The sequence below is a fragment of the Arthrobacter arabinosi genome (assembly GCF_054511115.1).
This window is the reverse complement of record NZ_JBTNDF010000002.1, coordinates 286,790-402,132: the sequence shown is the minus strand read 5'-3', so window position 1 is coordinate 402,132 and position 115,343 is coordinate 286,790. Positions and strand designations below refer to the sequence as shown.

At 71.6% G+C, this 115,343-nt stretch carries 98 protein-coding genes and 2 tRNA genes (2 of these 100 running past the window's edge); 67 read left to right on the top strand and 33 right to left on the bottom strand.

Annotation, left to right across the window (positions count from 1 at the left end; genetic code table 11):
• On the bottom strand, positions 1–492 hold the 5' portion of the coding sequence (locus ACX80P_RS06010; RefSeq protein ID WP_459277149.1) for a CHRD domain-containing protein. 288 nt of this gene lie to the left of the window's left edge; 492 of the gene's 780 nt are visible here — the first part of the coding sequence; the start codon lies at positions 490–492; its stop codon lies off the left edge, out of view.
• A gap of 169 nt (positions 493–661) precedes the next feature.
• Between ACX80P_RS06010 and ACX80P_RS06005 the strand changes: the two genes are divergently transcribed.
• The 5 genes from ACX80P_RS06005 to ACX80P_RS05985 are packed head-to-tail and all read left to right on the top strand — an operon-like array spanning position 662 to position 4,750.
• Positions 662–1,165, top strand: a complete 504-nt coding sequence (locus ACX80P_RS06005; protein WP_459277148.1) for a hypothetical protein — start codon at positions 662–664, stop codon at positions 1,163–1,165.
• Positions 1,166–1,208: 43 nt separating this feature from the next.
• On the top strand, positions 1,209–2,042 hold the full coding sequence (locus ACX80P_RS06000) for an exodeoxyribonuclease III (RefSeq protein WP_459277147.1): 834 nt from the start codon (positions 1,209–1,211) through the stop codon (positions 2,040–2,042).
• A gap of 16 nt (positions 2,043–2,058) precedes the next feature.
• A complete protein-coding gene (trpS, locus tag ACX80P_RS05995) occupies positions 2,059–3,102 on the top strand; it encodes a tryptophan--tRNA ligase (RefSeq protein ID WP_459277146.1) in 1,044 nt (347 codons plus the stop codon).
• Between the two features lie 57 nt (positions 3,103–3,159).
• Positions 3,160–3,702 carry a 2'-5' RNA ligase family protein gene (locus ACX80P_RS05990; RefSeq protein ID WP_459277145.1) on the top strand — a complete coding sequence of 181 codons (543 nt, stop codon included), beginning with the start codon at positions 3,160–3,162 and terminating at the stop codon, positions 3,700–3,702.
• Positions 3,662–4,750, top strand: coding sequence for a YihY/virulence factor BrkB family protein (locus ACX80P_RS05985; protein ID WP_459277144.1), 1,089 nt, complete (start codon positions 3,662–3,664; stop codon positions 4,748–4,750). The genes ACX80P_RS05990 and ACX80P_RS05985 overlap by 41 nt, the downstream gene beginning before the upstream one ends.
• 104 nt (positions 4,751–4,854) lie before the next feature.
• Here ACX80P_RS05985 and ACX80P_RS05980 read toward each other — a convergent pair whose 3' ends face one another.
• The 4 genes from ACX80P_RS05980 to sdhC all read right to left on the bottom strand — a co-directional run bounded on the left by ACX80P_RS05980 (position 4,855) and on the right by sdhC (position 8,366).
• Positions 4,855–5,643 carry a succinate dehydrogenase iron-sulfur subunit gene (locus tag ACX80P_RS05980; RefSeq protein WP_459277143.1) on the bottom strand — a complete coding sequence of 263 codons (789 nt, stop codon included), beginning with the start codon at positions 5,641–5,643 and terminating at the stop codon, positions 4,855–4,857.
• On the bottom strand, positions 5,643–7,421 hold the full coding sequence (sdhA, locus tag ACX80P_RS05975) for a succinate dehydrogenase flavoprotein subunit (protein WP_459277142.1): 1,779 nt from the start codon (positions 7,419–7,421) through the stop codon (positions 5,643–5,645). Before sdhA ends, ACX80P_RS05980 begins: the two co-directional genes overlap by 1 nt.
• Before the next feature lie 87 nt (positions 7,422–7,508).
• Positions 7,509–7,976 carry a succinate dehydrogenase hydrophobic membrane anchor subunit gene (locus ACX80P_RS05970; protein ID WP_459277141.1) on the bottom strand — a complete coding sequence of 156 codons (468 nt, stop codon included), beginning with the start codon at positions 7,974–7,976 and terminating at the stop codon, positions 7,509–7,511.
• Positions 7,977–7,982: 6 nt separating this feature from the next.
• The gene (gene sdhC / locus ACX80P_RS05965; protein WP_459277140.1) at positions 7,983–8,366 is read right to left on the bottom strand and encodes a succinate dehydrogenase, cytochrome b556 subunit; all 384 of its coding nucleotides are present in this window, start codon (positions 8,364–8,366) and stop codon (positions 7,983–7,985) included.
• A gap of 235 nt (positions 8,367–8,601) precedes the next feature.
• Here sdhC and ACX80P_RS05960 point away from each other — a divergent pair, with 235 nt between their 5' ends.
• The 18 genes from ACX80P_RS05960 (at position 8,602) to ACX80P_RS05875 (ending at position 30,146) form a co-directional block, all read left to right on the top strand.
• Positions 8,602–9,741, top strand: coding sequence for a mannose-1-phosphate guanylyltransferase (locus tag ACX80P_RS05960; protein WP_459277139.1), 1,140 nt, complete (start codon positions 8,602–8,604; stop codon positions 9,739–9,741).
• Between the two features lie 77 nt (positions 9,742–9,818).
• The gene (locus ACX80P_RS05955) at positions 9,819–11,024 is read left to right on the top strand and encodes an amidohydrolase (protein WP_459277138.1); all 1,206 of its coding nucleotides are present in this window, start codon (positions 9,819–9,821) and stop codon (positions 11,022–11,024) included.
• Between the two features lie 250 nt (positions 11,025–11,274).
• The gene (locus tag ACX80P_RS05950; protein WP_459277137.1) at positions 11,275–12,387 is read left to right on the top strand and encodes a BMP family lipoprotein; all 1,113 of its coding nucleotides are present in this window, start codon (positions 11,275–11,277) and stop codon (positions 12,385–12,387) included.
• A 163-nt stretch (positions 12,388–12,550) separates the two neighbouring features.
• On the top strand, positions 12,551–14,095 hold the full coding sequence (locus ACX80P_RS05945; protein ID WP_459277136.1) for an ABC transporter ATP-binding protein: 1,545 nt from the start codon (positions 12,551–12,553) through the stop codon (positions 14,093–14,095).
• 131 nt (positions 14,096–14,226) lie between these two features.
• Positions 14,227–15,489 (top strand): ABC transporter permease, encoded by a 1,263-nt coding sequence (locus ACX80P_RS05940; protein WP_459277510.1) that lies wholly within the window; start codon positions 14,227–14,229, stop codon positions 15,487–15,489.
• The gene (locus tag ACX80P_RS05935) at positions 15,486–16,781 is read left to right on the top strand and encodes an ABC transporter permease (protein ID WP_459277134.1); all 1,296 of its coding nucleotides are present in this window, start codon (positions 15,486–15,488) and stop codon (positions 16,779–16,781) included. Before ACX80P_RS05940 ends, ACX80P_RS05935 begins: the two co-directional genes overlap by 4 nt.
• A gap of 8 nt (positions 16,782–16,789) precedes the next feature.
• Positions 16,790–17,197, top strand: coding sequence for a cytidine deaminase (locus ACX80P_RS05930; RefSeq protein WP_459277133.1), 408 nt, complete (start codon positions 16,790–16,792; stop codon positions 17,195–17,197).
• Positions 17,198–17,247: 50 nt separating this feature from the next.
• Positions 17,248–18,534, top strand: coding sequence for a thymidine phosphorylase (locus ACX80P_RS05925; RefSeq protein WP_459277132.1), 1,287 nt, complete (start codon positions 17,248–17,250; stop codon positions 18,532–18,534).
• A gap of 171 nt (positions 18,535–18,705) precedes the next feature.
• Complete coding sequence (locus tag ACX80P_RS05920) at positions 18,706–19,407, top strand: DedA family protein (RefSeq protein WP_459277131.1); 702 nt, start codon at positions 18,706–18,708, stop codon at positions 19,405–19,407.
• Positions 19,408–19,425: 18 nt separating this feature from the next.
• Complete coding sequence (locus ACX80P_RS05915) at positions 19,426–20,571, top strand: adenosine deaminase (protein ID WP_459277130.1); 1,146 nt, start codon at positions 19,426–19,428, stop codon at positions 20,569–20,571.
• A gap of 8 nt (positions 20,572–20,579) precedes the next feature.
• On the top strand, positions 20,580–21,317 hold the full coding sequence (locus ACX80P_RS05910; RefSeq protein ID WP_459277129.1) for a MazG nucleotide pyrophosphohydrolase domain-containing protein: 738 nt from the start codon (positions 20,580–20,582) through the stop codon (positions 21,315–21,317).
• A 153-nt stretch (positions 21,318–21,470) separates the two neighbouring features.
• The gene (gene eno / locus ACX80P_RS05905; protein WP_459277128.1) at positions 21,471–22,751 is read left to right on the top strand and encodes a phosphopyruvate hydratase; all 1,281 of its coding nucleotides are present in this window, start codon (positions 21,471–21,473) and stop codon (positions 22,749–22,751) included.
• Positions 22,752–23,100: 349 nt separating this feature from the next.
• Positions 23,101–23,694 (top strand): FtsB family cell division protein, encoded by a 594-nt coding sequence (locus ACX80P_RS05900; RefSeq protein ID WP_459277127.1) that lies wholly within the window; start codon positions 23,101–23,103, stop codon positions 23,692–23,694.
• Between the two features lie 80 nt (positions 23,695–23,774).
• The gene (locus ACX80P_RS05895; protein WP_459277126.1) at positions 23,775–25,430 is read left to right on the top strand and encodes a DUF501 domain-containing protein; all 1,656 of its coding nucleotides are present in this window, start codon (positions 23,775–23,777) and stop codon (positions 25,428–25,430) included.
• 4 nt (positions 25,431–25,434) lie between these two features.
• Complete coding sequence (locus tag ACX80P_RS05890) at positions 25,435–26,847, top strand: S8 family serine peptidase (protein WP_459277125.1); 1,413 nt, start codon at positions 25,435–25,437, stop codon at positions 26,845–26,847.
• 39 nt (positions 26,848–26,886) lie between these two features.
• The gene (locus tag ACX80P_RS05885; RefSeq protein ID WP_459277124.1) at positions 26,887–28,326 is read left to right on the top strand and encodes an NAD(P)/FAD-dependent oxidoreductase; all 1,440 of its coding nucleotides are present in this window, start codon (positions 26,887–26,889) and stop codon (positions 28,324–28,326) included.
• A gap of 118 nt (positions 28,327–28,444) precedes the next feature.
• A tRNA-Leu gene (locus tag ACX80P_RS05880) sits at positions 28,445–28,517 on the top strand.
• A gap of 225 nt (positions 28,518–28,742) precedes the next feature.
• The gene (locus ACX80P_RS05875; protein ID WP_459277123.1) at positions 28,743–30,146 is read left to right on the top strand and encodes an ABC transporter substrate-binding protein; all 1,404 of its coding nucleotides are present in this window, start codon (positions 28,743–28,745) and stop codon (positions 30,144–30,146) included.
• Positions 30,147–30,274: 128 nt separating this feature from the next.
• Here the strand turns inward: ACX80P_RS05875 and ACX80P_RS05870 are convergent, their stop codons facing one another.
• The 5 genes from ACX80P_RS05870 to ACX80P_RS05850 form a co-directional block, all read right to left on the bottom strand.
• A complete protein-coding gene (locus ACX80P_RS05870; RefSeq protein ID WP_459277122.1) occupies positions 30,275–30,985 on the bottom strand; it encodes a hypothetical protein in 711 nt (236 codons plus the stop codon).
• 130 nt (positions 30,986–31,115) lie between these two features.
• The gene (locus ACX80P_RS05865; protein WP_459277121.1) at positions 31,116–31,856 is read right to left on the bottom strand and encodes an ABC transporter ATP-binding protein; all 741 of its coding nucleotides are present in this window, start codon (positions 31,854–31,856) and stop codon (positions 31,116–31,118) included.
• Positions 31,856–32,860, bottom strand: coding sequence for an ABC transporter ATP-binding protein (locus ACX80P_RS05860; protein ID WP_459277509.1), 1,005 nt, complete (start codon positions 32,858–32,860; stop codon positions 31,856–31,858). Before ACX80P_RS05860 ends, ACX80P_RS05865 begins: the two co-directional genes overlap by 1 nt.
• A gap of 176 nt (positions 32,861–33,036) precedes the next feature.
• Positions 33,037–34,017 carry a branched-chain amino acid ABC transporter permease gene (locus tag ACX80P_RS05855; RefSeq protein ID WP_459277120.1) on the bottom strand — a complete coding sequence of 327 codons (981 nt, stop codon included), beginning with the start codon at positions 34,015–34,017 and terminating at the stop codon, positions 33,037–33,039.
• Between the two features lie 9 nt (positions 34,018–34,026).
• Positions 34,027–35,358, bottom strand: coding sequence for a branched-chain amino acid ABC transporter permease (locus tag ACX80P_RS05850; protein WP_459277119.1), 1,332 nt, complete (start codon positions 35,356–35,358; stop codon positions 34,027–34,029).
• A gap of 307 nt (positions 35,359–35,665) precedes the next feature.
• Between ACX80P_RS05850 and ACX80P_RS05845 the strand changes: the two genes are divergently transcribed.
• Positions 35,666–36,520, top strand: coding sequence for a Bax inhibitor-1/YccA family protein (locus ACX80P_RS05845; RefSeq protein ID WP_459277118.1), 855 nt, complete (start codon positions 35,666–35,668; stop codon positions 36,518–36,520).
• Positions 36,521–36,604: 84 nt separating this feature from the next.
• Here ACX80P_RS05845 and galK read toward each other — a convergent pair whose 3' ends face one another.
• Genes galK through ACX80P_RS05830 form a run of 3 tightly spaced genes read right to left on the bottom strand, consistent with a single transcriptional unit; the run spans position 36,605 to position 39,683 of the window.
• Positions 36,605–37,759 carry a galactokinase gene (galK, locus tag ACX80P_RS05840; RefSeq protein WP_459277117.1) on the bottom strand — a complete coding sequence of 385 codons (1,155 nt, stop codon included), beginning with the start codon at positions 37,757–37,759 and terminating at the stop codon, positions 36,605–36,607.
• Positions 37,756–38,886 carry a galactose-1-phosphate uridylyltransferase gene (gene galT / locus ACX80P_RS05835; protein WP_459277116.1) on the bottom strand — a complete coding sequence of 377 codons (1,131 nt, stop codon included), beginning with the start codon at positions 38,884–38,886 and terminating at the stop codon, positions 37,756–37,758. The genes galK and galT overlap by 4 nt, the downstream gene beginning before the upstream one ends.
• Positions 38,883–39,683, bottom strand: a complete 801-nt coding sequence (locus tag ACX80P_RS05830; protein WP_459277115.1) for a DeoR/GlpR family DNA-binding transcription regulator — start codon at positions 39,681–39,683, stop codon at positions 38,883–38,885. Before ACX80P_RS05830 ends, galT begins: the two co-directional genes overlap by 4 nt.
• 130 nt (positions 39,684–39,813) lie before the next feature.
• Between ACX80P_RS05830 and ACX80P_RS05825 the strand changes: the two genes are divergently transcribed.
• Genes ACX80P_RS05825 through ACX80P_RS05810 form a run of 4 tightly spaced genes read left to right on the top strand, consistent with a single transcriptional unit; the run spans position 39,814 to position 43,154 of the window.
• Positions 39,814–40,731 carry an aldose 1-epimerase family protein gene (locus ACX80P_RS05825; protein ID WP_459277114.1) on the top strand — a complete coding sequence of 306 codons (918 nt, stop codon included), beginning with the start codon at positions 39,814–39,816 and terminating at the stop codon, positions 40,729–40,731.
• Between the two features lie 34 nt (positions 40,732–40,765).
• Positions 40,766–41,257 carry a hypothetical protein gene (locus ACX80P_RS05820; protein ID WP_459277113.1) on the top strand — a complete coding sequence of 164 codons (492 nt, stop codon included), beginning with the start codon at positions 40,766–40,768 and terminating at the stop codon, positions 41,255–41,257.
• On the top strand, positions 41,254–42,543 hold the full coding sequence (gene ilvA, locus ACX80P_RS05815) for a threonine ammonia-lyase (protein ID WP_459277112.1): 1,290 nt from the start codon (positions 41,254–41,256) through the stop codon (positions 42,541–42,543). The genes ACX80P_RS05820 and ilvA overlap by 4 nt, the downstream gene beginning before the upstream one ends.
• The gene (locus ACX80P_RS05810; protein ID WP_459277111.1) at positions 42,540–43,154 is read left to right on the top strand and encodes a rhomboid family intramembrane serine protease; all 615 of its coding nucleotides are present in this window, start codon (positions 42,540–42,542) and stop codon (positions 43,152–43,154) included. The genes ilvA and ACX80P_RS05810 overlap by 4 nt, the downstream gene beginning before the upstream one ends.
• Before the next feature lie 18 nt (positions 43,155–43,172).
• Here the strand turns inward: ACX80P_RS05810 and greA are convergent, their stop codons facing one another.
• Together greA and ACX80P_RS05800 are read right to left on the bottom strand one after the other, a co-directional pair.
• Positions 43,173–43,664 carry a transcription elongation factor GreA gene (gene greA, locus ACX80P_RS05805; RefSeq protein ID WP_459277110.1) on the bottom strand — a complete coding sequence of 164 codons (492 nt, stop codon included), beginning with the start codon at positions 43,662–43,664 and terminating at the stop codon, positions 43,173–43,175.
• A 204-nt stretch (positions 43,665–43,868) separates the two neighbouring features.
• Complete coding sequence (locus tag ACX80P_RS05800) at positions 43,869–44,303, bottom strand: DUF4307 domain-containing protein (protein ID WP_459277109.1); 435 nt, start codon at positions 44,301–44,303, stop codon at positions 43,869–43,871.
• A 77-nt stretch (positions 44,304–44,380) separates the two neighbouring features.
• Between ACX80P_RS05800 and mca the strand changes: the two genes are divergently transcribed.
• On the top strand, positions 44,381–45,304 hold the full coding sequence (gene mca / locus ACX80P_RS05795) for a mycothiol conjugate amidase Mca (RefSeq protein ID WP_459277108.1): 924 nt from the start codon (positions 44,381–44,383) through the stop codon (positions 45,302–45,304).
• Positions 45,305–45,397: 93 nt separating this feature from the next.
• The gene (locus ACX80P_RS05790) at positions 45,398–45,733 is read left to right on the top strand and encodes a hypothetical protein (protein ID WP_459277107.1); all 336 of its coding nucleotides are present in this window, start codon (positions 45,398–45,400) and stop codon (positions 45,731–45,733) included.
• Here the strand turns inward: ACX80P_RS05790 and trhA are convergent.
• Positions 45,730–46,371, bottom strand: a complete 642-nt coding sequence (gene trhA / locus ACX80P_RS05785; RefSeq protein WP_459277508.1) for a PAQR family membrane homeostasis protein TrhA — start codon at positions 46,369–46,371, stop codon at positions 45,730–45,732. The genes ACX80P_RS05790 and trhA overlap by 4 nt on opposite strands.
• A 280-nt stretch (positions 46,372–46,651) precedes the next feature.
• Here trhA and ACX80P_RS05780 point away from each other — a divergent pair, with 280 nt between their 5' ends.
• Positions 46,652–47,419, top strand: coding sequence for an isoprenyl transferase (locus ACX80P_RS05780; RefSeq protein WP_459277106.1), 768 nt, complete (start codon positions 46,652–46,654; stop codon positions 47,417–47,419).
• A 144-nt stretch (positions 47,420–47,563) separates the two neighbouring features.
• A complete protein-coding gene (gene phoH2 / locus ACX80P_RS05775; protein ID WP_459277105.1) occupies positions 47,564–48,895 on the top strand; it encodes an RNA 5'-3' helicase PhoH2 in 1,332 nt (443 codons plus the stop codon).
• Between the two features lies 1 nt (position 48,896).
• Here the strand turns inward: phoH2 and ACX80P_RS05770 are convergent, their stop codons facing one another.
• Positions 48,897–49,652 carry a hypothetical protein gene (locus ACX80P_RS05770; RefSeq protein WP_459277104.1) on the bottom strand — a complete coding sequence of 252 codons (756 nt, stop codon included), beginning with the start codon at positions 49,650–49,652 and terminating at the stop codon, positions 48,897–48,899.
• Between the two features lie 58 nt (positions 49,653–49,710).
• Here ACX80P_RS05770 and ACX80P_RS05765 point away from each other — a divergent pair, with 58 nt between their 5' ends.
• Positions 49,711–50,217 carry a prepilin peptidase gene (locus ACX80P_RS05765; RefSeq protein WP_459277103.1) on the top strand — a complete coding sequence of 169 codons (507 nt, stop codon included), beginning with the start codon at positions 49,711–49,713 and terminating at the stop codon, positions 50,215–50,217.
• A gap of 5 nt (positions 50,218–50,222) precedes the next feature.
• The gene (locus ACX80P_RS05760) at positions 50,223–50,693 is read left to right on the top strand and encodes an NUDIX hydrolase (RefSeq protein ID WP_459277102.1); all 471 of its coding nucleotides are present in this window, start codon (positions 50,223–50,225) and stop codon (positions 50,691–50,693) included.
• Between the two features lie 24 nt (positions 50,694–50,717).
• Here ACX80P_RS05760 and ACX80P_RS05755 read toward each other — a convergent pair whose 3' ends face one another.
• The 3 genes from ACX80P_RS05755 to ACX80P_RS05745 are packed head-to-tail and all read right to left on the bottom strand — an operon-like array spanning position 50,718 to position 53,576.
• Complete coding sequence (locus tag ACX80P_RS05755; protein ID WP_459277101.1) at positions 50,718–52,148, bottom strand: class II fumarate hydratase; 1,431 nt, start codon at positions 52,146–52,148, stop codon at positions 50,718–50,720.
• A 22-nt stretch (positions 52,149–52,170) separates the two neighbouring features.
• Positions 52,171–52,785 carry a carbonic anhydrase gene (locus ACX80P_RS05750; protein ID WP_459277100.1) on the bottom strand — a complete coding sequence of 205 codons (615 nt, stop codon included), beginning with the start codon at positions 52,783–52,785 and terminating at the stop codon, positions 52,171–52,173.
• A 26-nt stretch (positions 52,786–52,811) separates the two neighbouring features.
• Complete coding sequence (locus ACX80P_RS05745) at positions 52,812–53,576, bottom strand: DUF4245 domain-containing protein (RefSeq protein ID WP_459277099.1); 765 nt, start codon at positions 53,574–53,576, stop codon at positions 52,812–52,814.
• A 152-nt stretch (positions 53,577–53,728) separates the two neighbouring features.
• Here ACX80P_RS05745 and glpX point away from each other — a divergent pair, with 152 nt between their 5' ends.
• Positions 53,729–54,781, top strand: a complete 1,053-nt coding sequence (gene glpX, locus ACX80P_RS05740) for a class II fructose-bisphosphatase (protein ID WP_459277098.1) — start codon at positions 53,729–53,731, stop codon at positions 54,779–54,781.
• Positions 54,782–54,862: 81 nt separating this feature from the next.
• Positions 54,863–55,918, top strand: coding sequence for a lipid II:glycine glycyltransferase FemX (locus ACX80P_RS05735; RefSeq protein ID WP_459277097.1), 1,056 nt, complete (start codon positions 54,863–54,865; stop codon positions 55,916–55,918).
• A 10-nt stretch (positions 55,919–55,928) separates the two neighbouring features.
• Here ACX80P_RS05735 and manA read toward each other — a convergent pair whose 3' ends face one another.
• Genes manA through ACX80P_RS05715 form a run of 4 tightly spaced genes read right to left on the bottom strand, consistent with a single transcriptional unit; the run spans position 55,929 to position 60,697 of the window.
• Entirely contained in the window at positions 55,929–57,287 is a 1,359-nt protein-coding gene (gene manA, locus ACX80P_RS05730) for a mannose-6-phosphate isomerase, class I (RefSeq protein WP_459277096.1), read from the bottom strand.
• Between the two features lie 31 nt (positions 57,288–57,318).
• On the bottom strand, positions 57,319–58,983 hold the full coding sequence (locus ACX80P_RS05725; protein ID WP_459277095.1) for an LCP family protein: 1,665 nt from the start codon (positions 58,981–58,983) through the stop codon (positions 57,319–57,321).
• A complete protein-coding gene (purE, locus tag ACX80P_RS05720; RefSeq protein WP_459277094.1) occupies positions 58,980–59,528 on the bottom strand; it encodes a 5-(carboxyamino)imidazole ribonucleotide mutase in 549 nt (182 codons plus the stop codon). The genes ACX80P_RS05725 and purE overlap by 4 nt, the downstream gene beginning before the upstream one ends.
• Positions 59,525–60,697 carry a 5-(carboxyamino)imidazole ribonucleotide synthase gene (locus tag ACX80P_RS05715; protein WP_459277093.1) on the bottom strand — a complete coding sequence of 391 codons (1,173 nt, stop codon included), beginning with the start codon at positions 60,695–60,697 and terminating at the stop codon, positions 59,525–59,527. The genes purE and ACX80P_RS05715 overlap by 4 nt, the downstream gene beginning before the upstream one ends.
• Positions 60,698–60,979: 282 nt before the next feature.
• On the opposite strand from ACX80P_RS05715, the gene ACX80P_RS05710 reads away from it, so the two are divergent.
• Positions 60,980–61,534, top strand: coding sequence for a GtrA family protein (locus ACX80P_RS05710; RefSeq protein WP_459277507.1), 555 nt, complete (start codon positions 60,980–60,982; stop codon positions 61,532–61,534).
• Here the strand turns inward: ACX80P_RS05710 and ACX80P_RS05705 are convergent.
• Positions 61,509–62,258 (bottom strand): TIGR03089 family protein, encoded by a 750-nt coding sequence (locus tag ACX80P_RS05705; RefSeq protein WP_459277092.1) that lies wholly within the window; start codon positions 62,256–62,258, stop codon positions 61,509–61,511. The genes ACX80P_RS05710 and ACX80P_RS05705 overlap by 26 nt on opposite strands.
• 257 nt (positions 62,259–62,515) lie before the next feature.
• Between ACX80P_RS05705 and ACX80P_RS05700 the strand changes: the two genes are divergently transcribed.
• Genes ACX80P_RS05700 through ACX80P_RS05690 form a run of 3 tightly spaced genes read left to right on the top strand, consistent with a single transcriptional unit; the run spans position 62,516 to position 68,252 of the window.
• Complete coding sequence (locus ACX80P_RS05700) at positions 62,516–63,109, top strand: WhiB family transcriptional regulator (protein WP_459277091.1); 594 nt, start codon at positions 62,516–62,518, stop codon at positions 63,107–63,109.
• 29 nt (positions 63,110–63,138) lie between these two features.
• On the top strand, positions 63,139–66,573 hold the full coding sequence (locus tag ACX80P_RS05695; protein ID WP_459277090.1) for a glycosyltransferase: 3,435 nt from the start codon (positions 63,139–63,141) through the stop codon (positions 66,571–66,573).
• Positions 66,570–68,252, top strand: a complete 1,683-nt coding sequence (locus tag ACX80P_RS05690; RefSeq protein WP_459277089.1) for a DUF5719 family protein — start codon at positions 66,570–66,572, stop codon at positions 68,250–68,252. The genes ACX80P_RS05695 and ACX80P_RS05690 overlap by 4 nt, the downstream gene beginning before the upstream one ends.
• 27 nt (positions 68,253–68,279) lie before the next feature.
• On the opposite strand, the gene ACX80P_RS05685 is transcribed toward ACX80P_RS05690, so the two are convergent.
• Positions 68,280–68,774, bottom strand: a complete 495-nt coding sequence (locus tag ACX80P_RS05685; protein ID WP_459277088.1) for a metallopeptidase family protein — start codon at positions 68,772–68,774, stop codon at positions 68,280–68,282.
• Positions 68,775–68,913: 139 nt separating this feature from the next.
• Between ACX80P_RS05685 and ACX80P_RS05680 the strand changes: the two genes are divergently transcribed.
• The 4 genes from ACX80P_RS05680 (at position 68,914) to ACX80P_RS05665 (ending at position 72,563) form a co-directional block, all read left to right on the top strand.
• Complete coding sequence (locus tag ACX80P_RS05680) at positions 68,914–69,297, top strand: DUF3499 domain-containing protein (RefSeq protein ID WP_459277087.1); 384 nt, start codon at positions 68,914–68,916, stop codon at positions 69,295–69,297.
• A gap of 66 nt (positions 69,298–69,363) precedes the next feature.
• Positions 69,364–69,555: a Trm112 family protein gene (locus tag ACX80P_RS05675; protein ID WP_459277086.1), complete on the top strand. Its 192-nt coding sequence runs from the start codon at positions 69,364–69,366 to the stop codon at positions 69,553–69,555.
• Positions 69,556–69,614: 59 nt separating this feature from the next.
• The gene (gene ahcY / locus ACX80P_RS05670) at positions 69,615–71,114 is read left to right on the top strand and encodes an adenosylhomocysteinase (RefSeq protein ID WP_459277085.1); all 1,500 of its coding nucleotides are present in this window, start codon (positions 69,615–69,617) and stop codon (positions 71,112–71,114) included.
• Positions 71,115–71,264: 150 nt separating this feature from the next.
• The gene (locus ACX80P_RS05665) at positions 71,265–72,563 is read left to right on the top strand and encodes a L,D-transpeptidase (RefSeq protein ID WP_459277084.1); all 1,299 of its coding nucleotides are present in this window, start codon (positions 71,265–71,267) and stop codon (positions 72,561–72,563) included.
• Here ACX80P_RS05665 and ACX80P_RS05660 read toward each other — a convergent pair.
• A complete protein-coding gene (locus ACX80P_RS05660; protein WP_459277083.1) occupies positions 72,560–73,360 on the bottom strand; it encodes an RDD family protein in 801 nt (266 codons plus the stop codon). The genes ACX80P_RS05665 and ACX80P_RS05660 overlap by 4 nt on opposite strands.
• Before the next feature lie 115 nt (positions 73,361–73,475).
• Here ACX80P_RS05660 and ACX80P_RS05655 point away from each other — a divergent pair, with 115 nt between their 5' ends.
• The gene (locus tag ACX80P_RS05655) at positions 73,476–74,468 is read left to right on the top strand and encodes a stage II sporulation protein M (protein WP_459277082.1); all 993 of its coding nucleotides are present in this window, start codon (positions 73,476–73,478) and stop codon (positions 74,466–74,468) included.
• A gap of 105 nt (positions 74,469–74,573) precedes the next feature.
• Positions 74,574–75,581 (top strand): TIGR01906 family membrane protein, encoded by a 1,008-nt coding sequence (locus tag ACX80P_RS05650; RefSeq protein ID WP_459277080.1) that lies wholly within the window; start codon positions 74,574–74,576, stop codon positions 75,579–75,581.
• Between the two features lie 3 nt (positions 75,582–75,584).
• On the opposite strand, the gene ACX80P_RS05645 is transcribed toward ACX80P_RS05650, so the two are convergent.
• Both ACX80P_RS05645 and ACX80P_RS05640 read right to left on the bottom strand, forming a co-directional pair.
• Complete coding sequence (locus tag ACX80P_RS05645; RefSeq protein ID WP_459277506.1) at positions 75,585–77,420, bottom strand: AMP-dependent synthetase/ligase; 1,836 nt, start codon at positions 77,418–77,420, stop codon at positions 75,585–75,587.
• Between the two features lie 77 nt (positions 77,421–77,497).
• Positions 77,498–79,120, bottom strand: a complete 1,623-nt coding sequence (locus ACX80P_RS05640; protein WP_459277079.1) for a dolichyl-phosphate-mannose--protein mannosyltransferase — start codon at positions 79,118–79,120, stop codon at positions 77,498–77,500.
• Between the two features lie 260 nt (positions 79,121–79,380).
• Here ACX80P_RS05640 and rsmI point away from each other — a divergent pair, with 260 nt between their 5' ends.
• Positions 79,381–80,172 carry a 16S rRNA (cytidine(1402)-2'-O)-methyltransferase gene (gene rsmI, locus ACX80P_RS05635; RefSeq protein ID WP_459277505.1) on the top strand — a complete coding sequence of 264 codons (792 nt, stop codon included), beginning with the start codon at positions 79,381–79,383 and terminating at the stop codon, positions 80,170–80,172.
• A gap of 146 nt (positions 80,173–80,318) precedes the next feature.
• Complete coding sequence (locus tag ACX80P_RS05630) at positions 80,319–81,800, top strand: NAD-dependent succinate-semialdehyde dehydrogenase (RefSeq protein ID WP_459277078.1); 1,482 nt, start codon at positions 80,319–80,321, stop codon at positions 81,798–81,800.
• Between the two features lie 21 nt (positions 81,801–81,821).
• Here ACX80P_RS05630 and ACX80P_RS05625 read toward each other — a convergent pair whose 3' ends face one another.
• The 3 genes from ACX80P_RS05625 to ACX80P_RS05615 are packed head-to-tail and all read right to left on the bottom strand — an operon-like array spanning position 81,822 to position 86,857.
• Complete coding sequence (locus ACX80P_RS05625) at positions 81,822–84,242, bottom strand: transglutaminase TgpA family protein (protein ID WP_459277077.1); 2,421 nt, start codon at positions 84,240–84,242, stop codon at positions 81,822–81,824.
• Entirely contained in the window at positions 84,239–85,786 is a 1,548-nt protein-coding gene (locus ACX80P_RS05620) for a DUF58 domain-containing protein (protein WP_459277076.1), read from the bottom strand. The genes ACX80P_RS05625 and ACX80P_RS05620 overlap by 4 nt, the downstream gene beginning before the upstream one ends.
• 54 nt (positions 85,787–85,840) lie before the next feature.
• Positions 85,841–86,857 (bottom strand): AAA family ATPase, encoded by a 1,017-nt coding sequence (locus ACX80P_RS05615; RefSeq protein WP_459277075.1) that lies wholly within the window; start codon positions 86,855–86,857, stop codon positions 85,841–85,843.
• Between the two features lie 185 nt (positions 86,858–87,042).
• On the opposite strand from ACX80P_RS05615, the gene ACX80P_RS05610 reads away from it, so the two are divergent.
• From ACX80P_RS05610 to ACX80P_RS05545, 14 genes are all read left to right on the top strand, one after another.
• On the top strand, positions 87,043–88,011 hold the full coding sequence (locus tag ACX80P_RS05610) for a TatD family hydrolase (RefSeq protein WP_459277074.1): 969 nt from the start codon (positions 87,043–87,045) through the stop codon (positions 88,009–88,011).
• A 416-nt stretch (positions 88,012–88,427) separates the two neighbouring features.
• Positions 88,428–89,933, top strand: coding sequence for a glycosyltransferase (locus ACX80P_RS05605; protein WP_459277073.1), 1,506 nt, complete (start codon positions 88,428–88,430; stop codon positions 89,931–89,933).
• Complete coding sequence (locus ACX80P_RS05600) at positions 89,930–91,948, top strand: ArnT family glycosyltransferase (RefSeq protein ID WP_459277072.1); 2,019 nt, start codon at positions 89,930–89,932, stop codon at positions 91,946–91,948. The genes ACX80P_RS05605 and ACX80P_RS05600 overlap by 4 nt, the downstream gene beginning before the upstream one ends.
• Before the next feature lie 26 nt (positions 91,949–91,974).
• A complete protein-coding gene (locus tag ACX80P_RS05595) occupies positions 91,975–92,955 on the top strand; it encodes a DUF4397 domain-containing protein (RefSeq protein ID WP_459277071.1) in 981 nt (326 codons plus the stop codon).
• On the top strand, positions 92,952–94,091 hold the full coding sequence (locus ACX80P_RS05590; protein ID WP_459277070.1) for a glycosyl hydrolase family 8: 1,140 nt from the start codon (positions 92,952–92,954) through the stop codon (positions 94,089–94,091). The genes ACX80P_RS05595 and ACX80P_RS05590 overlap by 4 nt, the downstream gene beginning before the upstream one ends.
• Positions 94,092–94,133: 42 nt before the next feature.
• Positions 94,134–94,778, top strand: a complete 645-nt coding sequence (locus tag ACX80P_RS05585) for a sortase domain-containing protein (protein WP_459277069.1) — start codon at positions 94,134–94,136, stop codon at positions 94,776–94,778.
• Positions 94,779–95,181: 403 nt separating this feature from the next.
• Entirely contained in the window at positions 95,182–96,075 is an 894-nt protein-coding gene (rsmA, locus tag ACX80P_RS05580; RefSeq protein WP_459277068.1) for a 16S rRNA (adenine(1518)-N(6)/adenine(1519)-N(6))-dimethyltransferase RsmA, read from the top strand.
• A gap of 69 nt (positions 96,076–96,144) precedes the next feature.
• Positions 96,145–97,116, top strand: coding sequence for a 4-(cytidine 5'-diphospho)-2-C-methyl-D-erythritol kinase (locus tag ACX80P_RS05575; RefSeq protein ID WP_459277067.1), 972 nt, complete (start codon positions 96,145–96,147; stop codon positions 97,114–97,116).
• Positions 97,117–97,149: 33 nt separating this feature from the next.
• Positions 97,150–98,970: an ABC-F family ATP-binding cassette domain-containing protein gene (locus ACX80P_RS05570; protein WP_459277066.1), complete on the top strand. Its 1,821-nt coding sequence runs from the start codon at positions 97,150–97,152 to the stop codon at positions 98,968–98,970.
• A gap of 137 nt (positions 98,971–99,107) precedes the next feature.
• Positions 99,108–101,207, top strand: a complete 2,100-nt coding sequence (locus ACX80P_RS05565) for an Hsp70 family protein (protein ID WP_459277065.1) — start codon at positions 99,108–99,110, stop codon at positions 101,205–101,207.
• 2 nt (positions 101,208–101,209) lie between these two features.
• Positions 101,210–103,360 (top strand): LuxR C-terminal-related transcriptional regulator, encoded by a 2,151-nt coding sequence (locus tag ACX80P_RS05560; RefSeq protein WP_459277064.1) that lies wholly within the window; start codon positions 101,210–101,212, stop codon positions 103,358–103,360.
• A gap of 116 nt (positions 103,361–103,476) precedes the next feature.
• Positions 103,477–104,925 carry an IniB N-terminal domain-containing protein gene (locus ACX80P_RS05555; RefSeq protein WP_459277063.1) on the top strand — a complete coding sequence of 483 codons (1,449 nt, stop codon included), beginning with the start codon at positions 103,477–103,479 and terminating at the stop codon, positions 104,923–104,925.
• An 89-nt stretch (positions 104,926–105,014) separates the two neighbouring features.
• Complete coding sequence (locus ACX80P_RS05550; protein ID WP_459277062.1) at positions 105,015–106,874, top strand: dynamin family protein; 1,860 nt, start codon at positions 105,015–105,017, stop codon at positions 106,872–106,874.
• Positions 106,871–108,403, top strand: a complete 1,533-nt coding sequence (locus ACX80P_RS05545; protein WP_459277060.1) for a dynamin family protein — start codon at positions 106,871–106,873, stop codon at positions 108,401–108,403. Before ACX80P_RS05550 ends, ACX80P_RS05545 begins: the two co-directional genes overlap by 4 nt.
• On the opposite strand, the gene ACX80P_RS05540 is transcribed toward ACX80P_RS05545, so the two are convergent.
• A complete protein-coding gene (locus ACX80P_RS05540) occupies positions 108,378–108,908 on the bottom strand; it encodes a hypothetical protein (RefSeq protein WP_459277058.1) in 531 nt (176 codons plus the stop codon). The genes ACX80P_RS05545 and ACX80P_RS05540 overlap by 26 nt on opposite strands.
• A gap of 151 nt (positions 108,909–109,059) precedes the next feature.
• Here ACX80P_RS05540 and ACX80P_RS05535 point away from each other — a divergent pair.
• The 5 genes from ACX80P_RS05535 to ACX80P_RS05515 all read left to right on the top strand — a co-directional run.
• Positions 109,060–109,131: transfer RNA gene (locus tag ACX80P_RS05535), tRNA-Gln, on the top strand.
• A 68-nt stretch (positions 109,132–109,199) separates the two neighbouring features.
• Positions 109,200–110,702, top strand: a complete 1,503-nt coding sequence (gene glmU, locus ACX80P_RS05530) for a bifunctional UDP-N-acetylglucosamine diphosphorylase/glucosamine-1-phosphate N-acetyltransferase GlmU (RefSeq protein WP_459277056.1) — start codon at positions 109,200–109,202, stop codon at positions 110,700–110,702.
• Positions 110,699–111,679, top strand: a complete 981-nt coding sequence (locus ACX80P_RS05525) for a ribose-phosphate diphosphokinase (protein ID WP_459277054.1) — start codon at positions 110,699–110,701, stop codon at positions 111,677–111,679. Before glmU ends, ACX80P_RS05525 begins: the two co-directional genes overlap by 4 nt.
• 217 nt (positions 111,680–111,896) lie before the next feature.
• Entirely contained in the window at positions 111,897–114,575 is a 2,679-nt protein-coding gene (locus ACX80P_RS05520; RefSeq protein ID WP_459277052.1) for a helix-turn-helix transcriptional regulator, read from the top strand.
• On the top strand, positions 114,572–115,343 hold the start of the coding sequence (locus tag ACX80P_RS05515) for a helix-turn-helix transcriptional regulator (RefSeq protein ID WP_459277050.1). 1,931 nt of this gene lie beyond the right edge of the window; only the first 772 of its 2,703 coding nucleotides appear in the window; it begins with the start codon at positions 114,572–114,574; its stop codon lies beyond the right edge, outside the window. The genes ACX80P_RS05520 and ACX80P_RS05515 overlap by 4 nt, the downstream gene beginning before the upstream one ends.

Below are 115,343 nucleotides of genomic sequence, written 5' to 3'. Positions count from 1 at the left end.
GACGACGGCGGTGCCGGCTTCGAGGGAGGCCTTGGTCGCGGCATCGAGGGTGATCTCGCGCTTGATGTTGTAGGTACCGCCCTGGCCGCCGAGCGCGAGGTTCAGGCCCTCGGCGGGCGTGGTGGCGCCCGAGGTGGTGAGCGTGGTGACGATGTCGCCGTATCCCGGCGCACCTTCGGCGACGTTGACGATGCCGTCACCGTTCGCGTCGTCGGCGGGGGTGGGGCAGACGCCCTTGGCGCCGCCGTGGATGTGCTGGACGTGCGGGTACGGGGCATCCATGAAGGTCTGGGCCAGGCCCGAGACCTGCAGGTTGACCATCGCGGTGTCGCCGGTGACATCGACCGTGATGCTGCCGGTACCCGTGGTGCCGTTGAGCTGGCCGAGGGTCGACGAGTAGCTCGCGTCCGCGGCCATGGCGGGGGATCCTGCCATGGCGACGGCGCCGAGTGCGAGGGCGGGTACTGCCAGGAGACGCATCTTCTTGTTCATGGGTGTTCCTCCATAGTGCGAATGAAGCGCACCGAGAGGCGCGCATGGCTGTACTTCGGGGTGAGCACCATCACGGATGGGAAAACTGGAAGGAAACTTATCAAAGCCTGACAGTTCGCCCGCGGTGGAAGCACGGGGGGCGTGCCCCCCGATGCGCAAGAATGGTCAGATGCAGTCATTAGGGAGTAGTGGCAGGCCTTCGGGCCGGGGCGTGAGCATGCGGATGGGGAGCGCCGGCATGGCCGTCATGCTGATCGTGTTCCTGGTCGCCGTGGTGTTCGCGGCGAACCAGAACGACGTCGTCGGCTGGCTGGTCGTGATCGTCTCGCTCGGCTGGCTCCTCATCTTCAGCTACGTGGTCCTCAGCCTTCGCGGAGCGGCCCGCAAGGCGACGGCGCGCCTGCAGGCGCAGGGCGCGTTCGGGCCCGTCGGGCATTCGTCGCCGGGCCAGGGGGCGGCCGCGCCCGTCGCCGTCGACAGGGCCCGGGATATGAAGCTCGATCACAGCTTCAAGATCGTCCAGGTGCAGGTCGGTGTCGTCAGGGACTACCTCGGCAAGGACGAGGGCATGGTCGAGCGTGCCCTCGAGACGATCGAGATCACCTCGCACAATGCGCGCTCCATGATGAAGGGCTCCACCGAAGGGCCCGTCGAGGGCACCGTTGTCGACTGAGGGGTTCTCGCTCCGGGGGGACGGGCCGGCCCTGCGCGGTACAGTGGATCGAGTGAGTCCGGCCCCTGATCCCCCACAGAAACCACTGCGTATCGCCTCCGTGAACGTCAACGGGATCCGCGCCGCCTACAAGCGCGGCATGCAGGAATGGCTCGACGGGCGGGACGTCGACATCCTCTGCCTGCAGGAGGTCCGGGCCCCCGACGCCGTCGTCCGTACCCTGCTGGGCGAGGACTGGCACATCCTCCACACCGAGGCCGAGGCCAAGGGGCGCGCCGGCGTGGCCGTCGCCTCCCGGCAGCAGCCGGTGGCGACGCGGACGACGATCGGCGACCCCTACTTCGACACGTCCGGACGCTGGGTGGAGGCCGACTTCGACCTCGACGGCACGAGCCTCACCGTCGTCAGCGCGTATGTCCACTCCGGCGAGGTCGGGACGCAGAAACAGGACGACAAGTACCGCTTCCTCGACGCCATGGCCGCCCGGCTGCCCCGGCTGAGGGACGCCGCCGACCACGTCGTGGTCATGGGGGACCTGAACGTCGGCCACACCATGCTCGACATCAGGAACTGGAAGGGCAACGTGAAGAGCGCGGGCTTCCTGCCCGAGGAACGTGCGTACTTCGACCGGTTCCTGTCGGACCAGTGCGGCTTCCTGGACGTGGCACGCCTCCTCGCGGGGGACGTCGACGGCCCCTACACCTGGTGGTCCTGGCGCGGCAAGGCGTTCGACAACGACACCGGCTGGCGGATCGACTACCAGCTGGCCACCCAGGCCCTCGCCAAGAGCGCGGTGCGTTCCGACGTCGACAGGGCGCCGAGCTGGGACACGCGGTTCTCGGACCACGCACCGCTCGTCGTCGACTACCAGATCTAGAGTCAGGACAGCCTTCATGACAGACCCCACGCCCGCCGCCCATCCGGGACGCCGGCAGCGCATCCTCTCGGGGATGCAGCCCTCCGCGGGATCGCTGCACCTCGGCAACTACCTCGGCGCGCTCGTGCAGTGGGTCCGCCTGCAGGAGACCTACGATGCCGTCTTCTTCATCCCCGACCTGCACGCGATCACCGTGCCGCAGGACCCGCAGGAACTGGCGCGCCGCACGCGGATCACCGCGGCCCAGTACATCGCCGGCGGTGTCGACCCGGACCGGGCGACGCTCTTCGTGCAGTCGCACGTCCCTGAGCACACCCAGCTCGCCTGGGTGCTGAACTGCATCACCGGTTTCGGCGAGGCGTCACGCATGACGCAGTTCAAGGACAAGGCGTCGAAGCAGGGGACGGACGCCGCGAGCGTGGGCCTCTTCACCTACCCGGTCCTGCAGGCCGCGGACATCCTCCTGTACCAGCCCGACGGCGTGCCGGTCGGGGAGGACCAGCGCCAGCACGTGGAGCTCAGCCGGGACCTGGCGCAGCGTTTCAACACGCGGTTCGGCGAGACCTTCGTGGTGCCGGAGCCCTTCATCCAGAAGGACTCCGCCAAGATCTACGACCTGCAGAATCCGACGGCGAAGATGTCGAAGTCCGCCTCGTCCCCTGCAGGCCTCATCAACCTCCTCGACGATCCGAAGGTCACCGCGAAGCGGATCAGGTCGGCGGTCACGGACGCCGGGACGGAGATCCGCTTCGACAGGACCGGGAAGCCCGGCATCTCCAACCTCCTCGCGATCTACTCGGGGCTCTCCGGCCGGTCCGTCGCGGAGCTCGAAACCGAGTACGAGGGGCGCATGTACGGCCACCTGAAGGTGGATCTCGCCGAGGTGGTGGTGGAGGCCCTGACGCCCGTCCGCAGCCGGGCGGAGGAACTGCTCGCAGACCCTGCCGAACTCGACCGCCTTCTCGCCAAGGGTGCCGCGAAGGCCCGCAGCCTCGCTGCCCCCACCCTCGCCGACGTGTATGCGCGCGTCGGTTTCCTCCCGGGTGCGGGGTCCCTCTGACCCATGTGCGCCTCGATCATCCAGCCCCGCGGAGCGGGTGCGACACCAGGATCCGGCGTGACCGGTAGCTCCGTGGGGATCACCATCCCGATCCCCGAGCCCCTCGCCGGCACCCTGGAGCTGTGGAGGTCGTCCTTCGGGGACCCGATGGCGGCGCTCGTCCCGCCGCACATCACCCTCATCACGACGACGCCCGCCACGGACTGGGACGAGACGATCGACCACGTGCGTGCCGTGGCCCGCGCCCAGGACCCGTTCACCGTTCGGCTCCGCGGCACCGGGTCCTTCCGGCCGGTCTCCCCGGTGGTGTTCCTCAGGCTCGCGGACGGTTTCGACGAGTGCGTGGACCTCCATGGCAGACTGCAGGCCGGTCCGCTCGAGCGCGTCCTCGACTTCCCGTTCCATCCGCACGTCACCGTGGCGCACGACGTCTCGGATGCGGGGATGGACGCCGCCGTCGAGGAGCTGCGGACCTTCGAGGCTTCGTTCGAGGTCCGATCCATGGGACTCTATGAGCACGTTCCGTCGGGGCTCTGGAAGCTGAGGGAGGAGCTGCATTTTGGCCAAGGCACTGACGGCTCCGAGGCCGCCGCAGGGTGACCCGCCCTCCCCGGCCGACCTGCCCGAGCTGCAGCGCCGGGTCGCCGAGGCGCGGATCCGGCTGGGCCGTCTCAACCGCTCGGGACGTGGCGGTCCCGAGCTCTTCCTCGCGCGGACGGATCTCGCCCTCTCCCGCCTCTACACCCTCCGCGGGGTGCGGGTCTTCCAGCTCTATCTCCGGCGGCGCGGGCCGCTCATGGCAGCAGGGCTCGCGTATCGCCTCTTCCTAGCCATCTCGGCGCTGCTCGTGGTGGCGTTCGCGGCCCTCGGCATCGTCATCGCGGGGAACGAGAACCTGCAGGACCTCGCCGTCGACGTGCTCGACCAGGCCGTCCCGGGGCTGATCGACAAGGGCGAGGGGCACCCCGGCCTCCTGACGCCGGACGCCCTGTTCGCAGCCACGAGCGGCCTCGGCTGGACGATCGTCGTCTCCGCGGGCGTGATGGTGGTGACCTCCCTCGGGTGGATCGCCGGGATGCGCCAGGCGATGCGCGGGATCTTCGCGCTGCCCCCGGTGGTCACCCACCCGGTCGCGCTCTGGATCAGGGACCTCGGCACCCTCGCCCTGCTCGGGGTCGTGATGCTCGTGACGACGGCGTTGGGGGTGATCGCCACCGACACCCTGGGCGCGCTGCTGTCCTTCCTCCGGCTGAGTGGCGCCACCCAGTGGCTGACCCAGGCCGCGGGCTTCACGGTCATGATCCTCCTGGACACCTTCGTCGTCGTCGTCCTCCTCCGGTTCTCCTCGGCGATCACCATGCCGAAGCGGATCCTCCTGCAGGGGGCGCTCATCGCGGGCCTCGGGACCTCGGTGCTCCGCTTCTTCTCGACGCAGATCGTCGGACTCTTCGGCAATAATGCGCTCCTGCTGTCCGTCGCGGTGGTCATCGCCCTGTTCGTCTGGTTCTACCTGCTCAGCCAGGTGTACCTGCTGGTGACGGCCTGGTGCGCCGTCGGCGTGGCGGACGCGGCCGTCGAAGCGGCGCGCCGGCACCACGCGAAGGCCGGATCGCTTCGGCAGCGGAGCCGGCGGAAGAACCGCGCCTAGCCCACCGGCGAGCCCAGGGGCGGCGCCCGCCCCGCACGGGAAAGGGCGGTCCGTCGAGACGGACCGCCCTTTCACCTGCTGCGCCGGGCCGGACCCGGCAGTGCTCAGATCTTGCGCGTCAGGATCGCCTGTTTGACCTCGGAGATGGCCTTCGTGACCTGGATGCCGCGCGGGCACGCCTCGGAACAGTTGAAGGTGGTCCGGCAGCGCCAGACGCCTTCCTTGTCGTTGAGGATCTCCAGGCGCATGTCCCCGGCGTCGTCCCGCGAGTCGAAGATGAACCGGTGGGCGTTGACGATCGCGGCCGGACCGAAGTACTGGCCGTCGGTCCAGAACACGGGGCACGACGACGTGCACGCAGCGCACAGGATGCACTTGGTGGTGTCGTCGTAGCGCTCGCGCTGCTCCGCGGACTGCAGGCGTTCCTTGCTCGGCTCGTGGCCCTTGCTGACCAGGAACGGCATGATCTCGCGGTAGGACTGGAAGAAGGGCTCCATGTCCACGATCAGGTCCTTCTCCACGGGGAGCCCCTTGATGGGTTCCACGAGGATGGGCTTGGACGTGTCGAGGTCCTTCAGCAGCGTCTTGCAGGCGAGACGGTTGCGGCCGTTGATGCGCATCGCGTCCGAGCCGCAGACGCCGTGGGCGCAGGAGCGGCGGAAGGACACGGAACCGTCGTGCTCCCACTTGACCTTGTGCAGGGCGTCCAGCACGCGGTCGGTGCCGTACATGGTGAGCTGCCATTCGTCCCAGTGCGCCTCGTCGGACACCTCGGGATTGTAGCGGCGCACCTTCAGGGTGATGTCGAAGGTGGGGATCTCTCCTCCGCCGCCGACGCCGGGCGCGAGCTCGACCTTGGAGGCCGGCTCCTTCTCGATCGTTTCGGTACTCATCAGTACTTACGCTCCATGGGCTGGTATCGGGTGAAGATCACCGGTTTGGTCTCAAGGCGGACGCCACTGGTCTCGGTGGCGCTCGGATCCTTGTAGGCCATGGAATGGGTCATGAAATTCTCGTCGTCACGCTCCGGGAAGTCCTCCCGGAAGTGTCCGCCGCGGGACTCCCGGCGGTGCAGGGCCGCCGCCGTCATGACCTTCGCCATGTCGAGGAGGAACCCGAGCTCCACGGCTTCGAGCAGGTCGAGGTTGAACCGCTTGCCCTTGTCCTGCACCGTGATGCGCGTGTAGCGCTCCTCCAGCATATCGATGACGCGCAAGGCCTCGAGCAGGGTCTGCTCGGTGCGGAACACCTGGACGTTGGCGTCCATGATGTCCTGCAGTTCCTTGCGGATCAGCGCCACGCGTTCACCACCCTCCGAGCTGCGCGCCCGGTTCAGGAGCTCCTCGGTCTCGGCCGTGGGATTCTCCGGGATCTCGACGAAATCGGCGGTCAGGGCGTACTCGGCGGCCGCGAGGCCGGCCCGCTTCCCGAACACGTTGATGTCGAGCAGCGAGTTGGTGCCGAGGCGGTTCGATCCGTGGACGGAGACGCACGCCACCTCGCCCGCCGCGTACAGGCCCGGCACCACGGTGTCGTTGTCCGCGAGGACCTCGGCCTTGACGTTGGTCGGGATGCCGCCCATCGCGTAGTGCGCGGTCGGGAAGACCGGGACGGGCTCCGTGTAGGGCTCCACACCGAGGTAGGTGCGGGCGAACTCCGTGATGTCCGGGAGCTTGGCATCGATGTGCGCCGGCTCCAGGTGCGTCAGGTCGAGGAGGACGTAGTCCTTGTTCGGCCCGGCACCGCGGCCCTCACGGACCTCGTTGGCCATGGACCGCGCGACGATGTCACGCGGCGCGAGGTCCTTGATGGTGGGGGCGTAGCGTTCCATGAACCGCTCGCCCTCGGAGTTGCGGAGGATCGCGCCCTCACCGCGGGCGGCCTCCGAGAGGAGGATGCCCAGGCCGGCGAGGCCCGTCGGGTGGAACTGGAAGAACTCCATGTCCTCGAGGGGGATACCGCGGCGGAACGCGATGCCCATGCCGTCGCCCGTCAGGGTGTGCGCGTTCGAGGTGGTCTTGTAGACCTTCCCGACGCCGCCCGAGGCGAAGACGACGGACTTCGCCTGGAAGATGTGCAGCTCGCCCGAGGCGAGGTCGTACGAGACGACGCCGGCGACGCGCTTCTCGATGCGCGTTACGCCGTCCACCGTGACTTCCTGGTCGACCATGAGGAGGTCCAGGACGTAGTACTCGTTGTAGAACTCGACGTTGTGCTTGACGCAGTTCTGGTAGAGGGTCTGGAGGATCATGTGTCCGGTGCGGTCGGCCGCGTAGCAGGACCGGCGGACGGGCGCCTTGCCGTGGTCGCGCGTATGACCGCCGAAGCGCCGCTGGTCGATGCGCCCCTCGGGCGTGCGGTTGAAGGGCAGTCCCATCTTCTCGAGGTCGAGGACGGCCTCGATGGCTTCCTTCGCCATGACCTCGGCGGCGTCCTGGTCGACGAGGTAGTCACCGCCCTTGACGGTGTCGAAGGTGTGCCACTCCCAGTTGTCCTCCTCGACATTGGCGAGGGCGGCGCACATGCCGCCCTGCGCCGCGCCCGTGTGGGAACGGGTGGGGTAGAGCTTCGTCAGGACGGCGGTGCGGGCACGCTGGCCGGATTCGATGGCTGCGCGCATTCCTGCGCCACCCGCGCCGACGATGACGACGTCGTACTTGTGGACCTGCATGCTGGTCGCTCTTTCTGTTGAAGCCGTTATAGATGCACGAGCGTGCCCGGTGGGCCCGCGTTTGGGGGCTGCCGCCTGCGGCAGGTGCTACGGGGCGGGGCAGTAGTCCGCGACGTGGGCCACGCCGTCGATGACGGGGCAGGGGTCGAACGTGTAGATCACGAGCGTGCCGAGGACCACGATGACGACGGTCGCCGTGTACAGGACACCCTTCAGCACCATGCGCGTGCGGTTCTTCTCCGCGTAGTCGTTGATGATCACCCGGATGCCGTTGGTGCCGTGCAGCATGGCCAGCCACAGCATCGTCAGGTCCCAGATCTGCCAGAAGGGGCTCGCCCACTTCCCGGCCACGAACCCGAAGTCGATGCCGGAGATGCCGTCGCCGGCGACGAGGTTCACGTAGAGGTGCACGAAGATCAGCACCACGAGGATCGCCCCGGAGAGCCGCATGAACAGCCAGGCGATCATCTCGAAGTTGCCCCTCGAGCCGGTGGTGCGGGAGTAGCTCGGGGACACGCGGCCGGAGCGGGGGCTTTCAATGGTTGGCGTAGCCATGGGGTACTAACCTCCGAAGACGTGCGAGAGATGGCGGATCGAGAAGGCGATCATGACGACCGCCCACAGGCCTACGACGCTCCAGAGCATCTGGCGGTGGTACCGGGGACCCTTCTTCCAGAAATCCACGAGGATGAGGCGGATGCCGTTGAAGGCGTGGAAGACGATCGCGGCCACGAGGCCGAGCTCCCCGAGGCCCATGATCGGGTTCTTGTAGGAGGCGATGACGGCGTCGTAGGCCTCCGGCGACACCCGCACGAGCGACGTGTCCAGGACATGAACGAGGAGGAAGAAGAAAATCACGACCCCGGTGATGCGGTGTGCCACCCAGGACCATTGGCCTTCCCGGCCACGGTAGAGGGTGCCTGCTGGTGTCAGTGTCTTCGGCATTGAAATTACCTCCCTGCATCGCGAGGGCGTTAGCGCGATATACGCAGGGATTACGCCGGTGCGACAGCACTCTTCAGATAAGAATAATCTAGGCCGGTGACACTCCCCGTTCAATTTAGGGGCGCCTCACCTGTGACCTTGTTAACACCCGTCCCGCCACCGGCGGTGCCGCCGGTCGGGACATCGTCCGTCCGGGGCACCCCAGGCGCGGCGGGTGTCGGTTACCGTGGAACCGATGAGTACCGAGAGGGCGGCTGCCCATACCCCTGACACCCCGCTGGACCGCTTCTACGGCGTGATCCCCGCGGGGGGCACCGGCACGCGGCTGTGGCCGCTCTCGCGCGCCGCCGCGCCCAAGTTCCTCCACGACCTCACCGGGTCCGGCAGCACCCTGATCCGTGCCACCTACGACCGCCTCCGTCCGGTCTGCGACGGGCGCATCATGGTGGTCACCGGGATCGTCCACCGCCGTGCGGTGCTGGCGCAGATCCCGGAGATCGAGGACCTGGATCTCGTCCTCGAGTCGGAGCCGAAGGATTCCGGGGCGGCCATCGGGCTCGCGGCCGCCATCCTGCACCGGAGGGACCCGCGGATCATCATGGGGTCCTTCGCCGCGGACCAGGTGATCGCCCCGGCCGATGTGTTCCAGGACGCCGTTCGGGAGGCCATCCACACGGCCGCCCAGGGCTACATCGTCACCATCGGCATCAAACCGACCCACGCGTCGACCGGCTTCGGGTACATCAGGGCCGGCGAGCCGCTCGCCGTCGAGAGGGCGCCGAGCGCCCATGCCGTCATCGAGTTCGTGGAGAAGCCGTCGCAGGACGTCGCGGACGGCTACATCGGGAGCGGGAACTACTCGTGGAACGCCGGCATGTTCGTGGCACCGGTGGACCTCATGCTCAAGCACCTGGCCGCCAACGAGCCCGAGCTCTACGCGGGCCTCATCGAGATCGCCGAGGCCTGGGACACGCCCGCCCGCGTCGAGGTGGCCCGCCGGGTCTGGCCGACCCTGCCGAAGATCGCCATCGACTACGCGGTCGCCGAGCCGGCCGCGGCCGCCGGCGACGTCGCCATGATCCCGGGCGAGTTCAGTTGGGACGACGTCGGCGACTTCGCGGCCATCGGCCGTCTGAACCCGGCCGAGGAGAACAGCGAGCTGAAGGTGATGGGGGAGGGCGCGCGCGTCTTCTCCGAGAACGCCTCCGGCATCGTCGTGTCGGACACCAAGCGCGTGATCGCGCTGATCGGGATCGACGACGTCGTCATCGTGGACACCCCCGACGCCCTGCTCGTCACCACCAAGGAGCACGCCCAGGAGGTCAAGAAGGCGGTGGAGCGGCTGCGCGCCAGCGGCGATACCGACGTGCTCTAGGAGGGCAAGCGTCCGGCCGATACCGGCCCTGCTCAACGAAATGCCGTCCCCGGGCCGCCGGTCGGTAGGCTGAGGGCGTGGAAACGTTCAGCACCCAGAGTCCTCCTGCCTCACGGGCCGGTGCCTCCCTCGACCTGCTGCTCGACGAGCTGACCGACATCCGGCGTGACCTCCACCGCCATCCCGAGCTCTCCTTCAAGGAACACCGCACCACGGACCTCATCGTCGCGCGGCTGCGGCAGGCCGGGCTCGTCCCGCGGCGGCTCGACGGGACCGGCGTCGTCGTCGACGTCGGCCGCGGCCCCCTCCGTCTCGGCCTGCGTGCCGACATCGACGCCCTGCCGATCATCGAGGAGACGGGCCTGCCCTATGCGTCGGCGTCGACCGGCGTGACGCATGCCTGCGGCCACGACATCCACGCCACGGTCATGCTCGGCGTCGCCCTCGTCCTCGCGGACCTCGACCGCGAGCAGTCCCTGCCCGGCACGGTCCGGATCATCTTCCAGCCCGCCGAGGAGATGATGCCCGGCGGCGCGCTCGACGTGATCGCACAGGGGGCCCTCACCGGCCTGCCGCGGATCCTCGCGCTGCACTGCGACCCGAGGATCGACGTCGGCCTCGTCGGCACGCGCATCGGCGCCATCACCTCGGCGTCGGACACCCTGCGCGTCGAACTCACCGGCCGGGGCGGCCACACCTCGCGTCCGCACCTGACCGAGGACCTCGTGTTCGCTCTGGCGTCCATCGCCGTGAACGTGCCGGTGATCCTCTCGCGGCGGATCGACGTGCGCAGTGCGGTCTCCGTGGTGTGGGGACAGATCCACGCCGGATCCGCGCCCAACGCGATCCCGGCGCACGGCTTCATGTCGGGGACGCTGCGCTGCCTCGACGCCGAGGCCTGGGAGTCCGCGGGGGAGATGCTCGACCGCGCCGTCCACGAGGTCGCGGCACCGTTCGGCGTGGACGTGAAGCTCGAGCACATCCGAGGCGTGCCTCCCGTCGTGAACCAGGAGGCCGAGACCGGCCTGCTCGAAGCGGCGGCCCGCGCCGCGCTGGGCCCCGCCTCCGTCGTCCTGACGCCGCAGTCCATGGGAGGCGAGGACTTCGCCTGGATGACGCAGAAGGTGCCCGGCGCCATGATGCGGCTCGGGACCCGCACGCCCGGCGGGGAGACCTACGACCTGCACCGTGGGGACTACAGGCCCGACGAGCGCGCCATCGAGTACGGCGTGCGCGTCATGGTGACCGCCGCCCTGCAGACCGTCCTGGAGGGCGATCGGTAGGAGGGGGGGCGCCTCGCCAGGGCACTGGTCAGTGCCCTGTGCATAACGAAATCCGAACGATCGGCGCGCCCCGAGGCGCCCGTGCCGTGTTGCGCGTCACTCGACCCATAGGATGGTCGCATACGTGCTGCACCGACGGTGTCGCAGCGCCACGGTCCTCCAGTGACAACAGAGCCTCGGATCAATCGTGACCCGGGATGGACACTCGCTGGAGTTCCTTCCCGTGGCGCATTTCTCTCCTGGAGGCATTTTGAAGAACTCACTGCGCAAAATTTCGCGTGGCACCGGCCTGTCCGCCGCCGTTCTCGGCGTATCGGCCCTCGTCCTCTCCGGTTGCGGGGCACCGCCCGCCGAAGACGCGTCCGGTGGCGGCTCGACCGCCGAAGCGAATGCCGACTACCTCGGCTGCATCGTCTCCGATTCCGGCGGATTCGACGACCGCTCGTTCAACCAGTCCAGCTACGAGGGCCTGAAGAAGGCCGAGGCCGACCTCGGCATCAAGATCAACCAGGCCGAGTCGCAGGCCGAGACCGACTTCGGCCCCAACGTCGACCAGATGGTCCAGGCCGGCTGCAACCTCACCGTCACCGTGGGCTTCCTGCTCGCCGACACCACCAAGGCCGCCGCGGAAGCCAACACCGAGGCGAACTTCGCGATCGTCGACGACAACTCGATCGACCTGCCCAACGTCAAGCCGATCATCTACGACACGGCGCAGGCTGCATTCCTGGCCGGTTACGCGGCGGCCGCGACGAGCGAGACCGGCAAGGTGGCCACGTTCGGCGGCATCAACATCCCGACCGTGACCATCTTCATGGACGGCTTCGCCGACGGCGTGAAGCACTTCAACGAGGAGACCGGCGGCGACGTCCAGCTCCTCGGCTGGGACAAGGAGAGCCAGAACGGCACCTTCGTGGGCAACTTCGAGGACCAGGCGGCAGGCAAGACCAACACGCAGAACTTCATCAACGAAGGCGCCGACATCATCATGCCCGTCGCCGGTCCGGTCGGCTCCGGCACGCTCGACGCTGTCATCGAGGCGAACGCGGGAGGCAAGGACGTCAAGGCGATCTGGGTCGACTCCGACGGCTACGAGACCGCGGGCAAGGGCGAGGAGTTCATCCTCACCTCGGTCATGAAGCTCATGGGCGACGCCGTCGAGGACGTCATCAGCACCGACGTCGAGGGCACCTTCGACAACACCCCGTACGTGGGCACGCTGGAGAACGGTGGCGTCGCACTGGCGCCGTTCCACGACCAGGAGGCCAACGTCCCCGCCGACCTGCAGTCGACGCTCGACGGCCTGAAGGACCAGATCGTCTCGGGCGAGATCACGGTCGACTCGGCCGCCAGCCCGAAGTAGTCCGCCAGCGCATCAGGACCGCCTTCCTCCCGCGGGTTCACGCCGGGAGGAAGGCGGTTTGCGTTTGACGCCGGTGGGTGTCCCGTTGCCCCGCCCGGTATCCTTTCCGTGGCTTCCGCCCCGGCCCAGACAAGACAAGAGAACAGAACAGGTTGGATGAGTTGTGAAACTCGAACTGATCGGCATCACGAAGCGCTTCGGATCGCTCGTCGCCAACGACTCCATCGACCTCGTCGTGGAACCGGGACAGGTGCACAGCCTGCTCGGTGAGAACGGGGCCGGCAAGTCGACGCTCATGAACGTGCTGTACGGACTGTACGACCCGACCGAGGGCGAGATCCTCGTCGATGACAAGCCCGTGACCTTCAAGGGTCCCGGGGACGCCATGGCCGCCGGCATCGGCATGGTGCACCAGCACTTCATGCTCGTGCCGGTCTTCACCGTGGCGGAGAACGTGGCCCTCGGCAACGAGGCCACGAAGGCGGGCGGCATGCTCGACCTGCAGAAGACGCGCACGCGCATCCGGCAGATCTCCGACCAGTACGGGTTCGACGTCGATCCCGATGCCGTGGTGGAGGACCTGCCGGTCGGTGTGCAGCAGCGTGTCGAGATCATCAAGGCCCTCGTGCGCGACGCCCAGGTGCTGATCCTGGACGAGCCGACCGCCGTGCTGACGCCCAAGGAGACGGACGAGCTGCTCGGCATCATGCGCCAGCTCAAGGCCGACGGGACGTCGATCGTCTTCATCTCGCACAAGCTCCGCGAGGTCAAGGCCGTCTCCGACGTCATCACGGTCATCCGCCGCGGCAAGGTCGTCGGCACCGCCCACCCGAGTGCATCGACCACCGAGCTCGCGTCCCTCATGGTGGGACGGTCGGTCAGCCTCACGCTCGACAAGAAGCCCGCGACCCCCGGCGAGGTGACCTTCAGGGTCTCCGACCTCACGGTCCAGGCGGCCAACGGCCAGCGCGTCGTGGACGGCCTCAGCTTCGAGGTGGCGCAGGGGGAGATCCTCGCCGTCGCCGGCGTCCAGGGCAACGGGCAGACCGAACTCACCGAAGCCATCATGGGGCTCCAGGACCACGTCACGGGCTCGATCACGCTCGGCGGGAAGGAACTCCTGGGCCGCAGCGTCAAGGACGTCATCCGGGCCGGTGTCGGGTTCGTCCCCGAGGACCGCAGCGTGGACGGGCTCGTCGGCACGTTCTCGGTCGCCGAGAACCTCGTCCTCAACCGCTACGACGACGCCCCCTTCGCCCGGCACATGTCCATGTCGCCCGCGGTGATCGAGAAGAACGCCGAGGAGAAGATCGCGGAGTACGACATCCGCACGCAGTCCGCCTCCGCACCGGCGGGCACGCTGTCCGGCGGGAACCAGCAGAAGGTCGTCATGGCCCGGGAGTTCTCGCGGCCGCTCGAACTGTTCATCGCCTCCCAGCCCACCCGCGGCGTCGACGTCGGATCCATCGAGTTCCTGCACCGCCGCATCCTCGCCGAACGCGACGGCGGCACCCCCGTCATCATCGTCTCGACCGAGCTCGACGAGGTCCTGGAACTCGCCGACCGGATCGCGGTGCTGTACCGCGGACGCCTGATGGGCATCCTGCCCGGCACGGTGTCCCGCGATGTCCTCGGCCTGATGATGGCCGGCATGGCCGGCGACGAAGCACTGGCCCAGGCACACGACGTTCAAGGAGGAAACCTGTGAGCCCGCAGGACGACAGGCCGGTCACCCCGGCGACCGACGGCGACGCGCCCCTCAGCCGTCGGGAAGCGAAGGAGACCGCACGCCAGGACGAGGTGCGGGTCGAGAACGCGGTCGGCACGGCCGGCGGGGCGATGCCCCCTCCCGCCGTCCCGGCCTCCGCAGGGAGTCCCGGTGGCGGACCCGCGCCGGAGTCGACGCTCCTGCAGCGCGTGATGACCGGGAACGCGCTCGTCGCCTTCCTGTCCGTGGTGCTCTCCCTCATCCTCGGGGGACTGCTCATCGCGGTCACCGACGAGAACGTGGCGCGGGCGTCGTCGTACTTCTTCAGCCGGCCCCAGGACACCCTGGCCGCAGGCTGGACGGCGGCGTCGAGCGCATACTTCGCCCTCTTCCAGGGCGCGGTGTTCAACTTCCAGGGGGAGACCTTCGCCCGGATGATCTACCCCCTGACGCAGACGCTGACGGTCGCCACGCCGCTCATCTGCGCGGGTCTGGGTGTGGCGCTCGCGTTCCGTGCGGGCCTGTTCAACATCGGCGCGCAGGGCCAGATCCTCATCGGCGCGACCTTCGCGGCCTGGGTCGGCTTCACGCTCCACCTCCCGGCCGGCATCCACCTGCTCCTGGTGATCCTCGCCGGCATGGTCGGCGGCGCGATCTGGGCCGGGCTCGTCGGAGTCCTCAAGGCCCGCACCGGCGCCCACGAGGTCATCCTGACCATCATGTTCAACTACATCGCCGTCAACCTGGTCCTCTACTTCCTGAGCACCCCCGCGTTCCAGCGGCCGGGGTCCACGAACCCGATCAGCCCGCAGCTCGACGCGACGGCGCTCTACCCGCCGCTGCTCGGCCCGGGCTTCCGCCTGCACTGGGGCTTCGTCGTCGCCGTGCTGGCGACGTTCTTCGTGGCGTGGCTGCTCAACCGCTCGACGGTCGGCTTCGAGCTGCGCGCCATCGGCGCCAACTCGAGCGCCGCCCGCACCGCGGGCATCAACGTCAGCAAGGGCTACATCCTGGCGATGGCCATCGCCGGAGCCCTCGCGGGACTCGCGGGTGTGGCGCAGGTGTCCGGTACCGAGAAGGTGCTGACGTCGGGCGTCGCGGCGAGCTTCGGCTTCGACGCGATCACCGTCGCCCTGCTCGGGCGGTCCACGCCGTGGGGCACCTTCGCGGCCGGCATCCTGTTCGGCGCGTTCCGCGCCGGCGGCGTGAGCATGCAGGCGTCGACCGGCACCAGCATCGACATCGTCCTCGTGGTGCAGTCGCTCATCGTCCTCTTCATCGCAGCGCCGCCGCTCGTCCGCGCGCTGTTCCGCCTCCCCGCACCCGGTGCCTCCCGCATCGGCAGGGGCGGCTCCACGACCCCCACGCCAGCCTCGACCGGAGCAGCAGCATGAGTACAGCAATGACCGACGCGCCCGCGCGCGGCGCCCACGACGCCGGCCACACCGGAGTGCGCAGCTGGAAGACCCCGATCATCCTCGCCGTGGTCGCGGTCCTCTCCCTCCTGGTGTTCGCCCTCGGGGCCCCGGACAACGACGTCACGTTCCGCCTCTCGGAGGACGGCGACGCGATCGTCCTGCCCGCGATCGTGGTGTCGGCGTCCGTCGTCGGGTGGATCACTGCCCTCGCGATGGCCGCCCTCGCGGCCATCGCGTTCCTGCGGACGCGCTCCGACCGGAAGGTGCCCACCTGGGTGCCGGCCGTGTTCGCCGTCCTGTTCCTCATCGCCTTCCTGACCTGGGTGGTGGGCAGCGCCCGCACGCCGAACGTCGCCCTCTACGGGCTCCTCGCCGGATCGGTGACCCTCGCGGTCCCGCTGATCTTCGGTTCGCTCTCGGGCATCCTGTGCGAGCGCTCCGGCGTCGTGAACATCGCCATCGAGGGGCAGCTGCTGTTCGGCGCCTTCGCCGCGGCCGTCGCCGCGTCCCTGTCCGGCAACGCGTTCGTCGGCCTCTTCGCCGCGGCCGTCGCCGGCGTGCTCGTGTCGCTCGTCCTCGCCGTCTTCAGCATCCGCTACGTCGTCAACCAGGTGATCGTCGGCGTCGTGCTGAACGTCCTGGTCTCCGGGCTCACCGGCTTCCTGTTCTCCGCCGTCCTCAGCGAGGATTCGGAGCGGTGGAACTCGCCGCCGCGTCTTCCCATCATCGAGATCCCGCTGCTCTCGGACCTCCCCGTGATCGGGCCGATCCTCTTCCAGCAGACCATCGTCGGGTACCTGATGTACGCGGCGGTCGCCGTCATCTACGTGGCGCTCTACCACTCCCGGTGGGGCCTGCGGACCCGTGCGGTCGGCGAGCACCCCAAGGCCGCGGACACCCTCGGCGTGAACGTCAACCGGATGCGCTTCACGAACGTGCTGCTCGCCGGTGTCGTCGCGGGCGTCGGGGGATCCTTCTTCACGCTCGTCGCCGTCTCGGGCTTCGGGCGGGACATGACGGCAGGCGCGGGCTACATCGCCCTGGCGGCCATGATCTTCGGCCGGTGGAACCCGATCGGCGCGTTCTTCGCGGCGCTGCTGTTCGGCTTCGCCACGAACCTGTCCAACGTGCTCAGCCTGCTCGGCACCCCGGTCCCGGACCAGTTCCTGCGCATGCTGCCCTACGTGGTCACGGTCTTCGCCGTCGCCGGCCTCGTGGGCCGCTCGCGGGCGCCGGGAGCCAGCGGCATCCCGTACATCAAGGGCTAGGAGCACCGATGACCGAGAACGACACCCCGACAGAGATCCCCTGGGACGAGCTCGCGGCGACCGCACGGGAGGCGATGGCACGCGCCTACGTCCCCTACTCCAGGTTCCCCGTCGGAGCGGCGGCACTGCTCGACGACGGCCGGATCATCTCCGGCTGCAACGTGGAGAACGCGTCCTACGGGCTGACGCTGTGCGCCGAGTGCGCGCTCGTCAGCGCGCTCGCCATGAGCGGCGGCGGGCGGATCAGGGCCTTCAGCTGCGTCGACGGCGACGGCAACACGCTCATGCCGTGCGGCCGCTGCCGGCAGCTGCTCTACGAGTTCCGTGCGCCCGACATGGTGCTCATGACCGTCAGCGGCATCCGCACCATGGACGAGGTCCTGCCGGACGCCTTCGGCCCCCAGCACCTCGCCTGAACACCCCCGACCGCCACGCCCACCCCGCCGAACAGATCCGAGGATCCTCCATGACCGAAGCCTTCGACGCCGTCGACATCATCCGCATCAAGCGCGACCGCGGCACCCTCTCACCCGAGCAGATCGCCTGGACCATCGACGCCTACACGCGCGGCGCCATCGCCGACGAGCAGATGGCGGCCCTCAACATGGCGATCCTGCTCAACGGCATGGACCGTGCCGAGATCTCGCGCTGGACGGCCGCCATGATCGCCTCGGGCGAGCGCATGGACTTCTCCTCGCTCGGCCGACCGACGAGCGACAAACACTCCACCGGCGGCGTGGGGGACAAGATCACCCTGCCGCTGGCACCCCTGGTCGCCGTGTTCGGCGTCGCCGTGCCGCAGCTGTCGGGCCGCGGCCTCGGCCACACCGGCGGGACCCTGGACAAGCTCGAGTCCATCCCCGGCTGGCAGGCGCACCTCAGCAACGAGGACATGCTTCGCCAGCTCGCCGACGTCGGCGCCGTCATCTGCGCGGCCGGCACGGGCCTCGCCCCCGCGGACAAGAAGCTGTACGCCCTCCGCGACGTCACCGGCACCGTCGAGGCGATCCCCCTCATCGCGTCCTCGATCATGAGCAAGAAGATCGCGGAGGGCACCGGCTCGCTCGTCCTCGACGTCAAGGTGGGCAGCGGAGCCTTCATGAAGGACGTCGGCCAGGCACGCGAGCTCGCCGAGACCATGGTGGCCCTCGGCAAGGACGCCGGGGTCGACACCGTGGCGCTCCTGACCGACATGAGCACCCCGCTCGGCCTCACCGCCGGCAACGCCATCGAGGTCGAGGAGTCGGTCGAGGTCCTCGCCGGCGGCGGCCCGTCCGACGTCGTCGAGCTCACCGTCCGCCTCGCCGAGGAGATGCTCGCCTGCGCCGGCGTGCGCGACGCCGATCCCGCCGCCGCGCTGAAGGACGGCCGCGCCATGGACGTGTGGAACAGGATGATCGAGGCGCAGGGCGGCGACCCGCGCGCAGCCCTGCCGGTCGCGAAGGAGTCCGAGGTCGTCCTCGCCCCGGCCGACGGCGTCCTCGTGGGGCTGGACGCGCTGGCGGTCGGCGTCGCCGCCTGGCGCCTCGGCGCCGGCCGCGCCCGCAAGGAGGACCGGGTGCAGGCGGGCGCCGGCGTGCGGATGCACGCCAAGCCCGGCGCCACGGTGCGCGCGGGCGAGCCGCTGATGACGCTGCTCACCGACACCCCCGAGAGGTTCGAGCGTGCGCGCGAGGCGCTGGCCGACGCCGTCGTGATCGCACCCGAGGGCTCGCGGCCCGCGCAGCAGCTCATCATCGACCGCATCGCCTAGTCCCTCCCGCCCGGGCCCCGGCAGGGGGACCCCCAGGGGCAGGCGCGGCCGGTCTCATCCCTCGGGGTGAGGCCGGCCGTCGCCTGTCTCGCCCGGAAGGCCGACGACCCGGCCCGGGGTGCGCCGGTAGCGTCGATGCCAGGCGCGGGGACGACGGCGGAGGAGCCCGGCATGGACATGATCACCAGGGCACCGGACGGCATCGGCGGTGTCGTCCTCGCCGCAGCCGGAGAGCCCTGGGTGTACCTCCTCGTCCTCGTCTGCTGCCTCGTCGACGGGTTCTTCCCGCCCTTCCCCAGCGAGTCCGTCGTCGTCGGCCTGGCATCCCTCGTCATCACCCAGGGCATGCCCGACCCGTGGCTCCTCGTCCTGGCCGCAGCGCTCGGCGCATTCCTCGGCGACAACATCGCGTTCCTCATCGGCCGGTCCATCGGCACCACGCGCTTCCGGTGGATGCGGCGGCCCCGGATGCAGCGCTCCTTCACCCGGGCGGGCCACGAGCTCGCCCGGCGCGCCGCGTCGCTCATCCTCGTGGCGCGCTTCATCCCGATCGGCCGGGTCGCCGTGAACCTCACGGCGGGCGCGACCGGCTACTCCCGCCGTCGCTTCGTGGCCCTCACCGCCCTGTCCGGGGTGGTGTGGGCCGGCTACTCCGTGGGGATCGGCGCCGTCGCCGGCACCTGGTTCCAGCACAACCACCTGCTCGGGATCGCGGTGGCGGTCGGGATCGCCGTCCTGATCGGCCTCGTGGTGGACCGCGGCATCGCGCTCGTCCGGGGCTCGACCCCCCTGCACGCCACGCGCGGGGAGCCCGCCGGAGCCGCCCGGGACCGGCCCCGACCGGCGCGCGGGACGAGCCCGCCCCGAGGCTGATCGCGTAGGCTTGCCAGCGTGACCCAGACCCAGAACGACGCCGCCATCGACATCCTGACCCTCCCCAAGGTCTCCCTCCACGACCACCTCGACGGCGGGCTGCGGCCGGCCACGATCCTCGAGCTCGCCGCCGCGGTCGGCCATGAGCTGCCGGCGTCCGACGCCGAGTCCCTCGGCGCCTGGTTCCGCGAATCCGCCGACTCGGGCTCCCTCGAGCGCTACCTCGAGACGTTCGACCACACCATCGCCGTCATGCAGACCCGCGACGGGCTCGTCCGGGTCGCCCGGGAATTCGTCGAGGACCTCGCGTCCGACGGCGTCGTCTACGGCGAGGTCCGCTGGGCGCCCGAACAGCACACGCAGCAGGGCCTGAGCCTCGACGAGGCCGTCGAGGCCGTGCAGGAGGGTCTCGAGGCGGGCGCCGCCGCGGCGATCGCCGCCGGCCGCGTCATCCAGGTGGGCCAGCTCATCACCGCGATGCGCCACGCCGACCGCAGCCAGGAGATCGCCGAGCTGGCACTCCGCCACCGCGACCGCGGGGCCGTCGGCTTCGACATCGCCGGTGCCGAGAACGGCTTCCCGGCGTCCCGCTTCGCCGATGCGTTCACGTTCCTCGCCTCCGAGCAGTTCCCCGTGACCGTCCATGCGGGCGAGGCCGCGGGCCCGGACAGCATCCGCGACGCGCTGGTCGCCGGGCGGGCCCTGCGCCTCGGCCACGGCGTGCGCATCGCCGAGGACATCGAGATCGAGGAATCGGCGGACGAGCAGGCAGCCGACGGCGAGGAGGTCGGGATCGCCAACCTCGGCCGGCTCGCGTCGTGGGTGCGCGACCGGGGGATCCCGCTCGAGCTGTGCCCGTCCTCGAACCTGCAGACCGGGGCCGTCGCCGGCTTCGGGAACACGATCGACGCGCACCCCTTCGACCTGCTCTACCAGCTGGGCTTCAAGGTCACCGTCAACACCGACAACCGCCTCATGAGCGGCGTGACGCTGACCGGGGAGTTCGAGCTGCTCGTCGAGACCTTCGGCTACGACCTCGGCGACCTCCTCGAACTGACCCTGAACGCCGTCGACGCCGCGTTCCTGCCCCTCGAGGACCGTGAGGCCCTGACCGAGCACATCGCCCAGAGCTTCGACGACGCCGCCCGGCAGGCCTCCGCCTGACCGCGTCCGTGAGCGGTGACGCGACCCACGCGGCAGGAGCACGCGACGCCGTGCCCGGGAGGCCCCCGGGTGCGGCGGTCGAGCGCCTCGTCGAGGTGGTGGCCCTGCTGCGCCGCCACTGCCCGTGGACCGCGGCCCTGGACCACGCGGCGCTGCTCGAGTACCTCGTGGAGGAGACGTACGAGCTCTACGAGGCGGTCGACGACGTCTCCCGCACCGGGGCCCCTGCTCCGGCACTCCTCGACGAACTGCGGGGGGAGCTCGGCGACGTCCTGTTCCAGGTGGTCCTCCACGCACAGCTGCGGGCCGAGGCGGGATCCTTCGGGTTCGCCGAGGTGGCCGACGGGCTCACCGCCAAACTGGTGCGCCGGAACCCCCACGTCTTCGGGGAGGACGGGAGCCTCCGGACCGGGGCGTCCACCGGGGCACAGGGCGGGACACCGACGTCGCTGGACGGGATCGTCGCGGCGTGGCAGGTTGTGAAGGCGCAGGAGCGGCCCGACCGCACCTCACCGTTCGACGGCATCCCGCACCACCTCCCCGCCCTGGCCTTCGCCGCGAAGACCCTCCGGCGGGCCGGGGAAGCCGCCCCCGAAGCCGGCCCCGAAGCCGCCGCAGCCGAGGCGGAGCTCGGACGCGACCTGCTCGCCCTGGTCCGTCGTTCGCTCGCCACCGGAGTCGACCCGGAGCGTGCGCTGCGCCGCGCCGTCCTCGACTACCAGCGGGACGCCCCCGACGGAGCCTGAGCCGGGGCGGCCCGGCAGCGCGTCACAACCGCGTGACCCACGGCACGGGCGGGACGCGCGTGAACTAGGCTGGGAGCAACACCTCCGTTGCTTCCGACAAAGACGTCCCAACACGATGTGAATTCCTGTACTCCAACGAAGAGGAGCAAATCCATGGCCATCATCGATGCCATCCACGCGAGGGAAATCCTCGATTCCCGCGGCAACCCGACGGTCGAGGTCGAGGTACTGCTCGACGACGACACGTTCGGGCGTGCAGCCGTCCCCTCCGGTGCGTCCACCGGTGCGTTCGAAGCGAACGAGCGCCGCGACGGCGAGAAGGACCGCTACCTCGGGAAGGGCGTCCTGCAGGCCGTCGAGGCCGTGATCGAGCAGATCCAGCCGGCCCTCCTCGGGTTCGACGCCGCCGACCAGCGTGCGATCGACCAGGCGATGATCGACCTGGACGGCACCGAGAACAAGTCCAACCTGGGCGCCAACGCGATGCTCGGCGTCTCCCTCGCCATCGCCCGCGCCGCCGCCGAGTCCTCGGCCCTGCCGCTCTACCGCTACCTCGGCGGCCCGAACGCGCACGTGCTGCCCGTCCCCCTCATGAACATCCTCAACGGCGGCTCCCACGCGGACTCCGACGTCGACATCCAGGAGTTCATGATCGTCCCGCTCGGCGCACAGTCCTACTCCGAGGGCCTCCGCTGGGGCGTCGAGGTGTACCACGAGCTCAAGTCCGTGCTGAAGGAGAAGGGCCTGGCCACCGGCCTCGGCGACGAGGGCGGCTTCGCCCCGAACCTGCCCTCCAACCGCGACGCGCTGGACCTCATCACCACCGCGATCGAGCGTGCCGGCTACACCCCCGGCACGGACATCGCGTTCGCGCTCGACGTCGCCGCCTCCGAGTTCTACGAGGACGGCACGTACCGGTTCGAGGGCAAGTCCCTCAGCACGCAGGAGATGAGCGCCTACTTCGAGGAGCTCGTCCGCGACTACCCGCTCGTCTCCATCGAGGACCCCCTCGACGAGGACGACTGGGAGGGCTGGAAGCACCTCACCGACTCGATCGGCGACAAGGTGCAGATCGTCGGTGACGACCTCTTCGTCACCAACCCGACGCGCCTCGCGAAGGGCATCTCCACCCGGACGGCGAACTCGCTGCTGGTCAAGGTCAACCAGATCGGCACCCTGACCGAGACACTCGACGCCATCTCGATGGCGCAGCGCGCCGGCTACACGACGATCACCTCGCACCGCTCCGGCGAGACCGAGGACACCACGATCGCGGACATCTGCGTGGCCACCAACGCCGGCCAGATCAAGACCGGTGCACCCGCCCGGAGCGAGCGCGTCGCCAAGTACAACCAGCTGCTCCGCATCGAGGAGGAGCTCGACGACGCCGCACGCTACGCCGGCCGCAGCGCCTTCCCGCGTTTCACGGCCTAGGTGATCCGCAGTTGATCGAGCGGGCGGTTACCCTCGTTAGACGGGTTCCGCGACGAACCCCCGCGACCACGCGCGAACGCATTTGACGAGGAGTTCCATGACCGCCCGCCGCCCTAACGTGCCGCGAGCCGGCCGCCCGACGCCTTCGGCTGAGGAGCGGCCGGGTCCCGGTACGGTCCAGGGCCACACCCCTGCCGGTTCCCGGGCCGCCGGGACTCCGGTCCAGCCGGGTGCGGTATCCCGGGGGGCCGGCCACGCGCCGGCCGCCCCCCGTTCCGCCGGATCGTCGCCGCGCAAGCCGTCGACCCCCCGCGCCGCGGGTCCCTCGGCGACGAAGGACCCGCGGTCCGTGCCGGTCCCCGGCAGGGCCGGCGTCCCGCGCCCGGGCACGGGTCCGACCCGCGCGGCGGCGGCCCGGTCCCCGCGGCCGGACGACGCGTCCGTCCCGTCGGCGTCCGCGGCCAGGGCGGCCGAACGGTCCCAGCTGGCCGGCAACATCCGCCGTGGCCGGCTCGGGTCCCGGCGGGCGGAGTCGGTCATCGAACCGGCCGAGGAAGCGACGCCCATCCCGGCGAAGGCCTTCTCGGGGCGCCTGCTGGCCCTCGCCGTCGTGCTCGTCGCCGTGATCGTGCTGCTCGCCCCGTCCGTGAGCCGCTACCTGCAGCAGCAGAACGAGCTCGACGCCCTGCGGGCGGACATCGCCCTGCAGCAGCAGCAACAGGACGACTACACGTCGGAACTCGCGCGCTGGGACGATCCCGCGTTCGTGAAGCAGCAGGCCCGCGAGCGGATCTTCCTCGTGATGCCGGGGGAGACCCGCTACCTCGTCAAGGGCGGCGGCGGCATCGAGGATGGCACGGGGGAGGGCTCGACCGCCGAGCCCGCCGACCTGCCCTGGGTCGACTCCCTCTGGAGCTCGGTCGCGCGCGCCGCGACGGACTGAGCGACGAAACGAGCGGCGGGCCCCGCCCGGGGCGACACCCCGCCCGGTACGCCCGCAGGGCGTACCAAGGAAGGAACAGCGTGACCGAGCACGACCAGCACGACGCCCTCGGGGACCGCCGGGCGGAGGACCGCCTCCCGAGCGGCCACGACCTCGACGTCCTCAGCCGCCAGCTCGGGCGTCCCGTGCGGGACGTCGTCGAGATCGGCGCCCGGTGCGTCTGCGGGAACCCCCTCGTCGCCACCACCGCGCCGCGCCTGTCCAACGGCATCCCGTTCCCCACCACCTACTACCTCACCCACCCCGTCATCACGGCGGCCGTCTCCCGCCTCGAGGCCGACGGCGTGATGACCGGCATGAGCGACCGGCTCACGGCCGACGCCGACCTCGCCGACCGCTACCGGCAGGCGCACCTCGCCTACCTGGCCGCTCGCGACGCCGTCGGGGAGCGTGCCGGCACCGGCCCGGTCCCGGAGATCGACGGCGTGTCCGCCGGTGGGATGCCGACGCGCGTGAAGTGCCTGCACGTGCTCGTGGGCCACGCCCTCGCGGCCGGTCCCGGAGTCAACCCCCTCGGCGACGAGGCGATCCGCGGTATCGCTGCGTGGTGGACGCCGGACCGCTGCTACTGCGCGGGGGCGTGGGACGCGACGGGCCAGGCGCCCGACGCAGACCTCAGCCGCCACACCAGGACCCAGGGCCTCAGCCCGGAGCAGCTCGACGCGAAACGGGCGGCACGCCGGCGCGGCACGGCCGACCCGTCCACGACCGCACCCCCGCGAGGAGACGCCATGCGCACCGCTGCCATCGATTGCGGCACGAACTCGATCCGCCTCCTGATCGCCGACATCGGGGACGGAGTGCTGACCGACGTCGTCCGCCTCATGCGCGTCGTGCGCCTCGGCGAGGGCGTCGACGCGACCGGCCGCCTGTCCGAGGCGGCCCTCGAGCGCACCTTCGCCGCCGCGGAGGAGTACGCGGCGCTCATCGCCCAGCACGGGAACCCGCCGGTGCGGTTCGTGGCGACGTCGGCAACCCGCGACGCCGAGAACCGGCAGGACTTCGTGGACGGCATCCGCGCGCGCCTCGGCGTCGAGCCCGAGGTGATCTCCGGGGACGAGGAGGCGCGGCTCTCCTTCGACGGCGCCGTCAGCGTGCTCGCCACGGACGAGCACGAGACCGTGCTCGTGGTCGACCTCGGCGGGGGCAGCACCGAGTTCGTGGCCGGCACCACCGACGGCCTGATCGCCGCACGCAGCACGGACATGGGCTGCGTGCGGTACACGGAGCGCTTCCTCCGCGACGACCCGCCCTCCGAGGCACAGATCACGGCGATGGAGGCCGCCGTCCGGCTCCTCATCGACGAGGCGGGGGAGGACGTGCCGCTGGAGCGCATCACGAAGATCGTCGGCGTGGCAGGCACCGTGACCACGGTGACGGCGCACGCCCTCGACCTCCCCGAGTACCTGCCCGAACGCATCCACGGCACCGAGCTGTCCATCGCCGCGATCTCGGCGGCGGCGTCGGACCTCCTGCACCTGCCGCGTGAGGCCCGGGCGGCGCTGCCCTACATGCATCCCGGCCGCGTGGACGTCATCGGTGCCGGTGCCCTGATCTGGCGGACGATCCTCGGGCGCGTGGCGGCCCTGACCGGCGGGCGGGTCACCACCGCCCTCACCAGCGAGCACGACATCCTCGACGGGATCGCGCTGAGCCTCGCCCGGCGGGGCACGTGAGCTGATGTCCACGCCAGCCCGCGCAGCCGTCCGGACGGGAACAGCCGCCGTCGTCGCCCTCACCGTGCTGCTGCAGGCCGCCCTGCCCGCCGCCGCCGACGCCGTGCGCCCCAAGGAGTACTGGCTCGAGGACTACGGCATCGCCGAGGCATGGAAGAGCACGCAGGGCGAGGGCGTCACGGTGGCCGTGATCGACAGCGGCGTGGACGCGACCCACCCCGATCTCGCCGGCGCGGTGGTGGGCGGAACGGACGCCTCGGGCGCCGGAGACCCGGGCGGGCTGCTCGGCATCGGCGAGGTCCCCAGCCACGGGACGCTCGTCAGCACGCTCGTGGCGGGCCGCGGCCACACCGACGCTACCGCGCCGGCCCCCGGGACCCCCGGGGCGGGCACCGCCCCGGCACCCCCCGCGGCGTCGGGGCCGTTCTCCCAGTACGGGGAGGGCCCGGACGGGATCGTGGGCGTGGCGCCGAAGGCCGATCTGCTCGCGGTGTCCCTCTGGATCGAGGGACCGTCCAGCGGCCCCAACCCGGCCGGGATCTCCGTCGACGAGCAGGTGCCCCGGGCCGTGCGCTGGGCCGTCGACCACGGGGCGGGGGTCATCAACATGTCCCTCGGCAGCACCAGCACCGCCTGGCCCGAGAGCTGGGACGACGCCTTCCTCTACGCCGAGCAGAATGACGTCGTCATCGTCGCCGCCGCGGGCAACCGGGCCGGCGGGCTCACGCAGGTCGGTGCGCCCGCCACCATACCGGGCGTCCTCGCCGTGGCCGGCCTCGACCGGTCCGGCGTCGCCAGCGCCGAAGCCTCCAGCGAAGGCATCAGCATCGCGGTCGCCGCGCCCTCCGAGAACCTCGTGGGAGGACTGCCGGGCGGGTTCTACGCCGAGTGGTCCGGGACGTCCGGCGCCGCGCCGCTGGTCTCCGGCGTGGCAGCCCTGATCCGGTCGCGCCACCCGGAGCTCTCGGCCGCTCAGGTGGTCAACCGGATCGTCGGCACGGCGAGGGACGCCGGGGCCCCGGGCTTCGACACCCTCTACGGCTACGGGGTCCTGGACGTGGCCGCCGCCGTGGGCAGCGACATCGCGGTGCCGGAGGAGAACCGTCTCGGGAGCATGGCCGAATGGATCCAGCTGTACCGGCGGGGAGGCGAGACCCCGACTCCCGCCCCCGCCCCGCCCAGCCGGCCGGCGCAGGAGGTCATCCCCGCCCCGCCGGCCCCGCAGGCGGAGGATCCGCTCGTCTCGGTCCACAACATCCCGGCCGTGGTGGTGCTCGGGTTCGCGGGTCTGATGCTCGCCGTGCTCGTGGGGGCAGCCCTGCATGCCGCTCGGGTCCGGCGGCGCCAGGAGACCGGCGGAGGACGTCCCATGGACGACGACGGCGAGGAGCGGGTGAGGGCCCAGGGCACCCCCTGAGCTAGTGAAGATTTTCACAAAGTCCGGTAGCATCGAGGAATGGCATCGAACCCACATTTCTCTGATCGCCCGCGCATCCTCGTCGTCGGCGGCGGCTACGTCGGCCTGTACGTCGCGCACCGGCTGCAGAAGAAGGTCAAGGACCACGGCGGCATCGTGACGCTGGTGGATCCCCTTCCCTACATGACCTACCAGCCGTTCCTCCCCGAGGTCGCCGCCGGGAGCATCGAGCCGCGTCACGCGATCGTGTCCCATCGCAAGCACCTGAAGAAGACGGAGCTCATCTCCGGCAAGGTCACGTCGATCGACCACGCGGCCCGCACGGCGACGATCGCCCCCACCGGCGGCGGCGAGTCCTTCGACCTCGGCTACACGGACGTCGTCGTCGCCGCGGGGTCCATCACGCGCACCTTCCCGATCGACGGTCTCAAGGACCAGGGCATCGGCCTCAAGACCATCGAGGAGGCCGTCGCCCTGCGCGACCGCATGCTCGAGCGCATCGAGACCGGGTCCGTCCTCCCCGAGGGCCCCGAGCGGGACCGCGCACTCACCTTCACCGTCGTCGGCGGCGGGTTCGCCGGCATCGAGACCATCACCGAGATGGAGGACGCAGCCCGCGACGCCGTGAAGGCCAACGCACGCCTCACCCGCGACGACCTGCGCTTCGTCCTCGTCGAGGCCATGGGGCGCATCATGCCCGAGGTCACGGCCGAGCAGGCCGAATGGGTCGTCGAGCACCTCCGTTCCCGCCAGATCGAGGTCCTGTTGAACACCTCGCTCTCCAGCGCCGTCGACGGCACGCTCAAGCTCATCAACATGCCGGACAAGACCCCGGCCGACGAGTTCCAGACGGACACGCTCATCTGGACCGCCGGCGTCCAGGCGAACCCCGTGGTCCGTTCCACCGACTTCCCGGTCGACGAGCGTGGCCGCGTCCGTGCCAGCCCCGAACTCCGCATCACCGGCGACGACGGTCCCATCCAGCACGCGTGGACCGCCGGCGACGTCGCAGCCGTCCCCGACCTCACGGGTGGGGGCGTGGGAGGCTTCTGCGTCCCCAACGCCCAGCACGCCGTGCGCCAGGCCAAGCTGCTCGCCGCCAACATCCTCGCCGCGAACTACGGCGTCGGCGAGGTCGCCGAGTACCGGCACACCAACCTCGGCGCGGTGGCGGGCTTCGGCCAGTTCAAGGGTGTCGCGAACATCATGGGCTTCGGCATGAAGGGCTTCCCGGCCTGGCTCGCGCACCGCGGGTACCACGGCTTCGCCATGCCGATGTACGAGCGCAAGGCGCGCGTCATCGTCAACTGGAGCATGAGCTTCCTGTTCGGCCGCGACCTCGCTCCGCTCTCGGACCTGCAGACCCCGCAGCGCCAGTTCCGCGAGGCGGCCACCCCGCCGGCGAAGAAGGACACCGCACTGCCGAGCCAGCCGCCCACGCCGGCAGGCCAGGCGGCGTCCGCGAAGTCCTCCGCCTGAGCATCGATCAGCACCAGCAGGAGGAACGACGGCGACCCGCACCGGGTCGCCGTCGTTCTGCCTTTCCGGGCCGGGCCGGGCGCGCCCGGTCCCCGCGGTACGCTGAAGGCTCCGGCCGGCCCCAGTAGCCCAATGGCAGAGGCAGCAGACTTAAAATCTGTTCAGTCAGGGTTCGAGTCCCTGCTGGGGCACCCTCTCCTCGGCTCCTCCCCGCAGGCGCCCGCACCGGATACGCAGGATGCTGACCAGTGCCCGCTGTCAAGAGGCGGATGAGCACGCTGTGACGAGCGTTACAAGGATGTAACCCGATTTCCTTATGTCGGCCACGAAATTCGATTAGTTTTTCCTACAGGCCAGGAACACCTGGCAACACGTATCAAAGGCAGCACACGCCTTTCGGTCGAGGAGACTAATTCATGACTGCTACACGCAACGCAGCGCGTTTCGGCATCGGGGAGCATGCGCCGCGCGCGGCAAAGGTCGCTGCCCTGAGCCTGGGCGTCGCGCTCTTCGCCTCCGGCTGCGGTGGCGGCGGGAGCACGGGTTCCGAGGGCGGCGGCGACAGCGGCGGCACGGAGACCACGGCAGCCGCGGCCGGATCCGCGCTCGCGTGTCCCGAGAGCGAGGGCGGAGCAGGGGAGGAGCAGGGCGAGAAGGGTGATCCCTCGGCCGTCCCCGCCAGCAAGACCACGAGCCCCCAGCCCCTGAAGCTCGGATCCATCCTGCCCACCACCGGGACGCTCGCATTCCTCGGCCCGCCCGAGATCGCGGGCGTCGACCTCGCCGTCAAGGAGGTCAACGAGGCCGGCGGCGTGCTGGGCCAGGACATCTCGATCACGCACCGGGATTCCGGCGACACCACCACCGACATCGCGACGCAGTCCGTGTCCGACCTCCTCTCGCAGGACGTCAGCGCCATCATCGGTGCCGCGTCCTCGGGTGTCTCGAAGACCGTCATCAACCAGATCACGGGCGCCGGCGTCGTGCAGTTCTCGCCCGCCAACACCGCAGCCGAGTTCACCACGTGGGACGACGGCGGCCTGTACTTCCGCACCGCTCCCTCGGACATCCTCCAGGGACGCACGCTCGGCAACTACATCATGGAGTGCGGCGCGCAGACCGTCGGCATGCTCACCCTGAACGACGCGTACGGCACCGGCCTGCAGAGCACCATCCAGGAGGTCGTCGAAGGGGCGGGCGGCCAGGTCGTCGGCAACGAGATGTTCAACACCGGTGACTCGCAGTTCTCCAGCCAGGTGGACGCCATCGCAGCCGCGAAGCCGGATGCGATCGTCCTGATCAGCTTCGACGAGGCCAAGAGCATCGTCCCGCTGCTGGTCGCCAAGGGCATCGATGCCAGCTCGATCTTCATGGTCGACGGCAACACCACCGACTACAGCAAGGACCTCGACCCGGGCACCCTCGAAGGAGCCCAGGGCACCATCCCCGGCCCCTTCACCGGGACCGGATTCCAGGAGGCGCTGCTCGAGATCGACCCGGCCCTGAACAGCTTCGCCTACTCCGGTGAGAGCTACGACGCCGTCACCCTCATCTCGCTCGCCTCCGAGGCCGCGGGAAGCGTCGAGGGCAAGGCCATCGCCGAGCAGCTCGCAGCAGTGTCGAAGGACGGTACCAAGTGCTTCGACTTCGCAGGCTGCGTCACGCTCCTGCGCGAGGGCGAGGACATCGACTACGACGGCATCTCCGGTCCTGTCACCTTCGACGAGAACGGCGATCCCACCGAGGCCGCCATCGGTATCTACAAGTACGACGCCGACAACAAGCCCCAGCCGAGCCGTTCCGAGGTCGGCAAGCTCTAGGGATTGTCCCGGGTGTCACCATGGTGGGTGACACGACCGACGAGGCCCCGGCCGCCCTTCTGACGAAGGTGCGACCGGGGCCTCGTGCTGTCCCCGGGTGCCGCGTATACCCTTTCCGGACCCGTGGGTCAGCCGTCGCCCGGTTCGCGCCGCGACAGGGCGTAGGAGGGCTCGCGGAGCCTGCGGGCCCACTCGTAGGTCGAGGCCCCTGCGAGGGGGTGGAGGACGGCGTCGAAGCGGAGGTCGGTGTCCCCGGCCTCCGGGGCCAGGACGAGCGTGAGGGTGCCGAACCGCTGCCAGGGGCCGAGCGGGGTCGCGACGAACAGGCCGAGCTGCCACGAGGAGGACCCGAGGGCCCGCTCGAACCGGGGGAGTGAGGCGGGGAGCCCGGCGGGGCCGACGGTCCGTGCGCCGAGCAGGACCGGGCCGTCATCGCCCCGGTAGGGCATCATCGTGCTGAACGGTGCGCGTGACACCCCGAGCCTCGGTACGAGGACGAAGCGGCCGGGGACGGACCACCCCGTCGTGGACAGCAGGACATCCGAGAACGTGGAGGGCGCCGATCCCTCATCGGGGTGATGGAGACGTACTGCGAGCCCCATGACGTCGGGCAGTCCGTCCGGGGTCCCTGCGGAGCGGGAGACGCGGGCGGTCGCGGGAGACTCGCCGGGCTGGTCGACCCACGCGATGCCACTGGGCTCGCCGGGACCGTGCACCACGACCGTCCCCTCGAGCCGCAGCCCGCGCGTGTGGATGGGGCGGTGCCGCCGCACCCGCTTGATGCCCCGGAACACGCCTTCGAAGCCCTTCCCGATCGCGCTGCTGATCCGTGCCGCCATGAGTCGTCCTTCCCGGGCGGATGCCGTCCGGCGTCCTCCTGCCAAGGTAGTGGGCCGGAGACGGCGATGGGCGGAACCGGTTCCGGCTCCGCCCATCGCTTGCGCTTCACGCCTCCTTGAGGTGCGGACCTCAGGCCGTGTCGGCGAGGGTGCCCAGGTAGAGCTGGATGACCTTCGGGTCCTTCATCAGCTCGCGGCCGGTGCCCGTGTAGGCGTCCTTGCCCTGGTCCAGCACATAGGCGCGGTCGCAGATCTGCAGGCAGCGGCGCGCATTCTGCTCCACCATGATCACCGAGACCCCGGCCCTGTTGATCTCGTGCACACGGAGGAACGTCTCGTCCTGCTTCACGGGTGAGAGGCCGGCCGAGGGCTCGTCGAGCAGCAGCACCGCCGGATCCATCATCAGGGCCCGGCCCATCGCGACCATCTGCCGCTCACCGCCGGAGAGCGACCCGGCCCGCTGGGCGCGCCGCTTCGCGAGTTCCGGGAAGAGGTTCGCGACGAAGTCGAAGCGCTCCCTGAAGTCCTTCGGACGCTGGAACATGCCCATCTGGAGGTTCTCCTCGATGGTCAGGGTGGAGAAGACGTTGTTGTTCTGCGGCACGAAGCCCACGCCGAGGCTCACGAGCTTGTTCGCCTTCAGTCCCGTGAGGTCCTGGCCGCGCACGATGACGGTGCCGGAATGCACCTTCACGAGCCCGAACATCGCCTTCAGCAGCGTCGACTTGCCGGCCCCGTTGGGGCCGATGATGCCGATGAGCTCGCCGCGGCGGGCCTCGATGCTGCACCCGTTGAGGATGTTCACGCCGGGAAGGTATCCCGCGACGAGATCCGTGACCTTGACGACGGAGTCGCCCTCGAATTCAGCCATTACTTCGTCTCCTCGTCCTTGGGGGTCGGGTGCGTCAGGGGTGCCGGGTGTGCTCCATGCGGCTCGCCTCCGAGTTCCACGACACCGTGCCCGAGGATGCCCTCGTTCTCGGTGCCGATCACCGACTCCTCGTCGTGGGCGAGCTCCGCCTCGAGCCGCTCGATGCCTTCGGAATCGCCGAGGTCCACGTCGTGGTGGGCGCCGAGGTAGGCGTCGATCACGGCCTGGTCCTTCATGACGACGGCCGGCGGGCCCTCCGCGACGACCTTGCCCTCCGCCATGACCACGACCCAGTCGGCGATGTGACGGACCATCTGCATGTCGTGTTCGACGAACAGGACGGTCATGCCCTCCGCCTTCAGGTTCTTGATGTGTTCGAGCAGCGACTGCGTCAGCGCCGGGTTGACGCCCGCCATCGGCTCGTCGAGCATCACGAGCCGGGGCCGGACCATGAGCGCTCTCGCCATCTCGAGGAGCTTGCGCTGCCCGCCCGAGAGGGACGCCGCATAGTCGTCGCGCTTGGCGTCCAGCTTGAACTTCGCCAGCAGCACCTCGGCCTGCTGGGTGATCTCACGTTCCCGGCCACCCCAGATGCCCTTGAACAGGGCCCGCGCGAGGCTCTCCCCGGGCTGGTCCGCGGCACCGAGGCGCATGTTCTCCATGACGGTCAGCTTGCCCATGACCTTGGTGAGCTGGAACGTGCGCACCATGCCCATGCGCGCCACTTTGTGCGAGGCGACCTTCGCGAGCGGTTTGCCGTCGAACTCCCAGTCACCGCTGTTCGGTGTGTCGAATCCGGTGAGCAGGTTGAACAGCGTGGTCTTGCCGGCACCGTTCGGTCCGATCAGGGCGGTGATCTTGTGCCGCGGGATCTCGAGGTGCTCGACGTCCACGGCGTTGATGCCGCCGAAGCTGCGGGTCACCTTCCGGGCGATCACGATGGGGTCGCGCTTGCTGCACCCCGGCGCGGTCTCGCCGGACGCGATGGGCCCGGAGTCCGTCATGTAGTCCTGGCCCGCCGGGGCGGCGCCCGCGGAGGACCCGCCCTGGACGCCCTCGGCGGGCACGCCCGCGGCGTGTGCGCCGGACGGGACGGGAGCGCCGCCGGGCGTTCCCTGCGGAGTGCCGACGCCGGTGCTGTCGGCGCCGTCGATGTGGTTCTTGTCGCTGTGGCTGCCGGTCATGCGAACGCCAACTCCTTCTTGTTACCCAGGACGCCCTGCGGCCTGAAGACCATGAGCAGCATCAGTGCCACACCCACGAGGATGTAGCGCAGCTGACCTGCCTGAGAATTGGTCAGGAACGTGATGGCGCCGACCTCGATCAGGCCGTACAGGATTCCCTGCGTCAGCGAGAGCACCACCCAGAAGATCATCGCCCCGATGACCGGTCCGAGGACAGTGGCCATGCCGCCCAGGAGCAGGCACGTGTAGAGGAAGAACGTCAGCTCCGTCGCGTAGTTCGCGGGCTGGACGGCGCCGCGGGGGAGCGTGAAGATGATGCCCGCGAGCGAGCCGAGGACACCGCCGATGATCAGGGCCTGCATCTTGTACGCGTACACGTTCTTGCCGAGCGAGCGCACCGCGTTCTCGTCCTCGCGGATGCCCTTCAGGACGCGGCCCCAGGGGCTGCGCATGAGGAGCCAGACGAGGAGGCACGAGATGATGACGACGCTCCAGCCGACGATGCGGATCCACAGGTCACGCTCGTTCATCGCGAGCGGGCCGACATTGTAGGTACCCACGGGGAAGGGGTTGAGCCCGAAGAACCCGCCCTCGAATGCCGCGAGCCCGTTCGCCGATCCCGTGACGTCCGTCAGTCCGTTGGTGGTCACGATGTAGCGGATGATCTCCGCCGCCGCGATGGTCACGATCGCGAGGTAGTCCGCCCGCAGTCGGAGTGTCGGGATGCCGAGCACGATCGCGAACACCACGGAGGCGGCGATCGCCACCAGGACGGCCACCGGGAGCGGGGCGTCGAAGGTGAGGGTGGAGATGGCGTATCCGTAGGCCCCGACGGCCATGAAGCCCGCCTGGCCGAAGTTCAGGAGGCCCGAGTAGCCGAAGTGCACCGCGAGGCCGAGGGCCGCGAGGGCGTAGGCCGCCGTCGTCGGGCTGATCATCTCGCCGAACGCGTTGATGAGGATGTTTCCGAAGTCCATGAAGAGCCCCTAACCTATGCGCTCGCGGCGACCGAGGATGCCCTGCGGCCGGAAGAGGAGCACGAGAATCAGAATCAGCAGAGCGCCGACGTACTTGAGGTCCGCCTCCAGCCAGATCGTGGAGATCTCCACGAAGAGGCCCACGATGATGGAACCGACGAGGGCACCGAAGACCGTGCCGAGGCCGCCGAGCGTGACTCCCGCGAAGATGAGCAGGAGGATCTGCTGGCCCATGTTGTAGGAGACACCGGGACGGTAGTAGGCCCAGAGGATTCCGCCGAGGGCGGCGAGCATGCCGCCGACCACCCAGACGATCCTGATCACGCGGTCCACGTCGATGCCGGACGCCGCGGCGAGGGCGGGGTTGTCCGCGACGGCGCGGGTGGCCTTGCCGATGCGCGTGCGCAGGAGCAGGTAGGCGACCACCAGGATGATCACGAGGCTCACGATCAGCGAGGTCAGATTGTTGCGGGAGATGGACACCGAGCCGACTTCGATGATCGCGCCCTGGGAGCCCGGGAGCTGCTGGGTGGCCCCGCCGAAGAAGAACTGGATGATGTACCGCAGGGCGAGGGCGAGGCCGATGCTGACGATCATCATGGGGACCAGGCCCGTGCCGCGCCTGCGGAGGGGCTTCCACAGACCGGCGTCCTGCACGTAGCCCAGGAGGCCGCCGCCGATGACCGCGAGGACGATGGCGACGGCGATGGGGAGCCCGGCTCCGGCGAAGGCGAACGCGAGGACCGCGCCCAGGGTCACCATCTCGCCGTGGGCGAAGTTGGTGAGGCCCGTGGTGCCGAAGATCAGGGAGAGCCCGACGGCGCTCAGTGCCAGGAGGAGGCCGAAGCTGAACCCCGCCAGGGCACGCTCGGCGAGGGTGTCGAGGAAGGACGCCTGCTGCGAGACGATGCCCTCGCCGAACAGGAAGAGGGTGGTCGCGGTCGAGGTGTTGGCGAACGTCACCTGGCGGGGGTTCTCCTGCCCCTCGGCCAGGGCGACCCCCTCGGGGAGGGTGTCCTCGTCGACGGCCACCTCGTAGGTGCCCGGCTCGGGGACGCCGATGCTCCACGCGCCGTTGGGTCCGGACGTTGCTTCGCCTTCGAACCCGTTGCCCGTGGCGGTGACCCGCACGCCGGCGATGGGCCCGTCGGCACCGCGGAGTACGCCACCGATCCTGTTGTCGAACTGCTGGGCCGGGGTGCCGACGGCGACCCGCGTCTGGTGCACCGACGCGGCGGACGGCTGCTGGGACGCCTGCGCCGCAGGGGCGCCGAGCAGCACGAGTGCCAGCAGGCCGAGCACCAGGAGCAGCGACCTCCTGATCCGTGCAGGCGGGGACATGGTGATCAAGATGGGAACCTCCACGGTGGGGGCAAGCCCGGCGGAGGACCACCGGGATCAGTAGTTGTGACGAGTGTCACGGACGTGTGGATTATGTTACTCGCGGCATGTTTCCGCAATTCCCAAAAGCATCCCCGCGAGGTAGCAATTCGGTAACGAAAGTTTTGCGAAGCGTCCTTGGTATTGAGAATTCCGCACCGGGAGGAGGAGGGTGCACCTCCGCTGTGAGGGAACGAACCCGGGGCCCGGACGTTGCTCTTGGTAGGGTTTCAAGGACACTCGGCCCCCTATGGGAGGACTACAGAAAATGGCACTTGGCGGTAATCCGGTATTCAACGGGAAGAGCTTCCGTTCCGCTACCCGGGGCAGCGGGACCGCGGGTCTCGGGACCATGACGTACGGCGGCACGGCCGTCGCGAACCAGCAGCAGCTGGAGCACATGTACAACCAGCCGTCTGCGGGCCCCGCCCAGACGGGGCGCATGACCTTCGACGACGTGATCGTGAAGACCCTGCTCTGCCTGGGCGTCGTCCTCGTCGGCGCAGCCATCCCGGCGTTCGTCGTGCCGGGGCTCGCGGTTCCCCTGATGATCATCGGAGCGCTGGGCGGCTTCGTGCTCGGCCTCGTCAACGCCTTCAAGCGGGAGCCCTCGCCCGCGCTGATCCTCGCCTACGCCGGGCTCGAGGGCCTGTTCCTCGGTGGGATCACCATGTTCCTCGAAGCGCAGTTCCCGGGCATCGCGACGCAGGCCGTGCTCGGCACGCTCGTGGTGTTCGGCGTCACGCTCGCCCTCTTCAAGAGCGGCAAGGTGCGCGCCACACCGAAGGCGATGAAGTTCTTCATGATCGCGATGATCAGCTACGCGGCCTTCTCGCTGCTGAACCTCGGCCTCATGGTGTTCGGCGTCAACGACGACCCGTGGGGACTGCGGGGCGCGGACTTCCTCGGGACGGGCATCCCGTTCGGCGTCATCATCGGCATCCTGGCCATCGGCCTCGCCGCCTTCTCCCTGATCATCGACTTCACGTCGATCAGCGAGGGTGTCCGGCAGGGCGCTCCGCAGAAGTACTCGTGGACGGCCGCCTTCGGCCTGACCGTCACCCTCGTGTGGCTGTACGTCGAGATCCTGCGCCTCCTCGCGATCCTGCGCGGCGACGACTAGGACCACCCGGTCGGCATCCGTCGACCCGCACGACGCGAAGAGACCCGCAGCCTTCCGGTTGCGGGTCTCTTCGCGTCGCGGGGCTCAGGCGACGCGCGCGGCGCCCGCCCCGGGCAGGACGCCGAAGATGACCGGCGCCCGGAAGCCCGCGGCGGAGAATGCCGCCTCGACCGCGGAGCGGATCCCGGGGACGTCGTCCACCCGCGCCAGGGCGATCGCGGCACCGCCGAACCCGCCGCCCGTCATCCGGGCGCCGAGCGCGCCGGCGTCGAGCGCCGTGTCCACCGCGGTGTCGAGCTCGGGGCAGGAGATCTCGAAGTCGTCGCGCATCGAGGCGTGGCTCGCCACGAGGAGGGGGCCGAGATCGGCCGGGCCCTTGCGGGAGAGGACGTCGACGGCGTCCTCGACACGCGCGTTCTCGGTGACGATGTGGCGTACGCGCCGGAACGTCTCCTCGTCCAGGACGCCCGCCGCTTCGGCGAGGTCCTTGACGGTCAGGTCCCGCAGGGCGGGGACGCCCATGAGCTCGGCGCCGAGTTCGCAGGATCGACGGCGCGCCGCATAACCCCCGGTGGAATGCGAATGGCTGACGCGGGTGTCGATGACCATGAGTTCGAGCCCCGCACCCTCGAGGTCGAGGGGCACGAGCCGGGACTCCCCGGACCGGCAGTCGAGGAAGACCGCGTGACCCACCTCGCCGAACAGCGACGCCGACTGGTCCATGATGCCGGTCGGGGCACCGACCATGCGGTTCTCGGCGAGCTGCCCGATCGCGGCCAGCTCCCGGCGGGACACCCCGGCCTCGGAGAGGTCGTTCGCTGCGACCGCGACGGCGCACTCGAGGGCGGCGGAGGAGGAGAGTCCCGCTCCCACCGGGACGGAGGAGTCGACCAGGATGTCCATGCCCGGGCACCGGTAGCCGGACCGCTCCATGGCCCACAGCACGCCGAGGGGGTACGCAGCCCAGCCCTGCACGCTGCCCTCCTCCAGGGTGTCGAGGTCCGCGGTCACGGGATCGCCGTCCGGGAAGGTGGAGGCGACCCGCACGATCCGGTCGGGTCGCACCGCGACGGCGACCGTCGTCGCATGGTTGATGGCGAAGGGGAGCACGAAGCCGTCGTTGTAGTCGGTGTGCTCGCCGATCACGTTGACGCGGCCGGGGGCGGACCACAGGCCGTCCGGCTCCGTGCCGAAGCGGTCGGTGAAGGCGGCCGCGAGGTCGTGAGGGGTGGAGTTCATGCCTGGTCCTTCCGGGCGGGAGCGGGAGAGGCGCTGCGGAGGGCCTCCGCCACCTTCTCCGGGGTGGTGTCGTTGATGAAGGCGCCCATGGCGGCTTCCGAGCCCGCCAGGAACTTCAGCTTGTCGGCTGCGCGGCGGGGGGAGGTGAGCTGGAGGTGCAGGTAGCTCGCCGGCCGGAGCGCGGCGTCGATGGGTGCCTGCTGCCAGGCCGCGATGTACGGCGTGGGCGTCGGGTAGAGGGCGTCGAGCCGGCCGAGGAGCTCGAGGTACACCGTCGTGAGCTCGTCACGCTCCTCGCCGGTGAGGCCCGCGATGTCCGCGACCTGCCGGTGGGGGACCAGATGGACCTCGAGCGGCCAGCGGGCGGCGAAGGGCACGAAGGCGCTGAAGTGCTTCCCCTCGATGACCATGCGCTCACCGGACTCGCGTTCGGCGGTGAGGGCGTGCCCCATGAGCGTGGTCCGTCCGCCGGAGGCCTCGAAGAACTCGGCCGCCTTCGCGGCGAGCACCGCCGCACGCGGCGGGATGAACGGGTAGGCGTAGATCTGCCCGTGCGGGTGCAGCAGGGTCACGCCGATGTCCGCCCCGCGGTTCTCGAAGCAGAAGACCTGCTTGATGCCGGGCATCGCGGAGAGCGCCTCGGTGCGCTGCGCCCAGGCGTCGATCACGGTCCGTGCACGCTCCGGCTGCAGGGACCCGAAGGAGCCCTCGTGGGCGGAGTCGAACGCGACGACCTCGCAGCGGCCGTACGCGGTCGCCGTCGTACCCCAGGCGGCGGTCGTCGGCAGGTCGCCGAGGTCCGGGCCGAAGGACGAGAACCGGTTCTCGAACACCACGACCTCGTAGTCGGACACCGGGATCTCCGAGAGGTTCGCGGCCGTCGTCGGGCACAGCGGGCACTGGTCGGCGGGCGGCAGGTGCGTCCGCGACTGGCGGTGCGCGGCGACGGCGATCCACTCGCCGGTCAGGGCGTCGTACCGGGCGGTCCCCGCCGGTCCGCGCGCCGGCAGCCCGCGGGTGTCCTGCGTGACGGCGACGTCGCGGTGCCGCGCGGCGCTGTCCTCGTGCGCGTCGAAGTAGATCAGCTCGCGCCCGTCGGACAGGCGGGTGGGGGTGACGAGGGTCATGGGTGCTCTTCCGGGTGGGGGTCGGGGACGGGGTCGCAGAGGATGCGGGTGAGGGCGGCGTAACCGGCGCCGGGATGCCGGTCGGTGATCAGGGCGGCCACGGCGTCGAGCGTCGCGACGCGGGCGAGGCTCACGACACCGGTCTTGGTCGCGTCCGCGAGCACCACGAGCCGGCCGCAGGTGCGCGCGAACGCCCGGTTGGTGTCCGCCTCGGCGAGGTTGGGCGTCGTTATGCCGGCATCGGCGTCCACCCCGTGCGCGCCCATGAAGCACAGATCCGCGCGGAGGGAGGCGATGGTCCCGGTCGCGAGCGGGCCGACGAGGGCCTTGGACGGGGTGAGTTCACCGCCCGTGACCAGCACGCGGGGAGCGGCGTCGGAGAGCGCGGCGGCGCTCAGCCTGAACAGCTCGTCGGCGAGGGGGAGCGAGTTGGTGATCACCGTGAGCCCCGGGGTCCGGGACAGGAGGGGGGCGAGGGCGAACGTCGTGGAGCCGCCCGTGATGGAGACGGTCATGCCGGGAGCCAGGAGGGACGCGGCCGTCGCCGCGATCTGCTGCTTCGCGGTGCCCGCCCGCGTGCGGTTGACGTCGAAGCCCGCCTCGACCGAGCTGGGGCTGCCCGGGCGTACTGCTCCTCCGTGGACGCGGATCAGCGCCCCGCGGGCCTCCAGGGTGTCGATGTCACGCCGTACCGTCATCTCCGAGACGCCGAGCGCGACGGCGAGCCCGCTGACCCGCACGGCCTGCTGCCCGGAGAGGCGCTCGAGGATCGCCGCGTGGCGTTCTGCTGCGAGCATGACCCTCCCGTCGACCGATGGGCGCGGAAACCGAACGGGTCCGCACCGAAACGCACAAAACCTATCATAGCGGCCGACACCAGCCCGGGACGGGAAGAGAGTGGGACTGCCCGCCGGGTAGCATCGCCGCATGGCATCGGCTACCCCACGACTGGCAAGCGGCATCAACCACACCCTCCGGGCGGGCACGTCGACGGTCGTCGTCGCCAGCCTCGCGGCGGCCCTGCGCTCCTACCGGTGCGGGGATGTCGCGCTCACCGAGACCTGGGGCGACGGCGACATCCCCGCGGGCGGCGGCGGCATCCTCCTCGCCCCGTGGCCGAACCGCGTGGCCGACGGCCGCTGGTCGCTGCACGGCGCGGAGCAGCGCCTGGACATCACGGAGCCGTCGAAGGGCAACGCGATCCATGGACTCCTGCGCAACACGGGCTACCAGGCCGTCGACGTCGGCCCCTCCCATGCCGTCCTCGAGGCCGAGATCTTCCCCCAGCACGGCTACCCCTTCCACCTCCTCCACCGCGCCACCTACGAGCTCACGGAGGAGCAGCTCACGGTCACCCAGGAGCTGAGGAACCTGTCCTCCGACGCCGCGCCCTTCGCGCTGGGCGCCCACCCCTACCTCAAGATCTCCGACGTCCCCACGGAGGAGTTGACGCTGACGCTGCTGGCCGAGGAGATGTTCGAGTCCGACGACCGGTCGATCCCCACCGGCAGGGCCGGCGTGGCAGGGCAGCACGACCTGCGCAACGGCCGGCGGATCGGCGACATCGAGTTCGACACGGCGTTCACGGCCCTCCGCACCGTCGACGGGCGCCACGAGCACGTCCTCGCGGCCCCCGACGGCCGCAGCGTCACCCTCTGGGCGGACGCCTCCTTCGCGTACACCCACGTGTACATCAGCACCATCTACCCGGGAGTGGACAAGGCCGTGGCCATCGAGCCGATGACGGCGCCGGCGAATGCGTTCAACTCGGGCGAGGGACTGCGCTGGCTCGACCCCGGCGCATCGTTCTCGGCGTCATGGGGCATACTGCCGGATCTCGGGTAGGGGGCGCACGCGGGTTCTATGGAAGGATTGGGCCATGCAGCGTCTCCCCGGAGCGGAACCGCGGCGCGCCGTCCAGCGCGGGGTGAGCCGTGGTGCTGCCACCCGTCCCGGACCGCTGCAGGGCCCGCCGGCACCCGCGGCGCCGCCCCTCCCAGTGGATGACCGGTCGGACGTCCTCCACGCCCCACGCTTCGCGGCCTCCTGGGCGCGGTGGCCGGCCGTCGCGCCGGCCGGCGGCACGCCCGTCGCCGGGGTCCCCGGCGTCCTCCTCCCGGTCCTGCTCCCGGCTGTCCCCGGCTCCTCCGTGCGCTCCCTCGCGGAGAGGGCCCGGGAGGACGACGACGTCGTGATCCGGCCTGCCCGGCCCCAGGGGGGAGTGATCCGGCATGCCCGGCCCCAGGGGGGAGTATCCGGCATTAGCAGGCCGGTCCCGGCGGAGCGACAGTCTCCGCCGGGACCGGCCAGCACCCCGGACCTCCCCGCCGCCCCGTCGGCGCCAGCCCTCCAGGAAGAGACCTCCCAGTGACCGAGCAGACCGCAGCAACCACAGGCTTCGCCGCCGACCCCGCCACCGACCTCGCGGTGACCCTCGCCGACGTCGAGGCCGCACACCGGACCCTCGAGGGCGTCATCGCCCGCACCCCCATCGAGCAGTCGCGGGCCCTCGGACGGCTCACCGGGTCCACCGTGTCCTTCAAGTGCGAGAACCTGCAGCGCGCCGGCTCCTTCAAGGTGCGCGGGGCCTACAACCGGATGGTGAAGCTGACCCCCGCCGAACGCGCCCGCGGCGTCGTCGCCGCGTCCGCCGGGAACCACGCGCAGGGCGTCGCGGTGGCGGCCGCACGGCTCGGCATCCCGGCCCGCATCTACATGCCCCTCGGCGTCGCCCTCCCCAAGCTCGCCGCGACGCGCGGGCACGGCGCGGAGGTGGTGCTGCACGGCCACAACGTCGATGAGGCGCTCGCCGAGGCCCGGAGATACGCCGACGAGACCGGCGCGGTGTTCGTGCATCCCTTCGACGACGTGGCCGTGGTGGCCGGGCAGGGGACCGTGGGCCTGGAGATCCTCGAGCAGGTGCCCGACGTCGACACCATCCTCATGGGCGTGGGCGGGGGAGGGCTCCTCGCCGGCGTGGCCGTCGCCGTCAAGGCGCGCGCGAAGGAGCTCGGCCGGGACATCCGCATCATCGGCGTGCAGGCGGAGAACGCGGCCGCCTACCCGCCGTCCCTCGCGGCGGACGCGCTCGTGCCCCTCACCAAGGTGTCGACCATGGCGGACGGCATCGCCGTCGGGCGGCCCGGCCAGCTGCCGTTCTCGATCATCCGGGAGCTCGTCGACGACGTCGTGACCGTGAGCGAGGACTCCCTCGCCCGGGCGCTCATCTTCCTCCTGGAACGCTCCAAGATGGTCGTCGAACCCGCCGGCGCCGTCGGCGTGGCCGCCCTGCTCGACGGCAAGCTGACCGAGGACGGCGCCAGCCCCGGCACCACGGTGGTGGTGCTCTCCGGCGGCAACATCGACCCGATGCTCATGCTGAAGGTCATCCAGCGCGGCCTCGCCGCAGCCGGCCGCTACCTCGTGGTGCGCATGCTCCTCGACGACCGACCCGGCTCGCTCGCGACCATCTCACGGATCATCGCGGAGTCGGACGCGAACGTGACCGGGGTGGACCACACGCGGGTGGGCGGCTCGATCAGCATGGGCGACGTGGCGATCACCATCAACATGGAGACCAAGGGCGACGAGCACTGCGAGCAGGTCCTCAGCAACCTGCGCGCCGAGGGCTTCCAACCGGTGGTCGTCCAGGGGTGAGGGACAGCCAGGCGCAGCCCCTCGCCCGGCGCGCGCAGGCCGGGCTGATCAGCGTCGTGGCCCTGGTCGCCGCGATGTGGGCGGTGTTCCTGCTCAACGCCGTGCTCGGCAACCTGCTCGTGAGGACCCTCGGCATCGCGCCGCGCCGCATGGACGGGCTCGACGGCGTGATCTTCGCGCCCCTCCTGCACGGCGGCGTCGAGCACCTGGCCGGCAACACCCTGCCCCTGCTGGTCCTCGGGTTCCTGGCGTTCCTCGAGGGCGCACGGCGCTTCGTCGCCGCCCTCGGCATCAGCTGGCTCGCCTCCGGCGTCGGCACCTGGCTCTTCGGCGGCGGCCTCACGATCGGTGCCTCGGGCGTGGTGTTCGGCCTCTTCACCTACCTGATCACGCGGGGCTTCTACAACCGGGACTGGAAGCAGATCCTGCTCGCCGTCGCCCTGTTCATCACGTACGGCTCCATCCTGTGGGGCGTCCTGCCGATGATCGGCTCGAACATCTCCTGGCAGGCGCACCTCTTCGGGGCGCTCGGGGGGATCCTCGCCGCGTTCCTGCTCAAACGGAAGCGGCCCGCCCCCGGGAGGGCGGACCGCTTCGACGCCGGCCGGTAGCCGACAGGAGGCCGGACGTCAGCCGACGTACGGGGTGGCCGAGATGATCTCGACCGTGATCTGCCTGCCGTTGGGCGCCGTGTAGGTGACGGTGTCACCGGCCTTGGTCCCGCGGATGGCGGCGCCCAGCGGGGACTTCTCGCTGTAGACGTCGATGTCGGTATCGCCCGCCACCTCGCGGCTGCCCAGCAGGAAGTTCTCGACGTCGCCGGCGATCTTCGCGGACACCATCATGCCCGGTTCGACGACGCCGTCGTCCGCGGGGGACTCGCCCACGTGCGCGTTGTTCAGCAGGTGCGTGAGCTGGCGGATCCGGGCTTCGGCCTTGCCCTGCTCCTCCTTGGCGGCATGGTAGCCGCCGTTCTCCTTGAGGTCGCCCTCGGAGCGGGCCTGCTCGATACGGGCGACGATCTCTGTGCGGCCGGGGCCGGACAGGTGCTCCAGCTCGCTCTTGAGGCGGTCGTAGGACTCCTGCGTGAGCCAGGCCGCGGGGGCGCTGTTGGTGGACACGGGATAACTCCTTCGGTACGGCCGCCACCAGGACGGTGGGGCTCATGGTTCCTCGACGGGCCGACGGGCCGACGGTTCAGCCCGGTCACCGGCAAGCAAAGACCCCGCCTCGTGGGACCGGGTGGCCGGTACGAAGCGGGGCGATACGTGTGCCCCCATCCTAGAGGGGCGGGGGCCAGAACCCAAGAAGTGCCGCGGTGCGGTTCAGTCCTCCACGACCCAGCAGGTGTTCACGCCGCCGGACACCCCGGGCGAATCGGTGCGGAGCTCGGTGCGGTGAGCCGTCGTGCGGCCGCCGTCGACGCCGTCCTCGGGGCTGTTCGGCCCGATCGTCACGATCCTCCAGCCGACCACCGCATAGTTCTCGCTGAGCACCTGCACGGCGCACTGCACGGTCGCCGAACGGTCCTTCGTCACCTCGAAGTCGACGCTCGCGCGATCGTCCGCGGAGAGCGAGAATCCGACGTCCTTGGAGGACACGGGCGGACTGCCGGTCGTGAGGGCGACGGCGGCGACCGCCGCCACGGCGGCGAGGATCAATGCGACGACCAGCATCCGCACCCGGCCCAGCGGCTTCTTCGGCTTGGGGGTGCCGTAGCGATTGGCTACTCTGGGTGTTGGCGTTTCGGCGGAGCTCACCCTCCCATTTTACCGTCCGTCGACGGCGGCCCCTCGGGCCGCTCCCGTAACGTCCCCCGCAGAGCCAGGAGCGCGTGTTGCCAGTCCAGGATCAGCCCCGCGAGTCCCGTGAGGGTTTCCGCCTCCTCGCCGTCCATGCCCACCCCGACGACGAGTCGAGCAAGGGCGCGGCCACGATGGCCGCCTACGTGGCGGCCGGAGCCGAGGTGATGGTCGCGACCTGCACCGGAGGTGAGCGCGGCGACATCCTCAACGCGGCGATGAACGACGATCCGCACGGCAAGCGGGACCTCCCGGGCCTGCGCCGGATCGAGATGGCCCGCGCCGCGGCCGAGCTCGGCGTCCAGCAGCGGTGGCTCGGCTTCGAGGACTCGGGGCTGCCCGAGGGCGACCCCCTGCCACCGCTGCCCGCCGGGTGCTTCGCCCTGCAGCCGCTCGAGCGGGCGGCCGCGCCCCTCGTGAAGCTCGTGCGCGACTTCCGCCCGCACGTGATCATCAGCTACGACGAGAACGGCGGCTACCCGCACCCCGACCACATCATGGCCCACCGGGTGGCCGTCGAGGCGTTCGGGGCCGCGGCCGACCCGGGGCGCTACCCCGGCACGGGGGAGGCGTGGAGCCCGTCCAAGCTCTACTACGACCGCGCGTTCAACCCCGAGCGTTTCCGTGCCCTGCACTTCGCGCTCGAGGAGGCGGGCCTGCAGTCGCCGTACGCCGAGCGCCTCGCCCAGTGGCTCGAATCGGATGCCGAGGGCCACCAGCCACCCGCCCCGACCCATCCGACCACCACGCAGATCGACTGCGGGGACTTCTTCGGGCACCGCGAGCGGGCCCTCCTCGCCCATCGGACCCAGGTGGACCCCGAGGGCTTCTTCTTCGCCGTCTCGGTCGAGATGCAGCAGAAGGTGTGGCCCTGGGAGGACTACTCGCTCATCGAGTCGAGGGTGGAGTCGCAGCTGCCCGAGGACGACTTCTTCGCCGGTCTCCCCCCCGCGTCCTAGGACACCCCCAGGTCCAGATGCCCGGTGCGGCCCGCGTAGAATTGCAGGCGGCGGTCACCGTGACCCGCTGCGAGCTTCGAAAGTGGTGCCTGCGTGTTCCTTGACCTCAGCCTGGCCGCAATGACGACGCCGTCGGGTGATCCGACGCTGAAACCAGGGCTGGATCCCGCGTCGGTGACGCCCGGGACCCTCGGGTTCCTGGCGACCCTCTTCGTGGTCGTGGTGGTCGTCTTCCTGATCCGCGACATGGTCAAGCGCATCCGCCGGGTCCGCTACGCCGCGGAGGTGGGCGAGGCCCGCGGCCGGCGCGGGGTTCCCGGCACCCCGGCCGACGGCGCTCCCGGCCCCGACCCGCGGCCACGGGATGCGCAGGGGCCCGACGGCGGGCGCCCGCTGCCCGGAGGGAAGCACGGACCGGACAACCGCTAGGCCCGGACCGGGTCCAGGACGGCCAGCATGATCGCGATGAAGTGCGCCGCGAAGGCCGCCACGGTGAAGGCGTGGAACAGCTCGTGGAACCCGAACACGCGCAGCGAGAAGTTGGGGCGCTTGATGGCGTAGAACACGGCGCCTGCGATGTAGAGGGCGCCGCCCACGACGACGAGGACGGCGGCGGTGACGTCCGCCCGGAAGAAGTCGGGCAGGTAGAACACGGAGCCGAGGCCCAGCGCCACGTAGATCGGGACGTACAGCCAGCGCGGAGCGTCGACCCAGAGATTGCGGAACAGCACGCCGGCGATCGCGCCGCCCCAGATGATCCACAGCAGCGTCTCGGCCTTCCCCCGCTCGAGCAGCGCCCAGGCGAGCGGCGTGTAGGACCCGGCGATGACCAGCATGATGTTCGTGTGGTCGAGGCGCTTCAGCACCACCTTCACGCGGGGGGTCCAGCTGCCGCGGTGGTAGACGGCACTGACCCCGAAGAGCAGCACGCCCGTGAAGGCGTACACGGCGGAGGCGATCTTCAGCCCCGGCGTCGGCGCCAGCACCACGAGGACGATCCCGGCCGCGACAGCCAGCGGAGTCGCCACCGCATGGATCCAGCCCCGCCAGAGCGGCTTGGTGGCCATCGCGTCCGCGAGGGGTCCCGCCACTGCACCGACCGTGTCCTCGAACGCAGTGACACCGCTGCCGAGGGGGTCCTGAGGTCCGGGACGGGAGGCGTGACGGGACGAGGTCATAGCCCGGATTCTAGCCCACGGCGGGGCACGCCGACGGCCTTCGGGAGGACGCCCGCAACCCCTCGACAACAGCACCGCAGGCGGTTGTAAGGCGACTGCCGGTACGGTAGAAGAAGAGGACGACGCTGCGGCCCCGCCGGAGCATGGACAGCGGAAGGTGTGGCCCGGCGTGACGTGGAACTTCCCCGAAGTCGGCTACAGCTTCTACGAGCGCCGGCTGCAGCGCAACCTCGTGCCCGAGCGGATCCCCCACCACATCGGCGTCATGGTGGACGGGAACCGGCGGTGGGCGAAGCTCGCCGGCGCTCCGACGAGCCACGGGCACCAGGCCGGCGCGGACAAGATCCACGAGTTCCTGGGCTGGTGCGAGGAGCTCGGCGTCGACGTCGTGACGCTCTACATGCTGTCCACCGACAACATGGGCAGGCCCCAGGAGGAGATCGACCAGCTCCTCGACATCATCGCGAACACACTGGATCGGCTCGGCGAGAGCAACCGGGTCCGCGTGCAGCCGGTCGGGGCCCTCGACCTCCTGCCGGAGGACCTCAGCGCGAAGCTCGTGGACCTCGCCGCCTCGACCGAGAAGATCGACGGGATCCACGTCAACGTCGCGGTCGGGTACGGAGGGCGGCGGGAGATCGTCGACGCCGTCAAGGAACTCATGCGGGACGCCGCCGCCAGGGGGATGTCGCTGGAGACGCTCGCCGAGGAGCTGACGGACCAGCACATCTCCTCCTTCCTCTACACGCGCGGTCAGCAGGACCCGGACCTCGTCATCCGCACCTCCGGCGAGCAGCGGCTCTCCGGCTTCCTCATGTGGCAGAGCGCGTACAGCGAGTTCTACTTCTGCGAGGCCCTGTGGCCCGATTTCCGGCGCGTGGACTTCCTGCGGGCGCTGCGTGACTTCGGCCGACGCCAGCGCCGCTTCGGCTCCTGAGAGTTCACCGGATCTTCACGGCCGACACGGCGGAACGAACGGGAGCCCTCCGGTCCGGGGGCGTAGGGTCGAGCCATCGACGGAGTTCACAGCCGTACTCCGCCGGCCCTACGAAGTCGGGGTGCGCCCCGGAGCGGAGTCCATGTGGCCACACCCACCACGGCGGAGCAGGATGCCGGCAGCACCGGCCGCCGCAGCTACGTCGTCGACACGTCCGTCCTGCTGTCGGACCCCCACGCCATCCTGCGGTTCGAGGAACACGAGGTGGTCCTGCCCGTCGTCGTGATCTCCGAACTCGAGGGGAAGAGGCATGATCCAGAGCTCGGTTTCTTCGCACGCAAGGCACTCAGGCTGCTGGACGACCTGCGGGTGGCCCACGGCGGACTCGACCGGGACGTCCCCCTCGGGGACGAGGGCGGCACGCTGCGCGTCGAACTGAACCATGTCTCCACGGACGTGCTCCCCGTCGGGTTCAGGAGCAGCGACAACGATGCGCGGATCCTCGCTGTCGCGAAGAGCCTGGCCGTCGAGGGGCGTGAGGTCACGGTGGTCTCGAAGGACCTGCCGCTGCGCGTCAAGGCCTCCGCCATGGGGCTCCTCGCCGAGGAGTACCGCAACGAGTTCGTCCGGGACTCCGGCTGGACCGGCGTCGCGGAACTCGACGCCGCCGTCGAGGAGGTCGACGCCCTGTACGCGCACGAGGCCGTGTTCGTGCCGGCGGCGGCCGAGCAGCCGGTCAACACCGGCGTCATCCTGGTCTCGCCGCGCGGGTCCGCGCTGGGGCGGGTCGGGGTCGACAAGCAGGTCCGCCTCGTGCGGGGTGATCGTGACGTGTTCGGACTGCACGGGCGGTCCGCGGAACAGCGCCTGGCCATCGACCTCCTGCTCGATCCCGCGGTGGGGATCGTGTCGCTGGGCGGGCGGGCCGGCACCGGGAAGTCGGCCCTCGCGCTGTGCGCGGGCCTCGAGGCGGTCCTCGAGCGCCGGGAGCACCGCAAGGTGGTGGTCTTCCGCCCGCTCTACGCCGTGGGCGGCCAGGAACTCGGCTACCTGCCCGGCAGCGAGAACGAGAAGATGAACCCGTGGGGGCAGGCGGTCTTCGACACCCTCGGCGCGCTCGTGTCACAGGAGGTCGTCGAGGAGGTCCTGGACCGCGGCATGCTGGAGGTGCTGCCGCTCACCCACATCCGGGGCCGCAGCCTGCACGACTCGTACGTGATCGTCGACGAGGCGCAGTCCCTCGAGAAGAACGTGCTCCTGACGGTCATGAGCCGCATCGGGCAGAACTCCAGGATCGTCCTCACGCACGACGTCGCCCAGCGGGACAACCTGCGCGTGGGCCGCCACGACGGGATCGCGGCCGTCGTCGAGATCCTCAAGGGGCACCCGCTGTTCGGGCATGTCACCCTCACGCGGTCGGAGCGCTCGCCCATCGCCGCCCTGGTGACGGACCTGCTGGAGGGCACCGAGAACTAGGTCATTCCACGATCCAGGGGACGTGCCGGCTCACGTCGCTCAGTTCCGGCGGCGCCGCCCGGAAGTAGTCGTCGGTCAGGTATTCGTCCACGCCGAGGATCTGCAGGTCGTGGCCGGCGCCGCGGGACGGGCCGTCGAGCGCCGTCGTCGAGACGCAGACCGCGGTGCCGACGTCGACGAGCACGCGCGTGCGCCCCTCGCCGATGAGGGGCCGGCCGGGCGCGGTCGGCGTGTAGCCGGGGTTGGGCGTGAGCGTCGCGGCGAGCACCGGACGGCCGGCGAACACCTCCTCCGCGAAATCCTCGACCTCCACCCGGTTGGCGCCCGGGAAGACCAGCGCGACGGGCGCGTTCCCGGCGAGCTCCACGGGATCGAGCATCGTGGACCAGCGCGGATCGCCGAAGACGGCCTCACCGTAGGCCGCTTCGGGCCGGCGTCGCACGAACCCGGCGTCGTCGTACACGGGGGTCACGAGGCGCGGGGCGAGGAGCCAGGATCTGCGGGTGGCGCTCACATACAGCGCGTCCCGGGAGACCTCGTTGCCGGTGGTGGAGTGGAGGAGCGTGCCGTCCGCCGCCTCCACGCGCAGTGCCGCGGGCCTGCGCAGCCACGCCATGAGCGGCGGCGCCGTGTCGGTGCCGGCCTCGGACGGAGCGCGCCACGTGATGGTGAACCGCAGGGTCTCCCAGCGCCACGGGGAGGAGCGGCAGAGCGAGCGGAACGTCTCCTCGGGGCTGGAGCTGTGCTGGGCCGACATTTCCACAGTGTAGCCGTCGCTGCGCCGCCCGATCAGAGGCGTCCCGTAGCGTGGAGCCGTGACCGCCGTACTCGCAGATTACCTGGGGAGGGAGCCGGCCGCCTTCGTCCTCCTCGCCGTCGCGCTCGCGGGATTCGCCGTCGTCGGTGTCCGGCTGAGCGTCATCGACTGGCGCACCCACCGGCTCCCGGACCGCATCGTCCTGCCGTCGTATCCCGCGGCGGGCCTGCTCCTCGGGGCGGCTGCCGGGGCGGCGGGGGACTGGCAGCGGATCCCGGGGATGCTGGGCGGGGGAGTGATCCTGCTGGTCGCCTTCGCGGCGCTGCACCTGCTCCAGCCGCAGGGGCTGGGCCTCGGCGACGTGAAGCTGGCAGGGCTCCTCGGCCTCTACCTGGGGTTCGCCGGGCCGGAGCTGCTCTGGTGGGGACCGTTCCTCGCCGTCCTGCTCGGCGGCGCCTGGAGCCTGGTGCTCCTGGCCGCGCGCAGGGCGACGCTCCGCTCCGCCGTGGCGTTCGGGCCGTTCCTCATCGCGGGAGCGGCCCTCGGTCTCGCAGGACTACCCTGAGACCCATGCCCACCCCGGACTTCGTTCTCGCCCTGCGCCGCTCCATCGGCCACGACCCGCTCTGGCTCCCGGGGGTGGGCGGCGTGGTCCTCGACGACGAGGGGCGCGTGCTCCTCGGCCGGCGGGCGGACAACGGCGCGTGGGCCATCATCACCGGCATGGTGGAACCCGGCGAGGAGCCGGCGGTCGCCCTGCGCCGGGAGGTCGAGGAGGAGACCGGGGTGATCGTCGAGGTCGAGTACCTGCTGGGGACGAACGTCGTGGGGCCCATCACCTTCCCCAACGGGGACGTCACCACGTTCCTGAACCTCGACTTCCGCTGCCGGTGGGTCAGCGGCACCGCCCGGGTCAACGACGACGAGTCGACCGACGTCCGCTGGTTCACCCCGGATGCCCTGCCCGACCTCGACCCCCGGCACCTGGCCCTGGTGCGGGCGGCGCCGTCCTTCGACGGCGTGGCGCGCTTCGTCTCCTGAGCCGTCCGCCCTGCCGCGGGCGGGTCAGGCCTGCGGAGGCCGCGTCATCGAGAGCACGTCGAGGGCGGAATCGAGCTGCTCCTCGGTCAGCTCGCCGCGTTCCACGAAGCCGAGGGCGACGACGGCCTCGCGCACCGTGAGCCCCTCGGCCACGGCCTTCTTCGCGATCTTCGCGGCGTTCTCGTAGCCGATGTGCTTGTTGAGCGGCGTGACGATCGAGGGGGACGCCTCGGCGAGGAAGCGGGCGCGCTCGACGTTCGCGGTGATGCCGTCGATCATGCGGTCCGCGGACACGCGCGTGGAATTGCTCAGCAGACGGATGGACTCCAGGACGTTCCGGGCGATCACGGGGATGCCGACATTGAGCTCGAAGGCACCGTTCGTTCCGGACCAGGCGACGGTGGCGTCGTTGCCGACCACCTGCGCGCAGACCATGATGACGGCCTCCGCGATCACGGGGTTCACCTTGCCGGGCATGATCGACGAGCCCGGCTGGAGGTCGGGGAGGGCGATCTCGCCGAGGCCGGTGTTGGGGCCGGACCCGAGCCAGCGGAGATCGTTGTGGATCTTCGTGAGGGACACCGCGATGGTGCGCAGCATGCCCGAGACCTCGACGAGGGAGTCGCGGTTGGCCTGTGCCTCGAAGTGGTCGCGGGCCTCGGTGAGGGGCAGCCCCGTGTCCTCGGCGAGCAGCTGGATGACCCGCGCCGAGAAGCCCGCGGGGGTGTTGATGCCGGTGCCGACGGCGGTGCCGCCCAGCGGGACCTCGGCCACACGGGGCAGCGAGGCCTCGATGCGCTCGATGCCGTAGCGCACCTGGGCCGCGTACCCGCCGAACTCCTGGCCGAGCGTGACGGGCGTGGCGTCCATGAGGTGTGTGCGGCCGGACTTGACGACCTCCCCGAACTCCTCGGCCTTGCGCTCGAGCGCCTCCGCGAGATGGGCGAGCGACGGGACGAGGTCCTTGACGAGCGCGGACGTCGCGGCGACGTGCACGGACGTGGGGAAGACGTCGTTGGAGGACTGCGACGCGTTGACGTGGTCGTTCGGGTGCACGGTGGCGGAGCTGCCGGCGGCCTCGAGCGCGCGGCTCGCGAGGGTCGCGATGACCTCGTTCGCGTTCATGTTGGAGGACGTGCCGGAGCCCGTCTGGTAGATGTCCACGGGGAAGTCACCGTCGTACCGGCCGGACGCGACGTCCTCCGCGGCCGCCTCGATGGCGCGGGCGCGCTCCTCGTCGAGCACGCCGAGCTCGGCGTTGGCGGTCGCGGCGGCCTTCTTGATGCGGGCGAGCGCCTCGATGTGGGCCCGCTCGAGGGTGGTGCCGGAGATGGGGAAGTTCTCGACGGCACGCTGGGTCTGCGCCCGGTACAGGGCGTTCACGGGGACACGCACCTCGCCCATCGTGTCGTGTTCGATGCGGTACTCGGGGCTGGCTGCAGGCGTTGGGGTCATGCCGCAATTCTCACCGGTGGTTCTACAGTGCGCCAAATCCTGACACGAGCACGGCCTTGCCCTCGTCGAGGCGGTAGGAGACGCCGATGACGGCGACCGACCCGTCCTCGACGGCGGCCGAGATGACGCGGGAACTGTCCACGAGACGCTGCGCGGTCTGCTTCGTGTGTTCGATGACGGTCGTGTTGACGTCGGTGACGCCGTTGCGCCGAGCCGTCAGGACGGACGGCGTGATCCGTTCGACGAGGTCACGGAGGAAGCCCGAGGGCATGTCGCCGGTCTCGATGGCGTTCATGGTCGCGGTGACGGCGCCGCAGCTGTCGTGGCCGAGGATCACGATCAGGGGGACGCCGAGCACGCTCACGCTGTATTCGAGCGAGCCGAGGACGGCGTCGTCGATCACCTGCCCGGCCGTCCGGACCACGAAGACGTCACCGAGGCCGAGGTCGAAGATGATCTCCGCGGCGAGGCGCGAGTCCGAGCAGCCGAAGATGACGGCGAACGGGTTCTGGTCGTTCACGAGGGCGGTGCGGCGGGAGGCGTCCTGGTTGGGATGCGACACGTCGGAGGCCACGAATCGCGCGTTGCCCTCCTGGAGTCGGAGCCAGGCGGCGGCGGGGGTCAGTTGCTGGGTCACGGCGCCCACTGTACGGTCTTCGCCCGTCACGAGCCGTCCGTGTCCGAAGATGACAGGCGTTCGGCCTCCTCGACGGCGTTCTGCCGGACGTCCTCGATCACGGCCGCGCCGATGGTGTCGAACTCGGTGAGCGACGCCTCCCCGTTGAGGATGACCGTGGAGCCGTCCACCTCGGACCTCAGCACGGTGTCCCCGTTCGCCGCGTCGAGGAGCTCCCACTCGAGCCCGCCGATGGTGCGCGTCCCCGAGACCTGGGCGTCGCCGACCCGCTGGGCCGTCCAGGTGGGGTTGGCGTCGTCGGTCTGGGTGAGCTGGATGAAGCCGGTGTCCGCGGTGAGGAAGCCCACCTCCCAGAAGTCGACGGCGTCGCTGCGCCCGGTGACCCAGCGCGCGTAGTTGGAGGACCAGTCCTCCGGCACGACAGGGGACGCCGGGAGGTAGCCGGCGTCGCCCGCGGCCTGGCGTGCGACGGTCTCGACGTCGACGTCGCGCTTGTAGGTCTCCGCGGTGTAGGTGGGATTCAGGAAGTAGACGGGGAGGACGACGGCGATGGTCGCGCCGGTGGCGATCAGCATGCCGCGGGCCGTGGAACTGGCGCGCCTGGCCTGGTTCGGGGTGAGCGTGATGGGCGGCGCGTCGTCGTCCGGGTCCGCCTCGGGCCGGGTGTGCCCGACGGGTTGCCCGGGCGGTCGCACTGCCGGCTGCCCCCCGGGGTGCACCGTCACGTCCCGGCCGTCCCCGGAGCCTGCTCGTGTCCCGGGGGTCGCCCGCTCGTCACCTTGATCGCTCACCCCTCCATTTTCGCTGATACCGGCCACGGCGCCTAACCGGCCGGGCCCCGCGCCGGTACACATCTGCGCCTCACCGGGCGCGGCGCTGCCGGCGCGCCTATGATGACAGCACCGAACAGGTACGCCCGCGTACTGACCGATGACCTTCGACGATGAGGAAAACCGTGGCACAGAACGCCCAGAACGCCCAGTACTCCACCCTGTCGCCGGCCCTGGCCGTCGGGGACAAGGAACCGGACCGGAACCTAGCCCTCGAACTCGTCCGCGTCACGGAGGCCGCGGCCATCGCCGGCGGCCACTGGGTCGGGTTCGGTGACAAGAACCTGGCCGACGGCGCCGCGGTGGACGCCATGCGCTCGCTCCTGCAGACCGTGCACTTCAACGGGATCGTGGTGATCGGCGAGGGCGAGAAGGACGAGGCCCCCATGCTGTTCAACGGCGAACGCGTGGGTGACGGCAGCGGACCCGAGTGCGACGTCGCCGTCGACCCGATCGACGGCACCCGCCTGACCGCCCTCGGCATCAACAACGCGCTCGCCGTGCTCGCGGTCGCGGAGCGGGGCTCGATGTTCGACCCGTCGGCGGTCTTCTACATGGAGAAGCTCGTGACCGGACCGGAGGCTGCCGACATGGTGGACCTGCGGCTGCCCGTCAAGCAGAACCTGCATCTCATCGCGAAGGCCAACAACAAGAAGGTCAGCCAGCTCAACGTCATGATCCTGGACCGCGACCGCCACAAGCCGCTCGTCGAGGAGATCCGCGCCGCCGGCGCGCGCACCAAGTTCATCATGGACGGCGACGTCGCAGGGGCCATCGCCGCCGCACGCGAGGGGACCGACGTCGACGCCCTGATGGGCATCGGCGGCACCCCGGAGGGGATCGTCGCGGCCTGCGCCATCAAGTCCCTCGGCGGCGTCATCCAGGGCCGGCTGTGGCCGACGAGCGACGAGGAGAAGCAGAAGGCGCTGGACGCCGGGCACGACCTCGACCGCGTCCTGTCCACCAACGACCTCGTGACGAGCGACAACTGCTACTTCGCCGCCACGGGCATCACCGACGGCGACCTGCTGCGCGGCGTGCGGTACAGCAAGGACAAGGTCCTCACGCAGTCGATCGTCATGCGTTCGAAGTCCGGGACCATCCGCGTGGTCGACGGCGAGCACCAGGCCCACAAGTGGGAGACCTACGCCCGCATCAACGACTGACCGGACCCGCGCCGGCTCGCCGGCCCTCCCCGTCCTGCCGCCGGCGACGGGGAGGGCGGTGCGTCCCTATAGGCTGGTCGGATGAGCCTTTCCGTGTCGCCCTGCCTCGATCGTGCCCTCTGGGACACCACCGTCAACGAGCTGGGAGGCCACCCCCAGCAGCTGTGGGGCTGGGGTGAGACGAAGGCCGCGCACGGCTGGAGCGCGGACCGCGTGATCGTCCGCGAGGGCGGCGCCGTCGTCGCCGCCGCGCAGGTGCTGTGCCGGCCGCTGCCGTTCCCGCTCCGGAACCTCGCCTACATCCCCCGCGGCCCGCAGGTCCTGCCGGGGCGCGAGGCCGAGGCCCTGGCGGCCCTCGCCGGGTACGTCCGCGCAGCACACCCGTCGGTCGCGCTGTCGATCGAACCCGACTGGGACGCGGAGAGCGACGCCGTCCGCGGCCTGCCCGCGGCGGGCTGGAGGGCGAGCACGAACACCATCCTCATCGGCCGGACCCTCATCCTGGACCTCCGGCGCACGGAGGAGGACCTGCTGGCCGACATGACGAAGAAGCACCGCCAGTACATCCGCAAGTCCGGCCGGGAGGGCCTGGACCTCCGCCGCGTGGTCCGCAGCGAGATCGCGGCCTGCCTCGACGTGTACCGGCTGACCGCCGAGCGCGCCGGCTTCGGCATCCACGAGGACTCCTACTACCTGGACATCTTCGACAACCTCGGCGACGCCTCCCCGGTCTACGCCGCCTTCCAGGGGGACGACGTCGTCGCCTTCCTCTGGCTCTCCACCACCGACACCACGTCCTTCGAGCTCTACGGCGGGATGACCGACGAGGGCGAGCGGCTCCGCGCGAACTACGCGCTCAAGTGGTTCGCCATCTCCGAGATGAAGGCGCGGGGGGTGCACCGCTACGACTTCAACGGCCTCCTCAACGACGGCGTCTCCCGCTTCAAGATGGGCTGGGCGAAACACGAGGACCAGCTCGCCGGCACGTGGGACTACCCGCTCTCGCCCCTCTACCCGCTGTTCAGCCGCGCCCTGCCCGTCGCGAAGCGCGGAGCCCAGCTGGCGCGCCGCCAGGCGGGACGGATCGTCGGAGCGGTCCGGCAGGCGCGGCGCACCCGCACGGGCAGCGCCTCCTGACCACGTACGGCTAGAACGTGGTCGTCCCGCCGCCCACGGTGACGGCGAAGGCCAGCACCGGACCGTCCGTCGCCCCGTGCCCGTCCGCGGCCGGACGGACCACGAGGGGTGCTTCGCCGGCCGCCACGAAGGCGGCGCCGCCGCGCGGGACGAGAAGCGTGGCGTTGGGCGTGTCCAGCAGGATCGGGCCGCTGACGGCCAGGACGACGACGGGCCCGTTCTGCACCACCGGGACGTGGGCGGGGGTGAGGCTCCCGCCGTCGGTCAGGGGGCCGTCCTCGCGGCCGTCGCCGGCGGCGTCGGCCGGTGCACCCGCAGGGCCGGCCGCCGGATCCGCGAGATCGATCCGCTGCAGCTGGAACTCGTCGAACGGCGGACGGTACAGCTCCTGGTCGAGCAGCGTGTACTCGGGTACGAGCGAGGGCGGCGCGAGGGGTTCGAAGACCACGGTGGAGAGCAGCTCCCCGGTGTCCACGTGCTTCCGCGTCAGGCCGCCGCGCAGCACGTTGTCCGAGGAGGCCATGACCTCGATCCCCAGTCCGCCCAGGTAGGCATGGATGTTCCCGGCCGGCAGGTGGAGCGCCTCGCCGGGGCGGAGCGAGACCCGGTTGAGCAGCAGGGCGACGAGGACCCCGGGATCGCCCGGGTACTGAGCCGACAGCTCGGCCAGGGTGCCGAGGTCCCGGGCGGGCGCGTCGTCGGAAGCCGTCGCGTCGGCGGATGCGAGCCCGCGAGCGGCGGCCACCACGCCGTCGACCGTCTCCGGTGGGGCCTCGAGCAGCAGCGTGAACGCCCGGCGCAGCCCCGCCCCGCCGCCTGCGGCGAGGTGGGAGGAGGCGTCGTCGAGGAGGCTGCGGGTCGTCGAGCCGGGGTCGACGGCGGCCGCGAGGACCCCGAGGGTGCGCGCGGCGTCGGCCAGGGGCCGGAAGCCGCAGAGGGCCTCGAACGGGCTGAGGGCGTAGAGCATCTCCGGCTTGTGGTTCCGGTCCCGGTAGTTGCGGTGCGGGGCGTCGCGGGGGACGCCGTCGGCCTCCTCGGCGTCGTAGCCCGCCGCGGCCTGCTCCAGGCTCGGATGGACCTGCAGGGACAGCGCCGATCCCGCTGCCAGCACCTTCAGGAGGAACGGCAGTCTGCCGTCGAAGCGCGCGGCCACCTCGTCGCCGAGCAGCGATGCAGGGTCCTTCCCGATGAGCTCGTCGAGGGTGCTCCGGGTCCCGTCCGCGAAGACCACCTCGGAGGGGGAGTCGGGGTGTGCGCCGACCCACAGTTCCGCCTCCGGCCCACCCGACGGTTCCCGGCCCAGCAGGTCGGCGATCGCACGCTCGGACCCCCAGGCGTACGGGCGGAGCGGATTGTCGAGGAGGTACATCGTCTTCGGTCCTTCGGCTGGTGGGCGGTGGTCAGGCGGGGGAGCACTCGCCGTTGTCGGCCAGCAGGTCGCTGAGGGTGAGGTCGTCGCCGATCGTGGCGAGTTCCTGCAGGTACTCCTCGGTGATCACGCCGGTGGTCCCGTCGGTGGTCCCGTCGGTCGCGCCGTCCTCGAGGGTCCCGTCGGTCGTGCCGTCTTCGAGGGTCCCGTCGGTCGTCCCGTCGTCATAGGTCTGCGAGGGGACCTGCGCGACGACGCCCGCACGTTCCAGCGGCAGCAGACCGGCGGCAGCCGGATCGGCAGCACCGTCCGCGAGCATCTGCTGCACCCGGGTGTGGACGAGGTCGAAGTCGGGGTAGGTGACGAAGTTCTCCGCCGGCGTGCCGAAGTCCGGGGGACCGATGGTCAGGCGGCGGGTCTCCTGGCCCTGGGCCTTGAGCCCGAGGTCCACGAAGCCGGCGAGCTGGTCCTGCGGGATGTCCGTCTCGACGATCTGCGTGCCGGCCGCGGCGATCGACTGGAACCGCGTCAGGAGGGTGGCCGGGTCCAGCTGCGCGATCATGGCCTGCTGGACGCACTGCTGGCGGGAGATGCGGTGGTAGTCCGTCACGAACTCGCGACTCCTGGCGTACCAGAGGGCGTGGTAGCCGTCGAGGGTCTGCACGCCCGGCCTGATCCAGCCGTCCGGCGGGTAGTGGCGGATCGGGTCGGTGCCGGGGATCTCCGCCGACGTGATCGGGACCCAGCCGCCGGCGTCGATCCGGATGCCCCCCATGGCATTGACCAGCTGTTCGAAACCGTTCATGTCGACGAGGACGTAGGACTGCACCTCGATCCCGAGCACGCCGCTCGCGGCATCCATCATCGCCTCGGCGCCCGGGTCCTGGGCATCGGGGTACAGGTCCGTGTAGTTCTGCGCCACGTCCGTGTACAGGCTGTTGATGATGCACGGGTCCCCGCAGTTGTAACCGTCCGGGTAGACCTCCCAGAGGGGGGAATCCTCGGCGAACGGGGCGTTCTGGAGGTTGCGCGGGATGCTGAACGTGACCGTGGCGCCCGTCTCGGCGTCGACGCTGATCACCGAGATGCTGTCCGGCCGGCGGCCCGTGCGGTCCTCCCCGGCGTCGCCGCCCATGAGGAGGAAGTTGTACCGGCCGTCCACGGGGTCGAAGGCGGGCCCGGACTGGAAGATGGAGCCGACCGTCGACCGGCCCACGCCCAGGAGGTAGGCGCCGTAGGCGAGGGACCCGCTGGTGAGCACCATGAGCACCGCCAGGGTGCCCGCCACGAGGGGCCGCGCTCCGCGATCGAGCAGGGGCATGCGGATGAGGCGGAGGGTGTTGAGGAAGAGCAGCGCCCAGGCGACGGCGACGGCGAGGAGCACCGCGATCAGCAGCAGCGACCACCAGCGGTGGGTGACGATGCCGACGACGGCGGTGCGGTTCGTCAGGGCCAGGAGGATGCCGAGGAGCAGGAGCCCCCAGCAGGCGAACGTGGTGCGCAGCGCCCTGCGCCCGAGGCGCCGGTCCCCGGCGACCACCTGCGCGGAGCCGGGCAGGACGAGCGTCATGGCGAGCAGGAGGAGGGCCCGCTTGGTGCGGACCGCGGGTGGTGCGGACTCCGGGTACCGTACCGGATCGGTGGAGGTGCCGGTCGCGTGGGATCCTGAGCCGTCGACGCGGGAAGCCGTGATCATGCGCCGTCCGCCGTCGACGCCGCGATGCGGGACCGGAGGGCGCTGCCCTTCTCCTCCGCGGTCTGACGGAGCGCGCCCGCGAACTCGACGAGCTGCCGGCGCAGGGTGGCCGCCTGCTCGTCCGTGCCGGCGGCGAGCATCCGGACGGCGAGCAGCCCTGCGTTGCGGGCGCCGCCGATGGACACGGTCGCCACGGGGACGCCCGCGGGCATCTGCACGATCGACAGGAGCGAGTCCATGCCGTCGAGGTAGCGCAGCGGGACGGGCACGCCGATCACGGGCAGCGGCGTCACGGAGGCGAGCATCCCCGGGAGGTGCGCGGCGCCGCCGGCCCCGGCGATGATGACCCGCAGCCCGCGTTCGTGGGCCGTCCTGCCGTACTCGATCATGGCCGCGGGCATGCGGTGCGCGGACACGACGTCGGCCTCGAAGGGGATGGCGAATTCGGCCAGTGCAGCCGCTGCGGCCTCCATGACGGGCCAGTCGGAGTCCGAACCCATCACGAGGCCTACCTGGGCGTTCGTCACTGCATTCCCTTCGGTCATTCCTGGATGGGGGGCGTCCCCGTGCCGTCGCGGAGGATCGCGGCCACCCTCGTGGCCCTGGCGCGGACGTCGGCCAGTGGTTCCCCCGGGGCTGCCGGCGCGTTCACGTGGCCGATCTTCCGGCCGGGGCGGACGCCCTTGCCGTAGAAGTGCACTTTAGCGGACGGTCCTGAGGACAGGGCCGAGGGGTAGGCGGTGTAGAGGTCGGTGTTCGTGCCGCCGAGGACGTTCTTCATGACGGTGTGCCGGGCGACCGGGGCCGTCGACCCGAGGGGGAGGTCGAGTACGGCGCGCAGGTGCTGCTCGAACTGGCCGGTCACGGCGCCGTCCATGGTCCAGTGGCCCGAGTTGTGCGGGCGCATGGCGAGCTCGTTGATGAAGTAGCCCGCTCCGGTGCCCGGGGTCTCGAAGAGCTCGACCGCCATGACGCCGGTGACGTCGAGGCGTTCCGCGAGATGCAGTGCGGCCGCGGTGACGGCGCGGGCGACCTCCTCCGGCAGGTCGGGAGCGGGGGCGATCACCTCGTCGCACACGCTGTCCACCTGGATCGACTCGACCACCGGCCACGCGACGGTCTCGCCGGAGGGCCGCCGGGCCACGAGGACCGACAGTTCACGGCTGAACGGGACGAACTGCTCCACGAGCAGCTCGCCGCCCGTGAACCAGTCGCGGGCGGACGCGAGGGCCCCGGCATCGCGCAGCACGAGGACGCCCTTGCCGTCGTAGCCGCCGCGCGGCGTCTTGAGGACCACCGGCCAGCCGATGGACGCCGCGAAGGATGCGACGTCGGACGGGCCCGTCACCGCGCGCCATGACGGGTTGGGCAGGCCCAGCTCGTCCACGGCCCGCCGCATCACCAGTTTGTCCTGGGCGTGGCGGAGTGCCGCGGGCGAGGGGTGGACGCGGACGCCGTCCTCCGCCAGTTCGGCGAGGAGCTCACCGGGCACGTGCTCGTGGTCGAACGTGAGGACGTCGACGCCCGCGGCGAAGGCGCGCAGCGTGTCGCGGTCTCGGTAGTCGCCGACCTGCGAATGCGCGACGGCCGCCACCGCGGACACGTCGGGTCCTTCCGCCAGGACGCGGAGTTCGAGGCCGAGTTCGACGGCGGGACCGGCCATCATGCGGGCGAGCTGGCCGCCGCCGACGACGCCTATCACGGGAAAAGTCACCACTACAGGGTACCCACGGCGCCGCCCGGCCCGGCCACCGGCCGTGCAGCATCGGGCGGATGGGCGACCGTTTCACGGGAAGCTGTCAGGTGGCCGTCAGGTGTTCGGGGCCCGACCGCGGATCAGAACCCGTAAAATGGGGCGGAACGCGCCATGCAAAGGTCAGCCTGGGTTGCTTGCTCTGGCCGGCCCCGTCGCGGTTTGTCCTGCAGGTCCGCCGGGAGCATGCCCGGCGGCGCCGGCGATCGAACCAGACTGCGGAGGTTGACAGTGGCAAGACTCATGGACCGGATCAGGGGCCTCGCCTCGATCTTCTGGCGCGAAGTGGCCAAATTCGGGGCGGTGGGCGGTGTGGCCTTCGTCATCGACAACGGCCTCTACTGGTACCTGATCCACGGCCCCATGAGCGGCAGCGAGGTCAAGGCGCGCTTCGTCTCGGCCGGCATCGCCACGATGTTCGCGTGGGTCGCCAACCGGTACTGGACCTTCCGTCGCCGCCGCCAGCCCAACCCGGCCCGCGAACTCCTCATGTTCGTGTTCATCAACGTGATCGGCATGGGCATCGCCGCCGGCTGCGTGTGGGTCGCGAAGTACATGTTCGACGTCGTGGAACCGAGCCCGCTGTTCCTGGTCGGGATCTTCGGCACGGTGCTCGCCACCCTCGTCCGCTTCGTCGCCTACCGGTTCTGGGTGTTCAACGTCGAACTCGACGAGGACCCGGCGTTCAGCCACGACCAGGAACTCGTCCACCCGCACGGGGCGAAGGCGGGCGCGGTCCCCCACGTGGCACGGACCGCCGGGGCCGAGCCGGTCAGGCAGTACCCAGCCGGTCAGTGACCTTCTCTCCGCCGAGCATCCCGTCGGTGATCGGTACTCCCTCCTCCACGAGGACGAGCGCCCCGTCCCGTTCCCACACGGCCAGCGCCGCAGCCAGTGCCCGGAGCAGGTCCACACCGGGTTCCAGGAGCAGGGTGGGCGGCTGGGCGGCACCGGCAGCGCCGTCGGGGATGGACCCGGCGACGTCCGCAGCCGTCAGCGTCCGCCCCTGAACCCGGACCAGGGGAGCGGACTGCGCCCCGGGCCCGTGGGCCCCGCCGAGGAAGACGTCGCCGTGGGAGCGCACCTCCGCCGCGAAATCGAGCGCCCCCCGGGGCAGCGGCCCGTCCCAGCGGAGCGCCAGCGAGCCGAGGGCCACGCAGGCCAGCAGCCGCGGCGGATCGGCCGCGGCGTCGGCCCGCGAGGACAGCAGGATGTCGGCGTCGGCGTGCGCGCCGCCCGGCCGGACGTCGTCGTCGTCGTCAAGGATGACGACGGCCCCCACCTGCCAGCAGGCGAACACGAGGGCGAGGGTCTTCCAGTGGACCGGGAGGTCGACGGCGACGGTCGTCCCACCGGTCGCGTCGAGCTCGTCGACGAGGAGGTTCGAGCTCTTCGCGACCCAGTTGTCGAAGACGCGCCCCGACAGCTCGATCCGCCCTTCCCTGCCGTGCCAGACGAGGCGGGGGGACGTGGGGCTGACGGCCCTCATCCTCGCCAGGAGCTCTTCGGGTGTCTGTGGCATGATGGGCCTCTTCCGGCTCGGGGGTCGGGTCTCACGCCGACGCGGTGGATGACTACTTGCCGACGCGCCGACAAAGTCAGGTAGTCCGGTCGGCGTGGCACTCGTGCTTGTGAGGCTCCGACTCTATAAGATCCCTCCGGCCGCTTGACGAATAGGACTTACACCCATGTAATTAGGGCAACGGATCTGTTCCAGCAGCCGGGGCGCGAGGGTCGACCCCTGCTGATGCTGGAACGGCGACACCGGGAAGGCTGAGCATGGGGCAGGCAGAACGCATTCAGGAACGTCCAGACATCGCAGCGCAGGCTTCGGCCCGCTACGGCTCACGGGGGGTTCCCGCGGACTGGTTCCTCGACCCCGCCGATCCGGCGGCAGTCGAGCGGTACCGGGAGAGCACGCGTTCCACGCTCGAGGATCAGGCTACTGCCTTCCTCACCGCCCGCGAGGGCCTCGCCGGGCTCCCCGACGTCGGCGGACCCAGCAGCCTCCGCGTCCTTCCCGGCTTCGCCCCCGAGTTCTCCCCGTCCCTGCCCGGCGTGCAGGAGGACCCCCGGCCGCAGTCGGCGCCCGCGGTCCCACCCAGCTGGATCGGGCAGTCGCCGGCTCCGGGCAATGGCGTCGACGACGACGGCGAACTGTCCTGGCAGGCGGATGCCCTGTGCGCCCAGACCGACCCCGAGGCCTTCTTCCCGGAGAAGGGCGGCTCCACCCGCGACGCCAAGAAGGTGTGCGGCTCCTGCATCGTGAAGTCCGAGTGCCTCGAGTACGCGCTGGAGAACGACGAGCGCTTCGGCATCTGGGGCGGGCTCTCCGAGCGGGAGCGCCGCAGGCTGCGGAAGCGAGCAGTCTGATTCAGCAGCACCTCCGCATCACCGCCGTCGTGGTATCCCACAACGGTGCCGAGTACCTCCCGGCAACCCTGGAGGCCCTGGGAGGCCAGATACGCCCGGCCGATCTGTGCGTCGGCGTCGACGCCGGGTCGACGGACGATTCGGCGTCGATCCTCCGGCAGCGGCTGCCGGCCGGCAGCGCCGTGGTGGGTGCCCCCGCCCGCGCCGGGTTCGGTGCCGCCGTGCGGGCCGCCCTTGCCGAGATACCCCCGTACCGGGGGTCCGGGGAAGGCGGCGGCCACGACTGGCTGTGGCTCCTCCACGACGACTCCGCCCCCGAGCCCGCGGCCCTCGCCGAACTGCTCCTCGCCGTCGAGCGTGCTCCCTCCGTCACCGTCGCCGGCGCGAAGCAGGTCGCGTGGGACGATCGGCGGGAACTCGTGGACGTCGGACTGTCCATCAGCCGGTGGGCGGAGCGCCTCACGCTGATCGATGTGGACGAGCACGACCAGGGCCAGTACGACGCCCGGAGCGACGTCTTCGCCGTCAACTCCGCGGGCATGCTGGTACGCCGGGACGTGTGGGACACCCTCGGCGGTTTCGACCCGGCCCTCCACGGCGTGGGCGACGACGTCGACCTGTGCTGGCGGAACCGCCTCGCCGGACACCGCGTGGTGGTGGTGCCGGGAGCCGTCCTGCGCCACGCGCGGTCCCGGCCGCACCCCGTGTCGACGCCGCACGGCGCGCGGGCGGCGGAGGTGTACCTCCGGCTCAAGCACGCGGCCGCCCTGTCGGTGCCCTTCCTCGCCGTCGGCGCCGTCCTCGGAGGGATCGGCCGGCTGCTCCTCGGCCTCCTGGCGAAGGACCCGGCCCACGGTGCGGGCCAGCTGCTCGGCAGCCTCGCCGGCGCCTGCCGGCCGTTCTCCCTCTGGCGGTCGCGCCGCTGCGCGGCCCGGAGCCGACGCCGCCCACGCTCCATCGTCAGCCCGCTCGTCACGTCCCGCCGCGACGTGTGGTCCCACCGCCGGTCGGTCATCGACGCCTTCACCGCGCGCGGCGCCGTCGCCGGGCAGGACGCCCCGCAGCAGGCGGAGGAGTTCATCCCCGCCGGGGACAGCAACGACGACTTCGCCGCCCTCGCCACCCCGGCGAGGCTCTGGATCGGCTCCGGCGCCGTGCTCGCCGTCGGGGTGCTGCTCGCCGCCGCGGTCCTGGGCCTCCACCGCCTCCTCGGGGCCCCGGCCCTCGCGGGCGGGGCGCTGCTGCCGGTCGCCGCGACGCCCGGCGCCATCTGGGCAGGCGCGACCACGTGGTGGGCCGCACTGGGAACGGGTTTTCCCGCCCATGGCGCGCCGTTCGCGTTCGTCCTGTGGCTCCTCTCCCTGCTGGGCCTCGGCTCGGCGAACACGGCCGTCGTCGTCACGGTGGTCTGCGCGCTGCCCCTGGCCGGTCTCACGGCGTGGTTCGCCGCCGGCGCGCTCACGCGGTCCCGGGGACTGCGCCTCTGGGCCGCGGTCTTCTGGGGTGCGGCGCCCGCGCTGCAGGTCGCGCTCGGCCAGGGCCGTCTCGGGGCGCTGCTCGCCCACATCCTCCTTCCCCTGGTGCTGCTGGGAATCGTCCGGGCGGTCGGGGGCGCGGTGACGTCCCGCACGCCGCCGGAGGGCCTCGTGACACCGGGAAGCGGCGGGGCACGCAGCTGGACCGCCGGCGCCGCCGCCGGGCTCGTCCTCGCCGCCGTCGCGGCGTCGGCGCCGTCCGTCGGCGCCCTCGCGGTCGTGGGCCTCGCCGTCGCGCTCGTCGTCGGCGGGAAGCGGGCGCGCACACTCTGGTGGACGCTGCTGCCCGTCCTCGCGCTGTACCTGCCCTACGCCCTCTCCGCCGTACCGGACCCGCGCGGGATCCTCGGTGATCCCGGCGTCCCGCTCGCCTTCGACCCGGCCGCGCCCTGGCAGCAGCTCCTCGGGTTCCCGGTGCGGTTCGATCCGCTGCTCGCTCCCGACGCCGGCGGGCTCCTCGGTCCCGGCCCCTGGTCGCTCGTCGCGGCACTCGTCATCGGCGGCCCCGTGATCGCCCTGGCCGCCGTCGCGCTCTTCCGGCGGACCGCCCGCGGCACCAGGGCGCGCTCGTTCTGGTTGCTCGCGATCCTCGCGCTCGCGCTGGGCGCGCTGGCCCCGCTGCTGCCCGTCGCGACGGACGGTCCGGCCCTCGTCCCGGTCTTCCCCGGCCCCCTCGTCTCGGCTGCAACCCTGTTCCTGCTCGCCGCCGCCCTGTCGGGGCTGCCGGGCCGCCCGGATACCGCGGCCCCCGCGGTGCCGGCCCGCGCCGGGCGGCAGGTCCTCCGGGTCGCCGCGGGCGTGGTACTCGCCGTCGGCCCGCTGCTCAGCCTCGGCCTGTGGCTCGCCCCCGAACTGGCCGACCCTCCCTCCGCCGCTCCGCTGGTCCTTCCCGGCAGCCCCGCCGAGGAGGTGCCCGCCGCTCGATCGGGGAGCGCGGGCTTCGGCACGGAGATCGGCCTGGAGCCGGTCGCCGAGCGCCCGCTGCCCGCCACGGCCGCGGACCACGGCACGGGCCCCGACCGCACGCGGACGCTCGTCATCACGGTCGACGACGACGACCACGTCGAGGCCGCCCTCACGCGCGGCGCCGGGACGACCCTCGACGCACTCAATCCCCTCTACGCCGCCCGCGCCCTGCAGGGGATCGGCTCGGTGACCGTCGGGGAGGAGGGCGGGTCCGTGCGCCTCCTGCGCACGAGCGTGGCCGTGATCGTCGGCGCCACCGGTGCCGACCCGCGCGGCGACCTGCGGGACCTCGGCGTCGGCTTCGTCGTCCTCCGCCAGTCCGACGCCGCCGGGGACTTCCTCAGCCGCCGCATCGATTCCGTGCCCGGCCTCACCGCGGTCGGCGACACGACGGGTGGGCGCCTCTGGCGCGTCGCCGCGGGAACGCCCGACGGCGGCACCGAGGACACCGGCGATCCCACCGCCCGGGTGCGTGTCGTCGACGCCGACGGCCGGACCGGGGCCCTCGTGGCGTCGTCGGACCTGCGTGCCGGAGGGCCGGTCCCCGCCGGCGCCGAGGGCCGGCGGCTCGTCCTGGCGGAGGAGCCGGATCCCGGGTGGCAGGCCAGCCTCGACGGCCGGAGACTCGAGCCCGTGGCCGACGGCTGGCAGCAGTCCTTCGCCCTGCCCGCCGCGGGCGGCACGGTGGAACTCTCCTACACCAGCGCCTACCAGCCCTGGTCCGAAGCGCTCCAGGCCCTCGTCCTCGGGCTGACGATGCTCCTCGCCCTCCCGATCCCGGTCCGGCCCGCCGCGATCCGGCCGGGGAGCGGGCGCCCGCCCCGGCAGGTCTCCCCGCCATCGCCCGCCGGCAGCGCCGCCTCCGGCCCGCAGGACGACCGGACCGACGACGTGAGCCGTGGCGACGCGATGGGCGGCGACGCGCGTCCGCAGCCGGTGACGAGTGGAAGCGGGTCGAGATGAGACGCGGACGGACGACCGACCGGACGGACCCGGACGCGGCGGTCGCGGCACGCGCCGTGGCCCGGGACAGGGCGGTCGGCGGCCGGCCCACGGGCCTTCGCGCGGTCGTGGGCGCTGCGACCGGCGTCGTCCTCCTCGCGGTGACCGGCGTGATCGCCTCCGGCAGCGTGACCTCCGCCCTGCCGGCGACCCCCGTCGCGGAGGTGCCGGCCGCGGCCGTGCCCGCCGGCGACTACACCGCGGTCTGCCCCGCGCCGCCGCGGCTGATCGAGTCCGCCGGGGACGGCGCCGATCCCGAGTTCAGCCCCGCATCGGCCGGCGCGAGGACCACCGTGTCCGGGATGGTCCTGAGCGACCTGAGCGCCACCGTGACGGGGAGCGGGTTGCTCCCCGTCGGCGGGACGAAGCCGCTGGCGCTGATCCGGGACTTCGCGCCCCCGTCCTCCCCGGCATCGGAGCGTCCCGCCAGCAGCGGCGAGGACGGGCTGACGAACCGGGTCGCGGGCGTCACCCGGGGCGTCGCCGTGGACGCCCCGTCCGTCCTCCGCGCCCAGCCGCAGGGCGGGCTCACCCCCGTAGCCGCAGCGACCGCCACCTACACCGCCGCGGACGGCGACCTCCGCGGGCTCGCGGCCACGGGCTGCCAGGTGCCGTCGAGCGACTTCTGGCTCCTGGGCGCCGCGACCACCGTGGGGCAGACCGCCATCCTCACCCTGACCAACCCCACCGGGACGCCCGCCGCCGTGTCCCTCGAGCTGTACGGGTCCGACGGCCCGATCGAGGCAGCAGGGACGCGCGGCCGGGTGGTGGCCCCGGGCGAGACCCTCCGGCTCGTGCTGGCCGCCCTCGCGGGCAACCAGGAGCACGTGGCCGTCCGCGTGCGCAGCGACGGCGGCCGCGTCACGGGCGTCATCCAGCAGAGCGTCCTGCGGGGCCTGACCCCCGGGGGCGTCGAGCTGCTCTCGCCCGGCGCCCCGGCGGGCCTGACCCAGGTGGTGCCCGGTGTCGTCGTGCAGGACGCCGCGACGGCGCGGCGCATCCGCGAGCAGGACGGGTACGCCACCGCGTCGCCCGCGCTGCAGGTCCTCGTGCCCGGCGCGAGCGACGCGGTGCTCGACGTCCGGGTGTTCGGGCCGGACGGCGCCGTGGACCTGCCCGGCGGGGGAGTCGTGACGGCGCCGGCCGGATCCGTCACCAGCGTCCCCCTCGACACCCTCCCGGAGGGGAACTACACCGTCGCCGTCACCTCCGACGTGTCGGTGGTCGCGGCAGCCCGGGTGACCCGCGGGGTGGACGACGGCAAGCCGGTGGATCTCGCCGGCGCACCCGCGGCGGTCCGCCTGGGCAGCGGCCACGCCCTGGCCCTGGCGGAGGGCGCCGACACCGCTCTGGTCCTGGGCGCGCCCGGTGGCAGGGGAGAGATCACCCTGACGCCCGTCCTGGCCGACGGCGCGCTCGGCGACCCCCTCGTGATCGGCATCGCGGGCGGCACGTCGGTCACGGTGCCGTCGCCGTCCCTCGGCCGCGCGCCGGTCGGGGTCGTCCTCGATGCGACCGGGGACGCGGTGTACGGCGCGCAGGTCATGACGCTGCCGGCGGACAGGAGCGGGATCTCCGTGGCGGGCGTGCCTGCCGGTGCCGCGGCTCCGCAGAGCATCCCCGTGGAGATCGGGTACTAGCGGGGCCCCGGCGTCCGGGCAGCCGGGTCAGGCCTGCGAGCGGCCGTAGGCGGGATCGACGGCCTCGGGGGCCAGGCCCATGAGTTCGGCAGTCTGCTCCACCACGACGTCGTGCACCAGTTCGTTGACCGACAGGACGTCGCGCGCCGCCATGAGCACGGGATGCCGGTAGATGGTGATGACGGCCGGCCGGTTCGGCGACGCGGGGGAGCAGGACCCGAGGAGGCCGCGCAGCATCTCGGGTGTCATGTCCTCGAGGCCGTCCGGGATCTCCTGCACCACGATCTGCACGTCCTGGATGCGCTCGCCCCACAGGCGTTCGAGGCGCTGCGCGGACTCCATCACCCAGTCGTCGAACTGTTCGGACCGCGACCGCGAACCGGGCAGGTACTGGGGGAGCAGCGCGCCGCGCATACCGCGCCCGCGACGGTTGCGTCGGCGCTCGTAGAACGACCGCGCCGGACGCTCTTCCGCGGCCGCCGGATCGATCAGGTTCACCGAAAGGGTAGGAGCATCCTGCATGGAACGACTCTAAGCCTTCGACCGCCCCGTACGCACTCCCCGTGCCGGGCACCGGCGCGGGGAGCGCCCACGCCGCGCCACGGTGCGCGGGGCGCGTCACGGCGGTCCCCCCGGCCGATCCCCGGTAGGCTTGCGGATCGTGGGATCACTCCGTCAATGCTCGAGATCAGCCTGCTCCCGGCGGGCGATGGCCACGCTGACCTATGTCTACGCTGATTCGACGGCGGTCCTCGGCCCCCTCGCGACCTACGCCGAGCCCCACACCTACGACCTCTGCGCGGTCCACGCCGAACGCCTCACGGTGCCCCGCGGGTGGGAGGTGGTCCGCCTGACGCTCCCCGATGCCGCGCCGGAGCACAGTTCCGACGACCTCCTGGCCCTGGCCGACGCCGTGCGGGAAGCCGCGGCGGAGCCCGAGGAGGCGCCGCCCGTCGGTCCCCGCGGGGCCAAGGCACCCATGGAACCGCCGGTCGGTGTCGGCGGCCCCCGGCGCGGCCACCTGAGGATCCTGCGCGACCCCTGACGGACCGGGCGCCCGCGGTAGACTGGGGCGCAGAATCCCATCCATCCCGAGCGAAAGGGTTCCCCCGTGGCGAACCTTCCATCCAGACTGCTCGACGTCCTCCGCTGCCCCGTCACCGGGTCGAAGCTCGTGCAGGACGGCGGCGTCCTCAGGTCCTCCACCGCGGGTCCCGACGGCCGGCCCCTGACCTACCTCCTCGACGAGGGCATCCCCGTGCTCCTCCGCCGCGAACTCCCCGACGGCGGCGTGCGCGCCTGACCCGGACGCCCGCACCGCCCGTCGCCCAGCACCCCCGACATGCCAAGGACCAGGACACCATGACCTTCGACTACAAAGTTGCCGACCTCTCACTCGCCGAGGCGGGCCGCCACCAGATCCGCCTGGCCGAGCACGAGATGCCCGGGCTCATGGCCCTGCGCCGCGAATACGCCGACGCACAGCCCCTGGCGGGAGCGCGCATCGCCGGGTCCCTGCACATGACGGTGCAGACCGCCGTCCTCATCGAGACGCTGACGTTCCTCGGCGCCGAGGTGCGCTGGGCGTCCTGCAACATCTTCTCCACCCAGGACGAGGCCGCCGCGGCCGTCGTCGTCGGCACCGGCACCGTCGAGGAGCCCGCCGGGGTGCCCGTGTTCGCGTGGAAGAACGAGACCCTCGAGGACTACTGGTGGACCGCCACGCAGATCCTCACGTGGCCGGGCCAGGCCGAGGGCCTCGGCCCGAACATGATCCTCGACGACGGCGGGGACGCCACCATGCTGGTGCACAAGGGTGCCGAGTTCGAGGCGCTCGGGGCGGTGCCCGCGAACCCGCAGGAGGGCGACGCCGACTACTCGCACGAGTACACCGTGTTCCTCGACACCCTCCGCTCCACCATCGGGTCCGAGCCGCAGAAGTGGACCGCGATCGCCGCGGGCATCCGGGGCGTCACCGAGGAGACCACCACGGGCGTGCACCGCCTCTACCAGCTGGCCGCGCAGGGCAAGCTCCTCTTCCCCGCGATCAACGTCAACGACTCCGTCACCAAGTCCAAGTTCGACAACAAGTACGGCATCCGCCACTCGCTGCCCGACGGCCTGAACCGGGCCACGGACGTGCTGATCGGCGGCAAGGTGGCCGTGGTGTGCGGGTACGGCGACGTCGGCAAGGGTGCGGCCGAGGCCCTGCGCGGCCAGGGTGCCCGCGTGATCGTCACCGAGATCGACCCGATCTGCGCACTGCAGGCCGCGATGGACGGCTACCAGGTGGCGAAGCTCGAGTCCGTGCTCGCGCAGGGTGACATCTTCATCACGACCACCGGCAACAAGGACGTCGTCATGGCGCGCCACATGGCCGGCATGAAGCACCAGGCCATCGTGGGCAACATCGGGCACTTCGACAACGAGATCGACATCGCGGGCCTCGCACGCATCCCCGGCGTCGAGAAGATCGAGATCAAGCCGCAGGTCCACGAGTGGGTCATCCCGGCCGACGAGGGAGCCGGCGTGGAGCAGCACTCGATCATCATGCTGTCCGAGGGTCGCCTGCTGAACCTCGGCAACGCCACGGGCCACCCCTCGTTCGTCATGAGCAACTCCTTCGCCAACCAGACGATCGCCCAGATCGAGCTGTACACGAAGTTCGGGCAGGACGACGCCGAGGGAAACCGCGAGTACGAGAACGAGGTGTACGTCCTCCCGAAGGTCCTCGACGAGAAGGTCGCCCGCCTGCACCTGGATGCGCTCGGCGTCGAACTCACGGAGCTGACCAAGGGTCAGGCCGAGTACCTCGACATCGACGTCGCCGGTCCGTACAAGTCGGAGCAGTACCGCTACTAGGACCCGGTCCGCCCCGGCCCGACGGCCGCCGCCCCCGCGCAGGGCGGGGCGGCGGACGTCGGCGTGAGGGACACCACCGCCGGCCTGCGCCGCGGGCTGCGTCGCGTCACGTACAGTCGCTGGGAGCAGCAACGTCGAAGGGCTGGGCGCATGGGCAGCAGGCAGGGATCGGGCAGGGCCGCAGCGGGCCGTCAGGGCTGGAAGACCGCGGCCATCGGCGTCGCGGCGGTCGTCGCCGTCGGCGGTGGCGTGGGCATCGCGGCGGCGTCACCCTGGAACGATCCCCGCCCGTCGTCCGCCGCGTCCCCGGCCCCCGCGGTACCCGCGTCCCCGGCCCCCGCGTCCCCGGCGCCCGCCACCCCGGCCCCCGCGGTACCCGACGCGCCGGCCGGCACGTACACCGTGGGACTCACCCCCACGGACCGGGCGTTCGCGGTCAACCCCGCCACCGCCGCCGCCGTGACGGTCACCGGGGCCACGCTCGACGCCGTCGACCTCGCCCCGCGCGCGGGCGGCACACCCGTGGCCGGCACGCTGTCCGACGACGGCACGACCTGGACCGCGACCGATCGGCTCGCCTTCGACACCGAGTACGAGTTCGCCTATACCGTCCGCGACTCCGCCGGGCGGACGCAGCGCGGCACGTCCACCTTCCTGACCGTGGAACCCGCGAACGAGGCCGACGTCGCGGTGTTCCCGCGGGACGGTGCGACCGTCGGCACCGGCCAGCCGCTCGAGTTCACCTTCAGCGAGCCGGTGATCGACCGCGACGCCGTGGAGAAGGCCATCACCGTGACGAGTACCAGCGGGCAGCCCGGCGCCTTCTACTGGGTTTCGGACACCACGGCCCGCTACCGGCCCGAGACGTTCTGGGCCCCCAACAGCACGATCACCATCGAGTCCAGGCTGTTCGGCGTCGACTTCGGCAACGGCATGATCGGCAACGGGGACACGACCAGCACGGTGAAGACGCACAACACCCGTCTCGCCGTCGTCGACAATGCGACGAAGACCATGAAGGTGTACCTCGACGGGAAGCTCGACCGCACCTTCCCGGTCACCCTCGGTACGGAGGAGTGGCCCTCCACCGAGGGCTACATGGTGGTGATGGAGCACTACAGGAGCACCCGCTTCACGGCCGAGTCGATCGGCCTCGAACCCGGCGATCCTGCCTACTACCCGCCGACGGTCGTGAACCACGCGAGCCGGCTGAGCAACGGCGGCGCGTTCGTGCACGAGGCACTGCCCGCCGCCCAGGTGGCCCTCGGCAACGTCAACGTCTCCCACGGGTGCGTCGGGATGTCGCCCGAGGGCGCCGAGTACTTCTACAACACCTTCGGGCCGGGGGACGTGGTGCAGATCCTGGGCACCGACTACGGCCCCATGTACGTGTGGGACGGCTTCGGCGACTGGAACGTGCCCTGGGACGAGTGGGTCGGCCAGCCCTAGCCGAACGGCAGGGTGTGGAGCCGTCTCGCCGTCGACTCCGTGCGCTCGCGCTGGCGCATCATCGCGGCGTGGTCGCGGTCCCTCCGCGCGGCGACGACCGCGTGCAGGAACTCCTCCGGGTGGGTGTCCGCCGGTGGCGCGGGGAACACGTGGTGGCTCGCCTCGCCCGCCAGGTCGTGGGAGAGCGTGGCGCGGGCTGACGCCGTGAGGCGAGGAGCCTGCGCCAGGAACTGGGACATCCTGCGGGCCAGGGGGTCGGGGAGGCGGCCGATGTCCGCCGTCGCCGCCCAGGGCTTCAGGCGCTCGGGCATGACGACGACGGTACGGGGCCCGGCGACGACCCGCTCCCGCATGGCGTAGGTCCCGGCCAGCAGGTCCCCGAGGCGCTTGGAGCGCTCGTTGAACAGGGAGACGATGAACGCGAGCGACCCGCCGAGCAGGTAGATCTCGAGGATCGCCAGCATGCCGCGGATGAAGGCGTGGCGGAAGCGGATCGCCCCGCCGTCGTCGCGCACGATCCGCAGGCCCATGACGAGCCGGCCCAGCGACTTCCCGCGGGTCACGGTCTCCACCGTCACCGGCAGGACGAGCAGGAGCAGCACGACGACGACGAGGACGAGGGCCGTGGTGAACGCTTCGTCGAAGACCCCGCCGAAGACGTTCCCGATCAGCAGCAGCAGGAGGAACGCGAGGACCGCCTGGGCGATGATGTCGATGATGACGCTCAGGCCGCGGGCGGCGAACCCGGCCGGCTTCAGTTCGAGGACCACGGCCTCGCCGGTGACGACCGAACTCACGTATGTCCCCCTGACCCGTCGGTCACGGGTCTGGTGGCCCCGTGCTCCTCCCTGCAGCGTAGCGCCGTCGTGCCGCTCATGCCCCGCGGCCGTGCCGGAACTATAGGGTTGGACCATGGACGTGGACGCCTTCATCGCGGTGCACCGCAGCGACTGGCAGCGGCTGGACGAGCTCGTCGGGCGGCGCCGGCTCGACGGTGCGGGATCGGACGAACTGCTGGTGCTCTACCAGCGCGTCTCGACGCACCTGTCCATCATCCGGTCCGTGGACCCCGAGAGCGCGCTGTCCGGGGCGCTGTCCACCCGGCTCTCCCGCGCCCGGACCCGGTTCACCGGGGCGAGGTCCAACACCGTGGAGGACGTCGCCCAGTTCTTCGTGATCTCCCTGCCCGCCGCGTTCTACCGCATCCGGTGGCTCACGGCGGCGGTCGGGGCGCTCTTCATCGCGGTGGCCTGGCTCTACGCCCTGTGGGTGGTCGGCACCCCGGGCGTGATCCAGGCGCTCGGGACGGACGAGGAGCTCCGGCGCTACGTGGAGCAGGACTTCGTGGGCTACTACTCGGAGAACCCCGCGGCGTCCTTCGCGGGCCTGGTCTGGACGAACAACGCGTGGATCGCGCTGCAGGCCGTCGCGTTCGGCGTCACCGGCATCTGGCCGGCGTTCGTCCTGTACCAGAACGCGCAGGGTGTCGGAATGGCCGCCGGGATGATGGCGTCCTACGACCGGCTCGACGTCTTCTTCGTCTACATCCTGCCGCACGGCTTCATGGAACTGACCGCCATCTTCGTCGCCACCGCCGCGGGGCTGCGCATCTTCTGGGCGTGGGTGGCCCCGGGACGCCGGTCACGCGCCGCGGCCCTCGCGGAGGAGGGCCGCGCGCTGATCACGGTCGCGCTCGGGCTGGTGCTGGTGCTCCTCGTCTCGGGACTCGTCGAGGGGTTCGTGACGCCGAGCGGCCTGCCTCCGTGGCTGCGCCTCACCCTCGGATTCCTGGTCTTCGCCGCCTACTGGGCGTACACGCTGATCCTCGGGCGGCGCGCCGTCGCCGCCGGGCACCGGGGCGACCTCGAGGCCGTCGACCGGGGGGACGCCGTCGCGACCGCCTGATCCGCGGCGGGCATGCGGGGAGCCTCCCGGGCGGACGCGGCAAGGCCCGGTAAGGTCGGGAGTCGCCGGTGGAAGCGCCGGCGGACCGACCAAGGAGACAGCGCAGTGGCAGAGACCGACAGCACCCGTCCGAGCGCTTCCGGTGCGTCCCCCGCGGACCCGGACAGCGCCGCCGCGGTCGGGACGGAGCCGGGGATCCCCGATGCTGCCGGTGCCGGGAGGGACGCGCCCGAGGAGCCCGCTGCCGGTGCCACCGCCGTCTCCGGCCCGGGGAGCGGACCTCATGCGGGGCCCGAACCGTCCACGGACACCGCGTCCCTCTCCGTCCGCCCCCCGGACAGCGAAGCCGCCCGCCGGGCTGCGGCCCGGGACCAGGCGGCCGCCGCGAAACCGGCCCTCGCCCGGTTCCTGCAGGTCGCCGTCGCCCTCGTCTTCCCCGTCGTCGTGGTCGCGGCCGCCGTCCGGGTCGTCGCCACGTCGTCGTTCCTGTGGTTCGAGTACCACCGGCCCGGGTTCCCCGCCGATCCGTTCGGCTTCTCCCTCGACGACCGCATGACCTACGGCTCCTACGCGCTCGACTACGTGCTGAACTTCGCGCCCCCGCGCTACCTGGGGGGGCTGGTGACACCCGAGGGCGAACCGCTGTTCCTCGAGACGGAGGTGGGCCACATGGCGGATGTGAAGGGCGTCCTCGGGCTGTCCTTCGCCCTCGCCCTCGTCCTCTTCGTCCTCGCGGTCCTCGCCTGCATCTACCTCGCCCGGCACTACAAGGGCGGGATCCGGCGCGCGCTGTTCTCGGGCGCGGTGCTCACGCTGGTCGGTATCGTCGTCCTGACGGTGCTGGCGGTCCTCGCGTGGCAGACCTTCTTCACGCAGGTCCACGCCCTGTTCTTCGCCGACGGCACCTGGACGTTCCGCGTGGACGACACCCTCATCCGGCTGTTCCCCGAGCAGTTCTGGACGGACTCCGCCGTGACGGTCGCCGGCCTGGTGCTCGCGGCGACGATCCTCACGCTCGTCCTCACCTGGCCCACGAAGGCCCGCCGCGACCGCTCCATGATGGCCCAGGACGCGGCGCAGGCCCGGTCACGACAGGCGCTGGACGCCTCCTGACGGCTACCGGCGGGCGTAGAGATCGTCCATCGCCCGCGTATGGTCGGCGACGACCGCGGCCCGCTTCAGCTTGAGGGTGGGCGTCAGATGCCCGGACTCCACACTGAACTCGACGTCGAGCACCGTGAACCTACGGATCTGCTCCGCCTGCGAGACGGTCGCGTTCGCGGCGTCGACGGCGGACTGCAGCTCGGCGAGGACGCCGGCATCAAGGGCCGCCTGCTCCGCGGTCAGCCCGGGCCTGCCCCGGGCGGCCGTCCAGGGCTCCAGGGCCTCACGGTCCAGGCTGATGAGCGCCGCGATGAACGGCCTGCCCTCGCCGACGACGACGGCCTGGCCGACGAGCGCGTGCTCCCGGAGCTTCTCCTCGAGGGGGCCCGGCGCCACGTTCTTGCCGCCCGCGGTCACGAGCAGGTCCTTCTTCCGCCCGGTGATCGTCAGGAAGCCGTCGTCGTCGAGCGAGCCGAGGTCGCCGGTCCTGAACCAGCCGTCCCCGGTGAACGCCTCCGCCGTCGCGGCGTCGTTGCGGTGGTACCCGGCGAAGACGCCGGCGCCCTTCACCTGCACCTCGCCGTCGTCGTCGAGCCGGACGCCGGTGCCGGGCATGGGGATGCCGACCGACCCGACCCGCGTGAGGGCCACCGTGTTCACGGTGCACGGCGCGGTGCTCTCGGTGAGGCCGTAGCCCTCCTGCACCATGATCCCGGCGCCGCGGTAGAAGTGGGTCAGGTGCTCGCTCAGGGGGCTGGCGCCGGACACCGTGTAGGTGACCCCGCCCCCGAAGACCTTCCGCAGCCGCGGGTACAGGACCCTGTCGAACACCGCATGCGACGCCCGCAGGACGGGCGAGGGCCCGCGTCCGCCCCGGCCGCGGGCGTCCACCGCACGTGAGTAGGCGACGGCGGTGCGCTCGCCGGCAGCGAAGAGGCGTCCCCTGCCGGACTCCGCCGCGCGCCGGCCCGCGGTGGCGTGGATCTTCTCGAAGATGCGGGGGACGGCGAGCAGGAACGTCGGCCTGAAGGTCTGCAGGTCCTCGAGCAGCTGCTGGGCGGAGCCGGAGTGCGCCAGCGTGATGCCGCCGGTGAAGCACACCACCTGGACGGCACGCGCCAGCACGTGGGCCAGGGGCAGGAACATGAGGGTCCGGGCGTTCTCCTGCTGCAGGAACTCCGGCAGGAATTCCAGCGTGTTGACGGCGAACAGCGCGAAGTTGCCGTGCGTGATGACGCAGCCCTTCGGCCGTCCCGTGGTGCCCGAGGTGTAGACGATGGACGCCGCGTCGCCGAGCCCGCGCGAGGACCGCGCGGCGTCGAGGACGTCGTCGGACACCGCGGCGCCGGCCTCGCCGAGCGTCGCGAGGGTCTCGGTACCGCCGGGCCCGTCGGCGCTCAGCCGCACCACGGAGGTCGTCCCCGACCGGCCCGCCCGGGCGGCGGCGTCGCGGATGATGCCGGCCTCGTGCTCGTCCTCGACGAACACGACCGCGGGCTGGGCGTCCTCGAGGATCCACGCGACCTGGTGGGTGGAGGAGGTCTCGTAGACGGGCACGGTGACGGCTCCGGCGAACCAGATCGCGACGTCGGCGAGCGTCCACTCGTAGCGCGTCCGCGACATCACGGCGACGGCGTCGCCGGGCTGCACGCCGCGCCCCACCAGGCCCTTGGCCAGGCGGGTCACCTGCTCCAGGAATTCCGCCGCCGACACGTCCCGCCACTGCGTCCCCGACCGCAGCGCGTACAGCACCCGCCCCGGATCGGCGGCGTGCGTGCGCAGCAGAAGGTCCGTGGTGTTGCTGTCGGCCGGCAGGTCGACCAGGAGTTCCGTGATGGCTTCGCGCACCATTGCTCGCTTTCGTTCCAGTGATGATCGGCGGGAGCCGGTGACCGGTTCTCCCGGATGGTCCGGGGGCCGCGGCCCTAGATCCAGCTCGGCAGCCACATGCGCGCACGCCATTGGTCGTAGGGGATGACCTCGGCGGTCCAGACGGGCAGGAAGTAGGCCGACAGGGCGACGGCGGCGGCCAGGAAGAGCCCCACCAGCACGATACCGCTGCGGCGCCGGGCCGCGTCCGCCGCGGGGCCGCCGAGGACGAGGCCGAGGCAGTACACCAGGGCCAGGACGAGGAACGGCTCGAAGGCCACGGCGTAGAAGTAGAAGGTGGTGCGCTCCGGGTAGAGGAACCAGGGCAGGTAGCCCGCGGCGACGCCGGTGAGGATGGCCGCTGCGCGCCAGTCACGGCGACCGAGCCAGAAGAACAGGAGGACGACCAGGGACAGCGCGCCGCTCCACCAGATGAGCGGGTTCCCGAGGACGGTCACGGCCTGCGAGCAGGCCTCCGCCCCGCACCCGGCCGGCTTCTCGTAGAAGAACGACGTCGGCCGGCCCACCACGAGCCATGACCAGGCGCTCGCCTCGTACGGGTGGTCCGAGCCGAGGCCCTGGTGGAAGGCGTAGGCACTGCGGTGGTACTCGGCGAGCGAGCGGAGGCCGTCGGGCAGCCAGCCCCACTGCTCCGACGGGTTCTGCTCGGCCCACGTGCGGTCGTAGGCGTCCGAGGAGAGGAACCAGCCCGTCCACGTTCCCAGGTAGGTGAGCGCGGCCACGGGGACGAGGCAGGCGAAGGCGAGCAGCCCGTCCTTCAGCCCGGCGCCCAGGACCCAGTGGTGCACCCCGGCGACGCGCCGCGCGTTCATGTCCCAGGCGACGGCCATGAGGCCGAAGGCGGCGATGAACGGGAGGGCGGACCATTTCGTGCCGAGCGCCAGGCCCAGGCACACGCCGGCCGCGAGGCGCCACGGCCGGAAGCCCAGGAACGGGCCGTACGTGAGCCGCGCGGGGGAGGGGACGTCGCCGTGCGCCTGGGCGGCGAGCCGTGTGGCGAGGCGCCGTCGTCCGTCGTCGCGGTCCAGAAGGAGCGCCGCGAACGCGGCGAGGAGCCAGAAGCTGAGGAAGATGTCGAGGAGCGAGGTGCGCGACTGCACCAGGTGGTGGCCGTCGACGGCGAGGAGCAGCCCGGCCGCGGCCCCCAGCAGCGCCGAACCGAACAGCCGCCGGGCGACGACGGCGAGCAGGAGCACCGAGAGGGTCCCGACGGCGGCGGCGGAGAAGCGCCACCCGAAGGCGTTGTCCGAGCCGAACAGCAGCATCCCGAGCGCGATCATCCACTTGCCGACCGGCGGGTGGACCACGTAGTCGGGGGTGTCGAGCAGGACGCCGGGGATGCCGTCGTTGAAGGAGTCGTTCGCGGTCTCGGGCCATTCACGCTCATAGCCGGACTGCAGCAGCGAGTAGGCGTCCTTGACGTAGTACGTCTCGTCGAACACGAGGGAGCCGGGGTCCGAGAGCCGCACGAACCGGAGGATCCCGGCGAGCACGGCCACGGCCAGCGGGAGGACCCAGCGCAGGGCCCCGCCGGGAACCGAGGCGCCGAGGAGGCGGGCCAGCAGGGCGTCGCGCGAGAAGGCGAGGGAGGGAGAGAGGACCCAGGATCCGTCCTGCTGCGGGCTGTCGCGTCGGGGCCGGACGGCGGTGGGACTCACCCTGCCATGCTACCGGCGCCAGGGGTGCCGGCCCCCCACACGGCGGGGTGCGCCGCCCCGTGGAGCGCTAGGCTGGTGCGGTGAACCAGCCACTCGACGTCGACGCCCCCGACACACCCCCGGAGGACCCCCCCGCGCAGGAGCAGGACCGCTCCGACGACGACGACGCCGCGGTCCGGCCCTCGACGGCGTACCGCGGCACGGCGGGTGACGCGAGCGGTCGCGGCCGGATCGTCCTCGCGGCGACGCCCATCGGCAACATGGGGGACGCGACCGAACGGCTGATCGGCCTCCTCCACACCGCCGACGTCGTCGCCGCCGAGGACACGCGCCGGCTCCACCGCCTGGTGCAGGCACTCGGCGTCACCGTGACGGGCCGGGTGATCAGCTACCACGAGCACAACGAGGCCGAGAGGACGCCCGAGCTGCTCGACCTCGTCCGTGGCGGCGCGACGCTCCTGATGGTGACCGACGCCGGCATGCCCTCCGTCTCGGACCCCGGTTACCGGCTCGTCGAGGCCGCCGTGGCCGAGGGCCTCGACCTCACGGCGGTCCCCGGGGCGTCCGCGGTGCTCGCAGCCCTGACCCTGTCGGGGCTGCCCACGGACAGGTTCTGCTTCGAGGGCTTCCTGCCCCGCAAGCCCGGCGTGCGGGCGGGACGCCTCGCGGACCTCGCTGCGGAGCGCCGCACCATGGTGTTCTTCGAGGCACCGCACCGCCTCGAGGCCATGCTGCGCTCGCTGCAGCAGGCCTTCGGCTCCGACCGGCAGGCCGCCGTGGCCCGCGAACTGACGAAGGTCCACGAGCAGGTCATCCGCGGGACCCTCCTCGAACTCCTCCAGTGGGCGCAGGAGACGGAGGTGCGCGGCGAGATCGCCGTGGTCCTCGCCGGTGCCCCGGAGGCTGCGCCCTCCCGGCCCCAGGACCACGTGGCGCAGGTCGACGCCCTCCTGGCCGGCGGGATGCGCCTCAAGGACGCCGTCGCGGCAGTCGCCGCGGACGCCCGGGTCAGCAAGCGGGAGCTGTACGCCGCGGTGATCGCGGCACGCTGACCGGACCTCCCGTGGCTGTGCACTCGCCCAAGGAGGAGCGCGTGCGGTGGTGCAGGGCTTACTGGACACCCGTTCGCCGACCGGTCTAGCGTGAGCGGGAATGCCCCCGTCGGGGCGCGCCCCGCATCGTCACGAAGGAGCTCGGAATGGCTGTCACCGCCGACCAGGAGAAGGCAGTACTCGACAAGGTGCCCACCGGGCTCTTCATCGGCGGGGAGTGGCGGGCGTCGTCCTCCGGTGCCACGTTCACCGTCGAGGACCCGGCCACCGGCCGCACCCTGCTCACCCTGGCCGACGCCACGCCCGAGGACGGCATGGCCGCGCTCGACGCCGCCGTCGCCGCCCAGGCCGACTGGGCGCGCACCGCTCCACGCGAGCGGGGCGAGATCCTGCGGCGTGCCTTCGACCTGGTCACCGCGCGCGCCGACGAGTTCGCCCTCCTGATGACGCTGGAGATGGGCAAGCCGCTGGCCGAGGCGCGGGGCGAGGTCACCTACGGCGCGGAGTTCCTGCGCTGGTTCTCCGAGGAGGCCGTGCGGGCCTCGGGCCGGTACTCGACGTCGCCCGACGGGAAGTCACGCCTGCTCGTGAACAAGAAGCCCGTGGGCCCGTGCCTGCTCATCACGCCGTGGAACTTCCCGCTGGCCATGGCGACGCGGAAGATCGCGCCGGCCATCGCCGCCGGCTGCACCATGGTCCTGAAGCCCGCGAACCTGACGCCGCTGACGTCCTCCCTGTTCGCCACCGTCCTGCAGGAGGCCGGCCTTCCCGCCGGTGTGCTGAACATCGTCAACACGACCACGGCCGGGGACGTCACCGGGCCGCTCATCGAGGACGCCCGTCTGCGGAAGCTCTCCTTCACCGGGTCCACCCCGGTGGGCCGCAACCTCCTCGCGGCCGCGTCGAAGAACGTGCTGCGGACCTCCATGGAACTCGGCGGCAATGCTCCGTTCGTCGTCTTCGAGGACGCCGACCTCGACGCCGCGGTGACCGGCGCGATGCTGGCGAAGCTCAGGAACATGGGCGAGGCCTGCACGGCGGCCAACCGCTTCATCGTCCACGAAGCCGTGGCGGAGCGGTTCGCCGCGGCCCTGGCCGAGCGGATGGAGGGCATGACGCCGGCGCGTGGCACGGAGGACGCCTCGAAGCTCGGCCCGCTGATCGACCGGAAGAGCCGCGACAAGGTCCACGAGCTGGTCACCGCGGCCGTCGGCGACGGCGCGATCGCGGTCACCGGGGGCGCCCCCGTGACGGGTGACGGCTACTTCTACCAGGCCACGGTCCTGACGAACGTGCCGCGGTCCTCCCGCATCCTGCAGGAGGAGATCTTCGGCCCCGTGGCCCCGATCATCACGTTCAGCACCGAGGACGAAGCCGTGGAGCTGGCGAACGACACCGAGTACGGCCTCGTGGCCTACGTCTTCACGCGTGACCTCAACCGCGGGCTCCGGATGGGCGAGCGGCTCGACACCGGGATGCTGGGCCTCAACGCCGGCGTCGTGTCCAACGCCGCCGCGCCCTTCGGCGGCGTCAAGCAGTCGGGCCTCGGGCGCGAGGGAGGCGCCGAGGGCATCGAGGAGTACCTGTACACCCAGTACGTCGGGATCGCCGACCCTTACGCCTCCTAGGCCTCAGGACGCGGCCGGGCATCAGCGGCGAGCGCGGCTCCGGAACCGGTTGAGGAGCGACGGCGGGAACACGCGGGCCCTGACCCGCGTGGACCACGCGCTGCCGGTCCGGAGCGCTCGCGTCACGGTGTCGACGTCGTCCCAGCGCGGTGCGGTATGCGCCCGCAGGGTCGGTGTCGGGGCGGCCCCCGACCCCGAGCCGTGGTCCGCGTACTCCGCGTACTCGTAGGCCGTGCGCAGGCGCGACAGGGACATTGCGGGCGCGCCCTCGAACCCGGCGTCCCGGGTGAGCCTCCCGGCGAAGGTGCGGGGTGTGTCGGTGGGTTCCAGACGGTGGCCGTAGTCGCCGGCGATCTCCGTCGTCTCCGCCCAGGCGGCCGTCGCCGCACCGGTGCCGCCGCCGGATCCTCCGCCGGTGCCACCGGCGGTTCCGCTCACGACGACGGTGCGCCGTCGGGCCCGGGTCCTCGCCGTCCGCAGGAGGAACGGCAGGAGAACGAGCACCACCACGCCGACCGCCCCGAGCGTTCCCGCCACGGAGCGGGCCTCGTTCCCGGCCTCCGCGGACCCGGCCCGGGAACCCTCCCCGGCGGGGTCCGTGGCGGACGCGGACGACCCCGGGGCGACGGGGATGCTGCCGGGGTTCAGGGCGTCGAAATCGTCCGCCCGGGGCCCGACCGGCGAGAACGCCTGCTGCGCGTAGGTGGGAACCACGCCGCGGGACGGTGTCGGTTCGAACTGCACCCAGCCCACGCCCTCGAAGTACAGCTCGGGCCAGGCATGCGCATTGCGGGAGTCGACGACGAACTCCCTGAGCTCCGTGCTCGCGGGCCCCTGCGAGGTGTTCCCGGTCGGGTTGCCGGGCGTGTAGCCGATCGCGACGCGGCTGGGGATGCCGGCCGCACGCGCCATGACCGCCATGGTGCCCGCGTAGTGCACGCAGTACCCGGATTTCGCCTCGAGGAAGCGGGCCATGACGTCCATGCCGCTGCCGTCGTACCCGCCGTCCACGGGCGCTTCCACCGAATAGGTGAAGTCGGGGCCGCGGAGATAGCTCTGGATCGCGATGGCCTTGTCGTAGGGGTTTACGAACTCGTCCGTGACCTCCGCCGTCCTCTCGCGGACGATCCCCGGGGTGTCCTCCGGCAGGCGCGTGAAGACCTCGGGCACGGACTCGGGATCCGAGGGCCCGATCACGCCGAGCCCCTCGCGCGTGAGGGTGGCCGCCCGGCTCTGCACCACGTATTCCTGGCGTGCGGTCGACCCGCCGTCGGTGGCGAGGATGGAGAGGTTCGCCGGATCCCACGCCCACGTCCCGGAGAGGTTCGTGACGCCGACGGGCGCGTACGGGGAGAGGAGCCACGGGCTGGCGTAGCTCTGCGTCGTGACACGGGTGAACACCGTGCTGCTCTCGGGCGGGTCCTCCGGCGTGCCCGCCTCCCTGCCGATCTCCGCCACGCCCGCGTCGCGGTCGTTGATCCGCTGGTCGGGCTCCCACCGCCGTCCGCTGAAGTCCTCGAGGGTGACGGCGCGGAGGTACAGGGGGGCGTCCGAGTTGGTGGAGTAGGTGATGCGGCCGAAGCCGCTGGGATTCCGGAGGTCGTTGCCGAGCGTGACCGCGGGGTTCAGTCCGGTGGCGGTGCCCCACACGTTGAGCCGGGCGCCCTGCGGGAAGGCCCCCGAGTTGAATCCCGGGACGATCATGGGCAGGGCCACCGTCACGGCGAGCGCCGCCGCGCCGATCATCGCGCCGCGGCCCGCGAAGCCGGAGGAGGCGCGCGCACCACCCGAGGCGAGCCGGTTCTCCCGCCACTGCGCCAGGGCGAGGAGCAGCAGGAATGCGAGGACGGTCGCCAGGAAGGCCGGCATGCCCACACCGTCGGGCTTCACGACGGCCGGGGTCACCAGGACGGCGAAGAGCCCGAGGCCGCTCGCCGCCGGCATGCGCAGGGTCGTGGAGAAGAGGTCCACGATGATGGCGATGAGCCCGAGGGCGGCGCAGACCACGAGGGTGAGCCCCGCCCCGGGCAGCACGGGAGCCACCTGGGAGACGACGGCCTCCTCCGCCTGGGCGAGGAGGCGCTGCAGTTCGAGCGCTGTCCCCGGGCCGGGGACGACACCGAGGACGCTCTGCCGCGGGAAGAACCGTGCGGTGAGGGCCCCGACGAGCACGAGCACGCCCACCAGCGCCGTGAGCACGCCGGTGAGCCGCAGGGTGCGGGTCAGCGCCATGGCGAGGAGCACGGGGACCAGCGTCTGGAGCACGGGGAGGAACCATATCCACGGTTCGACGACGCCGTTGAGGCTGGTGGAGGCGGCGAGCACGGCGAGCAGCACGGCACCCGTGACCGCCCAGTGCCAGGGGTCGGCCGGTCCTGCCGGCTGGGGGGCCGGCGGAGCCGGAGTCCGCGCCGGCGCGGGCCGCGGGAGGGTGGAGGTCATGTCGGTCCTCCTGCGGTGGAGACACGGCCGGAGCGCGCGCGGGGTGTCGAGCCGTACGCTGCCGGGGAGGCCTGCGCGGGCTTCCGGCCGACCGCGTGTTCGAGTCCGGCCCAGACGACGGGCAGGGCGGCCGCGGGGGAGGCGGCGGTGGCGTGCCACCCGGCCTCCCGCAGGACCTCGAGCTGGCGTTGCGACTCGGCGGGCCGCTCGGTGACGAGGACGGCGTAGGCGGGCGACCCGTAGTCGGAGGCCGAGGCCAGGGCCCGTGCCTCCTCGACGGTGATCAGGCCGAGGACGGCGATCAGCGGTCCCCGGTGCCGGTTCGCGGCGAGCCGGTCCAGCAGGTCGTCGCCGAACGCGCCGTGCGAGGTCCTGGCGTGGGGGGTCTTCCGGGACGTCTCGGCCGCGCCCGGATGCTCCCGGCGCACCCGGCGAATGGCGCTGAGCGCCGCCTCGCCCGCCCGCACGGCGGTGCTGCCGGTGTGCTCGTCGTCGCCCTGGGCGCGGCGCCCGGTCTCGGGTGCGAGCTCCAGCGCCGCGAGCCCCTCGGCGATGCCCGCGACGGCGCCCGGCCCGTAGTGCTCCTCCTCGGAGGGGAACGGTGCCGAGGGTGAGTGCAGGAGTGCGGGTGCCCCCTGGTGGTCGAGGAACCTCAGCGCGTAGCTGCGCTCGAGCAGGTGCGCGCTGATGGACATGGCGGCCGTGACCGCCCACTCGAACGTCGGCGACGTGGACAGCACGCCGCCGCCCCCGTCCGGGCCGAAGGCCGCGCTGAACCCGGAGCTGAAGCTGTGGTGGCGCTGGTCCAGCAGCAGGGTGGCCTGCGGTGTGGTGACCGATTCCTCCTGCCGCACCATGAGTTCGCTGTGGCGCGCCGTCGCGGCCCAGTGCACCCGCCGCAGGGAATCGCCGTGCCGGTACTCCCGCGTCATGACGTCGTCGTCACTCGGATTGGCCTGGCGCCGCGTGGCGGCCAGACCGTCGTTGCCGCGGGAGCCGGCGAGCGCGGAGACGAGCAGCTCGACGGGCGCGGGTGTGACGACGAGCGGGTCCACCGTGCCGAGGACATGGCGGGACTTCCCGAGGCCGAACGGATCCGTGAACTCGGCGGTGACGGGACCGATCCCGTAGACGCCGCGCGCCATGGAGCGGATCCGGTACTCGTAGCGCGAGACGCCGTCGGGGCCGGGGTTGCGCGAGGGGTAGGTGAAGCGGGGCGCCTGACCGAAGCGCGGGGGGAGCTGCTCCTCCATGGCGATGCTCGCCCCGCCCGCGACGCCCGCCGAGAGGGACAGCGTGACGGTGGTGGTGGAGCCGATCTCCATGGTCTGCGGCTGGAAGCGGCGGCTCACCGTGAACCGCGGCTTGACGAACCGGAGGACGGCGAGCGAGGCCAGGGGCAGGGCGAGCAGCAGGACACCCACGTAGAGGAGGTCCCGGCGGCCGAGGATCTGCGCGGACAACAGGGCGACGACGGCGGTCAGGACGAATCCCCAGCCGCGCGCTGTGAGGAACCGCGAGGGGAGCTTCTCGGTGAGTGTCATCGGATGCCGCCGAAGGCTAGGGGGTGGGGGTGGGGGTGCGGGGAGGGGGAAGGGTCATCGGCGCGGCGCCTCCCGGGCCACGGGGACGCGCGCGAGCACGTCCGCCACGATGGTCGACGCCGTCTCGCCGGCGCTGGTGGCCTTGCGGTCGAGCAGCAGCCGATGGGCGAGGACGGCGTCGGCGATCGCGGCGATGTCGTCGGGGAGCACGAAGTCGCGGCCCTCCAGCGCGGCGCCCGCCTTCGCGGCCCGCAGCAGTTGCAGCAGGGACCGCGGGCTCGCGCCGAGCCTGAGCCGCGGGTGGTCCCGGGTGGCGCGGCCGAGGGCCACCGTGTAGTCCTTCACGGCCGGCGAGACGTACACCGCCCGGACCTGCCGCATCATCCGGGCGATGTCCTCCAGGCCGGCCACGGGGCGGATGCTCGCCAGCGGTGACACGGACTGGTGGGTCTCCAGCATGTCCGCCTCCGCACGGGCGTCGGGATAACCCATCGAGATCCTGGCCATGAAACGATCCCGCTGCGCCTCGGGGAGCGGGTAGGTGCCCTCCATCTCGATCGGGTTCTGCGTGGCCACCACCATGAACGGCTCCCCGAGCAGGTGGGTGTGCCCGTCCACGGTGACCTGGTGCTCCTCCATGCACTCGAGGAGGGACGACTGCGTCTTGGCCGAGGCCCTGTTGATCTCGTCGCCGATGACGATGTTCGCGAAGACCGGGCCGGGCCGGAACTCGAACCGGCGCGTCTCCTGGCTGAAGATGGACACCCCGGTCACGTCCGAGGGCAGCAGGTCCGGGGTGAACTGGATCCGGTTCACGGAGCAGTCGATCGTCCGCGCGAGGGTCTTCGCGAGCAGGGTCTTCCCCACGCCCGGCACGTCCTCGAGGAGCAGGTGGCCCTCGGCGAGGAGGACCGTGAGGGCGAGGCGTGCCGCCTCGGGCTTGCCGTCGATCACCGTCTGGATGGAGCCGAGGATACGCGCGGCGACGTCGTAGAAGGTGCCGGGGACGTCCGGTGCCGCCGCAGGCCGCGGGTCCGCTGCTACCTCGGCGATGTTGTGCTGGACATCCATGGGTACCCTCCATGCGTGCGGCGTCCGTGCCGGGCGGCACCGGAGGACCGGCGCCACCCGACACGGAGGAACGGCTGCGGCCGTTCCGGCGCTGGCCGGGTCTGACCGAGCTGAATGAATCAACAGGTTACTAGCTCAACCGGCTCCCCGGGCCATTAGTTCCATACCAGAACTAGGCTTGATCCATGAGTACCCGCGCCCCGAGCACCAGCCACCCCTATGCGGCGGGGGAGATCCCGCCCGCCTACCGCGAACCGGAGGTCGGCGGAACACCCGACGGCGAGGGTGGCGCCGACGGGACCCCGGCCGCCCGACGACGCCGCAAGGGCGCCTACCTCCCGCTCCCGGAGCCGCTGCCGGTGCCCGTGATCGACAACCACACGCACTTCGACTTCCAGGAGGGAGCGGTGGAGGTGTCGGTCGGCGAGGCCCTCGACGCCGCCGAAGCCGCCGGCGTCCGCGGCGCCGTCCAGGTCGGCACGGACCTGGCGTCCTCGCGCTTCACCGCCGCCGTCGTCGAGCAGGACCGGCGGCTCCTCGGGGCGGTCGCCCTGCACCCGAACGACGCCCCGCTGCTCGCGGCGGCGGGCACGCTCGACGACGCGCTCACGGAGATAGAGCAGCTCGCCGCCGGGCCGCGGATCCGGGCCCTCGGCGAGACGGGCCTGGACTACTTCCGTACCGGTGAGGACGGCCGGGACAGCCAGCTGGCGTCCTTCCGCAGCCACATCGACATCGCCCGCAGACTCGGCAAGGCACTCCAGATCCACGACCGCGAAGCGCACGACGACGTCGTGGCGACCCTGCTCTCCGACACCGCTCCGGACCGCGTGGTGCTGCACTGCTTCTCCGGCGACGCGGCCCTGGCGCGGACCTGCAACGAGCACGGATGGTACATGTCCTTCGCGGGGACCGTGACCTTCAAGAACGCCGGGGCCCTGCGCGAGGCCCTCCTCGTCGCCGATCCCGCCCTCGTGCTGACCGAGACGGACGCCCCGTTCCTCACCCCGGACCCGTACCGCGGCCGGCCCAACGCCTCCTACGCCGTGCCGTACACCGTCCGCGCCATGGCGGCGATCCTCGACGCCGACCTCGACGCCCTGTGCGCCCGGCTGACGGCCAACACCGAGGCCGTGTACGGCAGCTGGGACTGACGGCGCGCGGAAGCAGGACGGGCGCCCGCACCCGCTCCGGGGTGGCCGGGCCCGGTCATCACAGGTGAGTACAGGGGCCTTGGTCACAAGTAGTCGAAAGAGTAGAAACGGGTAAGGTGTCACCTTTCCGTCCGTCGTAGAGTCGAATGTGAGGGAAGAAGCCGGCAGGTCCTGCTCGGCGTTCTCCCCGGTCAACGCACAGCCGTCAACGCCGATAGCAGCGGATGAGCCGTGCCTGCACTGCCCACCCGTTCCACATTCCGTGCGTGATCCCCCGAACGGGTCGGCGGCTTCCTGCTCCTGTCTGACCGGAGCAATCTCATCGCGCCTCTGACACTCGGTCGACTGCATGTCGATCGGGCTTTCTCCGTGTTCGGGCTGTCCCCTGACGCTCCCACACCACCGAGAAGGTCTACTTGAATTCGACTAGCGAGCCAGCCGACGTGTCGGCAGCGGAGCCGGCGCCCCTGCTGACGCCCGTGCCCGACAGTTCCCCCGTCCCCGACATCGCCCCCAACCGTGGCCCGGCCACCGGAGAGATCACCGACGCCCCCGCCGGGTCGGTCCTGCCGGACTGGTCGGCAGGGGAGTGGATCGCCTACAGCACGATGATCGTCGTCGCGGTCCTGCTGACCGTCATCGCGGTCACCACGCTCTGGTGGATGCTCCACGCGTGGCGTTCCCGCGACAGCCTCCAGCGCACCGGTTTCTCGCAGACCCCGCGGCCCGCGGCCCAGTCCTTCACCCTCCTGGTGCCCGGCAGGCACGAGGAGGAGGTCATGGGGCAGACGCTCGACCGCCTCGCCGAGCAGGACCACCCGGACTTCGAGATCATCGCGATCGTGGGCCATGACGATCCCGGCACGGAGGCCGTGGCGCGCGCCGCCGAACGCCGCCACCCGCACCTCATCAGGGTCATCGTCGACTCCTCGGTCCCCAAGAACAAGCCGAAGGCCCTGAATCTCGCCCTGCAGTCGGCGCGCGGTTCCGTGGTGGGCGTCTTCGACGCCGAGGACGACGTCCATCCGCGGCTCCTCTCCCTCGTCGACTCCCGCTTCTCCGAGACGGGCGCCGACGTGGTGCAGGGCGGGGTGCAGCTGATGAACTTCGACACCACGTGGTGGTCCCTGCGCAACGTGCTCGAGTACTACTTCTGGTTCCGCTCACGGCTGCACTTCCACGCCAACGCGAAGTTCATCCCCCTCGGCGGGAACACCGTCTTCATCAAGCGTTCCTGGCTGCAGTGGTCCGACGGGTGGGACGCCGAGTGCCTCGCCGAGGACTGCGAGGTCGGTGTCCGGCTCTCGAGCCAGGGGGCCACCGTGGCGGTCGCGTACAGCCCCGAGGTCGTCACACGGGAGGAGACCCCCGGAACCCTGACCTCGCTGTTCAAGCAGAGGACGCGGTGGAACCAGGGTTTCCTGCAGGTGCTCGGCAAGGGCGAGTGGCGCAAGCTGCCCACCGCCCGCCAGCGGCTGTTCGCCCGCTACATCCTGGCGATGCCCTTCCTGCAGGCCGCGACCGGCCTGCTCATCCCCATCTCGATCGTCCTGGTGCTCTTCGCCAAGGTCCCCGTCGGCATCGCGCTCATCACGTTCCTCCCCCTCGGGCCGACCCTCATCACCCTCGCAGCCGAAGCGGCGGGCCTGAACGAGTTCGGCCGCCTGTACGGGAAGAAGGTACGGGTCCGCGACTACGTGCGGCTCGTGCTGGGGACCTTCCCCTACCAGGTCTTCCTCGCGGCAGCCGCGGTACGCGCCGTCTTCCGCCAGCTGAAGGGCGAGAACTCCTGGGAGAAGACCGAGCACTCCGGTGCCCACCGCACCGTCTTCGAGCCGGCCTCACCCGACCGTGAACTCGTCGGCGCCGGCGGGGCGACGTCGTCGGCCCACGGGACGAGCACGTCAGGAGCCTCCTCATGACCTCCACCCTCGACAACCCCGGAGCGACGCGGACGGGCGCGACCGTGCCCGTCCAGGCCCCCCGACAGGACACCCCGGCCGGACGGTCACTGGGAACCCGCTGGGATCGGTGGCGTCGTGTCCACGGACGGGCGCCCCTGTTCCTGATCCCCACGCTGCTGGTCGCGGGCCTCGTCCAGGCCTGGAACATGAGCGGATCACCGCAGCGCATCGACGACGAGGGGACGTACGTCGCGCAGGCCTGGGCGGTCACCCACCTCGGGGAGCTCGCCCACTACACCTACTGGTACGACCATCCGCCGCTGGGCTGGATCCAGCTGGCGGCCTACGCCGAGCTCACGGGCGCCTTCGAGCGCTGGGACACCGCCGTCATGGCGGGTCGTGAAGCCGTGCTGGTGGCCACCCTCATCAGTACCGCACTGGTCTGGCTGCTGGCACGCAGGATCGGCCTGAGCCGGACGACGGCGACGGGGGCCGCGCTCCTGTTCGCCCTGTCCCCACTGGCCCTGCAGTTCCACCGCACCGTCTACCTGGACAACATCGCCACCCCGTGGCTCCTCGGCGCGCTGATCCTGGCCATGAGCCGCAAGCACCAGCTCGCAGAGTTCGTCGGCGCGGCCGTCCTGTTCGGGGTCGCGGTGCTGACCAAGGAGACGTACCTCCTGGCGCTGCCCCTGGTGGCCTTCGTCATGTACCGGGCCGGGTGGCCCGCCACCCGGCGCTACACCCTGTCCGTCGCGGCGAGCGTGCTCGTCCTGGTCGGAGCCGGCTACATCCTGTTCGCCACGGTGAAGGGCGAGCTGGTGCCGGGCCCGGACCGGGTCAGCCTCCTCGAGGGCATCGCCTTCCAGCTGACCTCGCGGGAACCGAGCGGACCACTGACGGATCCCGCGAGCATGACCAGCCGCACCCTCGCGATGTGGTGGCAGCTCGATCCGGTGTTCATCGTCGCGGGCCTCGCCGCCGCGGTCCTCGGCCTGTTCATCAGGAAGCTGCGGCCCTACGCCGTGCTGCTGCTGGTGCTCGTCGCCGTCATGCTGCGTCCGGGCGGTTACCTGCCGGTGCCCTACGTCATCATGCTCCTGCCGTTCGCCGCGCTCCTGGTCGCCGGCGTCACGGCGTGGGCGTTCACGCGTGTGCGGAGTGGCGCCGCCACGGGACGGGTCGGTGCCGGCGTGGTGCTGGTGGCGCTGGCCCTGGCCGTCGTCACCGCCGTCCCCCTGTGGACGGCCCAGCTGCGCGGCGTCCTGTTCGCCGACCTCGACGAGCCCGCCGTGCAGGCCCAGGACTGGGTCGAGACCAACGTCCCGCGATCGGACCGCCTGATCGTCGACGACGCCATGTGGGTGGACCTCGTGCGGAGCGGCTTCGAACGGGAGAACGTCATCTGGTACTACAAGATGGACACCGACGCGGACGTCATGGAGGCCTCACCGAACGGGTGGCAGGACGCGGACTACATCATCACGACCGACTCGATGCGCACCTCGCCCGAGCAGTTCCCGGAGGTCAACGGGGCGCTGTCCAACTCCGAGGTCATGGCGTCCTTCGGCACGGGTGCCCAGCAGGTCGATGTCCGGCGCATCTATCCGGACGGGACGGGAACGCTCGGCGAGGAAGAGGAGCGGATGGCCGCAGGCCGGGCGTCCGTGGGCGCCGAACTCGCACGGAATCCCGCCCTCGTGCTCGACGAGGAGTCCGAAGCGCAGCTGGGCTCGGGCCAGGTGGACGCGCGGATCGTGGCGGCCCTGAGCCGTCGCGCGGCGATCGACGAGTCCCTGTCCGTGTCCTTCCCCTCCGTGGACGGGGAGGACGGGTCCCTGCGTCGCCAGGTGCTGATCACCGCGGCCAACGGGGAGGACCTCGCTCCGGCCACTGCCGAGGCGAGGGCCCAGGAGACCTGGTTCGAGGACCTCGGCGGCTCGTTCGCCGCCGAATCCGCCACCCGCACCGACGCCGGTGTCCTGGTGACGTTCTCGATCGCCGAGCACCGCTCCGTGCTCCCCACGCCGTGACCGCACCTACTGTTCAGGACATCCCCATGACTGCTCGACCATCCGGCACCACCCCTCCCCGGCACCGTGCAGGTCCGGCCCGCGCCGGCCTGGCCCCTGCCCGCCGGCTGGCGGTCCTGCTCGTCGCCCTCGTCACCGGCCTGGTCGTGACCGTCGTCGGAGCGGGCCGGTCCGAGGCCGCCGACCAGGCGCCGGCCGCCGACGGCTGGGCCAGGGTGGCGCACCTGTCCCCGGACACGGGGTCCTTCGATGCGACCCTGACCGCCGTCGCCGGCGGGCAGGCCCCGATCGATCTCGAGGACCTCGCCTACGGTGATGTCTCCGACTATCTCCGGCTTCCCGCCGGAGCGTACGCCGTCGACCTGACACCCGGTGACAGCACGGACGACGCCGTCACGGAACTGAACCAGCTCATCACCGTCGAGGAAGGCCGGCCGCTCACCCTCGCCGTCCTGGGAGCCAACGAGGACCTCACCGCGAAGGTCATCCGCGACGACCTCACCCCGCCCGCCGAGGGTCAGGCGCGCGTCCGGGTCCTCCAGGCGAGCACCCTCACCGAGACGGTGGACATCAAGACCGACTCGGGCACGAAGACGCTCACCGCCGGCACGAAGAGCCGCGAGGTGACCGGATACGCCACGGTGGAGGCCGGGCTCTGGGACCTGCAGGTCTTCGGGGGGTCGCTGTCCAGCACCGAGGAGGTCGATCTCGTCGCCGGCACCATCAACACGCTCCTCGTGCTCGACAACGCCTCCGGGGGACTCACGGTCAAGGCCGTGGCGGACGTCGGCGCGGTGGGCGACACGCCCGTCGGTGGCACCAACACCGGAGCGGCCCCGGCCGACGCCGGTGCGCGCGGGAGCACGCCCGCCGGTTCGGGTGGTCCCGCCGACCCGGCGGCTTCCGGGCCCCTGCTGCTGCTCGCCGCCGCAGCCGCCATCGCGGCCCTCCTGGGGCGCCGCGCCCCCCGAGGGGTCCTCCCGGCGCGGAACCGGTCCGGCCGGTGAAGCGCGGGACCCTCGCCTGGATCATCGGCACCGGCGTGCTCGCGGCCACGGTGATCGTCGCGCTGTGGGCCACGGGTACCCTCCGGTTCGGCGGCACCCCGCCACCGGCGCCCGAGGACGGGCCCGCGGCGGAAGACACCCTGACCCCGGAGGAGGCGTCCGCCGACTTCCTCGACGAGTGGGTCGACGACGACGGCCGCGTGGTCCGCCGCGACCAGGGCGGCGACACCGTCAGCGAGGGCCAGGCCTACGGCCTGCTCCTCGCCCTGGGGGCCGGGGACGAGGCCCGCCTCGACGCCATCTGGGGGTGGACGGAGAGCAACCTGGTCCGCTCCGACGGCCTGCTGGCATGGCGCTGGCAGGACGGGCGGATCGTGGACGACGAACCGGCAGCGGACGCCGACGTCGACGCCGCGCGGGCGCTGGTCCTGGCCGGGGCCCGCTTCGACCGGCCCGACCTCACGGAGGCGGGGAACCGCCTCGCCGACGCCGTCATGGAGTCCATGACGGCGCAGACGCCGCTGGGCAGGGTCCTCCTGCCGGGCACATGGGCCGCAGGCGGGCCCGACCACCACTACAACCCGTCCTACGCCTCCCCGGTGTCCTTCGTCGTCCTGGCGGAGAGTACGGGGGACGCCCGGTGGACCGAGCTCGCGACGGGCGGCACCGCCGTCACGGAGGCCCTGCTGCGGACGAGTCCGCTGCCGCCGGACTGGGCGCAGATCACCGCGACAGGGGAGGTCAACGCCATGGCGGGAGCAGCAGGCGGGGGAGAGGACGTGCGGTACAGCTACGACGCCGCCCGCGTGGCGTTGCGCTTCGCGGAGTCGTGCCTCGAGGCCGACCGTCGGCTGGCCGCCCAGCTGCTCGAACCGCTCGACCGCGAGGACCGGCTGCCCGCCGCACTCGACCTCGGCGGCACGGCGCTGAATCCCGACGAGCACCCCCTCGCGTATCTGGCCCGTGCCGCGGCCGCCGCGTCCGCGGACGACCAGGCGCAGGCCTCCGAGGACATCGAGCGGGCCGGCCGGGTGGCGCAGCAGTACGGCACCTACTACGGCGCCGCCTGGAACGCCCTGGGCCGGCTCATGCTCGAGACGGACACGCTCGGAGGCTGTCCTCCCCACCGGGGCTGATTTCCCCGTCCCGCCCCGTCATCACCACAGAAGGTAGACCCGTTGTCCTCTCCACGCCCCGCGCGCCGCGCGAGCATCGCCGCCCTGATGCTCGCCGGAGCCGTCTCGCTCAGCGCCTGCGCGCCGGCACCGGCCGGCACGAACCGGCCCGATGCTGCCGGGCAGCCGGCGTCCCCGGCGGCATCGGCCCGCCCGCTGCAGGACCCGTCCGTCCCGGTCCCGACGCCGGACGCCGATCGCCGACCGCCGACCGGCATCAGCATCCCGGCGATCGGCGTCGAGGCCCCCCTCGAGGTCCTGTCCCTCGACCAGAGCGACGTGCTCCAGGCGCCCCGGGCCTGGGACGCCGCAGGCTGGTACGACAGCAGTCCCGTGCCGGGCGACCAGGGCCCCTCGATCATCACCGGGCATCTCACCGCTCCCGACGGGCCCGCCGTCTTCATCGATCTCGGCGCCCTGGTCCCGGGAGACCTCGTGACGGTGACGCGGGCCGACGGCAGCACCAGCACGTTCGCGGTCGACCGCACGATCACCGCGGAACGCACCGATTCCTTCCCCACGGCCGAGATCTACGGGCCCACCCCGGACGCCCAGCTGCGCCTCATCACGTGCGACGGCGAGTACGACCCCGCGCGCGACCACTGGACGCGCAACATGGTCGTGTTCGCCACCGAACTGCCCCTGTAAGGCCGGCCGACGGCACCGCCGCGACGCCGTCCGTCGGGCCCACGCCGTCCGTTCCCGTAGCAGGCCGGCGTGGAACGCGTGGCCCGCGACGCGGGCCCCAGTGTCCGCGGCGCCCACTCGGGTGGTGGGCACGCGTGTCGGCGTCCGGACGCGTCCGTAATGTTCAGCGGGAGGCCGAGCTGCCCGCCGCGTCGCACCGGCGCAGGCAACGCCTTGCGAGCCGTCCTTCTCTTGAGACCGGAAGCCGACGGCACACCGGTGGTCCCCTCCCAGCCGGGCGACCGCCCAGCGGGTCGGCGGCGCCCGGAGCCCCCCTGAGACCGGGGGTTCCGCCAGGCGCCGCCGGCTCCCGCGCCCGCTGCGCGCCGGTCGGGGCCCTCGTCCGGACCGATACGATGGCAGGGTGACGACGCCCCCCACCCCCCACCAGCCGGCCCCCCTCCTCGGAGCAGCGGACATCCGGCGCCTGGCGGCGGAGGTGGACATCCGCCCCACCAAGACCCTCGGCCAGAACTTCGTGATCGACGGCAACACCATCCGCCGGATCGTCGCCGCCGCGCACCTGGGCCCCGACGAGACCGTCCTCGAGGTGGGTCCAGGCCTCGGCTCCCTCACCCTCGGCCTGCTCGACGCCGCACAGCGCGTCGTCGCCGTCGAGATCGATCCCGTCCTCGCCGGGAAGCTGCCCGGCACCGTCGCCCAGTGGCGGCCCGACCGCGTCGCGGCCCTCGACGTCGTCCTCGAGGACGCCCTGCGCGTGACCACCCTGCCGCACCCCCCGACCTCGCTCGTGGCCAACCTGCCCTACAACGTGGCCGTCCCCGTCGTCCTGAACCTGCTCGAGCGCTTCCCGTCCCTCCGCCACGGACTCGTCATGGTCCAGGACGAGGTGGCGGACCGGCTCGCCGCGCCTCCCGGGTCCAGGACCTACGGTGTCCCGTCCGTGAAGGCCGCGTGGTACTCGAGCATGGCCAAGGCGGGGGTGATCGGCATGAACGTGTTCTGGCCGGCACCGAAGATCGCCTCGGGCCTCGTCCGCTTCACGCGCCGTGAACCGCCCGCGACGACGGCCACCCGGGAGCAGGTGTTCGCCGTCATCGACGCCGCCTTCGCGCAGCGCCGCAAGACCCTCCGGGCAGCGCTCGCCGGATGGGCCGGCAGCCCGGTCCTGGCCGAACAGGCCCTGCGGGCGGCCGGGGTGGACCCGTCCGCGCGCGGCGAGGTCCTCGACGTCACGGCGTTCGCGCGCATCGCGGAGGCCCGCGTGCACGCCCCGGGGCCCGCCACCACACCCTGACGCCGTACGCACGTCGCAGGAGAGGGCGCAGGGCGATCCACGGAACACGGGTGCGTTAGGTTGGTGGGTATGGCCCCGGGCAGAACAGTCGACATGCGCTCCGGCGCCCGGTCCGTGCGTGTCAGGGCTCCGGGGAAGATCAACGTCTCCCTAACGGTGGGCCCGCCCCGGGAGGACGGCTACCACGGAGTCGCCAGCGTCTTCCTCGCCGTGTCCCTGTTCGAGGAGGTCACGGCCACCGAGACCGCCGGGGACGGCATCAGCGTGAGCGTCAACGGCCAGGGAACCCTGAACCTCCCCGCTGCGTCCATCCCCCTGGACCGCACCAACCTGGCCGTACGCGCCGCAGAACTCCTCGCCGACGTCAGCCCCGGACGCACCGGGGTGCACCTCGACATCACCAAGCGCGTGCCCATCGCCGGCGGCATGGGCGGCGGCTCCGCCGACGCCGCCGCGGCCCTCCTCGCCTGCGACGCCCTCTGGGGGAGCGGCTTCTCCCGGGACGAGCTGGCGAGGATCGCCGTCGATCTCGGCGCCGACGTGCCGTTCGCACTGCTCGGCGGGACCGCCGTCGGGCTCGGCGTCGGGGACCGGCTGACCCCCGCCATCTCCAAGACACCCCTGCACTGGGTCCTCGTGACCTCCGACTACGGGCTCTCGACGCCCGAGGTGTACCGCACGCTGGACGCGATCCGCCTGCGGGACGGCATCGACCCCGACCCGCAGCCGGACATCGACCCTTCGATCCTCGGAGCCATGCGGTCCGGTGACGCCGTCGGGCTGGCCCCGCTGCTGCGCAACGACCTCCAGCAGGCCTCGATCCACCTCGCCCCCGAGCTGGGCGATATCCTTGAGACGGGGAAGGCCGCCGGTGCGCTCGCGGGCATCGTGTCCGGATCCGGCCCCACCATCGCCTTCCTCACCAGGAGCTCCGGCCACGCGGCCGAACTGGAGTCGCTCCTCGACACCGCGGGGCTGCAGGCGATGACCGTCCACGGCCCGGCCCACGGGGCCCGGATCGTCACAGAATTCGCGTCCTGACCGCGCACCGTTCCAACCGAAAGCAGCAGTCCCTTGGCACACCTTCTCGGCGCTGAAAGCCTCAGCGTCGCCTTCGTCACCCGCACCATCCTGGACAACGTGTCCCTCGGCATCGAGGACGGCGACCGCATCGGGGTGGTGGGCCGCAACGGTGACGGCAAATCCACGCTCATGCGCCTCCTCGCGCAGCGCAGCACCCCCGACTCCGGCCGCGTCACCAAGCGGCGCGACGTCTCCGTCGGCTACCTCGACCAGTCGGACGTGCTCGACGGCGACCTCGAGGTGGGGCGGGCGATCGTCGGGGACCAGGCGGACCACGAGTGGGCGTCCAACCCCAAGATCCGCGACGTCATGGGCGGCCTCGTCTCCGAGGTGGACTGGCACGCGAGGGTGTCCTCCCTCTCCGGCGGGCAGAAGCGCCGCGTGGCCCTCGCGAAGCTGCTGATCGGTGACGACGACGTCATCATGCTCGACGAGCCCACCAACCATCTCGACGTCGAGGGCGTCGCCTGGCTCGCGCGGCACCTGCGCCAGCGCTGGCGTCCCACCGAGGGCGGCATGCTCGTGGTCACCCACGACCGCTGGTTCCTCGACGAGGTCTGCAACCACACGTGGGAGGTCCACGACGCCGTCGTCGACCACTTCGACGGCGGCTACGCGGCCTACGTCCTCGCGCGCGCCGAGCGGGACCGCATGGCCTCCGTCGTCGAGTCCAAGCGCGTGCAGCTCGTCAAGAAGGAACTCGCCTGGCTGCGCCGGGGCGCCCCCGCCCGCACGGCGAAGCCGAAGTTCCGCATCGAGGCCGCCAACGAGCTCATCGCCGACGTCCCCGAACCCCGTGACTCGCTCGCGCTCAGCAAGATGGCCATGTCCCGGCTCGGCAAGGACGTCCTCGACCTCGAGGACGTCAGCCTGACGATCGACGACGGCGAGGGCGCCGAGAGAACGCTGTTCGACAAGGTCACGCTGCGCCTCGCGCCCGGCCAGCGGCTCGGGCTCGTGGGGGTCAACGGCTCCGGCAAGACGACCCTGCTGCGGCTGCTGAACGGCGAGATCCAGCCGACCGCGGGCAAGCTCAAGCGGGGCAAGACGGTCCAGACCGCCGTGCTCTCGCAGGAGGTCAGGGAACTCGACGACGTCAGCGACAGCCGCGTCATCGAGGTCATCGAGTCGGAGAAGCGGGTCTTCGCCGTCGGCGGCAAGGAGGTCTCGGCGAGCCAGCTCGTGGAGCAGCTCGGCTTCACCAACGAGAAGCAGTGGACGAGGGTCAGTGAGCTCTCCGGCGGTGAGCGCCGCCGCCTCCAGCTGCTCCGGCTGCTCGTGGGCGAGCCGAACGTGCTGATGCTCGACGAGCCGACCAACGACCTCGACACCGACACCCTGTCCGCCATCGAGGACGTCCTGGACGGCTGGCCGGGGACCCTCGTCGTGGTCTCCCACGACCGCTACCTCCTCGAGCGCGTGACCGATTCCCAGATGGCCCTGCTCGGTGACGGGAATCTCCGCGACCTGCCCGGCGGCGTGGACCAGTACCTCGAGCTGCGGAACGCCGCAGGCCCCCTCACGGCCACGGGGAGCGCCGCGTCGCCGGCCGTCAGCGGCGGCTCGGCAGGCAGCGTGTCCGAGGCCGAGCTGCGGCAGGCCCGCAAGGACCTCACGCGCATCGAGCGGCAGATCTCCAAGGTGGACGCCCAGAAGGGCAAGCTGCAGCAGCAGATGAACGACGCCGGTGCACGGTCCGACGCCGACTTCGGGCACATCGCGGGCCTGAACGCGAGGCTGCAGGAGCTCGAGGCCGAGATCGGGGACCTGGAGGTGCAGTGGATGGACACCGCGGAGATCCTCGGCGAGTAGCGCCCGCCCGCGTCCCCGCGGGCACCTTCCCGCGGACCGAGTAGCCGTTCCCGTAAGACAAGTAGCCGGTGCGTGAAACTACTCTCGTGTTGCCGTGGACCGTCCTGTTAGCTGGGCCCTACTGCTCAAGGACGATCATGGCATGGGGAGTTATGGGTTACGGTCTCAGCGTCGACGTAGGCACCAGTTTCACCGCGGCAGCCGTCATCCGGACCGACGGGGAGATGCCCGGTACGCCGCAGATCCTCCCCCTCGGCAGCCGGGCGGCAGCCATCCCCACCGTCGTCTTCCTCGGGACGGACGGCACCCGGCTGATCGGCGAGGCCGCGGAACGCAGGGGCTCCGCGCAGCCCGAAGGCGTCGCCCGCGAGTTCAAACGGCGCATGGGCGACGACGTCCCCCTCCTCGTCGGCGGCGACCACGTCCTGCCGCAGCAGCTCGTCGCCGCCGTCGTCAGCTGGGTGGTGGGCGTCGCGACCGAGCGGGAAGGCGGAGCGCCCGACGTCGTCACCCTCACGCACCCCGCGGGCTGGGGCGGGCACCGGACGTCCCTGCTGCGGGAGGCACTGGCCGAGGCCGGCGTCGGCGACGTCGTCCTGCTGACCGAACCCGAGGCGGCGGCTCTCTCGTACGCCTCGCGGGAGCGCGTCCCCGCGGGCAGCACCCTCGCCGTCTACGACCTCGGCGGCGGGACCTTCGACGCCACCGTGCTCCGGAAGACCGACGCCGACACGTTCCAGGTCCTCGGCACGCCCCAAGGCCTGGAGCGGCTCGGCGGGGCGGACTTCGACCAGGAGATCTTCGACCACGTCCTCGACAGCACGGACATGCCCGCGTCCGGGCTGGAACCCACCCCCGAGGTCCTCGCCGCGCTGACGCGCCTGCGGAAGGAGTGCGCCGAGGCCAAGGAGGCGCTGTCCTCCGACTCCGAGGCCACGGTGTCCGTGATGATGCCGGGAGCGCACTCGCAGGTCCGCCTCGTCCGGTCGGAGTTCGAGGCGATGATCACCCCGGCCCTCGCCGGGACGCTCGCCACACTGCGCGCCGCCCTCGAGAGCGCCGGTGTACGCCCCGAGGACCTCACCGCGATCCTGCTGATCGGCGGCTCCTCGCGCATCCCGCTGGTCGCCCAGCTCCTGTCCGAGGAGTTCGGCAGCCCCCTCGCCATCGACGTGGACCCCAAGGCCTCCGTGGCCCTCGGCGCCGTGTTCGCCACGTCAGCCCTCGACGACGCCTCAGCCCGGGAGGGAAGCGCTGCACCGGGGGAGGAGGCCGAGGCCGGGACGCAGAAACACGCCGCCGCGGTGACCAACGCGGCCGGTTTCGCCCGCCCCGCACCGCGCGCCGCCCCCCTGCCCGCGCACGGTCCGGTGCACATGGCACCGAACAGGCGGCTGGGGGTGCGGATCGGTGCCGTCGCCGCCGCCGTGGCGCTCCTGGGCATCGCGACGGCGTCCGCGACGAACGCCCCCAACCCGCTCGCGGCGCTGTCGGCCCTGGCCGGCGACCCACGGGCAGTAGCCGCCGAAGGACCGGACCCCGCAGCAGGGGCGGGGAGCACGAGCACCGCCGCGGGCGCGCCCGACGCCGCAGCGGACCTCCCGTCCGCGCCGGGCGAGTCCTTCCTGGACGACGCACTGGGGCTGCTCGGGCCCACACCGGCCCCGTCCACGGGCGCAGAGGTCACCCCGACGCGGGGGGACGACGGCCGGGGCGCCGGCACGGCCACGAAGACGGCGGGACGGCACTCCACACGTGACGCGTCGCCGGAGGGTACAGCGTCGGGAGACACCCGCGAACCGTCGCCGTCGAAGACTGCCGCCCCGTCCTCCGCCGCCCCGTCCTCCTCGAAGCCCGGTGCCACGACGGGCACGCCGACGCCCGCCGTCCCCTTCCCCTCACAGAGCCCTGTGCCGCCCCCCTCCCAGCCGCCCCCCTCCCAGCCGGTGACCGAGGAGCCCCCGGTGACCCAGCCCGCACCGCCGCCCACACCGTCGCCCATAACGCCGCCCACGTCGTCGGTCCCCGATCCCACCACGCAGCCGCCTGCTCCCGAGCCCCTGCCTGAGCCCACCCCGGAGCCCACGCAACCTCCGGCCGATCCCGCGCCCGAACCTCCGGCGACTCCCGGCGATCCTGGCCCGCAGCCCACCTCCACGGTCGAAGCGCCGGCGCCGACCGACCCGCCGCCCCCCGGCGAGCCCGTCGCGCCGTCGTCCATCACCCCGGAGTCCTGACCGTGACGGCCCACGACGTGGGGACAGGTGTGACCCCGCTCCTCGGCCCCTCCGTGGACGCCGCGACCTACGAGGTGGTCCTCGCGCTGTGCGTGGGATTCTCGATCCCCGGACTCGTCCCGCCACTGCTGTACAGCGAGGGCGTGCCCGCCGAGCAGCTCGCGGCCCGCGCCCGGGCTGCCGGGCTCGTGCAGGCGGACGGCCGGCCGTCGCCGGACCTCCGCACGACCATGCTGCGCGACGCCGACGCCTACCAGGTGCGCCGGTTGCAGCGTGCCCTCGTGGACCTCTACTGCGCGGAGTCGCTGCCCCTCGGCCCGCTCGCGCGCCGGCTCGCCGACGACGGCCTCGTCGACGAGCGGATCGCCGGCGTGCTCGCCCAGGAGGGCACGACGCTGCTCGGCACCGATCCCGCAGCAGCGCTCGACCTCCTCGACCGCGCGGTTGCCGCCGGAGCGGACGCCGTGGGCGTCGCGCCCCGCCGGGCCGAGGCGGCGCTCGGCGTCGGAGACCTCGACGCCGCCTCCCGCATCCTCGACACCTACTTCGGCCACTCGGGTGCCGACACGGAGCCGGCCCTCCCGGACTCCCCGCGGGCGGTCCGCATCGCCTCCTCGCTCTGGGCGCACAGGGGCATGATGTCGCGGGCGGCCGACGTGCACCGCTGGGCGGCAGGAGCGGGATCGGGCGGGGGACCCCTCGGTGCGCTGGCCCTGCTCGCCACGGGGGATCCGGAGGGGGCCCGGCGGATGGTCGCGGGCAGCGCCCCCTCGTCGCCGTCCATGGCCGACGTCGCGGACCTCCTGCTCGCGGAGGGCGCCCTGCACTCCCTCGGCCCCGATCCGTCGGGCGCCGTGCCCATCCTCATCCGCGCATCGGACACCCTCAACGCGACCGGACGGGTGTCCCCGGCGCCGGAGCTGCCGGCGAGCCTCGCCGCGACGGTCGCGCTCCTCGCCGGCAGCCACCGGACCGCGCTCACCGTGATCGATGCGGCGCTCGCGAGCGGGCAGGGCGGCCGGGTGCTGCGCCCGAGGCTGTGCCTCCTGGGGGGATGGGCGGCCATGTCCCTGGACCAGCCCGCCCTGGCGCGCGACTTCTGCGAGGACGCCCACGGACGGGATCATCACCTCACGCCCCGGGACGACCTGCTGCTGCGGGCTCTCGAGGTGGGACTCGCCCGGCGCGCCGGGGACAGCGCGGCACTCGTCCAGGCCTGGCAGCGGGCCCGCGAATCGATGCTGCACGTCTCCGTGGACCTCCTCACCGTCCTCCCGCTCACCGAACTGGTGATCGCCGCGGCCCGGCTCCGTGACACCGAGGGGCTCAGGCCGCACGTCGACGAGGCCTGGCGGCTGCTCTCGGCGCTCGGGAGCCCGCCGCTGTGGTCCGTCCCCCTGCACTGGTCCGCCGCCCGGGCCGCCCTCCTCCTCGAGCGCCCCCGCGACCTCGCCCCGCATGCTGCGGCACTGGTCCACGAGTCCTCCGCCTACCCCCTGGCCGCGACCTTCGCGCTCGCCGGCAAGGTGTGGGTCTCCGTCCTCGCCGGAGCCTTCGACACCGACGCCGTCGAGGCGGCGGCACGGGAACTCGCCGCCGCAGGATTCGCCTGGGAGGGTGCGCGCCTGGCAGGCCACGCGTCCGCACGGGCGGACGACCGGCGGGACATGACGCGGCTGCTCTCCTGCGCCCGCGACCTGCGGCCGGCGCCCGAGCGGCTCGCGCCTCCCGACGTCGCGCCTCCCCGGGCGACACCCACCCTGCCGGGAGACCGGACGCCACGCACCCACGCCTCGGGGCGGTCGCGCGCAGGCGCCGGGGCACCCGGGGCCGCCGGACGCCGGTCCGGCGCCCCCGGCCTCAGCGGACGGGAGCGGCAGATCGCGCAGCTCGTGCTGCAGGGCCGGACCTACCGGGAGATCAGCGAGGAGATCTTCATCTCCCCCCGGACCGTGGAGCATCATGTGGCACGCATCCGACGCCGGGTTGGTGCGTCCTCGCGCTCGGACCTGCTCGCACGCCTCCGGGTGTCACTCGCCGCCACCGGCGACGTCACCGGAGGCAGCACCGCAGAAACCCCCGGCCCGCGCCGACCTGCCGATTCCGGCTCCGACCCCCTCGGCGCCCCTCATCGGGGCCGGCGAAACCCCTAATGCATCCCGGGGGTTAGGGGTGCAACCACCGATGCCCCACCCGCACCCCCACTCCTACATTTGACCCAAGCCGGCAGGGACGCCGGCGGATCGACCCACTCACGAAGGAACAGCTCATGACCACTCTTGCTTCAGATCTCCTCGCCTTCCTGATGAACCTCTTCAACGACCAGGAGGCCGCGAGCGAATTCATCAGCAACCCCGAGGCCGTCCTCGCCAGCGCCGGCCTCGGCGACGTGTGCGGTGACGACGTCGACGCCGTCATGCCCGTGGTCCTGGACTACGCACCCGTCAGCTTCGGCGGCCGCAACGACAGCTCGTTCGACCGCACCTACGACACCGGCGGGAACTCCTCCGGCGACGTGGCCCCGGGCGGCGGAGGGGGCGGTGGAGCAGCCTGGGGCCCCGGCGCCCCCGGCGCTCCCGGCGCTCCCGGTGCTCCCGGTGCTCCTGGCGCTCCCGGTGCTCCCGGCGCTCCCGCCGCTCCCGGCACTCCCGGTCGCGACGGGCACGACGGCGACGACAGCGACCACGGCAATGCGGTGCAGCAGCTCATGCACATCGTCAACAACTACTCGTACACCTCGTCCGTGGACGACCGCGACACCATCACTGACCAGTCCGTGAACCAGAACATCTGGGCCAACGGCGACGTCACCCAGATGTTCGACAACGATGCCTTCATCGCATCCGGCGACCGCTCGGTCGCGGCGGACGGTGACGTCAGGGTCGACAACTCGGTGGACAACTCCGACGACCACTCGCAGGACAACTCCACGAACGTCCAGGCCGGCGGCGCCGCGACCGTCGCCATCGGTAACACGGACAACTCCGACAACTCGGACAACTCCATCGAGGACTCGTACAACGACAACTCCGACAATTCCGACAACTCGGACAACTCGGTCGAGGACTCGTACAACGACAGCTCGGAGAACTCCATCGAGGACTCGTACAACGACAATTCCGACAACTCCGACCACTCGGACAATTCCGACAACTCGGACAACTCGGACAACTCCATCGAGGACTCGTACAACGACAACTCGGTCGAGGACTCGTACAACGACAACTCGGACAACTCGGACAATTCCGACAACTCCGACAACTCGACCAACACCGACATCGATGTGGAGATCGACGACTCGTTCAATGCGGACAGCTCGACGACGACCACGACGACGGATAACTCGATCGAGGACTCGTACAACGACAACTCGGAGACCACGACGACCACCGACAACTCGACGACCGACAACTCGGTCAACACCGACATCGACGTGGAGATCCAGGACTCGTTCACCTCCGACAGCTCGGTGACGGACTACTCCGACACGACGACGACCACCGACAACTCGATCAACACCGAGGTGGAGATCGAGGACTCCTTCACGTCGGACAGCTCGGTCAACACCGAGATCGAGGACTCGTTCAACGAGACCGAGATCGTGACGGACAACTCGATGAACGAGTACACCTCCATCGACGACTCGGCGATCTTCGTCGACAACGAGGTGGACGTCGAGCTCGAAGCCGAGATCGAGGTCACCGATCCCGCCCTCTGATCGCAGCACGAACCGGGCAAGCCCAACGGGGACCCGTCCCCGTTGGGCTTGCCCCTTGTCTCACGGAACAACTCACCGGGGAGTGTCACATGGATGATCTGGTTCCGCTCGTGAAGAGCGGCCTCACGCTGGTCGCCGCCGGCGACCGCGCCGACCTGCGCCAGCGGCTGGAACAGACGCTCGGGCGGCTGGCTCATCCGGACATCCGCGTGATCGTGGTGGGGGAGTTCAAGCAGGGCAAGAGCAAGCTGATCAACGCCCTCGTGAACGCCCCGGTGTGCCCCGTCGACGACGACATCGCCACTTCCGTGCCCACGGTGGTGTGCTTCGGTGACCCTCCCGGGGCAGAGGTGCTGGTTCCCCGCGGGGACGGCGGTCCGGACGGCGGGTCCGCCGTCGAGCGCCGAACCATCGCCCTCGAGGACATCGCCGGTTTCGTGTCCGAACGCGGCAATCCGTCCAACCGGCAGGGCCTCGCCTCGGCGGAGGTCCGCCTGCCCCGGCGGCTGCTGGCCGACGGGCTGTCGGTCATCGACTCGCCCGGCGTGGGGGGCCTCGAATCCGCCCACGCCCTGACCACGCTCACCGCCCTGCCCACGGCGGACGCCATGCTCCTCGTCTCGGACGCCTCCCAGGAGTACACCGCGCCGGAGCTCCAGTTCCTGAAGCAGGCCACCCGGATCGTCCCGAACGTGGCGTGCGTGCTGTCCAAGACGGATCTCTACCCGCAGTGGCGTGCTGTCGCGGACCTCGACCGCGGCCACCTCGCGGAGGCCGGCGTCTCCGCCCCGCTGATCCCCGTGTCCTCGGACCTGCGGCTGTTCGCGACCCAGGCCCGCGACGCCGAGCTGAACCGGGAGTCGGGCTTCCCCGAACTGATCGGATATCTCCGCAACGAGGTGGTGGGCAAGGCCCAGTCCCTGCGCAGGACATCCGTGGCCCAGGACCTGCTCTCCACGGCCGACCACCTGCGCCTCTCGGTCCGAGCCGAACTGCAGGCACTCCGGGATCCCGAGGGCGTACCCATCCTCCTCGCCGAACTCGAGGAGGCCAAGGAGCGGGCGGACCAGCACCGCAAACGGTCCTCACGCTGGCAGACCACCCTGAACGACGGCGCGTCCGACCTCATCGCCGACATGGAGCACGACCTCCGTGACCGCCTCCGCACCATCCAGCGGGAAGCCGAGGCCGCGATCGACGAGGGGGATCCGGGGCCCATCTGGGACCAGTTCGCGGCGTGGCTCGAGCAGCGCGTGGCCTCCGCGGTGTCCGACACGTTCGTCTGGACCAATGAGCGCTCGCAGTGGCTCGCCGAGCAGGTGGCGGAGTTGTTCGCGCTCGACGAGGTGCCGCTCCCGCTCCTGGAGGTCGCCTCCACCGATGGCGTCCTCGCCCCGGTGGAGGAGGTGCCGTACCTCGACCCCGGGCGGATGAGCGCAGCGGCCAAGGTCCTGGTCGGCATGCGGGGATCCTACGGCGGTGTGCTGATGTTCGGTCTGCTGACCGGCATCATCGGCATGTCGCTCATCAATCCCCTCTCGGTCGGCGCGGGGCTCCTCCTCGGGCGCAAGGCGTACCGGGAGGACAAGGACGCCCGGCTCAAGCGCCGTCAGGGCGAGGCGAAGGCCCTGGTGCGGCGCCAGATGGACGACGTCGTGTTCCAGGTGGGCAAGCAGCTCAAGGACCGGCTGCGCCTCGTCCAGCGCGAGATCCGCGACCACTTCGGCACCATCGCCGAGGAGCACCACCGTTCCCTGGCGGACTCCGTCGCGGCGGCGCAGCGGACGGCGTCGACCTTCCGGCAGGAACGCGAGGCGCGCATCGTGGAGCTCAAGGCCCAGCTCGCCGCGATCGACCGCCTCCATGCCCAGGCCGGGCGCCTCCTCCCCGGCCTCCCGGCCGGACCGGATGAGCCCACCCGCCCCGTCGTGACGGGAGCGCCGGCGTGAGGGACAGCAGCGCCGTCGAAGCCCTCCTCGCGGACGCCATCCGGGTCTACGACGACGACCCGGCGGTCCGGACCGAGCTCGAGGGGTACGCGCAGCGCCTGCGTGAGCCGCTGCGCGTCGCCGTCGCCGGCATGGTGAAGGCGGGCAAGTCCACGCTCCTCAACGCGATCATCGGCGAGGAGATCGCTCCCACCGACACCGGGGAGTGCACGCGCATCATCACCTGGTACCGGTACGCGGCGACGCCCCGCATCACCCTCCATCCCGTGGAGGGAGAGCCGCGCCTGCTGCCCGTGGCCCGCGTGGAGGGGCGGCTGGTGTTCGATCTCGGCGCGTCCAGCGCGGAGGACGTGGCGCGCCTCGTCGTCGACTGGCCGGCCGAGAACCTGCGCGCGATGACACTGATCGACACCCCCGGCATCGCGTCCCTCTCCACGGACGTCTCCGGGCGCAGCACGCGGTTCCTCACCCCGGAGGACGCCCCGTCCGAGGCCGACGCCGTGATCTACCTGATGCGGCACCTGCACGCCTCGGACCTGCTGTTCCTCGAGGCCTTCCACGACACCGGTGCCGCCCGCTCGGGCACCGTGAACGCGCTCGCCGTGCTGTCCCGGGCGGACGAGGTGGGGGCGGGGCGGCTGGATTCGCTCATCGCCGCCTCCCGCGTCGCCGACCGCTACCGGAGCGATCCGTCCCTCAGGTCGCTGGTGCTCGACGTGCTGCCCATGGCGGGCCTCCTCGCCCAGAGCGCGCGGACGCTGCGCCAGTCCGAGTACCAGGTGTTCGTGGCGCTGGCAGCGCTCGAGAGGATGGACCGCGAACGCATCCTGATCTCCGCGGACCGCTTCGTCGCCGGGAGCGCGACGCTCGGCATCACGGCGGAGGACGCTGCGCGCCTCCTCGACCGCTTCGGCGTGTTCGGGCTCCGGCTGGGCGCCGCGCTCGTGCGCGGCGGCGCCGGCAACGCGACGGCGTTGGCGCACGAGCTGGCACGGCGCAGCGGGCTCGACCAGCTGATGATGCTCGTGACCCGGCAGTTCGACGCGCGTGCCACGGCGCTGCGGGTCCGGACGGCGCTGACCGGGCTCGAGGTGATCCTCCGGGCCCACCCGCGGGACGCCGCCGCCCGCCTGCACACCGGTGTCGAGCGGGTCACGGCCACCGCCCACGAGATGAACGAACTGAAGCTCCTGTCCGCACTGCGTGCCGGCTCCATCCCGTTGCCCGCACCGGCGGTCGCCGACGCCGAGCGCCTCGTGGGTGGTTCGGGCACGGCCGCTACGGATCGCCTCGGCCTCGCCGCCTCCGCCGGGCCCGGGGAGGTGCGGTCAGAAGCCCTCGGCAGGCTGTACCGGTGGCGGGTGCTGGCCGAGAACCCGCTGACCAGTCGGGGAGCCCTCGAAGCGTGCCAGATCGTGCTGCGCACCTGCGAGGAGCTCGTGCTCCGCGGCAGGCCCGGCAAGCACGCCGCCGAACCGGCACCGGTGCCGGCCGGTCAGCAGATCACTGCGGGGGGCGCACGTCCCTGAACCACCGTGACGCCGGAGGGAGCACGCCCAGGAGGAACGCGAGGGTCGCGGCGGCCAGCTGCACGCCGGCCAGCTGGGGGGTGGGCTGGAACCCCGCGGAGTCGTCACCGAGGAAGGCGGACACCAGCAGGGCGGCGCCCACGTTGAGCACGAGCACCACCAGGAGCGCCCAGCGCACGGCGCCGCGGCCGCGCAGGAGGGGCCGGACCAGGAGTGCCTCGAGCACGAGCACCACCGCGAACGCAGCCAGCGTGCCCCAGAGCGCGAGCGCGGCGACCTGGTCCAGCCGCGCGGCGTCGGCCGTCCCGTCGACGCTCGCCGCGGTGTCCCGGAGACCCGCCAGGTGCTCGTCGCGGTCGAGGACGGCGAACACGAGGGCGACGATCCCGACGACGCCGGCCATCAGCCACAGTGCGCCCACGTACCGGACCAGCGGGGGAGGGGCCACCTCCTTGCTCACGGGGGGTGGGACGGCGTTGGACATCTCTGGCCGGGGAGGACGCATGGTCGTAATGTAGCGCCGCTGCCCGGGGGCTTCAATGGCCGTCCGGCCGCGGCCCGGGGCTGCCCGCTCCGGGCGTCATGGCAAAGCTGCGCAGGCATGGCAAACTAGATAACCGTGCGCACCTGCCCCGGCTCACCGGGGCTCGTCGCGGTCCGCCCTGGTGTAATGGCAGCACCCCAGCCTTTGGAGCTGTGGAGTATAGGTTCGAATCCTATGGGCGGAACGGGGGCGTGCCGGCCGGATGGGCCGGCCCGCCACACACCGGTCACCTACAGGTAGGAGCGCTTCCCCGTGAGCAACCAGGACGCCATCACGCCCCGCAGGGACCCCGAGGTCCCGGCCGCCGTCATCGTCCTTGCCGCCGGCGCCGGCACCCGGATGAAGTCCCGGACCCCCAAGATCCTGCACCCCATCGGTGGGATCTCGATGATCGGCCATGCGCTGCGCGCCGCGCGCGCCCTCCAGCCGCGGGAGCTCGCCGTCGTCGTCCGCCACGAGCGCGACCGCGTCGCGGAGCACGTCGCCGGCGTGGATGCCGCGGCCGTCCTGATCGACCAGGACGAGCTGCCGGGCACCGGGCGCGCCGTGCAGGTGGCCCTCGACGGGCTCGACGCGCTCAGTGGGGACCCCGTGACCGGCACCGTCGTCGTCACGTACGGTGACGTCCCGCTGCTCACCCCCGACACGCTGCAGGAGCTCGTGGCCGTCCACGACGGCGAGGGCAACGCCGTCTCCGTCCTCACCGCGGTCCTCGAGGACCCCACCGGGTACGGGCGCATCCAGCGTCACGAGGACGGCACCGTCGTCGCGATCGTCGAGCACAAGGACGCCTCGCCCGAGCAGCGCGCCATCCGCGAGGTCAATTCCGGCATCTACGCCTTCGACGCCGCCGTCCTGCGGCGCGCCCTGACGCAGGTCGACGCGTCCAACGCGCAGGGGGAGATGTACCTCACGGACGTCCTCGCCATCGCGCGGGCCGACGGCGGCCGCGTGGCCGCCGTCGTGCAGGAGGACCGCTGGCAGGTGGAGGGCGCCAACGACCGCGTGCAGCTCGCCGCGCTCGGCGCCGAACTCAACCGCCGCACCGTCGAGCAGTGGATGCTGGCCGGGGTCACGGTCGTGGACCCGGCGACCACCTGGATCGACGCCACCGTGGTCCTCGAGGAGGACGTCACCCTCCTGCCCGGCACGCAGCTCCACGGCGGGACCGTGGTGGCGCGCGACGCCGTCGTAGGCCCGGACACCACGCTCACCGACGTCGTCATCGGCGAGGGTGCGCACGTGGTCCGCACGCACGGCAGCGGCGCGCGCATCGGCTCCGGCGCCAGCGTGGGCCCCTTCGCCTATCTGCGCCCGGGCACGGTCCTCGGCGAGGAGGGGAAGATCGGGGCGTTCTACGAGACGAAGAACGTGACGATCGGCCGCGGCTCCAAGCTGTCCCACCTCGGGTACGCCGGCGACGCCGAGATCGGCGAGTACACCAACATCGGCTGCGGCAACATCACCGCCAACTACGACGGCGTCGACAAGCACCGCACCGTCATCGGGTCCCACGTGCGCACGAGCTCCAACACGGTCTTCGTCGCCCCGGTGAGCGTGGGCGACGGCGCGTACACCGGAGCCGGCGCCATCGTGCGCAAGGACGTCCCGGCGGGCGCGCTCGCCCTGAGCGTCGCCCCCCAGCGGAACATCGACGACTGGGTGGCAGCGAAGCGTCCCGGCTCCGCCGCGGCTGCCGCGGCCGCCTCCCCAGACACCCGTACCCCCACCGAAGAGAAGAGCACCCAGGCATGAGCGAGATCACCGCACACGGCGAGAAGAAGCTGGTCCTGGCGTCGGGGCGCGCACACCCGGAACTGGCGGAGGAGATCGCCTCCTGGCTGGGGACCGAGCTGCTGCCCGTCTCCGCCTACGACTTCGCGAACGGCGAGATCTACGTGCGGTCGGGGGAGAGCGTCCGCGGCACCGACGTCTTCGTGATCCAGGCGCACCCGGCCCCGCTGAACAACTGGCTGATGGAACAGCTCATCATGATCGACTCCCTGAAGCGGGCCTCGGCCAAGCGCATCACCGTCGTCTCGCCGTTCTACCCCTACGCGCGGCAGGACAAGAAGGGCCGGGGGCGCGAACCCATCTCGGCGCGCCTCGTGGCCGACCTCTACAAGACGGCCGGTGCCAACCGGCTCATGTCCGTGGACCTGCACACCTCCCAGATCCAGGGCTTCTTCGACGGCCCCGTGGACCACCTCATGGCCATCCCGCTGCTGGCGGACTACATCCGCTCGCGGGTGGACGCCGACAACGTCACCGTCGTCTCCCCGGACACCGGCCGCGTCCGCGTGGCCGAACAGTGGGCGGAGCGCCTGGGAGGCGCCCCCCTCGCCTTCGTGCACAAGAGCCGCGATCTCACCGTCCCCAACCAGGCCGTCTCCAAGCAGGTCGTGGGCCAGGTGCAGGGCCGCACCTGCGTCCTGATCGACGACATGATCGACACCGGCGGCACCATCTCCGGCGCCGTGCAGGTGCTCAAGAACGCCGGAGCCAAGGATGTCATCATCGCGGCGACGCATGCGGTATTCTCGGAGCCGGCGTCCCGGCGGCTCGCGGAGTCCGGTGCCCGCGAGGTCGTGGTCACCAACACCCTGCCGATCCCCTCGGAGAAGCGGTTCCCGCAGCTGACGGTGCTGTCGATCGCCCCGCTGATCGCCCGGGCCATCCGCGAGGTGTTCGACGACGGCTCGGTCACGAGCCTGTTCGACGGCAACTCCTGAGCAGTACCGGCCGCCGTCAGGGGATACTCGCTATGGCAAGTAGTTCTCGAGACGGTTTTAAGTAGCCACCCGGTAGTTTAAGACACGAAAATCAAGTAGGTGGAGGTCAACTCCCGTAAGTGCTACTCGTGTAGCCGGTCGTGACTCTACCTAGGCTCGGAGGCGAACGGCCCCTTCGAATCCAGGATGTGGTCTCGTGGTTATGACCGGCCAGGGCATGTCAGCTCCTCCATCCATTCCTGCTGAGAGCCTTGCGACCGGCTCCGGGCTTCCGGGCGACGACGCATCGTCCTTCGTCGGCCGCGCCGACGTCCTCCAGGCGGTCGAGGACGCCCTGACGGCCCCGGGATCGGTCGGCGCCGTGCTGGTGGGCGAGGCGGGTGTCGGCAAGACCGCCGTCATGCAGCAGGTGCTGGCCGCCAGCAGGGAGAACCTGTACGTCCTGCGCATCCGCGGGTCGAAGGGGGCCAGGCACCAGGCCTATCGCCCCGTCAACTTCCTCCTCTCCGAGCTCGAGGCCGACATCGTCGAGCACCCCGTGATGGTGCTCCGCGCCGTGGCCGAGTTCCTGAACCAGCAGGCGTGCGGGCGCCGCGTGGTCCTCGCCGTCGACAACGTCGAGTACCTCGATCCGTCGTCGGCGGCGCTGATCGGGCAGCTCGTGCTCAGCGGGACGGCCAGTGCGCTGCTGACGGCCCAGGACTTCGCGGCCGCGGACCCCCAGTTCGCGGCCCTCTGGCGCGACGGCTCCCTCCGCCGGTTCGATCTCGCCCCCTTCGACGCCCGGGAGGCGCGGGCGTTCGTGGCGGCCGAGCTGCAGGGGCCGGTGAGCGCCGAGGCCGCGGCGCTGCTGTACCGCATGAGCGGCGGCAACGCGCGGTTCCTGCAGGCCTCGATCCGCGCCGTCCGCGGACGCAACGTGGTGCTCCACGGCGAGACCTGGGTGCTGGTGCCCGGCAGCGTCACCGTGCCGACCGAGATCGCCGAGGCGGTCGAGCTCGTCCTCGAGGACCTGCCCGCCGGGCAGCAGGAGATCGCCCACGTCGTCGCACTGGCGGGACGGCTGGACCTCGCCGTCGCGCAGTCCATCACGGACAGCACGGACCTCGATGCCCTCCAGACGGCCGGCCTGCTCGCCGTGAGGCACGGCGAGCAGGGATACGTCGAGTTCCGGAACCCGGTGATCGGCTCGGGCGTCGCGGCGTCCCTGTCCGTACAGCACGCCGGCGCGCTGTACGGACGATGGGTCGACGGGGCCACCCTCGGAGGGTCGCCCGGCCCGGAGCAGCACACGGACTGGCTGCTGAAGTGCCAGCGGCCCGTCCCACCCGAACTCTCCCTCGCCGCGGCCCGGTCCGCGAACCGTGCGGGCCGGTACTGCGCCGCCGCCGCGTACGCCGAGCTCGGCGACGCCCACCGGTCATCGGCCGCCGCGGCCGTCGAACGCCTCCGCGCCCTCACCTTCACCGGGCGGTTCCAGGACGCCGGGAACGCGCTGCTGCTCACCGCGCCGCTGCTCGACGGCGCATCTCCGACGGACGCGGTGCCGCTGCTCCTCGCCGGGGCGTTCCTTCGCCAGCGCCTGGGCCTGGGCGGAGTGGAGGCGGTCCTCGACGACGCCGACGGGCGGCTGGAATCCGACGCCGGTCCCACGCCGGAGGAACGCGCACGGCTCCGGGCCGACGTCGTCATCGCCCGCGCGGAGATCGCGTCCCTGCTGGGCAGATACACGGAGTCCAGGGACCGCGTGCTGGCCCTCCGCTCCGAGGGCCTGCCGCTGGGCGCCGAGCAGGGCATCGCCGCCGACGTCCTGCTGAGCGAGGCGTGGACCATGCTGGAGAACCAGCTGGAAGCACTCCAGCTCGCCGACGCGGTGGCGGACCGCCTGCAGGAGCCCGACGTCAGTGCGCGCACCCGAGAACTCGCCTACCTCCGCCTCGTCGCGATCTACAGCGCAACGGGGTCCTGGAAGCAGGGCGCGCGCAAGCTCCGCCTCGCGGACGGCGACAGCGCCCCGGCGGAGCTCGGCTCGGCCGTGCAGCTGGCCCTGGGCCTGGTCCGCGGCCGGTACGGCACGCCGGAGGAGGCGCTGGCGCTCGTCGCCCCGGCCTTCGACCAGCTGCGCGTCGGCGACCCGCACCGCGTGCTGCCCCTCGCGGCCACGGCCATCGCCTACTGCCACTCGGTGACCGACAACATCAGGGCCGCGATCCCGTTCCTGGTCCACGCGGAGCCCGCGGCCGGCGATCCCTGGCTGGTGCGCCGGATCGCGTCCCAGCTGCAGCTCCTCAGCGTCGGGCTGCGTGAGGCGAAGCCCGACGCGGGCCAGCAGCTCCAGGCCCTGGGGCGCAGCGACAGGGAGCGCGGCGCGTCCCTCTTCGCGCTCTCCGCGTTCACGAGTGCAGTCCGGCTGGGCAGCAGCGGCGCCCTGGCGGAACTCTCCGACGTCGCGGCCCGCGTACAGGGGCCGTACGCCCTGCTGTGCGAGAGGTTCGCGAAGGGCATCGGCCACCGCGATGCCGAGGTGCTCCTCCAGGCCATGGACCTCGCCGCCGCCGGCGGGGACCAGAATTTCGGACGGGACGCCGCCCGTTCCGCCCTCCACGCAGCCCGGGCGCTGGGCGACAGGTCGACCGTGCGCGAGGTCCAGCAGCGAGCGCGGCGCGTCCTCGCCGACCCGGACACCAACGGCCCCAGTTCCCACCTGGACAGCCTCACGCCGCGCGAGGCGGAGATCGCCCAGCTGGCGGTCAGCGGCCTCATGAACCGTGAGATCGCCGAAGCCATGTGCGTGTCCGTGCGCACCATCGAGGGGCATCTGTACCAGATCTACTCGAAACTGCACGTGTCCTCCCGCTCCCAGCTCGCGGAGCTGTTCCCGGCGCCCCTCGGATGAACGTCGACGGCGGTCGCGTACCCCTCGTAGGGGTCCAGGGCACGCTCAGCGCCATCGCCCACACGCTCGCCCACCCCAACCTGCACGGGGCCCTCGTGGTGGGCGAGTTCGGCACGGGCAAGAGTGCGCTCGCCAGGCGACTCCTGACCGCCGCCGACCCGCAGCAGACGCGGTTCTTCCTCGTGCGGGCGACGGCGAACCTCGCCGAAGTGCCGTACGGAGCGCTCGGGCCCTACCTCTCCCACGCGACACCGCAGACCCTGAACTCCTCCCTCTCCGCCCTCCGCGCCCTCGTCGCCTACTTCCGGGCGGCATCCGAAGGCCGCAACGCCGTCGTCGTCGTGGACGACGCCCACCACCTCGACGACGACAGCAGCCATATCCTCACCCAGCTCGTCATCTCACGCATCATCAAGGTGGTCCTCTTCTCCGATGGTCTGCCACCACGGGCCGGTGACCTCTTCTCCCTCTACACGGACGGCTTCATCAGCAGGGTGGACCTCCTCGGCCTCCCCGACGCCGACGCCGTCGCGCTGTGCGAGGCCATCCAGGGCGGGCGCCTGACCCAGGGGGCCGGCCATTACCTCGCCCGGCAGAGCGCGGGGAACCCCCTCATGCTCCGCGCCCTCCTGGACCACGCCGCAGCGACCGGCGAGCTCGTGGAGCGCGGCGGCGTGTGGTGCCTGTCCGGGCGGTTCCATCCTCCGTCGCCGCCCCTCATGGACCTCGCGAAGACCCTGCTGCAGGAACTGACCGAGCAGGAGCGGA

Excerpts from the sequence above, each read along its gene's own strand:
- ACX80P_RS06005 (WP_459277148.1), top strand. The coding sequence starts at position 662 with ATGCAGTCATTAGGGAGTAGTGGCAGGCCTTCGGGCCGGGGCGTGAGC.
- trpS (WP_459277146.1), top strand. The coding sequence starts at position 2,059 with ATGACAGACCCCACGCCCGCCGCCCATCCGGGACGCCGGCAGCGCATC.
- ACX80P_RS05980 (WP_459277143.1), bottom strand. The coding sequence starts at position 5,643 with ATGAGTACCGAAACGATCGAGAAGGAGCCGGCCTCCAAGGTCGAGCTC.
- sdhA (WP_459277142.1), bottom strand. The coding sequence starts at position 7,421 with ATGCAGGTCCACAAGTACGACGTCGTCATCGTCGGCGCGGGTGGCGCA.
- ACX80P_RS05970 (WP_459277141.1), bottom strand. The coding sequence starts at position 7,976 with ATGGCTACGCCAACCATTGAAAGCCCCCGCTCCGGCCGCGTGTCCCCG.
- sdhC (WP_459277140.1), bottom strand. The coding sequence starts at position 8,366 with ATGCCGAAGACACTGACACCAGCAGGCACCCTCTACCGTGGCCGGGAA.
- ACX80P_RS05960 (WP_459277139.1), top strand. The coding sequence starts at position 8,602 with ATGAGTACCGAGAGGGCGGCTGCCCATACCCCTGACACCCCGCTGGAC.
- ACX80P_RS05940 (WP_459277510.1), top strand. The coding sequence starts at position 14,227 with ATGCCCCCTCCCGCCGTCCCGGCCTCCGCAGGGAGTCCCGGTGGCGGA.
- ACX80P_RS05935 (WP_459277134.1), top strand. The coding sequence starts at position 15,486 with ATGAGTACAGCAATGACCGACGCGCCCGCGCGCGGCGCCCACGACGCC.
- ACX80P_RS05930 (WP_459277133.1), top strand. The coding sequence starts at position 16,790 with ATGACCGAGAACGACACCCCGACAGAGATCCCCTGGGACGAGCTCGCG.
- ACX80P_RS05925 (WP_459277132.1), top strand. The coding sequence starts at position 17,248 with ATGACCGAAGCCTTCGACGCCGTCGACATCATCCGCATCAAGCGCGAC.
- ACX80P_RS05920 (WP_459277131.1), top strand. The coding sequence starts at position 18,706 with ATGGACATGATCACCAGGGCACCGGACGGCATCGGCGGTGTCGTCCTC.
- eno (WP_459277128.1), top strand. The coding sequence starts at position 21,471 with ATGGCCATCATCGATGCCATCCACGCGAGGGAAATCCTCGATTCCCGC.
- ACX80P_RS05890 (WP_459277125.1), top strand. The coding sequence starts at position 25,435 with ATGTCCACGCCAGCCCGCGCAGCCGTCCGGACGGGAACAGCCGCCGTC.
- ACX80P_RS05885 (WP_459277124.1), top strand. The coding sequence starts at position 26,887 with ATGGCATCGAACCCACATTTCTCTGATCGCCCGCGCATCCTCGTCGTC.
- ACX80P_RS05875 (WP_459277123.1), top strand. The coding sequence starts at position 28,743 with ATGACTGCTACACGCAACGCAGCGCGTTTCGGCATCGGGGAGCATGCG.
- ACX80P_RS05870 (WP_459277122.1), bottom strand. The coding sequence starts at position 30,985 with ATGGCGGCACGGATCAGCAGCGCGATCGGGAAGGGCTTCGAAGGCGTG.
- ACX80P_RS05865 (WP_459277121.1), bottom strand. The coding sequence starts at position 31,856 with ATGGCTGAATTCGAGGGCGACTCCGTCGTCAAGGTCACGGATCTCGTC.
- ACX80P_RS05860 (WP_459277509.1), bottom strand. The coding sequence starts at position 32,860 with ATGACGGACTCCGGGCCCATCGCGTCCGGCGAGACCGCGCCGGGGTGC.
- ACX80P_RS05855 (WP_459277120.1), bottom strand. The coding sequence starts at position 34,017 with ATGGACTTCGGAAACATCCTCATCAACGCGTTCGGCGAGATGATCAGC.
- ACX80P_RS05850 (WP_459277119.1), bottom strand. The coding sequence starts at position 35,358 with ATGTCCCCGCCTGCACGGATCAGGAGGTCGCTGCTCCTGGTGCTCGGC.
- ACX80P_RS05845 (WP_459277118.1), top strand. The coding sequence starts at position 35,666 with ATGGCACTTGGCGGTAATCCGGTATTCAACGGGAAGAGCTTCCGTTCC.
- galK (WP_459277117.1), bottom strand. The coding sequence starts at position 37,759 with ATGAACTCCACCCCTCACGACCTCGCGGCCGCCTTCACCGACCGCTTC.
- galT (WP_459277116.1), bottom strand. The coding sequence starts at position 38,886 with ATGACCCTCGTCACCCCCACCCGCCTGTCCGACGGGCGCGAGCTGATC.
- ACX80P_RS05830 (WP_459277115.1), bottom strand. The coding sequence starts at position 39,683 with ATGCTCGCAGCAGAACGCCACGCGGCGATCCTCGAGCGCCTCTCCGGG.
- ACX80P_RS05825 (WP_459277114.1), top strand. The coding sequence starts at position 39,814 with ATGGCATCGGCTACCCCACGACTGGCAAGCGGCATCAACCACACCCTC.
- ACX80P_RS05820 (WP_459277113.1), top strand. The coding sequence starts at position 40,766 with ATGCAGCGTCTCCCCGGAGCGGAACCGCGGCGCGCCGTCCAGCGCGGG.
- trhA (WP_459277508.1), bottom strand. The coding sequence starts at position 46,371 with ATGGCCACCAAGCCGCTCTGGCGGGGCTGGATCCATGCGGTGGCGACT.
- ACX80P_RS05770 (WP_459277104.1), bottom strand. The coding sequence starts at position 49,652 with ATGTCGGCCCAGCACAGCTCCAGCCCCGAGGAGACGTTCCGCTCGCTC.
- ACX80P_RS05760 (WP_459277102.1), top strand. The coding sequence starts at position 50,223 with ATGCCCACCCCGGACTTCGTTCTCGCCCTGCGCCGCTCCATCGGCCAC.
- ACX80P_RS05755 (WP_459277101.1), bottom strand. The coding sequence starts at position 52,148 with ATGACCCCAACGCCTGCAGCCAGCCCCGAGTACCGCATCGAACACGAC.
- glpX (WP_459277098.1), top strand. The coding sequence starts at position 53,729 with ATGAGGAAAACCGTGGCACAGAACGCCCAGAACGCCCAGTACTCCACC.
- ACX80P_RS05735 (WP_459277097.1), top strand. The coding sequence starts at position 54,863 with ATGAGCCTTTCCGTGTCGCCCTGCCTCGATCGTGCCCTCTGGGACACC.
- manA (WP_459277096.1), bottom strand. The coding sequence starts at position 57,287 with ATGTACCTCCTCGACAATCCGCTCCGCCCGTACGCCTGGGGGTCCGAG.
- ACX80P_RS05725 (WP_459277095.1), bottom strand. The coding sequence starts at position 58,983 with ATGATCACGGCTTCCCGCGTCGACGGCTCAGGATCCCACGCGACCGGC.
- purE (WP_459277094.1), bottom strand. The coding sequence starts at position 59,528 with ATGACCGAAGGGAATGCAGTGACGAACGCCCAGGTAGGCCTCGTGATG.
- ACX80P_RS05710 (WP_459277507.1), top strand. The coding sequence starts at position 60,980 with ATGGACCGGATCAGGGGCCTCGCCTCGATCTTCTGGCGCGAAGTGGCC.
- ACX80P_RS05705 (WP_459277092.1), bottom strand. The coding sequence starts at position 62,258 with ATGCCACAGACACCCGAAGAGCTCCTGGCGAGGATGAGGGCCGTCAGC.
- ACX80P_RS05700 (WP_459277091.1), top strand. The coding sequence starts at position 62,516 with ATGGGGCAGGCAGAACGCATTCAGGAACGTCCAGACATCGCAGCGCAG.
- ACX80P_RS05690 (WP_459277089.1), top strand. The coding sequence starts at position 66,570 with ATGAGACGCGGACGGACGACCGACCGGACGGACCCGGACGCGGCGGTC.
- ACX80P_RS05685 (WP_459277088.1), bottom strand. The coding sequence starts at position 68,774 with ATGCAGGATGCTCCTACCCTTTCGGTGAACCTGATCGATCCGGCGGCC.
- ahcY (WP_459277085.1), top strand. The coding sequence starts at position 69,615 with ATGACCTTCGACTACAAAGTTGCCGACCTCTCACTCGCCGAGGCGGGC.
- ACX80P_RS05665 (WP_459277084.1), top strand. The coding sequence starts at position 71,265 with ATGGGCAGCAGGCAGGGATCGGGCAGGGCCGCAGCGGGCCGTCAGGGC.
- ACX80P_RS05655 (WP_459277082.1), top strand. The coding sequence starts at position 73,476 with ATGGACGTGGACGCCTTCATCGCGGTGCACCGCAGCGACTGGCAGCGG.
- rsmI (WP_459277505.1), top strand. The coding sequence starts at position 79,381 with ATGGGGGACGCGACCGAACGGCTGATCGGCCTCCTCCACACCGCCGAC.
- ACX80P_RS05630 (WP_459277078.1), top strand. The coding sequence starts at position 80,319 with ATGGCTGTCACCGCCGACCAGGAGAAGGCAGTACTCGACAAGGTGCCC.
- ACX80P_RS05625 (WP_459277077.1), bottom strand. The coding sequence starts at position 84,242 with ATGACCTCCACCCTCCCGCGGCCCGCGCCGGCGCGGACTCCGGCTCCG.
- ACX80P_RS05620 (WP_459277076.1), bottom strand. The coding sequence starts at position 85,786 with ATGACACTCACCGAGAAGCTCCCCTCGCGGTTCCTCACAGCGCGCGGC.
- ACX80P_RS05615 (WP_459277075.1), bottom strand. The coding sequence starts at position 86,857 with ATGGATGTCCAGCACAACATCGCCGAGGTAGCAGCGGACCCGCGGCCT.
- ACX80P_RS05610 (WP_459277074.1), top strand. The coding sequence starts at position 87,043 with ATGAGTACCCGCGCCCCGAGCACCAGCCACCCCTATGCGGCGGGGGAG.
- ACX80P_RS05600 (WP_459277072.1), top strand. The coding sequence starts at position 89,930 with ATGACCTCCACCCTCGACAACCCCGGAGCGACGCGGACGGGCGCGACC.
- ACX80P_RS05595 (WP_459277071.1), top strand. The coding sequence starts at position 91,975 with ATGACTGCTCGACCATCCGGCACCACCCCTCCCCGGCACCGTGCAGGT.
- ACX80P_RS05575 (WP_459277067.1), top strand. The coding sequence starts at position 96,145 with ATGGCCCCGGGCAGAACAGTCGACATGCGCTCCGGCGCCCGGTCCGTG.
- ACX80P_RS05565 (WP_459277065.1), top strand. The coding sequence starts at position 99,108 with ATGGCATGGGGAGTTATGGGTTACGGTCTCAGCGTCGACGTAGGCACC.
- ACX80P_RS05555 (WP_459277063.1), top strand. The coding sequence starts at position 103,477 with ATGACCACTCTTGCTTCAGATCTCCTCGCCTTCCTGATGAACCTCTTC.
- ACX80P_RS05550 (WP_459277062.1), top strand. The coding sequence starts at position 105,015 with ATGGATGATCTGGTTCCGCTCGTGAAGAGCGGCCTCACGCTGGTCGCC.
- ACX80P_RS05540 (WP_459277058.1), bottom strand. The coding sequence starts at position 108,908 with ATGCGTCCTCCCCGGCCAGAGATGTCCAACGCCGTCCCACCCCCCGTG.
- ACX80P_RS05525 (WP_459277054.1), top strand. The coding sequence starts at position 110,699 with ATGAGCGAGATCACCGCACACGGCGAGAAGAAGCTGGTCCTGGCGTCG.
- ACX80P_RS05520 (WP_459277052.1), top strand. The coding sequence starts at position 111,897 with ATGTCAGCTCCTCCATCCATTCCTGCTGAGAGCCTTGCGACCGGCTCC.